Origin of the sequence: Halalkalicoccus subterraneus, assembly GCF_003697815.1 — an archaeon.
Taxonomy (GTDB): Archaea; Halobacteriota; Halobacteria; order Halobacteriales; family Halalkalicoccaceae; genus Halalkalicoccus; species Halalkalicoccus subterraneus.
Map to the genome: position 1 here is coordinate 1 of NZ_RDQG01000018.1, position 91,072 is coordinate 91,072.

The 91,072-nt window shown below is 65.9% G+C and carries 100 protein-coding genes and 1 pseudogene; 52 read left to right on the forward strand and 49 right to left on the reverse strand.

The window, feature by feature from the left end:
- The 7 genes from EAO80_RS04850 to EAO80_RS04880 form a co-directional block, all read left to right on the forward strand.
- Positions 1 to 283, forward strand: a 283-nt coding sequence (locus EAO80_RS04850; protein ID WP_122088809.1) for a DUF7124 domain-containing protein, incomplete at its 5' end; no start/stop codon positions are given.
- Between the two features lie 39 nt (positions 284 to 322).
- Positions 323 to 1,162: a hypothetical protein gene (locus EAO80_RS04855; protein ID WP_122088810.1), complete on the forward strand. Its 840-nt coding sequence runs from the start codon at positions 323 to 325 to the stop codon at positions 1,160 to 1,162.
- 44 nt (positions 1,163 to 1,206) lie between these two features.
- Positions 1,207 to 1,734 (forward strand): DUF5815 family protein, encoded by a 528-nt coding sequence (locus EAO80_RS04860; protein WP_122088811.1) that lies wholly within the window; start codon positions 1,207 to 1,209, stop codon positions 1,732 to 1,734.
- A 39-nt stretch (positions 1,735 to 1,773) separates the two neighbouring features.
- The gene (locus EAO80_RS04865) at positions 1,774 to 3,009 is read left to right on the forward strand and encodes a molybdopterin-dependent oxidoreductase (protein WP_122088812.1); all 1,236 of its coding nucleotides are present in this window, start codon (positions 1,774 to 1,776) and stop codon (positions 3,007 to 3,009) included.
- A gap of 79 nt (positions 3,010 to 3,088) precedes the next feature.
- Positions 3,089 to 6,226, forward strand: a complete 3,138-nt coding sequence (gene carB, locus EAO80_RS04870) for a carbamoyl-phosphate synthase large subunit (protein ID WP_122088813.1) — start codon at positions 3,089 to 3,091, stop codon at positions 6,224 to 6,226.
- A gap of 44 nt (positions 6,227 to 6,270) precedes the next feature.
- Positions 6,271 to 6,972: an SDR family oxidoreductase gene (locus EAO80_RS04875; RefSeq protein ID WP_122088814.1), complete on the forward strand. Its 702-nt coding sequence runs from the start codon at positions 6,271 to 6,273 to the stop codon at positions 6,970 to 6,972.
- Between the two features lie 75 nt (positions 6,973 to 7,047).
- Positions 7,048 to 7,851: a glycerophosphodiester phosphodiesterase gene (locus EAO80_RS04880; protein ID WP_122088815.1), complete on the forward strand. Its 804-nt coding sequence runs from the start codon at positions 7,048 to 7,050 to the stop codon at positions 7,849 to 7,851.
- On the opposite strand, the gene carA is transcribed toward EAO80_RS04880, so the two are convergent.
- Positions 7,848 to 8,906, reverse strand: coding sequence for a glutamine-hydrolyzing carbamoyl-phosphate synthase small subunit (carA, locus tag EAO80_RS04885; RefSeq protein ID WP_122088816.1), 1,059 nt, complete (start codon positions 8,904 to 8,906; stop codon positions 7,848 to 7,850). The genes EAO80_RS04880 and carA overlap by 4 nt on opposite strands.
- 102 nt (positions 8,907 to 9,008) lie before the next feature.
- On the opposite strand from carA, the gene EAO80_RS04890 reads away from it, so the two are divergent.
- Positions 9,009 to 9,419 (forward strand): Lrp/AsnC family transcriptional regulator, encoded by a 411-nt coding sequence (locus tag EAO80_RS04890; RefSeq protein ID WP_122088817.1) that lies wholly within the window; start codon positions 9,009 to 9,011, stop codon positions 9,417 to 9,419.
- On the opposite strand, the gene EAO80_RS04895 is transcribed toward EAO80_RS04890, so the two are convergent.
- Positions 9,416 to 10,108, reverse strand: coding sequence for a PHP-associated domain-containing protein (locus EAO80_RS04895; protein WP_122088818.1), 693 nt, complete (start codon positions 10,106 to 10,108; stop codon positions 9,416 to 9,418). The two genes, EAO80_RS04890 and EAO80_RS04895, sit on opposite strands and share 4 nt — an antisense overlap.
- Before the next feature lie 52 nt (positions 10,109 to 10,160).
- On the opposite strand from EAO80_RS04895, the gene EAO80_RS04900 reads away from it, so the two are divergent.
- Genes EAO80_RS04900 through EAO80_RS04915 form a run of 4 tightly spaced genes read left to right on the forward strand, consistent with a single transcriptional unit; the run spans position 10,161 to position 12,651 of the window.
- Positions 10,161 to 11,087: a diacylglycerol/lipid kinase family protein gene (locus EAO80_RS04900; protein WP_122088819.1), complete on the forward strand. Its 927-nt coding sequence runs from the start codon at positions 10,161 to 10,163 to the stop codon at positions 11,085 to 11,087.
- A 22-nt stretch (positions 11,088 to 11,109) separates the two neighbouring features.
- Positions 11,110 to 11,676, forward strand: a complete 567-nt coding sequence (locus EAO80_RS04905; protein ID WP_122088820.1) for an NUDIX hydrolase — start codon at positions 11,110 to 11,112, stop codon at positions 11,674 to 11,676.
- Between the two features lie 42 nt (positions 11,677 to 11,718).
- Complete coding sequence (locus tag EAO80_RS04910; protein WP_122088821.1) at positions 11,719 to 12,381, forward strand: MBL fold metallo-hydrolase; 663 nt, start codon at positions 11,719 to 11,721, stop codon at positions 12,379 to 12,381.
- 39 nt (positions 12,382 to 12,420) lie between these two features.
- Positions 12,421 to 12,651, forward strand: a complete 231-nt coding sequence (locus EAO80_RS04915; protein WP_122088822.1) for a hypothetical protein — start codon at positions 12,421 to 12,423, stop codon at positions 12,649 to 12,651.
- On the opposite strand, the gene EAO80_RS04920 is transcribed toward EAO80_RS04915, so the two are convergent.
- On the reverse strand, positions 12,652 to 12,900 hold the full coding sequence (locus EAO80_RS04920; protein WP_122088823.1) for a hypothetical protein: 249 nt from the start codon (positions 12,898 to 12,900) through the stop codon (positions 12,652 to 12,654). It lies immediately after the preceding gene.
- A complete protein-coding gene (locus EAO80_RS04925) occupies positions 12,900 to 13,928 on the reverse strand; it encodes a zinc-binding dehydrogenase (protein ID WP_122088824.1) in 1,029 nt (342 codons plus the stop codon). The genes EAO80_RS04920 and EAO80_RS04925 overlap by 1 nt, the downstream gene beginning before the upstream one ends.
- 75 nt (positions 13,929 to 14,003) lie before the next feature.
- Here EAO80_RS04925 and EAO80_RS04930 point away from each other — a divergent pair, with 75 nt between their 5' ends.
- Positions 14,004 to 14,603 carry a MogA/MoaB family molybdenum cofactor biosynthesis protein gene (locus tag EAO80_RS04930; protein WP_122088825.1) on the forward strand — a complete coding sequence of 200 codons (600 nt, stop codon included), beginning with the start codon at positions 14,004 to 14,006 and terminating at the stop codon, positions 14,601 to 14,603.
- 35 nt (positions 14,604 to 14,638) lie between these two features.
- Here the strand turns inward: EAO80_RS04930 and EAO80_RS04935 are convergent, their stop codons facing one another.
- From EAO80_RS04935 to EAO80_RS04955, 5 genes are all read right to left on the reverse strand, one after another.
- Positions 14,639 to 15,082 carry a hypothetical protein gene (locus tag EAO80_RS04935; protein ID WP_122088826.1) on the reverse strand — a complete coding sequence of 148 codons (444 nt, stop codon included), beginning with the start codon at positions 15,080 to 15,082 and terminating at the stop codon, positions 14,639 to 14,641.
- 62 nt (positions 15,083 to 15,144) lie between these two features.
- Positions 15,145 to 15,468 carry a cupin domain-containing protein gene (locus EAO80_RS04940; RefSeq protein WP_122088827.1) on the reverse strand — a complete coding sequence of 108 codons (324 nt, stop codon included), beginning with the start codon at positions 15,466 to 15,468 and terminating at the stop codon, positions 15,145 to 15,147.
- 46 nt (positions 15,469 to 15,514) lie between these two features.
- A complete protein-coding gene (locus tag EAO80_RS04945; RefSeq protein ID WP_122088828.1) occupies positions 15,515 to 15,829 on the reverse strand; it encodes a DUF7126 family protein in 315 nt (104 codons plus the stop codon).
- Entirely contained in the window at positions 15,829 to 16,746 is a 918-nt protein-coding gene (gene guaA / locus EAO80_RS04950) for a glutamine-hydrolyzing GMP synthase (protein WP_122088829.1), read from the reverse strand. The genes EAO80_RS04945 and guaA overlap by 1 nt, the downstream gene beginning before the upstream one ends.
- Positions 16,746 to 18,377 (reverse strand): CTP synthase, encoded by a 1,632-nt coding sequence (locus EAO80_RS04955; RefSeq protein ID WP_122088830.1) that lies wholly within the window; start codon positions 18,375 to 18,377, stop codon positions 16,746 to 16,748. The genes guaA and EAO80_RS04955 overlap by 1 nt, the downstream gene beginning before the upstream one ends.
- A gap of 451 nt (positions 18,378 to 18,828) precedes the next feature.
- On the opposite strand from EAO80_RS04955, the gene EAO80_RS04960 reads away from it, so the two are divergent.
- A complete protein-coding gene (locus tag EAO80_RS04960) occupies positions 18,829 to 19,734 on the forward strand; it encodes an NmrA/HSCARG family protein (protein ID WP_122088831.1) in 906 nt (301 codons plus the stop codon).
- Here the strand turns inward: EAO80_RS04960 and EAO80_RS04965 are convergent.
- Positions 19,721 to 20,314, reverse strand: coding sequence for a dienelactone hydrolase family protein (locus tag EAO80_RS04965; protein WP_122088832.1), 594 nt, complete (start codon positions 20,312 to 20,314; stop codon positions 19,721 to 19,723). The two genes, EAO80_RS04960 and EAO80_RS04965, sit on opposite strands and share 14 nt — an antisense overlap.
- A 51-nt stretch (positions 20,315 to 20,365) precedes the next feature.
- Here EAO80_RS04965 and EAO80_RS04970 point away from each other — a divergent pair, with 51 nt between their 5' ends.
- Positions 20,366 to 21,211, forward strand: coding sequence for a PspA/IM30 family protein (locus EAO80_RS04970; protein WP_122088833.1), 846 nt, complete (start codon positions 20,366 to 20,368; stop codon positions 21,209 to 21,211).
- Between the two features lie 32 nt (positions 21,212 to 21,243).
- On the opposite strand, the gene EAO80_RS04975 is transcribed toward EAO80_RS04970, so the two are convergent.
- Positions 21,244 to 21,738 carry an HPP family protein gene (locus tag EAO80_RS04975; protein ID WP_122088834.1) on the reverse strand — a complete coding sequence of 165 codons (495 nt, stop codon included), beginning with the start codon at positions 21,736 to 21,738 and terminating at the stop codon, positions 21,244 to 21,246.
- A gap of 107 nt (positions 21,739 to 21,845) precedes the next feature.
- On the opposite strand from EAO80_RS04975, the gene EAO80_RS04980 reads away from it, so the two are divergent.
- On the forward strand, positions 21,846 to 22,868 hold the full coding sequence (locus EAO80_RS04980; protein ID WP_122088835.1) for a hypothetical protein: 1,023 nt from the start codon (positions 21,846 to 21,848) through the stop codon (positions 22,866 to 22,868).
- A 9-nt stretch (positions 22,869 to 22,877) separates the two neighbouring features.
- On the opposite strand, the gene EAO80_RS04985 is transcribed toward EAO80_RS04980, so the two are convergent.
- Positions 22,878 to 23,891, reverse strand: coding sequence for a hypothetical protein (locus EAO80_RS04985; RefSeq protein ID WP_122088836.1), 1,014 nt, complete (start codon positions 23,889 to 23,891; stop codon positions 22,878 to 22,880).
- A gap of 172 nt (positions 23,892 to 24,063) precedes the next feature.
- On the opposite strand from EAO80_RS04985, the gene EAO80_RS04990 reads away from it, so the two are divergent.
- The gene (locus EAO80_RS04990) at positions 24,064 to 25,092 is read left to right on the forward strand and encodes a hypothetical protein (RefSeq protein ID WP_122088837.1); all 1,029 of its coding nucleotides are present in this window, start codon (positions 24,064 to 24,066) and stop codon (positions 25,090 to 25,092) included.
- Positions 25,093 to 25,133: 41 nt separating this feature from the next.
- Entirely contained in the window at positions 25,134 to 25,340 is a 207-nt protein-coding gene (locus EAO80_RS04995) for a hypothetical protein (protein WP_122088838.1), read from the forward strand.
- On the opposite strand, the gene EAO80_RS05000 is transcribed toward EAO80_RS04995, so the two are convergent.
- On the reverse strand, positions 25,341 to 26,390 hold the full coding sequence (locus EAO80_RS05000; protein ID WP_122088839.1) for a hypothetical protein: 1,050 nt from the start codon (positions 26,388 to 26,390) through the stop codon (positions 25,341 to 25,343).
- Between the two features lie 136 nt (positions 26,391 to 26,526).
- Here EAO80_RS05000 and EAO80_RS05005 point away from each other — a divergent pair, with 136 nt between their 5' ends.
- The gene (locus EAO80_RS05005; RefSeq protein WP_245998459.1) at positions 26,527 to 27,051 is read left to right on the forward strand and encodes an FxLYD domain-containing protein; all 525 of its coding nucleotides are present in this window, start codon (positions 26,527 to 26,529) and stop codon (positions 27,049 to 27,051) included.
- On the opposite strand, the gene EAO80_RS05010 is transcribed toward EAO80_RS05005, so the two are convergent.
- The 4 genes from EAO80_RS05010 to EAO80_RS05025 all read right to left on the reverse strand — a co-directional run bounded on the left by EAO80_RS05010 (position 27,040) and on the right by EAO80_RS05025 (position 30,545).
- Positions 27,040 to 28,074 (reverse strand): dipeptide epimerase, encoded by a 1,035-nt coding sequence (locus tag EAO80_RS05010; protein ID WP_122088841.1) that lies wholly within the window; start codon positions 28,072 to 28,074, stop codon positions 27,040 to 27,042. The genes EAO80_RS05005 and EAO80_RS05010 overlap by 12 nt on opposite strands.
- Complete coding sequence (locus EAO80_RS05015) at positions 28,071 to 29,084, reverse strand: DUF1611 domain-containing protein (RefSeq protein WP_122088842.1); 1,014 nt, start codon at positions 29,082 to 29,084, stop codon at positions 28,071 to 28,073. Before EAO80_RS05015 ends, EAO80_RS05010 begins: the two co-directional genes overlap by 4 nt.
- A gap of 202 nt (positions 29,085 to 29,286) precedes the next feature.
- Positions 29,287 to 30,165 carry a Vms1/Ankzf1 family peptidyl-tRNA hydrolase gene (locus EAO80_RS05020; RefSeq protein WP_122088843.1) on the reverse strand — a complete coding sequence of 293 codons (879 nt, stop codon included), beginning with the start codon at positions 30,163 to 30,165 and terminating at the stop codon, positions 29,287 to 29,289.
- 26 nt (positions 30,166 to 30,191) lie between these two features.
- Positions 30,192 to 30,545, reverse strand: a complete 354-nt coding sequence (locus EAO80_RS05025) for a DUF5802 family protein (RefSeq protein ID WP_122088844.1) — start codon at positions 30,543 to 30,545, stop codon at positions 30,192 to 30,194.
- 117 nt (positions 30,546 to 30,662) lie between these two features.
- Here EAO80_RS05025 and EAO80_RS05030 point away from each other — a divergent pair, with 117 nt between their 5' ends.
- Entirely contained in the window at positions 30,663 to 31,286 is a 624-nt protein-coding gene (locus tag EAO80_RS05030; RefSeq protein ID WP_122088845.1) for a DUF1405 domain-containing protein, read from the forward strand.
- A gap of 53 nt (positions 31,287 to 31,339) precedes the next feature.
- Positions 31,340 to 31,993, forward strand: coding sequence for an ArsR/SmtB family transcription factor (locus EAO80_RS05035; RefSeq protein ID WP_122088846.1), 654 nt, complete (start codon positions 31,340 to 31,342; stop codon positions 31,991 to 31,993).
- On the opposite strand, the gene EAO80_RS05040 is transcribed toward EAO80_RS05035, so the two are convergent.
- The gene (locus EAO80_RS05040; protein WP_122088847.1) at positions 31,994 to 32,449 is read right to left on the reverse strand and encodes a hypothetical protein; all 456 of its coding nucleotides are present in this window, start codon (positions 32,447 to 32,449) and stop codon (positions 31,994 to 31,996) included.
- 88 nt (positions 32,450 to 32,537) lie between these two features.
- Between EAO80_RS05040 and gatD the strand changes: the two genes are divergently transcribed.
- Complete coding sequence (gene gatD, locus EAO80_RS05045) at positions 32,538 to 33,779, forward strand: Glu-tRNA(Gln) amidotransferase subunit GatD (RefSeq protein ID WP_122088848.1); 1,242 nt, start codon at positions 32,538 to 32,540, stop codon at positions 33,777 to 33,779.
- Positions 33,770 to 34,669 (forward strand): GNAT family N-acetyltransferase, encoded by a 900-nt coding sequence (locus EAO80_RS05050; protein ID WP_122088849.1) that lies wholly within the window; start codon positions 33,770 to 33,772, stop codon positions 34,667 to 34,669. Before gatD ends, EAO80_RS05050 begins: the two co-directional genes overlap by 10 nt.
- Here EAO80_RS05050 and EAO80_RS05055 read toward each other — a convergent pair.
- Positions 34,644 to 34,934: a ubiquitin-like small modifier protein 1 gene (locus EAO80_RS05055; protein ID WP_122088850.1), complete on the reverse strand. Its 291-nt coding sequence runs from the start codon at positions 34,932 to 34,934 to the stop codon at positions 34,644 to 34,646. The two genes, EAO80_RS05050 and EAO80_RS05055, sit on opposite strands and share 26 nt — an antisense overlap.
- A 147-nt stretch (positions 34,935 to 35,081) precedes the next feature.
- Between EAO80_RS05055 and EAO80_RS05060 the strand changes: the two genes are divergently transcribed.
- Positions 35,082 to 35,309, forward strand: a complete 228-nt coding sequence (locus tag EAO80_RS05060; RefSeq protein ID WP_122088851.1) for a helix-turn-helix domain-containing protein — start codon at positions 35,082 to 35,084, stop codon at positions 35,307 to 35,309.
- A gap of 131 nt (positions 35,310 to 35,440) precedes the next feature.
- Here the strand turns inward: EAO80_RS05060 and EAO80_RS05065 are convergent, their stop codons facing one another.
- On the reverse strand, positions 35,441 to 35,920 hold the full coding sequence (locus tag EAO80_RS05065; RefSeq protein ID WP_122088852.1) for a cation:proton antiporter regulatory subunit: 480 nt from the start codon (positions 35,918 to 35,920) through the stop codon (positions 35,441 to 35,443).
- A 129-nt stretch (positions 35,921 to 36,049) separates the two neighbouring features.
- On the opposite strand from EAO80_RS05065, the gene EAO80_RS05070 reads away from it, so the two are divergent.
- A complete protein-coding gene (locus EAO80_RS05070; protein WP_122088853.1) occupies positions 36,050 to 37,267 on the forward strand; it encodes a cation:proton antiporter in 1,218 nt (405 codons plus the stop codon).
- A 61-nt stretch (positions 37,268 to 37,328) separates the two neighbouring features.
- A complete protein-coding gene (locus EAO80_RS05075) occupies positions 37,329 to 38,486 on the forward strand; it encodes an NAD-binding protein (protein ID WP_122088899.1) in 1,158 nt (385 codons plus the stop codon).
- Here the strand turns inward: EAO80_RS05075 and EAO80_RS05080 are convergent.
- From EAO80_RS05080 to EAO80_RS05090, 3 genes are all read right to left on the reverse strand, one after another.
- Positions 38,483 to 39,490, reverse strand: coding sequence for an AI-2E family transporter (locus EAO80_RS05080; RefSeq protein WP_122088854.1), 1,008 nt, complete (start codon positions 39,488 to 39,490; stop codon positions 38,483 to 38,485). The two genes, EAO80_RS05075 and EAO80_RS05080, sit on opposite strands and share 4 nt — an antisense overlap.
- Positions 39,491 to 39,559: 69 nt before the next feature.
- Positions 39,560 to 40,288, reverse strand: coding sequence for a nucleoside phosphorylase (locus EAO80_RS05085; protein ID WP_122088855.1), 729 nt, complete (start codon positions 40,286 to 40,288; stop codon positions 39,560 to 39,562).
- A 46-nt stretch (positions 40,289 to 40,334) separates the two neighbouring features.
- Positions 40,335 to 41,126 carry a DUF63 family protein gene (locus EAO80_RS05090; protein WP_122088900.1) on the reverse strand — a complete coding sequence of 264 codons (792 nt, stop codon included), beginning with the start codon at positions 41,124 to 41,126 and terminating at the stop codon, positions 40,335 to 40,337.
- Positions 41,127 to 41,335: 209 nt separating this feature from the next.
- Between EAO80_RS05090 and EAO80_RS05095 the strand changes: the two genes are divergently transcribed.
- Positions 41,336 to 42,019 (forward strand): helix-turn-helix domain-containing protein, encoded by a 684-nt coding sequence (locus tag EAO80_RS05095; RefSeq protein WP_122088856.1) that lies wholly within the window; start codon positions 41,336 to 41,338, stop codon positions 42,017 to 42,019.
- 64 nt (positions 42,020 to 42,083) lie between these two features.
- On the opposite strand, the gene EAO80_RS05100 is transcribed toward EAO80_RS05095, so the two are convergent.
- Entirely contained in the window at positions 42,084 to 42,755 is a 672-nt protein-coding gene (locus EAO80_RS05100) for a helix-turn-helix domain-containing protein (protein WP_122088857.1), read from the reverse strand.
- Between the two features lie 27 nt (positions 42,756 to 42,782).
- Positions 42,783 to 42,923 carry a hypothetical protein gene (locus tag EAO80_RS19520; RefSeq protein WP_162993898.1) on the reverse strand — a complete coding sequence of 47 codons (141 nt, stop codon included), beginning with the start codon at positions 42,921 to 42,923 and terminating at the stop codon, positions 42,783 to 42,785.
- Positions 42,924 to 42,952: 29 nt separating this feature from the next.
- Here EAO80_RS19520 and EAO80_RS05105 point away from each other — a divergent pair, with 29 nt between their 5' ends.
- The 5 genes from EAO80_RS05105 (at position 42,953) to EAO80_RS05125 (ending at position 49,743) form a co-directional block, all read left to right on the forward strand.
- The gene (locus tag EAO80_RS05105; RefSeq protein ID WP_122088858.1) at positions 42,953 to 43,135 is read left to right on the forward strand and encodes a hypothetical protein; all 183 of its coding nucleotides are present in this window, start codon (positions 42,953 to 42,955) and stop codon (positions 43,133 to 43,135) included.
- A gap of 328 nt (positions 43,136 to 43,463) precedes the next feature.
- A complete protein-coding gene (gene deoC, locus EAO80_RS05110; RefSeq protein WP_122088859.1) occupies positions 43,464 to 44,099 on the forward strand; it encodes a deoxyribose-phosphate aldolase in 636 nt (211 codons plus the stop codon).
- A 188-nt stretch (positions 44,100 to 44,287) separates the two neighbouring features.
- Positions 44,288 to 46,546: an amino acid permease gene (locus EAO80_RS05115; RefSeq protein ID WP_122088860.1), complete on the forward strand. Its 2,259-nt coding sequence runs from the start codon at positions 44,288 to 44,290 to the stop codon at positions 46,544 to 46,546.
- Between the two features lie 94 nt (positions 46,547 to 46,640).
- The gene (locus tag EAO80_RS05120) at positions 46,641 to 48,452 is read left to right on the forward strand and encodes a formate/nitrite transporter family protein (protein WP_122088861.1); all 1,812 of its coding nucleotides are present in this window, start codon (positions 46,641 to 46,643) and stop codon (positions 48,450 to 48,452) included.
- Positions 48,453 to 48,498: 46 nt separating this feature from the next.
- Positions 48,499 to 49,743 (forward strand): tRNA (N(6)-L-threonylcarbamoyladenosine(37)-C(2))-methylthiotransferase, encoded by a 1,245-nt coding sequence (locus EAO80_RS05125; protein ID WP_122088862.1) that lies wholly within the window; start codon positions 48,499 to 48,501, stop codon positions 49,741 to 49,743.
- A gap of 8 nt (positions 49,744 to 49,751) precedes the next feature.
- On the opposite strand, the gene EAO80_RS05130 is transcribed toward EAO80_RS05125, so the two are convergent.
- Genes EAO80_RS05130 through EAO80_RS05140 form a run of 3 tightly spaced genes read right to left on the reverse strand, consistent with a single transcriptional unit; the run spans position 49,752 to position 52,168 of the window.
- The gene (locus EAO80_RS05130) at positions 49,752 to 50,624 is read right to left on the reverse strand and encodes a mechanosensitive ion channel family protein (RefSeq protein ID WP_122088901.1); all 873 of its coding nucleotides are present in this window, start codon (positions 50,622 to 50,624) and stop codon (positions 49,752 to 49,754) included.
- 51 nt (positions 50,625 to 50,675) lie between these two features.
- Positions 50,676 to 51,596 (reverse strand): cation diffusion facilitator family transporter, encoded by a 921-nt coding sequence (locus EAO80_RS05135; RefSeq protein ID WP_122088863.1) that lies wholly within the window; start codon positions 51,594 to 51,596, stop codon positions 50,676 to 50,678.
- 38 nt (positions 51,597 to 51,634) lie between these two features.
- Entirely contained in the window at positions 51,635 to 52,168 is a 534-nt protein-coding gene (locus EAO80_RS05140) for an HIT family protein (protein ID WP_122088864.1), read from the reverse strand.
- Positions 52,169 to 52,278: 110 nt separating this feature from the next.
- On the opposite strand from EAO80_RS05140, the gene EAO80_RS05145 reads away from it, so the two are divergent.
- The gene (locus EAO80_RS05145) at positions 52,279 to 52,479 is read left to right on the forward strand and encodes a DUF7835 family putative zinc beta-ribbon protein (protein WP_122088865.1); all 201 of its coding nucleotides are present in this window, start codon (positions 52,279 to 52,281) and stop codon (positions 52,477 to 52,479) included.
- A 67-nt stretch (positions 52,480 to 52,546) separates the two neighbouring features.
- On the opposite strand, the gene map is transcribed toward EAO80_RS05145, so the two are convergent.
- Both map and EAO80_RS05155 read right to left on the reverse strand, forming a co-directional pair.
- Positions 52,547 to 53,446, reverse strand: coding sequence for a type II methionyl aminopeptidase (map, locus tag EAO80_RS05150; protein WP_122088866.1), 900 nt, complete (start codon positions 53,444 to 53,446; stop codon positions 52,547 to 52,549).
- 228 nt (positions 53,447 to 53,674) lie between these two features.
- Positions 53,675 to 54,571 (reverse strand): isoaspartyl peptidase/L-asparaginase, encoded by an 897-nt coding sequence (locus EAO80_RS05155; protein ID WP_122088867.1) that lies wholly within the window; start codon positions 54,569 to 54,571, stop codon positions 53,675 to 53,677.
- A 222-nt stretch (positions 54,572 to 54,793) separates the two neighbouring features.
- Here EAO80_RS05155 and EAO80_RS05160 point away from each other — a divergent pair, with 222 nt between their 5' ends.
- The 3 genes from EAO80_RS05160 to icd all read left to right on the forward strand — a co-directional run bounded on the left by EAO80_RS05160 (position 54,794) and on the right by icd (position 57,210).
- On the forward strand, positions 54,794 to 55,480 hold the full coding sequence (locus EAO80_RS05160) for a hypothetical protein (protein ID WP_122088868.1): 687 nt from the start codon (positions 54,794 to 54,796) through the stop codon (positions 55,478 to 55,480).
- Positions 55,477 to 55,875, forward strand: a complete 399-nt coding sequence (locus EAO80_RS05165) for a hypothetical protein (RefSeq protein WP_122088869.1) — start codon at positions 55,477 to 55,479, stop codon at positions 55,873 to 55,875. The genes EAO80_RS05160 and EAO80_RS05165 overlap by 4 nt, the downstream gene beginning before the upstream one ends.
- 75 nt (positions 55,876 to 55,950) lie before the next feature.
- On the forward strand, positions 55,951 to 57,210 hold the full coding sequence (gene icd, locus EAO80_RS05170) for an isocitrate dehydrogenase (NADP(+)) (protein ID WP_122088870.1): 1,260 nt from the start codon (positions 55,951 to 55,953) through the stop codon (positions 57,208 to 57,210).
- Between the two features lie 146 nt (positions 57,211 to 57,356).
- Here the strand turns inward: icd and EAO80_RS05175 are convergent, their stop codons facing one another.
- The 3 genes from EAO80_RS05175 to EAO80_RS05185 all read right to left on the reverse strand — a co-directional run bounded on the left by EAO80_RS05175 (position 57,357) and on the right by EAO80_RS05185 (position 59,646).
- A complete protein-coding gene (locus EAO80_RS05175) occupies positions 57,357 to 58,199 on the reverse strand; it encodes an alpha/beta fold hydrolase (RefSeq protein WP_122088871.1) in 843 nt (280 codons plus the stop codon).
- 105 nt (positions 58,200 to 58,304) lie between these two features.
- Positions 58,305 to 59,231: a gas vesicle protein GvpN gene (gene gvpN / locus EAO80_RS05180; RefSeq protein WP_245998462.1), complete on the reverse strand. Its 927-nt coding sequence runs from the start codon at positions 59,229 to 59,231 to the stop codon at positions 58,305 to 58,307.
- 82 nt (positions 59,232 to 59,313) lie between these two features.
- Positions 59,314 to 59,646, reverse strand: a complete 333-nt coding sequence (locus tag EAO80_RS05185; RefSeq protein WP_122088873.1) for a cupin domain-containing protein — start codon at positions 59,644 to 59,646, stop codon at positions 59,314 to 59,316.
- Between the two features lie 66 nt (positions 59,647 to 59,712).
- Between EAO80_RS05185 and EAO80_RS05190 the strand changes: the two genes are divergently transcribed.
- Positions 59,713 to 60,231: a DUF5817 domain-containing protein gene (locus EAO80_RS05190; protein WP_122088874.1), complete on the forward strand. Its 519-nt coding sequence runs from the start codon at positions 59,713 to 59,715 to the stop codon at positions 60,229 to 60,231.
- On the opposite strand, the gene EAO80_RS20580 is transcribed toward EAO80_RS05190, so the two are convergent.
- Positions 60,228 to 60,350: a hypothetical protein gene (locus EAO80_RS20580; protein ID WP_281273002.1), complete on the reverse strand. Its 123-nt coding sequence runs from the start codon at positions 60,348 to 60,350 to the stop codon at positions 60,228 to 60,230. The two genes, EAO80_RS05190 and EAO80_RS20580, sit on opposite strands and share 4 nt — an antisense overlap.
- A 630-nt stretch (positions 60,351 to 60,980) precedes the next feature.
- Between EAO80_RS20580 and EAO80_RS20230 the strand changes: the two genes are divergently transcribed.
- Positions 60,981 to 61,361 (forward strand): hypothetical protein, encoded by a 381-nt coding sequence (locus tag EAO80_RS20230; protein ID WP_245998464.1) that lies wholly within the window; start codon positions 60,981 to 60,983, stop codon positions 61,359 to 61,361.
- Here EAO80_RS20230 and hmgA read toward each other — a convergent pair.
- Positions 61,358 to 62,587, reverse strand: a complete 1,230-nt coding sequence (gene hmgA, locus EAO80_RS05200) for a hydroxymethylglutaryl-CoA reductase (NADPH) (protein WP_122088875.1) — start codon at positions 62,585 to 62,587, stop codon at positions 61,358 to 61,360. The genes EAO80_RS20230 and hmgA overlap by 4 nt on opposite strands.
- Positions 62,588 to 62,674: 87 nt before the next feature.
- Here hmgA and EAO80_RS05205 point away from each other — a divergent pair, with 87 nt between their 5' ends.
- Positions 62,675 to 64,186: an amidohydrolase gene (locus tag EAO80_RS05205; RefSeq protein ID WP_122088876.1), complete on the forward strand. Its 1,512-nt coding sequence runs from the start codon at positions 62,675 to 62,677 to the stop codon at positions 64,184 to 64,186.
- Between the two features lie 11 nt (positions 64,187 to 64,197).
- On the opposite strand, the gene gpmI is transcribed toward EAO80_RS05205, so the two are convergent.
- Positions 64,198 to 65,781 (reverse strand): 2,3-bisphosphoglycerate-independent phosphoglycerate mutase, encoded by a 1,584-nt coding sequence (gpmI, locus tag EAO80_RS05210; RefSeq protein ID WP_122088877.1) that lies wholly within the window; start codon positions 65,779 to 65,781, stop codon positions 64,198 to 64,200.
- A 101-nt stretch (positions 65,782 to 65,882) separates the two neighbouring features.
- Here gpmI and EAO80_RS05215 point away from each other — a divergent pair, with 101 nt between their 5' ends.
- Positions 65,883 to 67,133, forward strand: coding sequence for a DNA double-strand break repair nuclease NurA (locus EAO80_RS05215; protein ID WP_122088878.1), 1,251 nt, complete (start codon positions 65,883 to 65,885; stop codon positions 67,131 to 67,133).
- Positions 67,134 to 67,157: 24 nt separating this feature from the next.
- Here the strand turns inward: EAO80_RS05215 and EAO80_RS05220 are convergent, their stop codons facing one another.
- Entirely contained in the window at positions 67,158 to 67,502 is a 345-nt protein-coding gene (locus EAO80_RS05220; RefSeq protein WP_122088879.1) for a DUF7113 family protein, read from the reverse strand.
- A gap of 118 nt (positions 67,503 to 67,620) precedes the next feature.
- Here EAO80_RS05220 and EAO80_RS05225 point away from each other — a divergent pair, with 118 nt between their 5' ends.
- From EAO80_RS05225 to EAO80_RS05240, 4 genes are all read left to right on the forward strand, one after another.
- Positions 67,621 to 69,378: an ATP-binding protein gene (locus EAO80_RS05225; RefSeq protein ID WP_122088880.1), complete on the forward strand. Its 1,758-nt coding sequence runs from the start codon at positions 67,621 to 67,623 to the stop codon at positions 69,376 to 69,378.
- A 38-nt stretch (positions 69,379 to 69,416) separates the two neighbouring features.
- Positions 69,417 to 69,848: a universal stress protein gene (locus EAO80_RS05230; protein WP_122088881.1), complete on the forward strand. Its 432-nt coding sequence runs from the start codon at positions 69,417 to 69,419 to the stop codon at positions 69,846 to 69,848.
- 65 nt (positions 69,849 to 69,913) lie between these two features.
- Positions 69,914 to 70,156: a hypothetical protein gene (locus tag EAO80_RS05235; protein WP_122088882.1), complete on the forward strand. Its 243-nt coding sequence runs from the start codon at positions 69,914 to 69,916 to the stop codon at positions 70,154 to 70,156.
- A gap of 169 nt (positions 70,157 to 70,325) precedes the next feature.
- Positions 70,326 to 70,589 (forward strand): hypothetical protein, encoded by a 264-nt coding sequence (locus EAO80_RS05240; RefSeq protein WP_122088883.1) that lies wholly within the window; start codon positions 70,326 to 70,328, stop codon positions 70,587 to 70,589.
- Positions 70,590 to 70,705: 116 nt separating this feature from the next.
- On the opposite strand, the gene EAO80_RS05245 is transcribed toward EAO80_RS05240, so the two are convergent.
- From EAO80_RS05245 to EAO80_RS05255, 3 genes are read right to left on the reverse strand one after another with little or no spacing between them, the layout of a single operon-like run.
- Positions 70,706 to 71,464 carry an ABC transporter ATP-binding protein gene (locus EAO80_RS05245; RefSeq protein WP_122088884.1) on the reverse strand — a complete coding sequence of 253 codons (759 nt, stop codon included), beginning with the start codon at positions 71,462 to 71,464 and terminating at the stop codon, positions 70,706 to 70,708.
- Between the two features lie 38 nt (positions 71,465 to 71,502).
- The gene (locus tag EAO80_RS05250; RefSeq protein ID WP_122088885.1) at positions 71,503 to 73,140 is read right to left on the reverse strand and encodes a hypothetical protein; all 1,638 of its coding nucleotides are present in this window, start codon (positions 73,138 to 73,140) and stop codon (positions 71,503 to 71,505) included.
- 51 nt (positions 73,141 to 73,191) lie between these two features.
- Entirely contained in the window at positions 73,192 to 74,121 is a 930-nt protein-coding gene (locus EAO80_RS05255; protein ID WP_122088902.1) for a DMT family transporter, read from the reverse strand.
- A gap of 79 nt (positions 74,122 to 74,200) precedes the next feature.
- Between EAO80_RS05255 and EAO80_RS05260 the strand changes: the two genes are divergently transcribed.
- Complete coding sequence (locus EAO80_RS05260) at positions 74,201 to 74,824, forward strand: reverse transcriptase-like protein (protein ID WP_122088886.1); 624 nt, start codon at positions 74,201 to 74,203, stop codon at positions 74,822 to 74,824.
- On the opposite strand, the gene EAO80_RS05265 is transcribed toward EAO80_RS05260, so the two are convergent.
- A complete protein-coding gene (locus EAO80_RS05265; protein WP_122088887.1) occupies positions 74,821 to 75,891 on the reverse strand; it encodes a M24 family metallopeptidase in 1,071 nt (356 codons plus the stop codon). The two genes, EAO80_RS05260 and EAO80_RS05265, sit on opposite strands and share 4 nt — an antisense overlap.
- 123 nt (positions 75,892 to 76,014) lie before the next feature.
- On the opposite strand from EAO80_RS05265, the gene EAO80_RS05270 reads away from it, so the two are divergent.
- A complete protein-coding gene (locus tag EAO80_RS05270) occupies positions 76,015 to 76,845 on the forward strand; it encodes a COX15/CtaA family protein (protein ID WP_122088888.1) in 831 nt (276 codons plus the stop codon).
- Here EAO80_RS05270 and EAO80_RS19525 read toward each other — a convergent pair.
- Together EAO80_RS19525 and EAO80_RS05275 are read right to left on the reverse strand one after the other, a co-directional pair.
- The gene (locus EAO80_RS19525) at positions 76,839 to 76,988 is read right to left on the reverse strand and encodes a hypothetical protein (protein ID WP_162993899.1); all 150 of its coding nucleotides are present in this window, start codon (positions 76,986 to 76,988) and stop codon (positions 76,839 to 76,841) included. The genes EAO80_RS05270 and EAO80_RS19525 overlap by 7 nt on opposite strands.
- Positions 76,989 to 77,042: 54 nt before the next feature.
- A complete protein-coding gene (locus EAO80_RS05275) occupies positions 77,043 to 78,497 on the reverse strand; it encodes a replication factor C large subunit (RefSeq protein ID WP_122088889.1) in 1,455 nt (484 codons plus the stop codon).
- Between the two features lie 94 nt (positions 78,498 to 78,591).
- Here EAO80_RS05275 and EAO80_RS05280 point away from each other — a divergent pair, with 94 nt between their 5' ends.
- On the forward strand, positions 78,592 to 79,845 hold the full coding sequence (locus tag EAO80_RS05280) for a hypothetical protein (RefSeq protein WP_122088890.1): 1,254 nt from the start codon (positions 78,592 to 78,594) through the stop codon (positions 79,843 to 79,845).
- A gap of 9 nt (positions 79,846 to 79,854) precedes the next feature.
- Here EAO80_RS05280 and EAO80_RS05285 read toward each other — a convergent pair whose 3' ends face one another.
- Both EAO80_RS05285 and EAO80_RS05290 read right to left on the reverse strand, forming a co-directional pair.
- Positions 79,855 to 81,027 (reverse strand): metal-dependent hydrolase family protein, encoded by a 1,173-nt coding sequence (locus tag EAO80_RS05285; RefSeq protein WP_122088891.1) that lies wholly within the window; start codon positions 81,025 to 81,027, stop codon positions 79,855 to 79,857.
- 210 nt (positions 81,028 to 81,237) lie between these two features.
- Positions 81,238 to 81,723, reverse strand: coding sequence for a GNAT family N-acetyltransferase (locus EAO80_RS05290; RefSeq protein WP_122088892.1), 486 nt, complete (start codon positions 81,721 to 81,723; stop codon positions 81,238 to 81,240).
- Between the two features lie 124 nt (positions 81,724 to 81,847).
- Here EAO80_RS05290 and EAO80_RS05295 point away from each other — a divergent pair, with 124 nt between their 5' ends.
- Positions 81,848 to 82,558 carry a helix-turn-helix domain-containing protein gene (locus EAO80_RS05295; protein ID WP_122088903.1) on the forward strand — a complete coding sequence of 237 codons (711 nt, stop codon included), beginning with the start codon at positions 81,848 to 81,850 and terminating at the stop codon, positions 82,556 to 82,558.
- A gap of 274 nt (positions 82,559 to 82,832) precedes the next feature.
- Positions 82,833 to 85,490, forward strand: a complete 2,658-nt coding sequence (locus tag EAO80_RS05300) for a M14 family zinc carboxypeptidase (RefSeq protein WP_245998466.1) — start codon at positions 82,833 to 82,835, stop codon at positions 85,488 to 85,490.
- Between the two features lie 10 nt (positions 85,491 to 85,500).
- Here EAO80_RS05300 and hmgB read toward each other — a convergent pair whose 3' ends face one another.
- The 4 genes from hmgB to EAO80_RS05320 form a co-directional block, all read right to left on the reverse strand.
- Positions 85,501 to 86,853, reverse strand: coding sequence for a hydroxymethylglutaryl-CoA synthase (hmgB, locus tag EAO80_RS05305; protein WP_122088893.1), 1,353 nt, complete (start codon positions 86,851 to 86,853; stop codon positions 85,501 to 85,503).
- Positions 86,854 to 86,998: 145 nt separating this feature from the next.
- A complete protein-coding gene (locus EAO80_RS05310) occupies positions 86,999 to 87,586 on the reverse strand; it encodes a DUF2150 family protein (RefSeq protein ID WP_122088894.1) in 588 nt (195 codons plus the stop codon).
- A gap of 36 nt (positions 87,587 to 87,622) precedes the next feature.
- Positions 87,623 to 88,453, reverse strand: coding sequence for a TatD family hydrolase (locus EAO80_RS05315; RefSeq protein ID WP_122088895.1), 831 nt, complete (start codon positions 88,451 to 88,453; stop codon positions 87,623 to 87,625).
- A gap of 37 nt (positions 88,454 to 88,490) precedes the next feature.
- Positions 88,491 to 88,964, reverse strand: a complete 474-nt coding sequence (locus EAO80_RS05320) for an NYN domain-containing protein (protein ID WP_122088896.1) — start codon at positions 88,962 to 88,964, stop codon at positions 88,491 to 88,493.
- Between the two features lie 101 nt (positions 88,965 to 89,065).
- Here EAO80_RS05320 and gcvT point away from each other — a divergent pair, with 101 nt between their 5' ends.
- The 3 genes and pseudogenes from gcvT to EAO80_RS05335 all read left to right on the forward strand — a co-directional run.
- Positions 89,066 to 90,148, forward strand: a complete 1,083-nt coding sequence (gcvT, locus tag EAO80_RS05325; protein WP_122088897.1) for a glycine cleavage system aminomethyltransferase GcvT — start codon at positions 89,066 to 89,068, stop codon at positions 90,146 to 90,148.
- Positions 90,148 to 90,519: a glycine cleavage system protein GcvH gene (gcvH, locus tag EAO80_RS05330; protein WP_122088898.1), complete on the forward strand. Its 372-nt coding sequence runs from the start codon at positions 90,148 to 90,150 to the stop codon at positions 90,517 to 90,519. Before gcvT ends, gcvH begins: the two co-directional genes overlap by 1 nt.
- A gap of 95 nt (positions 90,520 to 90,614) precedes the next feature.
- Positions 90,615 to 91,072 (forward strand): annotated as a pseudogene (locus tag EAO80_RS05335) (aminomethyl-transferring glycine dehydrogenase subunit GcvPA); the annotation flags it as partial.

The following is a 91,072-nucleotide window of genomic DNA, read 5'->3' on the forward strand; positions in this document are numbered from 1 at the left end:
GCCCACCTACGTCGTGACGAACTTCACGCGCAAACACCGGATCCGCCAGGACTTCTTCTCCGGCCCGCGCGGGCGCGAGGAGAGCTTAGAGAGCGTTCACGAGCAGTTCGACACCGACCGGCACGTCTTCGTCGGCACGGACGAGGCCGACCGCGAGCTCGCAGAGCGCGTCGGCTGGGAGTACCTTCCCGTTGAGGACGCCGCGGAGGCGGCGGGCTGGACGCTCGCCGACGACGCCCCCGAACCGGAACCCGACGAGGACGAACGCGACGACTGGCCCTGAACCGGGGCGCCTTAGTACGGAGACACGAGAGCGACGGGTATGTCACTCGACGTCGCCCGCGCGCTGAAAGAGGGGCTCGATCGGCTCGTGAGCCGCAACGGTCTCGTGTTCGTCGGCGTCTTCCTGCTCGTCTCGATCGTCGGTAACGTCGCCCTCGACAGCGCGACCCTCGCCCTCGAGTCCGTGACCGCCGACCTCGCCGCCGAAACCGGCCAGCCCCCGCCGACCACCCTACCCGAGGGCACGACGCCGCTGGGGTTCGACCTCCCCGGCTCGGTCATCAGCCTGTTGCTTCTGGTCTGGCTGCTCGCGTGGGCCGCCACGAGCGTCGTCGCCGTACGCGTCATGGCGAGCGAGCACACCGGGACGATCCCCGACGAGCTGTTCTCGCGGCGGTTGACGTTCGCGACCGTCAACGAGGTGTTCGTCCGGATCGTCGTCCTGACGCTCATCACAGTCGGCCTCGTCTTTCTCGTCGTCCCCGGGGTCGTCCTCGCGATCTGTTTCTACTTCGTCCGCCCGCTGATCGCGATCGAGGACCGAAACGCGATCGACGCGATGGTCGAGAGCTGGCGGCTCTCACGGGGCGATCGGGTTACGATCTTCCTCCTGCTGGCCGGGGCGGTCGTCGTCTACGTCGCGATCTCGCTCGTCCCCGCCATCGGCGCGGTAGCCCTCTCGATACTTCCCCTCGCGGGGACGGCGGTTTCGGTCGCCGGAATCGCGCTTTCGATCGCCTTTGCGGCGGTCGCGAACGTCTTCTGGCTCGCCGTCTCGGCCCGCGCGTTCGTCCAGTTGCGCGAGCCGGCCGAGTCGGAAACCCGGGTCGAGGAGTCGGGATCGGACGACGAGTGGGACGACCCGCCAGGCGTCGAGTAGTAGAAAACGCGCCCTTTAACCGGCCGACGAGGTAAGAAAGGGCGATGGCAACGCCCCGGGTCCCCGGCGACGAGGCGATCGAGCTTCCCTGTGGCGAGTCGGTCTCGCTTGCGGAACTCGACATGGGGCTTCGCGAGTATTCCTGTACCTGTGGCGAGCGCCACGCGGTCGTGATGGACGTCCACCCTCCCTCCCGGTTCGTCCCCGAATCCATCGTCGTGGTGCTCAGAGAGACCGTCGAGACCGAAGACGAGTTCGAGGAGTTCGGCACGCCACACGTCATGGGCATCGTTTTGGAGGAGTTTCCCGACCAGGTGATCGCCGAGGACCTCTCGGAGAACGGCCAGGTCGGGTATTCGATGCTCTGGCTGACGGACTTCGACTCGCGACGCCTGCACGTCATCGTCGTCGAGTTGCTGATCGAACTGATGGAACACGCAATCAGCCACGCCGAGGACTCGGGAGCCACGAACGAGTTCGAAGAGCAGATGCTCGAGTTCGACGTCGAGGCGTTCGTCGACGATTATCGAACGGCCCGCGAGTTCGAGAGCGAGTTCGACCGGCCGGCCTGAGGGGACAAACGGTTTGTGGACGAACGATCATTGAGGAGTATGGCTACCACCGACCGCTCGCGGGAGCGCCGCGAGGAGATCGAGGCGATCCTCGAACGCAAGCCGGGCGTCCGCGAGGTCCGGGACGAGGCCGACCGCTACACCGTCGTCGGGGCCGCGGGGCGGGGCACCTACGCGAACTGGCTGACGCCCATCGAGGAGCACTTCGTCTGTCACCGCAACGCGATCCCCGAGATCGCGGACGACTCCTGGACGATCACCTTTTCCGGCGGTCTCGACGGCGAGACCTCGGTGGCCGAACTCACAGATAGATTCCCTATGGTCGCGGTCGCCCACACGATGGAGTGTGCGGGAAACGGCCGCGGCCAGCACGAGCCCGAGACCGCAAGCGTCCAGTGGGGCTTCGAGGCCGCCGCCACGGCTGTCTGGACCGGCGTTCCCCTCAGTTCCGTTCTCCGAGCGTTCTCGGACGAGATCCCCGAATCGGGCTGGCTGACCGCCATCGGCGGCGACCCCGGCGAAGAGGGCGTCTTCGCGCGCTCAATCCCCCTCGAGAAGGCGACCGACGACTGCATCCTGGCCGTGAGTATCAACGGACAGTCGATCCCGGCCGAACACGGCTACCCAGTACGATTGCTCGTTCCGGGCTGGTACGGCGTCAACAGCGTGAAGTGGCTCGACGAGCTCCGACTCATGGACTCGATGGTCACGGAGGGATCGCTCGACCGTCCGGGCCGACACGCGAAGTGGCAACAGGAGGACTATCGGATCCACCCCGCGGGTGAGACCCCTGAGCCGATGGAAACCATCGAGACGTTCGACACGTGGGACCAGTTCGAGTCCGACGAGATCGACCATCCCTACACGTTCGACCAGAACGTGATGTCGCTGATCGGGACGCCCGACGGCGAGGACCCGATCCGCGCGGGCTCGGTCGACGTCTGTGGGGTCGCATGGGCGGGCGACGATCCGGTCGAGCGCGTCGAGGTCTCGTTTGATGGCGGCGAGGGTTGGACCGAGGCCGAGCGCTTCGGCCCCGACTACGCCGGCGCGTGGCGGCTCTTCCGGACCTCGTGGGACGCGGAACCGGGGACTCACACGCTCGTCTCGCGGGCGACCGACGACCGCGGGCGGACCCAACCGGCGACGATCGGCTCTCCCGAGGAAGGGTTCGATTCCCTCGATTCCGGGCGATACCCGTGGAATGAGGGCGGGTACGCCGCGAACGCCTTCCTGCCGAACGCCGTCGAAGTCGAGGTCGAGCCCGTCGAGTAGGCTTCGAATCTCGAAATCCGGCTTCGCTTTTCACAACGTATCGTTCCTCTTATTACGATGTGCGAACTGGATCCGGGTGATGACCGACGAGGACACGGTCGACGGGGAGCAACGGACGATCCTTCTCATCGGGAGCGGCCCGATCCAGATCGGACAGGCCGCCGAGTTCGACTACTCGGGCGCACAGGCCTGCCGAGCGCTACAGGAGGAAGGAGTCCGAGTCGTCCTCGTCAACTCGAACCCTGCGACGATCATGACAGACCCCGAGATGGCCGACAAGGTCTACATCGAGCCCATCACCACCGAACCCATCGCGGAGATCATCCGGAAGGAGCGTCCCGATGGCGTGATCGCCGGGCTGGGCGGCCAGACCGGGCTCAACGTGACCGCGGAACTCGCCGAGGAAGGGGTCCTGGAGGAGTACGACGTCGAGATCATGGGCACGCCGCTGGATACCATCTACGCGACCGAGGACCGCGATCAGTTCCGCGATCGCATGGAGGAGTTGGATCAGCCGATGCCCCGCTCGCGGACCATCGAGTCCGTCGGCGCGGTCGAGGACGCCGTCGAGGCCGTCGGCGGCCTGCCCGTGATCATGCGTACGACCTACACGCTCGGCGGGAGCGGGTCGGGCGTCGTCGAGGAGATGAACGAGCTAAAGGAATCGGTCCGCAAGGGGCTTCGCCTCTCCCGGAACGGCGAGGTGCTGATCACCGAGTCCATCTCGGGCTGGGTCGAACTCGAATACGAGGTGATGCGCGACGCCGACGACTCGTGTATCATCATCTGTAACATGGAGAACCTCGACCCGATGGGCATTCACACCGGTGAGTCCACCGTGGTCACGCCCTCACAGGTGATCCCCGACGACGGCCACCAGGAGATGCGTTCGGCCGCGTTGGAGGTCATTCGGGACCTGGGCATTCAGGGCGGCTGTAACATCCAGTTCGCCTGGCGCGACGACGGTACGCCCGGCGGCGAGTATCGCGTCGTGGAGGTCAACCCGCGCGTCTCTCGCTCCTCGGCGCTGGCTTCGAAGGCGACGGGCTACCCCATCGCGCGCGTGACCGCGAAGGTCGCGCTGGGCAAACGCCTCCACGAGATCGAAAACGAGATCACCGGCGAGACGACCGCCGCCTTCGAGCCCGCGATCGACTACGTCGTCACCAAGGTCCCGCGCTGGCCCAAGGACAAGTTCTCCGAGGTCGACTTCGAGCTCGGCACCGCGATGAAGTCCACGGGAGAAGCGATGTCGATCGGTCGGACCTTCGAGGAGTCCCTGCTGAAGGCGCTTCGCTCCACCGAATACGTCCCCGACGTCGACTGGGACGCCCTCTCGGACGACGAGTTGGAGACCGACTACCTCGAAACGCCGACGCCGGATCGTCCCTACGGGATGTTCGAGGCCTTCTCCCGGGGATATTCGGTCGAGGAGGTCCACGAACTGACGGGAATCTACGAGTGGTACGTCGAGCGCTACGAGACCGTCGCCGAGGCGGCCGCCGCCGCCCAGAACGGCGAGTTCGGGGAGGCAGCCGGGGTCGGCTTCACGAACGCGCAGGTCGCGGCGGGAATCGACGCGAGCGAGGCCTCGACGATCCCGCAGGCCGACGGCGGTGCGATCGACGCGGTCGAGGCCAGCGCGCCCGAACGCGACTTCAAGCAGGTCGACACCTGCGCCGGCGAGTTCGCGGCCTCGACGCCGTACTACTACTCCGCACGCGCCCGCGGCGACCGCTTGGGCCGCGACGAGGTGCAGGTCGACACCGACGTCGAGAGCGTCGTGATCGTCGGCGGCGGGCCCATCCGCATCGGTCAGGGCGTCGAGTTCGACTACTGTACGGTCCACGCGGTGCAGGCGCTCCGCCAGAACGGCATCGAGGCCCACGTCGTCAACAACAACCCCGAGACCGTTTCGACGGACTACGACACGAGCGACGGGCTGTTCTTCGAACCCATCACCGCCGAGGAGGTCGCGGACGTGATCGAGGCGACCGGCGCCGACGGCGCGATGATCCAGTTCGGCGGGCAGACCTCCGTCGACATCGGCGAACCCTTGCAGGATGAGATCGAGCGTCGTGGACTCGACTGCGAGATCATGGGTACGGCCGTCGACGCGATGGACCTCGCGGAGGACCGCGACCGGTTCAACGGCCTCATGGACGAGCTGGGGATCGCCCAGCCGAAGGGTGGTACCGCGACCAGCGAGGCTGAAGCGCTGGATCTCGCCCACGAGATCGACTATCCCGTTCTCGTCCGTCCCTCCTACGTGCTGGGCGGGCGGGCGATGGAGGTCGTTCACTCCGACGAGGAGCTGAAGGAGTACATCGAGGAGGCGGTGCGGGTCGCCCCCGACAAGCCGATCCTCGTCGACAAGTTCCTCGAGGGCGGCGTCGAACTCGACGTCGACGCCGTTTCCGACGGCGAGCGCGTGCTGATCGGCGGGATCATGGAACACGTCGAGAGCGCCGGCGTCCACTCGGGCGACTCGGCGTGTATGATCCCGCCCCGGTGGCTCGAGGCCGACGCGATGGGTCGGATCCGCGAGGTGACCGAACAGATCGCCCGCGCGCTCGATACCGTGGGACTGCTCAACGTCCAACTCGCGGTCTACGAGGGCGAGGTCTACGTGCTGGAGGCGAACCCGCGCTCCTCGCGTACCGTGCCGTTCGTCTCGAAGGCGACCGGCGTCCCGATCGCGAAGCTCGCCGCGCGCGTGATGGCCGGCGCGACCCTCGATGAGCTCGACGCCACCGAAGGGATCCCCGAACAGACCAGCGTCAAGGAGGTCGTCCTCCCCTTCGATCGCCTGCCGGGCAGCGACCCGCGGCTGGGCCCCGAGATGAAGTCGACGGGCGAGGTCATGGGTACGGCCGACTCCTTCGGCAAGGCCTACTGGAAGGCCCAGCAGGCCGCCGGTGCCGTCCTCCCGCGCGGTGGGACCGCCGTGATCGACCTCGACGTAGACGGGTTCGAGGAGTTCTACGAGGTCAAGGAGTTCGACGACGTCCCACAGGCGATCCGCGAGGGCAAGGTCGATCTCGTGATCACGCGCGACCGCGAGTCGCTCCAGACCGCCGTCGAGGAGGACGTCACCTACTACTCGACGAGCCCGAGCGTCCAGGCGGCCCTCGAAGCGCTTCGCTCGCGCGACGAACCGCTGGACGTGCGGGCGGTCTCGGATCGCCCAGTGACGGACGCCGAGTGGGGCCGGTAGCCGCCGGGTAAACCTTCAACCGGCTCGCGACCCTCCGTCGAGTCATGACGATCGAAACCGTGCTGGTCGCGGGCGCGAGCGGGGAGACGGGTCGCGAGATACTGACCCTCCTTCGGAACACTGACCTCCACGTGCGCGCGATGACGCGCGATCCCGAGACGGTCGGGCAACTGGAGCGACTGGGGGCCGACGAGGTGATCGTCGGAAACCTCCTACACCTCGCCGACGCCGACCGTGCCGTTGCGGACGTCGACGCCGTGCTCTGTGCCGTGGGGACGAGACCGGGATTCGGTGCACTCACCGGCGCGTTCGTCGACGGAGAGGGCGTGATCAACCTCGCCGACGCCGCGAGCGAGGCGGGCGTCGAGCGCTTCGTCTTCGAGTCGTCTCTGGGAGTCGGCGACGCGAAGGCGGGACTGCCGACCTTCGCTCGCCTCCTCATCGCCCCGATCCTGCGCGCGAAAGACGAGGCCGAGACCCACCTCCGCGAGTCGGGGCTGACGTACACGATCCTCCGGCCCGGCGGGCTGACCAACGACGCTCCCTCCGGCGAGGTCGTGGTCGGGGAAGGCGGGGATTCGATCTCCGGTCGGATCTCCCGGGCCGACGTCGCCCGTCTCATGGTCGCCGCGCCCTTCACCCCCGACGCGGAGAACCGGACCTTCGAGATCGCGAGCAGGGAGGGGCTGCGCGGCGTGCCGAAGAACGTCACTCGGCTGACGTGGGTCGAGCCGAGCGCACTATAGAGTGCTATAGAGAGTCAGGAGCCGTCTATAGTCCTATTAGGAAAGTTGATACGCTCTCCTGAGTTACGGTCGCCAATGGCAACCGGTCAGGGCGTCGAGCCGATGTGGGTGTCGGAGCGCGCTTTCGAACCGTCTGACCCGCCGAACGTACCGTCGCTGATCGCCCATCGTGGCTTCGCCGGCGAGCATCCCGAGAACACCGCCGCCGCGATCCGGGCGGCCGCCCGCGTGGCGGACTGGATCGAGATCGACTGTCGGCCGACCGCCGACGGAGCGATCGCCGTCTATCACGACCATCGCCTCGACCGCTGTACGCCGCTGACGGGGCCCGTCAGCACGATCCGGAGCGAGAAACTCTTCTCAACGCCGGCTCGCGGCGGTGGCACTGTCCTCTCGCTTCCCGACGCGCTCTCGTTGATCCCCGCCGAGGTCGGGGTCGTGCTCGATCTCAAAGGTCGTTTCGGGACGGCCCCCACGGGCGGATCCGAGCGCTGGGAGTGGATCGATCGGGTCGTCTCGCTCGTCGAGCGCGCACCGAACCCGGTGCTTGCCGCCTCGTTCTGGGAGGACGCACTGGCGGCGGTCGACGGCCGACTGCCGACCGCCTACCTGTTCGAGCACGACGTCGAGACCGCGCTGGCGGTCGCACAGCGCCATGGCTGTCGCGCGATCCACCCGCCCGCGGACCTGATCGAGGGGACGCCGTTTGCCCGCGGCTCGACCGAGTTGCTCGATCCGACGAGCGAGTGCGGGCTCGCGGTCAACGTCTGGACGGTCACGAACCGCCACGAGGCGGCGGCACTCGCGGCGGCCGGCGTCGACGGGCTCATCTCGGACTACGCGGACGTACTGTCGCCGCGAAAAACACTGTCGCCCTAGTCGGCCGTCACGGTCGGCCCGTTCGCCAGTTCGAGGACGTCGTCGAAGAAGTCGAGCGAGTCGTGCGGGCCCGGGTTCGCCTCGGGGTGGTACTGGCGGGTGATCACGCCCAACTCGTCGCTGTCGAGGCCTTCAGGGGTATCGTCGTTGACGTTCACTTGGGTTACGTCGAGGTCACCGGGCTCCGAAACCGTATAACCGTGGTTCTGTGTCGTCATCACGACCTTCCCGGTGCGCAGATCCCTGACTGGTTGGTTGACGCCGCGATGTCCGAAGACCATCTTCTCTGTCTCGCCGCCGAGCGCCCGGGCGACGATCTGCTGGCCCAGACAGATCCCCGCGATCGGGAGGTCGCCGGCAAAGGTCTCGACTAACTCCCGGGCCGCGGTGAAGTTCGCGGGATCGCCCGGTCCGTTCGAGATGAAGAGCACGTCAGGGTCGAGTTCGCGGATCTCCGCGGGCGTCGTGTCGTAGGGGAGGACGTGGACGTCGGCCCCACGGTCGGTCAGCGAGGAGGTGATCGAGCCCTTCGCGCCGCAGTCGATCAGCGCGACGTCGTATTCGCCCCCGCCCTCGACGGTGTAGCTCTCGGCAACGCTGACCTGCGCGCCGATGTCGGTGTGCTCGCTCATGCCCTTGCACGCCTCGAGTTCGGCGAGGGCGTCCTCCGGGGTCGCCTCGGGCCCGGCGGCGATCCCACAGCGCATCGCGCCCTCGTCGCGGATCTCGGTGACGAGGTCGCGCGTGTCGAGATGGTCGATAGCGGGGATCCCTTCGCGTTCGAGCCACTCGGCGAGGTCATCGGTCAGTTCGAGCGCGACGACCGCGGTAGGGTGGATCCGCTCCGATTCGAATCGCTCGTCCCGAACGCCGTAGTTCCCGATGAGCGGGTACGAAAAGGTCAACACCTGTTCTTCGTAGGAGGGGTCCGTCAGACTCTCCTCGTAGCCCGTATAGGCGGTCGTAAAGACCAGTTCCCCTCGGGCCGTCCCGGGCGCACGTCCGCGCGCTTCCAGAACACGGCCCCCTTCGAGTGCCAGGTAGGCGTCCGACATTACGAGAAGCGTATGAACAGACCGAGTATAAACCTTGCTTTCGAAGCGAAGTTACGAATTTCGTAACGATAAAGCCCGGCGACGAACAACCATCGGGTCTCAATGGACGAGCTGGATCGGGAGATCCTCGACGTGCTCCGCCACGACGCGCGAATTCCCTATACGGAGATCGCGGATCGCGTCGGGACCAGCGAGGGCACGGTCCGAAACAGGGTCGACCGGATGCTCGAAACCGGCGTCATCGAGCGCTTTACGGTCGCCACCCGCACCGGCAACATCAAGGCGATGATCGAACTCGGCGTCGACGTGGCGGTCGATACCACCGCCGTCGCCGGGCGACTCGCCGAGTGGGACGCCGTCGACTTCGTCTGGCAGGTCAGCGGCGAGGCCGACGTCGTCCTCATCGTCGATGCCGCCGATACCACGGGCGTCAACGACCTCATCACCCGTGCCCGGGACATGGACGAGATCGTCAGCACCACGACGCGGCTGATCCTCGACGAGCAGCGTTAGCTCTCCGGCGGCGTGCCGACCCCCGGTGTCACCTCGGTGAGCTGGCCCTTTCGCTCGTGGATCCACCGGTAGCCCCGCCGGAGGACGCGCGCGAAGGGCCCACCCGCGACCTCGGGCTCGACCCGACCCTCACGAATGGCCTCGACGATCGACTCGGGTGTAGGTTCGGCGTCGACGTTCGTGTACGCGCGCCCGACCTCGAAGGGGTAATGGGCGTCGCTGCCGCCGACGAGCGGGATGTCCCGCTCCGCGGCGATCTCGCGGACCAGCGGCCACGTCCGGGGGTGTTTGCCGTTGCATTCGATGGCGTCGAAGGCCACGTCGGTCTCGCGGATCGTGCTGTTGCGAAACGGGTGGGCGATGATCGCCGCGCAGTCCCGGTCGTGGGCCAGCTCGACGGCTTCGGCGGGCGTGAGCGCTCCCCGTTCGGTTCGCGTCGGCGGGTCCGGCCCGAGCACGACGACGTGGCCCTTCGTCGTCGAGATCTCGATACCGGGAACCGAGAGGAACTCCTCGTGGGGGTTTCCGAGGGGACGGTAGTAGTCGTGGTTCGTCAGCGCGACCCCGTCGAGTCCGCGGCGCCTTGCGAGCGTGGTGAGTGCGGCGTGACCGTAGGGATCGAACCGCTCGGCGAGCCGATCGTGGCCGTGGAAGAAGCGCGTGTGCGCGTGGAGATCGAGCGAGAGCACATCTCCCTTTGAGTGTCGCCAAGGCTTTGCGCTTGCGTCTCGACGATCAGGTATGGCCGGTGACGAGGGCGACTGTGTCGTGGTCGTAAACCCCGAAAGCGGGGGGCTCAATGGCGACATATCGACGGTACGTGAACTGGCTACCGAATACGGGTTCGACCTCGCGGTCTCCGAGGAGGCGGGCGAGCCCGTTTCGCTGACCCGCGAGGCCATCGAGGCGGGTGCGACCCGGATTGGGGCCTGTGGCGGCGACGGAACCGTAAACGAGGTCGCCTGCGGGATCGACGAGGCCGAGGCCTTCGATTCGACGACCCTCGGCGTGATCCCCGCGGGAACGGGCAACAACTTCGCGAGCAACATGGGCGTCCAGAGCATCGAACACGGGTTCGAACTGCTTTCGGAAGGGGTAACCCGTCGAATCGATCTGGGTATCGCCGGGGACGAGCTGTTCGTCAACTCCTGTGTCTGCGGGCTGACCGCCGACGCCAGCGGAGCGACCTCCTCGGAGCTGAAGGGACGGTTCGGCGAACTCGCGTACGTCTTCAAGACGATCGACCGGATGCGCGAGTTCGAGTCGATCCCGCTGCACGTTCACGCCGAGGACGAGGAGGTGATCTGGGATGGCGACGCGATGTTCGTCCTGATCGGCAACGCACGGCGATTTCCGGTCGAAGGCCGCCAACAGGCAAACGTCGAGGACGGCCGCTTCGAGGTGACGATCATCGAGGACGTCCCGACGGGGCAACTGGTACGGGAGACGGCGAAACGTCGGTTGCTCGGCGGGGAGGCGAGCAGCATCCACCGGATCACGACTCCCTCGTTGCGCGTCGACGTTCGGCGCGACGAACCGGTTTCGTTCAGTTTCGACGGCGAGATCTCCCAGTTCACGGAGCTCCCGTGTCGGGTTCGTCCGGGGACGCTTTCGGTTCGCGTCGGCGACGAGTACGACCCGATTCCGCCCGAACCGAAGGGTGTTTGACCCCGCTCGCTGATATCTGACTATGAGCGTTCAGGACACCGCGGGCGAAGACTCCCACGAGAACGCCCGCCAGGACGTCGTCGCGGTCGACGCCGACGACGCCAAACAGGGCGTCGTCAACCGACTCGAAGCCCACACGGGTGACGGTATCCGGCACCGGGCGTTTACCGCCCTGCTGTTCGATCACGACGACAACATCCTGCTGGCCCAGCGAAGCCCCGACAAACGCCTCTGGGACACCCACTGGGACGGCACCGTTGCCTCCCATCCCGTCGAGGGTCAGAGCCAGAAAGAAGCCACTCGAAACCGCCTCGACGACGAACTCGGCGTCCAGCCCTCCCAGTACACCGACCTGCGAGTCGCCGACAAGTTCGAGTACAAACGCTACTACCCCAACGAGGGCGTCGAACACGAGGTCTGTTCCGTGCTCAAATGCACCCTCGACGATACTACCCTCGACCCCGACGAGGCCGAGGTCGCGGGCCTGATGTGGGTGCCCTACGAGCGCCTCTACGAGAACCCCAAGTGGTACCGCCAACTGCGGCTCTGCCCCTGGTTCGAGATCGCGATGCGCCGCGATTTCGAGTAGCGACTGAGGGGACTTTTTGTCTCCGGCGTGAGAAGGGGCCGTATGGCACCCGACAGCCGCGTTTATCGCCTCGTGGACGGCATCTCGAACGTCTATCTCGTCGACGACGGCGAGCTTACCCTGCTCGACGCCGGGACGCCGGGCGACGCGAAGGCGATCCGCGAAGGGATCCGCGCGCTCGGCCACGCCGTCGCCGATGTCGACCGCGTTTTACTCACTCACTACGACTACGACCACGTCGGTGCGCTCGCCTCGCTGGGACTGAACGCCCCGATCCACGCCGGCGAACCCGACGCGACCTACGTGACGGGGGCGGCGAAACCGCCGCTGTTCGACAAGAAGGGACTCTCCCAGCGCGTTCTCGGCCGGAACCTCGATTTCCCCGACCTCACCTCCGTTCCCGTCACCGATGGCGAGGTGATCGGCGGCTTTCGTGCCTATCATACGCCGGGTCACACCGCCGGCCACATGGTGTACCTCCACGAGGGACTCGACGTCGCCTTCCTCGGGGACTGCGTGCGTGAGTCGGAACATACCCTCGAACCCATGCCGGGCTTCCTGTGTGCGGATTCGAAGCGCAACCACGAGAGCATCAAGGAGTTCTTCGAGCGCGCGCCGACCTTCGAGTACGGCGCGCCGGGCCACGGCGAGCCCATCACTGCCGGGGCGAGCGCGGTGTTGCGCCGCGTCGCGGCCGGGCTGTAGGCCCCAACCCTTATTCCGCCGTCTCGGATATGACCCTACATGGCGCTGCAGTACTACGACCTCGTGCTCGGAGCCATCTTCGTGAGCCTCCTCGTCGGTGCGCTGGTCGGAGCCTACACCGCGGTGTCGATACTGGTTGCGACCGTTGTCGCCTGTACGGTCGCCGTTGGGATGATCGGCCACGCGCTGTTCGTTCGCGGACCCGTCGATGCCCTCGAGGACCTCTCCGAAGAGGTCGACGCCGTCGGCCCCATCGAGTTCGCCGACTGATCAGGGTCGGGCGGTCACCAGCACGGCGACGAGACCCAACACGACCGCGGGAACCAACGGCAAGACGAGATACGCCACGAAGAACGGCAGCATGTCCGGCGGCTGAAAGAGGATAATCGCGGGCGCGACGAGAAAGGTAAGGACGACCACGCCGACGAGCGTCCAGCCCTGCCAGTCGAACTCCCGATCCGCGGGGTCGGTCGTCGTCTCGACCCCCGGTTCGTAGACGTATCCCCGATCGTCGCTCATTACTCTAGTTCGCTGTCCGGAACCACAACTACCTTTCCAAAGCCCTCGCGCTCCTCGATGATCTCGTGGGCGCGGGCGGCCTCGCTCATCGGCAGGACCTCTCGAATCGCCGGCTCGAAGGTGCCGTCCCAGACCAGTTCGAGGGCCGTCTCGGCCTGCTCGGGGGTGGCCATCGTCGAGCCGATCACCGAGAGCTGGTTCCAGAACATCCGGTTGAGGCCGGCACCGGGGTTCGGGCCCGTGGTCGCCCCGCAGGTGACGATCCGCCCGCCCTTCGCGAGGCTTTTCAAGGATTCGTCCCACGTCGCCTCGCCGATGTGGTCGACCACCATGTCGACGCCTCGCCCGTCGGTCAGCGACTTGACCTCGCTTCCGAACTCCGTCTCGGCGTAGTTGATCGTCCCGTCGGCGCCGATCCCCTCCGCGTACTCCAACTTCTCGTCGGAACTCGCCGTCGCGTACACCGTCGCGCCCGCGTGGGTGGCGACCTGAACGGCGGCGTGGCCGACCCCGCCCGACGCACCCAGCACCAGAACGTCCTCGCCGGCCTGCAGTTCGCCGCGCTCGATGAGCATGCGCCAGGCGGTCTGGAAGACCAGCGGCGCGGCCGCCGCGGTCTCCCAGTCGACGTGCTCAGGCACGGGGATGAGGTTGTCCTCGGGGATCGCCGCGTACTCGCTGTGGACCCCGCGGACGTGCTCGCCGATGATGTGAAAGCGCGGGTCGAGCGTCGGGTCGTCCATGCGCTCGTCGCCGACGCCCGCGATGAGCGCGACCCGGTCGTCCTCCGAAAATCGGGTGACGTCCGTCCCCACGTCCGCAACGACGCCCGCACAGTCGCTGCCCGGGATGTGGGGCATCTCCAGGTCGAGCCCCGGCATTCCCTTTCGTGTCCAGATGTCGAGGTGGTTCAACGCGCCGGCCTTCACGTCGACGAGCACCTCGTCGTTCTCGATTTCGGGGTCGGGAAACTCGCCGTACTCGATCACGTCGCGCCCGCCGTGCTCCGAGAACTGGACTGCGTCCATACGCGTGGGCATGGCTACCGCACCCAAAACTGTACTGGTGGCGGCCTTTTAGACGCTGGCCCGCGAAGGCGGAGTATGGCCGAGGAGACGCGACACGACGACCGCAAGAACGACCACGACCACCACGAGGGGGACGGCGAGGACGATCACGGCGACCACGACCATGATCACCACGCCCAAGACGCCGAAGAGATCCGTGCAGGCGTCGTCACCGTCTCCTCCTCGCGCGAATCCGGCGATGACCCCTCCGGCAACGCCATCATCGAGATCCTCGAGGGCGAGGGGATCGAACTGACCCACCGCGAACTCATCCCCGACGAGTTCGACCGGGTCCAACGGTCGGTGGACAACCTCACGGATCGCGAGGACGTCGATCTCATCGTCACGACCGGTGGAACCGGCGTCACGCCCGACGACGTCACCGTCGAGGCCGTTGAGCCGCTGGTCAGCAAGACGCTTCCGGGATTCGGCGAACTGTTCCGACGGCTCTCCTACGACGAGGTCGGCACCCACGTCGTCGCGACGCGGGCGATCGCCGGCGTCGCGGACGGCGTACCCGTGTTCTGCCTGCCCGGCAGCGAGAACGCCGTCCGGCTCGGCACCCGCGAAATCATCGTCGAGGAGGTCCCGCATCTAATCGGTCTCGCCACGCGCGAGGACGAACCCGAGGCGTAGACCGAATCGAGTTCGACCGGCCGGATTCGGGCCGCTCAGACGACCTCGATCTCCGCCGCTCGCCGTCGCTTCTCGTATTCCTCGCCTCGCCCGGAGACGATCGCTCCGAGTCGATCCTCGTATTCGGAGAGAGTCCAGGGACCCCGGCCTCCTTCGCCCGACGGCGTCGGTGCCGCCATCGTCGCCTGATACTCGTCGATCGAGAGCAGGACGTGGGAACTCACCGGCGATCCCGAATAGATGACCCAGTACCGATAGCCGGCGTCGATCGTGGCGTCGTCGTGGCCGGCCCACTCGGAGGCCTGTTTCCAGTCGACGCCGCGTCCGCGCTCGATCCGGAGCGCGACGTCCTGCTCGTACACCCAGGTGATGTGCTTGTAATCGGCCGTTTCTAGCAAACCGAAGTCACATTTGTGAAACTTCCAGTCGTCCGGTTCGGAGTTACAAATCGTCCGGCGTATTTCGTCGATACTAGTCATACGCACGTCGAGTCACGGTCACCCCATAAATCTAGCGTCGGTCGAAAGGGGAGTTCGTCGATTCAGGACGGCAGCGGACAGAGGCTCGCGGTGAACACAACCATTTCGTCGGTGTCGTTTCGCGCGCCGTGGGCGACCCCGCGCTCGTGGAGCACCACGCCCGGTGCGGCGATGTCCTCCTCGATGTCGCTCTGGAGCACCGTTACGGTTCCTTCGAGGACGTGAAAGACGTTCGTCGAGTCGCCGTGTTCGTGCGCCGAGAGTTCAGCGCCGGGTCCGAGCGCGAAGGCCTTGACGAGCACGTCGTCCTCTACCACTAGCTCCGTGCTTTCGACCTCGCCGTCGTCGGGATCGAGGCCGTGTTCCCCGTAGCGATCGAGTGCCATGGCAGGCCTTCGACGGATCGGCACAAAAACGCGGCGGTCGCTCGGCTTACAGTTCCTCTGCGATCGCCTCGGGACTCAGAAGGTCGGGGTCGACGATCAGATCCGCGAGCGGCTGGGCGAACTCCGGGAGCGAATCGGCGGCGTAAACGATGATTCGGAGCTCCTCGTTGAGTTCGCGCGCGACCGGAATGCCGGTGGCGTGAACCGTGTCGGTGATCGCGAAGACCGTAGCGTCCTCGATACCGGCCGTTTCGAGCGCCACACGGTCGGCAAATCCCTCGATCCGGGTCACCTCGAATCCCTCGGCTTCGAGCGCCTCGCCCAGTCCGTCTTCGTCCTCGCCCGCGATGACTGCGTTCATCACTCGTACTCGATGGTCGCAGGCGGCTTGTGTGTGACGTCGTAGACCACGCGCGCGACGTTCTCGTTCTCGCCCGTGATCCGGCTCTGGATGCGCTGGAGCGTCTCCCAGTCGATCTCCTGTGCGCGGGCGGTCATACCATCGCGGGACTCGACCGACCGGACGGCGACGACCCAACCGTGAACCCGGTTGTCGCCCTTGACGCCCGTCGCCTTGCCGATGACGGCCGCCAGCGCCTGCCACGGCTCGTACTCCTCGAGTTCGTCCTCGACGACGTGACACGCCTCGCGCGCCACTTCTACCTTCTCCTCGGTGACCTCGCCGATGACTCGGACCGCGAGCCCGGGGCCGGGAAACGGCATGCGCTCGGCGACGAGTTCGTCGAGGCCGAGTTCGCGTGCGACCTCCCGGACCTCGTCCTTGTAGAGGTCACGCACCGGCTCGACGATCCCCTCGAAGTCGATTCGCTCGGGGAGCCCGCCGACGTTGTGATGCGACTTGATCCCGCCCTCAGATTCGATGCGGTCGGGGTAGATCGTCCCCTGCACGAGATAGTCGGCGTCGGCCTCCCGGGCCTCGCGCTCGAACTCCCGGATGAACCCTTCCCCGATCACCTCCCGTTTCTCCTCGGGGTCGGTCACGCCCGAGAGCGCGTCGAGGAAGCGCTCCTCGGCGTCGACCACCCGAAGCGACTCCATATAGGAGAAGGTGTCGCTCACTTGCTCGGTCTCGCCCTTTCGCATCAGCCCGGTGTCGACGTAGACCGGCGTCAGCTGTGCGCCGACGGCCTCGTAGGCCAACGCCGCCGCGACCGAGGAATCGACCCCACCCGACAGCGCGATCACGGCGTCCGCGTCGCCGATCTCCGCTTCGATCTCCTCAACTGCCTCGTCGATGAATTCTTTGGCGTTGACCATTAGGCTTCGACCTCCGTTCGAGCGTGTTCGAGGACGGCATCGACCAGCCCGACGAAGGGCGGGCTCGCCCGGCCCGGCCGCGAGCGGAACTCGGGATGGAACTGCGTGCCGAGGAAGTACGGGTGGTCCTCGATCTCGAGGATCTCCATGCGGTTGTTGGCTCGCCCGGAGAAGGTGAGTCCCGCCGATTCCAGTCGCTCGATGTACTCCGGATTGACTTCGTAGCGGTGGCGGTGGCGCTCGGTGCACGAGGTCGCACCACCGTAGACCTCGCTTGCGAGGGTACTCGATTGAATATCGGTGTCGTGAGCGCCGAGCCGCATCGTCCCGCCCATGTCCTCGACCTCGTACTGTTCGGGCAGGATATCGATCACGGGGTGGTCGGTCTCGGCGTCGATCTCGGCCGAATGAGCGCCCTCGAGCCCGCAGACGTGCCGGGCGTAGTCGACGACCGCCATCTGAAAGCCCAGACAAAGCCCGAGGAAGGGAACCTCGTTCTCGCGAGCGTAGCGGATCGCCTCGAGCTTTCCTCGGGTGCCCCGCGAGCCGAACCCGCCGGGGACGACGATCCCGTCGGCCTCCTCCAGGCGCTCCTGATGGGCCGCGGCCATCTCGTCCGAATCGACCCATTGGATGTTGACCTCGACGTTTCGCTCCAGCCCGGCGTGTTTCAGCGCCTCGTGGATCGAGAGGTACGCGTCCTCGAGGGCGTACTTGCCCACGAGTGCGATCTCGATCTCCCGGTCGGCCTCCTGGGTGACCAGATCGCGCCACTCGTTTTTGCGCTCGCCCTCGGGCAGGGCCTCCTCGGCGAGTCCCAATCGCTCCATGACGTACTCGTCGAGCCCTTCCTCCTCGACCATCAGGGGCACCTGATAGATATCGGGCACGTCGGGGTTCGAGAACACCGCCTCGGTGGGGACGTCGCCGAACAGGGCGATCTTCTCCTTGGTTTCGGGTTCGAGGTGGTCGTCACACCGCCCGACGACGATGTCGGGCTGGAGGCCGATCGATCGCAGTTCCTTCACCGAGTGTTGGGTCGGCTTGGTCTTCTGTTCGCCGTTCTTCGAGTACGGGACGAGGGTGACGTGGGCGAAGAGGATGTCCTCATCGTCCTCCTCGTGGGCGAACTGGCGCAGGGCTTCGAGATACGGCATCCCCTCGATGTCGCCGACGGTTCCCCCGACCTCGATGAGACAGACGTCGGTGCCCTCGGCGGCTTCCCTGATTCGCCGTTTGATGTCGTCGGTGATGTGGGGGATGATCTGGACGGTCTCGCCCAGGTAGTCGCCCGAGCGTTCCTTCTCGATGACGTGCTGGTAGGTCTTGCCCGTCGTGACGTTATGATCGAACGTCATGTCGATGTCGAGAAAGCGCTCGTAGTTCCCCAGATCGAGGTCGACCTCGCCGCCGTCCTTCAACACGTATACTTCCCCGTGCTGGTAGGGGTTCATCGTCCCGGCATCGACGTTCAGGTAGGGATCGATCTTCACCGCGGTCACCGAGAAGCCGGCGTTTTTCAACAGCCGGCCGGTGCTCGCGGCGGTGATCCCCTTTCCGAGGCCGCTCATCACGCCCCCAGTCACGAAAATGAACTTCCTCCCGAGGGAGGGATCGTAATCGGTCGGCATACTGACCCTGTGCGAAGGGGATAAAAAACCGTTTCGGAGCCGAGGGACTGTGCCCTCGCCCCGTCGAAAACCTCCTCCATCTCATCGATTCCGAGAACGAACTCCGGGCCGAACTCGCCGGCCGGCATCCGGTAGCCCGGACCGACCTCGCCGTCGCGGGAAGACTCCCACTCCGCCTCCTCGGCGATCAGTCGTCAGTTGTAGCCGTACGAGTCGTGGGTGAGAAGCGTCACCATACTCGGCGGGTTCGGTCGGTCGGCTGTTGAACGGCCGACCGGAAGGAGCGCCCGCCCCCTGGAACCGGTAACATCAACGTCACCCCGTTACACGAGCGTCGCCGAGCGGTTATGTGGTTCGGCAACGAATCAGGTAACGTCGTGATACCGACTCGAACCCCGATCCAACGACCGGCCGAACGGCGCGTGAATCGACTGACGACGGAGGACCGACGATGAGCGATCCGAGATCGGTCCTCGTGACTGGCGCGACGGGCAACCAGGGCGGCGCGGTGGTCGACCACCTGCTCGCCGCCGGGGCCGAGTTCGACGTCCGCGGGCTCACTCGCGACGCCGACAGCGACGCGGCGAGCGAACTCGAGGAGCGGGGCGTGACGATGGTCGAGGGCGACCTGAACGAGCCCGAGACGCTCCGCGATCCCGTCGGCGACGCCGACGCCGTCTTCGCGGTCACGAACTTCTGGACGGAGGGATACGAGGGGCAGGTCCAGCAGGGAAAGAACCTCGCTGACGTCGCGAGCGAGGAGGGCGTCGAGCAGTTCGTCTTCAGCGGCGTCGCCAGCCACGATCAGGAAACCGGCGTCTCGCACTTCGATTCGGCCTGGGAGATCGACCAGTACGCCCAGGAGCTTGACCTCCCGCTGACGGTCCTCCAGCCGGTCTTCTTCCTCCAGAACCTCGAGGCGTTCGCCGAGGACGTCATGGAGGGGACCCTCGCGCTCCCCCTCGAGGAGGGCGTCCCCCTCCAGATGGTCGACGTCGACGACGTGGGTCACGCGGCAGCGGTCGCCCTCGAGCACCCCGAGGAGTTCGTCGGCGAGCGCTACGACCTCGCGGGCGACGAGGCGACCCTCGAGGAGACGGCCGCCGTGCTCTCGGAGGTCACCGGCCACGAGGTCGAGGCCGTCCACGTCCCGATCGAGGAGGCGTATGACTCCTTCGGCGAGGAGTTCACCGTCATGTGCGAGTGGTTCAACGAGGTCGGCTACGACGCTCCGATCGACGACCTCCCCGAGACCTTCGGCTTCGAGTTCACCGGCCTCGAGGCGTACCTCCACGAGCACGGCTGGGAGGAAAAGGAGGGAATGGCCTCGGTTCCCGGCTGGGTCAAGGCGCTCTGAGCCCGGCGAAAAAGTCCGCAACCGACCCCGCGATCCGCTCGTGTTTGCCGAGGAAGAAGTGATCCGCCGGAAGCTCTAGGAGCTGTGCTCCGCGTTCTCTGGCCGCTTCGACGATCGGCTCCCACTCGGTAGTCGTGTCCCGCGTCCCGTAGAGCACCTGCAGGGGACAGTCGAGAGCCTCGACAGCGTCGACCACCTCGAGGTCGCCGCCCACCTGCGCGGCGGGCGCGAGCGCAGACACCCCAATCAACGGTTCCTCGACCGATGCTGCGGCCAGCATCGCCATCGCGCCGCCGAAACTGTAGCCGAACACACCTATCGAATCGTACTCCCCGGCGGCCCACCGGATCGCGTTGCGTGCGTCCTCGCGCTCGCCGCGGCCCTCGTCCCACTCGCCGTAATCGAAGCGCAGGCAGGCGATCCCTCTCTTCCCCAGTGCCCCGCTTACTGCTTTCAGTCGGGGATCGCCCCGGTGTCCGCGCTGTTGGGGATGGGGCGGGCAGGCGACGACGACCGTGTCGCCCGCGCCGTCGAGCGTCCCGCGGACGTCCCGAGCGCCGGGGATCGCCACGTCGGTCATACGCCCCGTTCGGCGGGGATATTTTTAAGCACTGGGCCGCAATGACGGTCCATGGGAATACTCTCGCGGATGTCGTACGTCATCCGGTCGAAGGTCAACACGGTCCTCAACCGGTCGGAGGACCCCCGTGAAACGCTCGATTACTCCTACGAGCAGATGCGCGACCGCCTGCAGGACGTCAAACAGGGGATCGCGGACCTCACGACCCAGAAGAAACGATTGGAGATGCAGAAACGCCGCCTCGAGGAGAACGTCGAGAAACACAACGAGCAGGCCCGCGAGGCCGTCGCGCAGGACCGCGACGATCTGGCCCGACAGGCCCTCGAGAAGAAGAAGACGAAGATGAGCCAGATCGAACAGCTGGAGGACCAGATCGCGGACCTCCAGAACAAACAGGAGAAGCTCGTCGAGCAGAAGAACGAACTCCAGAGCCGCATCGAGCAGTTCCGCACGAAAAAGGAGACGATGAAGGCCCAGTACGAGGCCAGCGAGGCCAGCGTCCGCGTTTCGGAAGCGATGACGGGCGCGGGCGACGAGATGGAGGACGTCTCGCGGGCCATCGAACGCGCAGAGGAGGACACCGAGGAGATGGAAGCCCGCTCGGAGGCGATGGACGAACTCCAGGACACCGGCGCCTTTGACGACGCGCTCTCGGACAAGGACAGTATCGACCGCGAGCTCGACGCCGGCCGGACCAATAGCGAGGTCGAGGCGGAACTCGAAACCCTGAAAGGCGAGATGGGCAAGGGAACCGCGACCGAGGGGAGCGAGGACGACACGGAGGCGGAGATGGACGTCGACGTCGAGGAGCGCGACGCCGAGGCCGACGTCGAGGAGGAGTTAGAATCGAACGAGATCGACGAGGAGCTAGAGGAGATCCGCGACGAGCAGCGGTAGTACACGGCGCCCGTTTTCGAACCGACGGACAGTTACTCCCCGATCACCCGTTCGAACAGCGCGAGCACCACGGAGTGTACCTCGACGAGCACGACGACGCTCGCGACGATGATCGCGACCTGAAGCGTCGAGGAGAGGAGCCCCAGCGAGACGATCAGGGTCGTCGCACACGCCGGCGCGTGGTTCGTGTTCGTCGCGATCATTCCCCAGCTCGTCAGGACGATCGAGCAGACGCCGCTGGCGGCGAGGCGCAGCCCGTCGGGGGAAAACGCCGCCGGCGTCGTCGTGATCGCCACGCCGTTGGCGAGGAGGGTGTAGGCGACGAGACCGACGATCCCGCCGATGAGGTGGCTGCCGACGATTCTATACGTTCTGGTGCGCTCGCCGCGGCGATCGAACGCGAGAATGAACGCCGAGGGGCCGAGACTCGGGAAAACGAAGGGCTGGCCGCTCGCCCATGCAACGAGCCCGAGGACCGTAAAGAGGAACCCCGCATAGAGGCTCGTCCCCAGTCGCCGTCGAACCATATCCGTCCTCCACCGTCGCGTCCTAAAACCCTGTCCAACCCGTCGGCAGTGCCCACAGCTCCGTAATCGGCAGATTGAGGTGTCGAACGCGTCTACGCGGATCCACTGTGAGTGACTCGGATGACCTCGTGCCGCCAGCGAACACGATGCGCGAGCGAACCGACGAGAGCACGGTGAAGATCTGGTTTCTCATCACGGCCAATCGATGGCTCGTCACCGCCGTCCTCTCGGCCGTGATGGTCGCCATCTTCGTCGGGCTCTACTTCCTCGGGCCGACCAACCTGCGGGGCGTTCTGAGTGCGTCGTCGGTCGGCAACGTCTTCGGCTCGGTGATCATCGCCGTCACCACCGGCGTCTCGCTCATCCTGGCCATCGCCCAGCTCGTGTTGTCCGAGCAGATGGGGCCGCTCGGCGAGAAACAGGCCGAGATGCGCGACCAGATTGACTTTCGTAGCGATGTTGAGGACCGGATCGACGCCGCCGTCGGCCCCGCGACCCCCTCGGCGTTCCTCTCGGCGCTCATCGAGGCGGTCGACCGGCAGGCACGAGCGCTCGACGAGTCGCTCGCGGACGACGATGTCGAGGAACTGCACGCGTACGCCGACTCGCTCATCGACCACGGCAAGCGGGTCAGCGACCAACTCGAGAGCACCGAGTTCGGCTCCTTCGAGGTGATCCTGCCGGTGTTGAACTACAACTACTCATGGAAGATCGTCGCCGGCCGGAAGCTCTCGGCCAAACACGCCGACTCGATCACGGACGAGACCGCCGAGCACCTCGACGCGGTGGTCGAGGCGCTGCGGTTTTTCGCGCCCGCCCGCGAGTACTTCAAAATGCTGTACTTCCAGTGGGAGATAAACAACATCGCGCGGGGCGTGCTGTACGCCTCGGTTCCGTCGCTCGCGCTTGCGGCCTACATGATCCTCGCGTTCGACGCGACCCTCATTACGGGATCGGTGCTCGGGCTCCCCTATCGCTATCTCGCCGTCGGCGTCATGTACTCCCTCGCGCTGTTGCCGTTTACGGTGGTGCTCGCCTACATCCTGCGGATCGTCACCGTCACGAAACGGACCCTGGCGCTCGGGCCCTTCATCCTCCGGGAGACCAAACAGACGGGCGAGGTCGACTGAACCGGATCGTCAGTGCTCGGTCACGTCCGTCACGGCCGCCGTCCCCTCCTCGACTTCCTTGTTCGGGACCATCGGTCCGATCGAGGCCGTCCGTCGGGTGACCGTCGCCGAGCGAAGCACGAACGCCGAAAGCAGCGCCAGCGGCGAGAGCACCACGAGGATCAGCGGGATGATCACCTGTGGGGCGATCTCCGGCGAGATGGTCAGCCCGCCTGATTCACCGTACAGCAAGCCGGTGCTCAACGCCGCGAGGACCGCCGGGATTCCGAGGTAGGTGATCAGCCGTGAGAGCCGCGAGAGCTCCCGCTCCATGTACGTCGTCTTGAAGTGCGAGCGCGCGACGTTGAACAGCTGGAGGGTCTCGATCAGATCGGTCAGGGCCTCGTCGCTTTCCTCGTCGATCCCCTCCGCGTGTTCGTTCTGGAGGTAGCGTCCGGCGTAGATCTGCTGGGAGTCGTCGTAGTCGATCGTGAGCGAAACGGCTCGAAAGGTCCCGAAATCGGCGTCGTCGAGACGGTCGCGGGCTTCGCCGGCGGTCTCGGCGACGGTCCGTGCGTACTCGGAGATCTCCCGCTCGCGTTCGTTGTCCTCTGCGACCGTCTCCCCGAGGCGGATCGCCCGGTCTTCGACTGCACTCATCACCACTTCGAGCAGCGCGGTCGGTTCGGCGGGACTGGCGTGAACGTCCGCTTTCCGTGCGATGTCCTCGCGCAGTTCCATCACGCCGTCGAGACGCTCGCGCAGTTGGCTGGCGGCGGCGAACTGCCGCGAGAGGATCAGCTGGTTGATCGTGATGACGATCGTGACGACGCTGAAGGTGCCCGCGACCATGCCGTTCGCGAGGCGATTGATCGAGTTCTCGTTCGTGAAGGCGATCACGTCGGTCGCGGTCAGTACCGCGAGGACGATGCCGCTGACGGCGAGGATCCCTGCCGCGATGAGAAACCGGTTCGCATCGAGGAGGACCCACCGCAGCAGTCCGCTCTCCGAGCCGGTCGCCGGTCCCGTTCGGTCCTCATCCATCGCTCGGGCCTACTCACGTCCGGGGTAAAAAACGCCTCCCGGCAGTGGCGAACGTCGCCGGTCGCGGGCCAGCGGTTCCATGGCCTGCGGGTGGGAATACACCCGGGTCCCCGGATCGGGACGCTGAAGCGGATACCCCACCCTTTTGTAAGCACTCTCCTACCACATCGTCATGAGCGACGAGCCGAGCGATACGATGCGCGAGCGCGCCGAGGGCAGCGGCCTCCGGCTGTGGGTGTTGATGCGGATGAACCGGTACGCGCTTGCGGGGGCGATCCTGCTCGGCGTGTTCGTCGCGATCGTCTCGCTGGGATTCGTCGGTCTGAACCCGCTGCGGATACTCTCAGTACAGGACCCCGACGCGATCCAGACGCTGTTCAGCTCGATGATCGGGCCGATCATCACGGGCGTGACGCTGGTGGCGACGATCGGGCAACTCGTGCTCTCACAGGAGCTCGGCGCGGTCGGCGACCAGCGCGAGCGCATGCAGGAGGCCATGGAGTTCCGCCGCGACATCGAGTCCAAAACTGACCAAGGTGTCAGCCCGCCCGAACCGTCGGCGTTCCTGCGCGAACTCGTTGCAGGGGTCGAGGACCACGCCGAACGGCTCCGCGAGGAGATGGCCGACGAACGCGACGAGGAGCTCAAAGAGCGAGTCACCGACTACGTCGACGCCCTCGACGAACACGCAGAAACAGTCCGCGAGGAGATCGAGGACACCCAGTTCGGGACGTTCGACGTGCTCTGGGCCGCGCTCGATTTCAACTACTCCTGGAAGATCTTCCAGGCACGCCAGATCCGCACCGACCACAGCGACTCGCTCTCCGAGGAGGCCGACGAGGCCCTCGACGACCTGATCGTCTCCCTGCAGTTCTTCGGGCCCGCCCGCGAGCACTTCAAGACGCTGTACTTCCAACACGAGTTGATCGCCCTCTCGCGGTCACTGTTGTACGCCGGACCGCCGGCACTGGTCGTCGTCGCCGCGATGATCATGTACGTCGACCCGAGTTCCGTCTCGGGGACCGTCCTCGGGATCGATACCCTCACACTGTTGGTAGGCGGGGCGTTCGTCCTCACGCTCACGCCGTTCGTCCTGCTGATCAGCTACATCCTCCGGATCGCGACCGTCGCCCAGCGGACGCTGGCGATGGGTCCGTTCATCCTCCGCGAGTCGAGCCGGGACGCCGAAAGCGACGTCTGAAACCCCAGGAGTTACCCCCGCCGGCTTCGATTCGAACACGGATGACCGATGACAGCACCACGTGGGAGTTTCGAACGCTCGTCCCACCGCGGGAGGCGACCCAGAAGGAGGCGGACGACCCCGAGGCGGAGATGAACGAACTCGGTGCGGAGGGCTGGGCGTTCGCCGGAACGATCGACTACACCGGCGGCGGCACGAAGTTCCTGCTGTTCAAACGACCGCGCTCAGCCGGCGAGGACGGCGACTGATCAGTTGTCGATCGCGCCGATGTCTTCGGCGTCCTCCTCCTCGCGAAGGATGAACGGGCCGATAGTGAGGGTCCGTTGGGAGACCGTCACCATCCGCAACACGAACGACAACAACAGCGCGAACGGGAACAGCGAGAGGACGATCACGAACGAGACGAGCACGAACGCGCTGTTCAGACCGACGATCGTACCGGAAAAGGGCTCGATGTCGAAGGCGAAGCCCATGAACGTCGTCAGCCCCAGTGCGGGCATCGCCGTGTAGAGCAACACCCGCGAGACGTCGATCAGTTCGTGTTGGTAGTACAGCAGCTTGAAGTACTGGCGGGCGGGGCCGAAGAGGCTGAGGTTCTGGACCAACTCGTCGAGCAGATGGTCCGTCTCCGCGGAGAGTCCGCCCTCGTGACGTCCCCGGAGCCGACGGGCGGTGCGGGTCTTCCAGGAGTAGTTGAAGTCGAGCACCGCCGATAGCGTCTCGAAGGTGCCGAACTCCGCGTCGTCGAGGTCGTCCATGATGCGATCGCTGTGATCCGCGACGAGGCCGGCGAATTCGGCGACCTCCGCCGTGGCCTTCGAGTCGGGCTCCTCTGTGACCTGCTCGGACAGCGCCGTCGCGTCCTGTCTGGCGCCCAAAAGCAGGGTGCGAAGGAAGCCCGTCGGCGTCGCGGGCGGGACGCCGACGTCCATCGAGGTCTGGACGTCCTTGCGGAACTGGATCTCGTCCTGCATCCGGCTTCGCTGCTCGCCCAGATCGCCCATCTCCTCCGAGAGGATGAGCTGGCCGATCGTCAGCGTCAGCGCGATGCTCGTGACCGTTGCGAGGAAGATCGACTGGAACAGCGAGCGGATCTGGTCGGTCGAACGGACGGTCTCGAACGGCTGCGGGAAGAGCGCCCCCGCGAGCAGGATGATGGCGAACGCGACGACGAGGAGGAGTCCCGCGACGAACCACCGGTTTCCGTCGATCAGGAACCAGGTCTTGGGGCGGCTATCGCCGACCCGTTCGCGCATCGTATCCGGCGGCGGCGAAAGGTGCCCGTCAGAGTCGTTCACGGTTCGGTTTTCGATTCGAGCGTGCTATACCCTTCCTTTCGAGTCGCGAACGCTCCACCGGGGTGGGTATCAAGGGCCAGATTCATGCCCGGTCGATTCGAGAATGGACATATGACACGGAGCGAGCGAGCCGAACGTGGAGGGGGTCGGTAGCATGGAGCGCCACGACGATGTCGACCGCCGAGCGGTCCTCTCGGCTCTCGGAGCGGGCTCGCTGGCGGGGCTGGCCGGCTGTCTGGGGTCGGGGTCGGGATCGTCCTCCAAGCCGTCCTACGAGGACGGCGAGGTCCCCGACGAGATCAACGGCAGCGCGCGCAATACGAGCGAGGCGTCGGCCGCCTACAGCGCCGGCAGCACGAGTCCGCGAACCGATCTGGCCCCCCTATCGAACCTCTCGATCACCGATCACGAGTTCTCGTTCGAGGGCGGCTACACTGGATCGACGGTCCAGGGAACCGTCGAGAACGCCAGCGACGACCGAATCGACACGGCGGAGGTCCGGGTGCGGGTGTACAACGGCGACGGCCAGCAACTCGGGATGTACATCGCTTCGACCACCGACCTCGACGGCGGATCGACCTGGTCCTTTCAGGTGATCGTCCTGGATTCACCCGCCGACATCGCCGACTACGACATCGCGGTCGTCGGCCTACCGGACTGACGCTCCCGTTCCGCGCTCGACGCTTGCGAGGTCGATCCCTCCTTCGGGAAGCGAAACACCCTCGTACGGATCGTCGGCGAGCAACAGCGACCCGTCCAGATCGGCGTAATCGAGCAGCGGGGCGAGATGACACGCCGCCGCGATCGAGGCGTTCGACTCGGTCATACAGCCGAGCATCGTCTCCAAGCCATGTGCGCGTGCCGCCGCGAACATCGCGCGCGCCTCGCGCAGGCTCCCGCATTTCATCAGCTTCACGTTCGCGATGTCCGCGATCTCCGCAACCTGCGGGATATCCGAAAGCGTCACACAGGACTCGTCGGCGGCGATCGGGAGCGCCGATCGCTCGCGAACGAAGGCCATTCCCTCGGGGTTCTCGGCGGGAACCGGCTGTTCGACGAACTCGACGCCGAACTCGGCGAGCGCCTCGATCTTCCGTACCGCTTCGCGGGGCGACCACGCCTCGTTGGCGTCGACCCTGATCGTCGCCTCGGGCGCTTCGTCCCTCACGGTCTCGATGATCTCCTCGTCCCGTTCCGTCCCGAGTTTGACCTTCAGCGTCGAGTAACCGCGCTCGCACGCGGTCGCGGTCTTGCCACGCATCGACTCGACGTCGTCGATCCCGATGGTGTAGGAGGTCTCGGGGAGGTCCTCGGGATCGAGACCCCAGCATCGGTAGAGCGGAAGGCCGAGCCGTTTCGCGACCAGGTCGTGCAGCGCGATCGACACCGCACACCGCGCCGCGGGGTTCAGATTGACTCGCTCGCGCATCCGGCGCTCGATCCGTTCTAGCTGGTGAGGGTCGCCTACGCCCTCGACGGTTTCGAGAAGGGTCGGTAAGACGGCCTCGACGGTGTCGACCGTCTCGCCGTAGTGGGCCGAGGGTGCGGCCCCACCGATCCCCTCGTCCCTGCCGTCGCTCACCCGGACGATCACGTTCTCGGTCTCCTCGGTCGTCCCCCGCGAGATGGTGAAGGGAAACTCGAGTGGGAGGATGACCCGCTCGAACCCCGTTTCGAGGCTCACAACAGCGCCTCCAGTACGTCGTCCTTCTCGAACCGGACGGGGTCGGTCGCGGGCACACCGAGATCCGAGCCGTACTGGGAGACGGCATCGCGGGCGGGCCCCTCGTCGACGATGTCCATCGTGTTCAGCGCACCCGCGGCCACCTCCGTCTCGTGCACCGGCGCGGCCAAGTCCTCATAGAGGTCGATGTACTCGTCCATCGGCGGGATCGAGACGTCCTCGTAGCCGTGGATCGACTCGCGCCCGGCGGCGTGACAAAGTACCAACGAATCGGGCATCGACCCGTGGAGGATCCCGCAGGTGACCGCCGAGTAGGCGGGATGGATGATGGTCCCCTGGCCCTCGACGAACAGGTAGTCGTGCTCGTCGCCCTTCTCGACGATCATCTCCTCGACGGCGCCCGCGGTGAAATCCGAGACGACGCGGTCGATCGGGTTGCCCCACCCGTCGATCATGATCCCGGTCTGACCCGTCGGGATGAACGCGGCGTCGATCCCGCGCTCCTGGGCGGCGCGCGCGAGTTCGAGCGAGACGGTCATCTTGCCGACCGAGCAGTCCGTGCCCACGGTGAGGATCACTTCGGCGTCGACGTCCTTCGCGACTCCCCGACTCACTGTGAGGTCCTCGTCGGGTTTGCGGACGTCCCACAGTTCGCAGTCGTTCTCCGCCGCGAGCGCGACGAACTCCTTGTCCTCCGAGAGGAAGTAGTGGAGACCCGAGATGACGTCACAGCCCCGGTTCAGGGCGTTGACGACGTCCGCGCGCCAACTCTCGTCGAACCCGCCGCCGATGGGCGCGATCCCGATCAACAGCGCGTCTGCCTCCGCGACGTCTTCCATCCCCTCGACGATGGGGGCGTCCGGAACGCCGGGAACGTAGTCCGCGACCTGTCCGCCGGCGTGGTCGCGGTCCAGCACCGCGGTGACGTCGTAATCGCCGTAGCGGATGACGCCGACGGCGGTTTTCGCTCGCTCGGGGAACTTCTCGTGTGCGAGAACTGCGACTTGCATACCGGAGGGATGCACAACGGGGTGTTAACCCTTTAGATGCCGATCGGACGGAGCCTCCCGTCGCGGTGTGTACCGCCACGCCGGTCGCCGCCCCATCGAACCCCGATCGTATGAGGAGTGTCCCCGATACTGTCCTCCTCTTCGGGACGGTTCCCTTCGTCCTCCCGGTCGTCATTCGAGGGACCTCCCTCATCCGGGGCGACTATAGACGGTACAGCCGTGCGGTGAAGAACTCGTGAAACGCCTGTTCGAGGGCCTCGCGGGGATCGCCGGTCGCGTCGACCGCCCGCGTCGCGTCGGCGTCGAACTCCTTCAGGAGGGTTCGCTGGCCGACGACGATCAGTCGCTCCGATTCGCGCCCGGCAAGCGCCTTGCGGCATTTTGAGAGGTGCTCGCGGATCTGCCCGTCGCGCCGGCGCTCGAAGCGCCCCTGTGAGAACCCTCCCTTCGAGTGATCGCCCTTCACGTCGCTCTCGAAGCCGCGAAACGATCGGCACTCGCGCCCGCGATACTCGCCCATCGCGAACAGGTCCGAGCGCACGAGCACGAAGGCGAACTCGCCCTCCGGGAGGAACCAGCCGGGCTCGATCTCGACCGCGTCGCTCCACGTTCGAAAAGGGGCGGGGGCGAGCGGCGGTCGCAGGGCGACACTCACGAGACCGGCGTCGTCGGTGACCGCGAGACACGGACTGGCCCGCGAGAGAAGCGGAGTCCGCTCGCCGAACGCCGTCGCGACCGCCTCGGGGGTCTTGCCGCCGATCATCGCCGTCAGAACGCCCTCCTCGTCGGTTCGAAAGCTGTCCAGCCGATTCAACACCTCACGGAGTCGATCGCCGCGCAGCGTCTCGACGCCACGGAACTCCAGTTCGGCCTCTTCGTCCGTCCGTTCGAGCCGCCCCTCCAGATCGCTGATCCTGTCTTCGAGGCGGTTCTCACGCTCGTCTACCGCCTGTCTGTCGCGGACGGCCTCGCGACGGCGCTCGCGCTCGGCCTCGAAGCGCTCCTCGAGGCGACGGCGCTCGTCCTCGAGCGCCGCGATACGCCCCTTGAGTTCGGATCGGCCGAGCAGCTCGTCGAGCATGCCGGAGAAGGGCAAGCCGGCGGCTTTTATCTTCCGGCCCGTCCACCGGAAACGATATCGAGCAGTTGGGAGGCGCGATCTGCCTTCGCCAGCAGGACCTCACGGGGGGCCGGAAGCGTATCGACGTAGCCCGGGTCGAGCCGTTCTTCGGGGATCATCAGCGTGTGTTCGGGGACGCCGTCGTCGCCGTGAACGGCGAAGTGCTGCTGGGAGAGCTTCATCACGAGCGGGAGGTCGAGGCGCTCTACGCCGTCCCCGGTGGCATAGAGCTGCTCGTTGACTAACTCGTGGTGATCACGCCGCAACACCGCCTGCTCCCCCTCGTAGGGTTCGACGAACAGTCGTCCGACGTAGTAGCTTCGGGAGAATGTCTCAAACATGCTATACAGTACCATGTTTGGTGGGGACGGATATAACGGTTGTGGGACATGTTTATATCGAACCGCGGGACGAGGACAGCGGTACGGCTTTGTCAGTGGCGCTCGCCTCACCAGACGATGATTCCTCGCAGGTACGCCCACTACTACCTCGAGAACGCCCCCAGTTTGGTCTGGCTCGTCGGCGTGAACGTCCTCGCGATGCTCGTCGGGATGCGTTTTTACGTCGAGACGATGCCGGCAGTCCCGACCTTCCTGTGGCCGTTCTACCTCGACTCACCGGCCGCGTTGTTTCTCGCGACCGCCTCGTTCGTGACGCTGCTCGTGAACCTCGGCCGTCCGTTGGACGACGTCCCGCACAACCGCGCGCTCGCGTATCTCCATACGCTCGCGTTCGTCTGGCTCGTGAAGTACGGCCTGTGGACGTTCCTCGCACTCAACCTCGGATTCTCGAACTACTTTCCCGATCTGTACGACTACTGGTTCATCGTCATCACGCATCTGGCGTTCGTCCTCGAAGCCTACCTGATACCACACTACGGGACGACGACGCGGGGTGCGCTTGGCCTGTCGCTCGTGGTGCTTCTGGCGAACGATCTCTTCGATTACGGAATGGGCTTCCATCCGCCGCTCCGCTACGACCCCGGGATTGCACTCCCGCTTGCGACTGTCGGGCTGTCGGTTCTCTCGGTCTGGCTGGCGTTTCGTGCGTTCGATCGACTCGAGCCTGCTACTGCAAGCTGATGATGCGGGAACGGAGACACGCTTTTCAGTCCTCATCGCTTACCTCGGGATAGATGGACTCCGCGGCGTTGCTGGATCTCCTCGGAAACGAAAACCGACGGCGGATCCTGCGTCTTCTCTCACACAAGCCCTGCTACGTCACGGAGATCTCGGAATACCTCGAGGTGAGCCCGAAGGCAGTGATCGACCACCTCCGCAAACTCGAGGAGGCGGGGCTGGTCGAGAGCCGCACCGACGATAAACGCCGCAAGTACTTCCACATCGCGCGCAACCTCCGGCTGGAGGTGAGCGTTTCGCCGTACGGCTTCGCCTCGAAGAGCGCCTACCCCGCGAGTTCGAGCCTCGACATGACGAGCTCCTGTACCCACCTCTCGATCAACGTCACCGCCACCGACGGCGGGGACGTCTGCGATCTGGCGAGCGAGCTCAGAACACTGGAGGAGCTCGAAGACGAGCTCTCCCTGGCCCAGCGCTGGGTGCAGGGTCGGATCGCGAAGGCCCACGAGCGCATCAGCGAGACGATCGGCGACGCGGAGAACAGCCGCCTGTACGCGGCGGTGCTCTCGGCGCTCGACGGCGGGGCGACCGACACGGAGACGATCGCAAAACAGACCGACCTCCCCGAACCGATCGCCGAGGACGCCCTCTCGGTGCTCGCGGACCACGGGATCGTACAACGGAACGACACCGGCTGGGCGCTCGACTGATCAGATCTCGCGGGTGAGCCCATCGCGCAGATCCGACCCGAAGTACGCCCCGAGCCCACAGACGACGAGCCCGACGACCGCGCCCAGCGCCGCAACCGTCAGCCCGCTGCCGGCGATGATCCACACCAGATAATCGGACGCCGTCGAGAGACCAACCACCGCTCCGCCCGCGACGCCGGCCTCCGCTACCGGGCGTGTCTCGCTCGCGACCCCGAGGAGAAAGGCTCCCAGAAAGGCACCGACGACGCCGCCCGCGATCGGGACCGTTGCGCCGCCGACCAGTGTGCCCGCGAGGACGAGCGCGAGCGCGAGGCCGAACCGTTTCGGCGAGAACAGCGTCTCGGCCCGCTCTCGAACCCGTCGGCGAGCGCCCGCCGTCGCCGCCTCCGACTCGCCGAGGGCGACCTCGTGGTCCGCGCTTCGGGTTTCGGTTAGCTGGTCGGTTCGTTTCGCCATACCACCCGTCGTTCCTGTACGACAATGGACCTTTCGACCGCACCGACCGAACGGATGGATTGAAGTCCAGCCGCCGGAATCCAATGGTATGAACGCAGGCGACCGCGTCCGCGCGAGGCGGGCCGACACGACCTATGAGGGCGTCCTCCTGCCCTCCTCGACGCCCGACCATCTCGTGCTCAAGCTCGATGGGGGGTACAACGTCGGCGTCGATCGCGAGGACGCCGAGGTCGAGCTCCTCGAAACAGACGTCTACGAGATCGGTGGCGAGGGCAACGGCGAGGAGTCGGCCGTCGAGTTCGACGACGACCTTCCGACCGTCTCGCTGATCTCGACGGGGGGAACGATCGCCTCGACGGTCGATTACCGCACCGGCGCGGTGACCGCACAGTTCGACGCCGAGGACGTGCTCCGCGCGGTGCCGGACCTCGCGGGGCTCGCGAACTACCGGGGACGCGTGGTGACGAACATCCTCTCGGAGAACATGACGCCCGCAGTGTGGCGCGAACTGGCCGAGGCGGTCCACGAGGAGATCGAAAACGGTGCCGACGGCGTCGTCGTCATGCACGGCACCGACACGATGCAGTTCTCCGCGTCGGCGCTCTCCTTCATGCTCGACACTCCGGTTCCCGTCGTCTTCACCGGCAGCCAGCGCTCTGCGGACCGACCCTCCTCCGATAACGTCATGAACGCGGTCTGTGCGGTCGAGGCCGCGAAAAGCGACCTCGCGGAGGTGCTCGTCTGCATGCACGCAAGCGAGTCCGACGACCGCTGTGCGCTCCACCGCGGGACGCGGGTCCGGAAGAACCACACCTCCCGGCGGGACGCCTTCGAGACGGTCGGACGAAAACCGCTCGCGGAGGTCGACTACGGGAGCCGCGAGATCGTGACCCGCCGCGAGCACGCGACGCGAGGGGAGCGCGAACTGGCGCTCTCACCCGACCTCGAAGCCGACGTCGAACTGCTGAAATACACGCCCGGGATGGGGCCCGAGGCGCTCGAACCCTATGAGGACGTGGTGGGCCTCGTGATCGAGGGAACTGGATTAGGACACGTCCATACCGACTGGATCCCCCGGATCGAGGAGTTGGTCGAGTCGGGGATTCCCGTCGTGATAACCAGCCAGTGTCTCGAAGGGCGGGTCTGCGATCGGGTCTACGATACCGGCCGGGATCTGTTGGATGCGGGCGTGGTCGAGGCCGGCGACACCCTGCCCGGTACTGCGAAGGTCAAGCTCATGTGGGCGCTCGCGAACGCCGATTCGCCCGCCGAAACCATGCGGACTGATCTGGCGGGCGAACTCACCGAACGATCCGTCCCATGGAGCTGAGGGACGCTCGACTGGAGGACCACGAGGCGGTCGCCGCCTTCACCCGGAACACGTGGCCCGACCGGGAGGTCGGCGACTACCTGCCCGACATCTACCCCGAGTGGATCGAGGGCGAAAACCACACTCTCGTGGCCGAGGCGGGCGAGGACGTCGCCGGGGTCGCCCAGTGTACGATGCTCTCGGAGACCGAGGCGTGGTGTCAGGGGATGCGCGTCAACCCCGAGTACCGCGGCGAGGGGGTCGCCCGCCGGCTCACCCACGCGCTGTTCGATTGGGCGCGTGATCAGGGAGCGCTCGTCGCCCGTAGCATGGTGTTCTCGTGGAACGTCCCGAGCATGGGCCTCTCGCGGCGGATCGGATTCGACCCCGCAGCGGAGTACCGCTGGGCCATTCCCGAACCGGACCCCAACGCCGAGCCCGGCCTGGCGGTCACGGCCGAGCCCGACGCGGCGTGGCACGCCTGGACCGACAGCGACGCCCGTAACGAGGTGGAGGGGCTCGCGCTCGACCCCGAGGAGACGTGGGCGGTCTCGGAGCTCTCCCGCGAGGACCTCCGCCGGGCGGCCGACGAAACCGCGGTCTTCGCGGTACGCGACGACGGGCTCCGCGGAATGAGCTATCGGGTGCGCGACTACGGGCGCGAGGGCGAGGACGGAGTCGAGCACTGGGCGGAGTACGGGATCGGCGCCTGGAACGACCTCGAAGCGGGGCGGGCGTTGTTCGACGCCATCGCCCGCGACGCCGCCGAGGTCGGTGCCGACCGCACGCGGGTGTGGATCCCCGAGACGACGGGTTACGTCTCGGACGCGGCGTACCTCCGGGCCGGGGCCTCCGAGGAGCCCGACCTCGTGTTCGCGGCCGACCTCACCGCCGACCGGACCCACCGCTAACTGGAGGAAAGAGCGCGAGCTCGTCGCCGTCGCCGAGTTCGGTGTCCAGTCCCTCCTCCTGGGTGAAGACGTTCGAGCCGTTGCGAAGCAGGTTGATGTGGTCCTCGAGCCCGCCGCTCTCGTCGAGGAGGCGGTCTTCGAGCGCCGGACGGGAGGCCAATAGCGCCTCGAGTGCCTCGCCGACCGTGTCCCCGGGGCCGGCGTCGACCGCGATCCGTTTCCCGCCCGCCACCTCCGCGAGATCGGCGAAGAGTTTCCACTCCATGTCCTCTCTCGCGACTGCGTCCGAATGAGCGTTCCGCTCGCGGCCTCGTCACACGCCACCACGACTCATTATGCGATTATATAACACACTTACGGATTAACTCATATATGGATTAGTTTTATACCGAATGACGGAGATCACTCGAGTATGAGCACCACAGCACTGACCCACGACAGAACCGAGATCCCGGCCGAGATCGATTCGGCCAGTTCGAAGCTCGTCTACCTCTACCTGCACACCGCCGGCGAAGCGACCGTCGAGGAGCTCCAGTCCTCGCTGGGCATGAAGCAGCTCGCGCTGTTCCCGGTCCTCGATACCCTCTCGGGCGAGGGTCTCGTCGACCGCGAGGGCGAGCGCTACACCGTCGCGGCCTGATCGAGCGCGTAGACGACCTCGTCTTTTTCGAGTCCGATCCAGATTAGTAGTGCCTCGGCCCCACGAGGGGTTGGGCGAGGATCGAATCGGGTATCGGAGGTCGCTTCCGGCGAGCGACCTAGGCCTGCCGGCTACTCCAAGAGCGCCTCGAATTCGGTTTGGTTCTCGCGGCTACCGACCGCGACGGCCACGTCGCCCGCTTCGAGCCGGAAGTCGGCCTCGGGGCTCGCGATGCACTCCTCGCCGCGCTCGATGGCGACGATCGTCGTACCGGTGCGCTCGCGGATGTCCGTCTCCGCGAGGGTCTTGCCGACGATGGGGTCGTCGGAATCGAGGGTGTACCATTCGAGGATAACGCCCTCGCCGAGCGTCGTCTCGGGCGATTTCGTTCTGACGGGCTGGAAGTACGCCCCCTCGAGGATCGACCCGACGACCCGCGACTCCTCGTCGGTCAGGTCAAGCAGTTCCTCGCTGTCGGCGTCCGGGGTCTCCCGGTAGAACAGTTCACGCCGCCCGCTGTTGTGGATGACGACGACCGCCACGCCCCCTTCCTCGAGGGCGACCTCGAAGCGCTTTCCCACCCCCGGGAGATCGGTTTCCGAAACGTCCATACCCTGCGTTTCGGCTTCGGCCGTATAAATATGGAACCCTCGCCGGGATGGAAAGGCTATTCCCCGACCTCCCGCATCGACTAGCCATGTACCGACAGTCGAGCGACCCTCGTTCTCCGAGTCGCTGACATGGCCGTCGAGAACCACCTGCTCGACGTCGGGATCATGTTCGCCGCCGTCGCCGGCGTCGGCGTCCTCGCCGACCGCCTCGATCAGTCGGTCATCCCCTTCTACATCCTGATCGGCATGGTGCTCGGGCCGCACGTCCTCGGCGAGTTCGGCCTCCCGTACGTCGAGGAGACGGCGTTCGTCGAGATCGGTGCGGAGCTCGGGATCGTCTTCCTCCTGTTTTTCCTCGGACTGGAGTTCAACCTCGATCGCCTCGTCGAGAACCGCGACCGGATCGGGAAAGCCGGAACGATCGATCTCGGGATCAACTTCGGGGTGGGGCTCGTCCTCGGCTATCTCGTCTTCGGGTCGCTTCTCGCGGCCGTGCTCGTCGCGGGGATCGTCTACATCTCCTCGTCAGCGATCATCACGAAGTCCCTGATCGATCTGGGCTGGATCGCAAACAGCGAGAGCGACCCAATGCTCGGCACGCTGGTCTACGAGGACCTCTTCATCGCGGTCTACCTCGCGGTCGTCTCGGCGCTCGTGGTGGGTGGCGGGGACGTGGCTGAGGCGGTCGAATCGGTCGGGCTCGCGCTGGGATTCATCCTCGCGTTGCTCCTGCTCGTTTACTTCGGCACCGGGTGGTTCGAGCGCGCGCTCCACACCCAGTCCAACGAGTTCTTCGTCCTGCGGGCGATCGGGATCACCGTCCTCGTCGCTGGCGCGGCGCTCGCTGCCGGGGTAAGCGAGGCCGTTGCGGCCTTCTTCATCGGAATGGCCTTCAGCTCGACGGACTACGTCGACGAACTCGAACACAACCTGGAGGCGATTCGCGACACCTTCGCTGCGATCTTCTTCTTCTGGATCGGCCTCGTGACCGACCCCACGCTCTTTCCGGCGGTCGCCGGGTTGGTCGCGCTCGCGGCGCTGGTCACGACGCCGACGAAACTCGTCAGCGGGTTTCTCGGCGGGAGAGTCTACGGGCTCGACGACCGGCGCTCGACCCGAGTGGGACTGGGGATGGTCACGCGCGGGGAGTTCTCGCTGATCATCGCGACGGTCGCGCTGGGCGGGGCCGGCGCGACCCTCCCCGCCGAGACGGCGAACACCATTTATGCCTTCGCAGTCGGCTACGTCCTCGTGATGAGTATCCTCGGGACGACCCTGATGCGCTACTCCTCGCTGTTCGAGGAGCGTGTGGTCGCTCGCCTCCCCGGCGATCGCGCCCGAGCCTGACCTCGGGGTACGACCGCCCTCAACACGAGAGGTCTATACCGTCGAGCGCGCGAGGGTGCGTATGGAGTGGGGCGAACGCTGGGGACTGATCGGCACGCACCTGACGGTCGCGCTGACGGGAATCGTCGCCGTGCTCTCGATCATTACGGGGATCGCGAACATCAGCGCGCCGGCGGTTGGACTGCTCTACGACCTGATCGACCTCCCGACGGTTGTCCACCGGACGGCCGGCTTCACGGGCGCAATGACCGGGTTCCTGATGCTGCTTTCGGCCTACGGCCTCCGCGACCGTCTCCGCGTGGCCTGGTGGTCGACGGCCGTGTTGCTACCGGTGACCGCGGTCCAGGGGCTGCTCCAGTCGAGCGTGCTCTCGATCCCCCTCATCGTGATCTCCGCGCTGGCGATGCCGAACCTGCTTGCGAACCGGAGCCATTTCGAGCGCGAGCTCCAGCTCACGAACACACAGATCGCCGCCGGCCTCGCGCTGGTGGGCGCACAGGCTTATGGCACGCTCGGCACCTACGCGCTGCGCGAGGAGTTCGGCGAGGTCGAGACGATCCTCGACGCCTTTTACTTCACGCTGGTCACTGCCAGCACGGTCGGCTACGGCGATGCGACCCCCGCCACTCAGCAAGCCCGGCTGTTCGGGATGTCGGTCCTGCTCGTAGGCACCGCGAGCTTCGCGGTCGCGCTCGGTGCCCTGCTCAGCCCCGTCATCGAAGCCCGCTTTGCGGCCGCACTCGGAAGAATGAACGACGCAGAACTCGCTACACTGGACGATCACGTACTGGTTCTCGGCTACGGTGAACTCACCGAGCCGATCCTGCAGGAACTCGAAGGCCGCGCGGCCTTCGTCGTCGTCACCGATCACGACGAGCGCGCCGACCGGCTGGCCGAGCGCGACCTCCTCGTCCTTCGAGGAGATCCGAGCGACGAGGAAACCATCGAGCGCGCCGGGCTCGACCGGGCGCGGGCGGTCGTCGTCGCGACCAACACCGACGCTGAGGACGCCCTGACCGTGCTCACCGTCCGCCAGCTGCGCCCCGACGTCCGCATCGTCTCGGCCGCGACCGAACGCGAGAACGTCGTCAAGCTCAAACGCGCCGGCGCCGATACGGTGATCAGCCCGGCAACCATCGGCGGGCGGCTCATGGTCCAATCGGCGCTGGGCCGCGAGGACACCGAGGACATCGCGGACAGGCTGTTAGGAAGCGACTAGAGCGCCTCGTAGTACTCGTCGAAGAGTTCGAGGACGACCTTCAGTGCGCCGACGAGGATCGGCCCGATGAACAGCCCCATGAACCCCATCAGGTAGACGCCGCCGATGACGCCGACGATGATGATGCTCGGGTTGAGTTCGGCGTGGCGGTCGACGACGATCGGCCGGAGGAAATCGTCGGTGGCGCTCACCACGATCAGCCCCCAAATGGCCAGGGCGACTCCCGCCACCATCTGGCCGCTCGCGACGAGGTAGATCGCCGCGGGCCCCCAGATCAGGATGGAGCCGACGACCGGGATCAGCGACAGGACGATCATGATGAAGGTCCAGAAGACGGCGTTGGGAATTCCAGTAACGATCAGCCCGAGCCCCGCGATCCCGCCCTGGACGGTCGCGACCAGAACGTGACCGAGCAGGACCGCCCAGGTGATGTCGTTCAGGCTCGTATAGAAGTCGTCCTGGAGCGTCTCCGGCAGCGGCGTGACGGTCCGAACCCACGCGTAGAGCTTCTCGCCGTCCTTCAACAGGAAGAAGAGGATGAAGACGAGCAGCCCCAGACCGATGAGGGCGTGCGTGACCGCCGAGAACACGCCCGGAACGCTCCCGGCCAACGTCTGTGCAGCGCTTTGTGCGTACCCGCTCACCCGCGAGGCGATGTCGATCTGCTGGCCAGTGTACTGCTGGATCATCGCTTCAGCCTGTGAGACGCCGAACCCACTGAACCCGCCGTTCTGGAGCTGTTGTGCGAGTTGCATTGCGTCGCCCGCGACGGTGGCCCCGATCACGACGAACGGGATGAAAAACGCGATCACCGCGCCGACGATCAGGACCGTCGCGGCGATCCCCTGTCCCATCCGGGATTCGAGACGCCGCTGCAGCGGGTAGAGAACGAACGCGAGCAACAACGCGAGCAACACGTACTGGAGGAACGGCTGGATCATCGCGAAGGAAACCGCGAGCAACAGCGCTATCAGAGCAAGTAAGAACCCCCGTCTGACGTTCATACGGTCCCTGAACGCGCCCGGCGGATAAAACACGGCCTTGCGTCACCCGATTAGGGCGATGAAGCGGCCCTACGAGAGCTCGACCACGGCGTCGAGGCTGATCCCGATGGCGCGCTCGACGTTGTCCTTTGCCTTCTCGGGCAGCTCCTCGTCGTCGGTCTCGCCCTTCTGGGTTCCCTCGACGAGGTTGCCATCGACAGTGCAGATCGCGCCGGCGCGCATCCCCTTGCGTCGCGCGAGGGTGAACACCGCCGCGGCCTCCATCTCGACGGAAAGGATCCCCGCCCGTTCCCAGTTCTCGACGTACTCGTCGGTCTCGGCGTAGAAGGCGTCGTCGGAGGCGATCGGGCCGACGTGGACCTCCTCGCCCCGACTCTCCGCGCCGTCGACCAGCGCCGAGAGGACCCCATAATCGGGCACGGCGGGGTAGGTCGCCGACTCGTAGCGCTTCGAGGTGCCCTCGTCCTTGGCCGCGCCGGTCGCGACGATCATGTCACCGATCTCGATGTCGCTCTGGAGCGCTCCGGTCGTGCCCACGCGGATCACCGCCTCCACTCCGACTTCTTCGAGCTCCTCGATCGCGATCGCGGCGGAGGGACAGCCGATTCCCGTCGAACAGATCGTCAGCTCGGTGCCCTCGTAGGTGGCGTTGACGAGCTTGTACTCGCGGTTCTCGGCGACGACCTCGCTCTCGTCACAGAGGCCGGCGATCCGATCGACGCGGCCGGGATCACCGGGAATCAGCGTGATCTCGTTGAGGTCGCCCGGCTCCACTAAGAGGTGTGGCTGTTTCGCCATACACGCGACTCTCGGGGGGCGGTCAAAAGCCGTGCGGTCCGCGTCCTCAGCCCCCGACCGCGAACAGCAGTAGGTTGTGGACGCCGGGACCGAGCCCGACGGCGGCGATCACCCCGAGTAGCAGAAACCCCTCGCTCGGTTCGTCCTCGACGTACTCGGCCATGAGCCAGACGATCGCACAGGCGAGCAGGAGTTTCACGAGGATGAACAGCCAGCCGACCCCGACGAGTTCGGCCGTCGGGAGCCCCTCGGCGACCCCCAGGATCGCCCGCGGAAGCGGCGAGCGTTCGGTGACCTCCAGGACGTCGATCCCGACGGCGGTCGTGACTCCGTCGAGGACGTGCGCCAGCACCACGAACGCGCCCGCCGAGCCGGTCGTGGCGGCGATTCCCGGAACCGCCCGGCCGAACAGCCCCCACGTCCCGGCCGCGAGCGCGAGCGAGAGACCGAGCGCGACGAGCGGCCAAAACGGGTTGATCACGCCCCGCGAGTAGCCCGTCGCGAACACGGCTCCGACCGCGAACACCGCGGCGAGCGTCCCGGTCGCGGCGAGCAGTCGGTCGTCGGCGATCGCCCAGATCGCCCCCGCGAGGACGAACGTGCTGAGGTAGACGCTCGGGGTTCCGAGCAGGGGCGAAACCGCGTCCGGGGCGGCCGCGATCACGTCGAGGACGTGACCCGCCGCGCCGACGACCATCCACGGGGCGAACGCGATCACGGTCGCTTCCCGAACCGGTGGGCGTACCCGCCGGAGCAGCGCGAGGACCGCCGCCGCCGCCACGAGTAACGGGAGGAGGTACGCAAACGGTGGCAGGGCGAAGCCGTCGGGCAGGACCATGTCCATGCGGGCGCGCCGCCGAACGGAAAGCGTTGCGGTCCGATCCCGGTCTTCTAGCTATTCTACCGATTTCAAAACGGTAAAAAAACAGTGGATCGAAACCGACGCGAACACCGTGCTTCTCCCGATTAGAGACCGCTTGAACGTGAGAAACATACGGAACGAGAGTGATCTGAAGCCTTATCACTCCCAGTAATCGGTGGTATACCATGGCGACCATTCTCGAACTTCGACTGCCGATCGAGCAGTTCGCGCTGGCCCGGACGTTCACGACGCTAGCCGATCTGCGCGTCGAGATCGAACGGTTCGCCGCCCAGGAGGAGGGAGCGCTGATGCCGTTCGTCTGGGTCGAGGCCGGCGACTTCGAGGCCTTCGAGGAGGCGCTGGCCGACGACCCGTCGGTCGAGGAGTTCGAGTTGCTGACCGAGCTCGACGACGAGCGGTTCTATCGCATGAGCTGGATCGACGATGTCGAACTCGCGATGCACCTCCTGCTCGAACACGACGCGGCGATCACTACCGCGAACACGACCGGTGATGCGTGGACGTTTCAGGTCATGTGTCCGGACCACGACGCCGTCTCCGAGACGTACTCGTTCTGCGAGGACAACGGGCTGTCGCTCACGGTCGATGCGATCTACGAACTCGGTCATGACGGCGAGTCGAAATACGGCCTCACGGAGTCACAGCACGACTCGATTCTGACGGCAAAGGAGATGGGTTACTACGACGTCCCGCGGTCGACGTCGCTGACCGACCTCGCAGACGAACTGGACATCTCCCATCAGGCCCTCTCCGAGCGGCTTCGCCGCGGACACGGCCGGCTCATCGACCGCGCGCTCGGGGCGGCACCCATGAAGCGAACCGAGAAACCGTCGGAGGCCGATCGGTAGCGTTGCCGGTGCGGCCGGGTCTCGCCCGGGTGTCGGCGTGGCCACGATCGGGACGCCATCCCGCTCACGTCGAGGAGTTCCCGTCGATGCTGGCGGCGATGTACTCCTCGCCGAGCGTTCTGGTCGCTCGCCGGAGTCGTTCGATGACCGCCTGATCTGAAATGTCGAGTTCCTCGGCGAGCTCCGCGGTCGTCGTCTCGCGCGGGATGGAGTAGTAGCTCCGCGAGATCGCGAGATCCAGCGCCTCGCGCTGGACGGCCGACAGCCCGTCCCGCGGATCGGGTATCGGCCGCCTCGTCCGGGAAACCCGCTGGATCCTGAGATCGATTCCCTCCTCGTCGACCTGCCTCCGGAACGCCTTCAGCGCGTCGTGGGACGGAAACAGGAGATCGAACTGCCAGCGGTCGCCGTCCTTGACACCGCTTAGAACCGTCGCGTTGGGGTCCCCGATCGATCGATAGAACGAGTCGAACTTCCGGGTCCACTCGACGGCGTAACACCCGACGTCTTCCTCGCGGTTGATGATGACAACGGACGCAACCGCCGGGTGTTCTCGGAGGCGCTCTGCGAACGTCTCGTAGTCGTGCTCCCGGTCGTGGACCTCGAGCAGCGGCATGACGACATCGCCGAGTGGCACGGCCGACTGCAGCTCGACGTGGACCCCGTCGATCGACTCGATCACTCTCCCGAGGTCGAACTCGGAAGCGGGCAGATCGATCGTCAAAACGACGCTCATAATCCCATGTCTACTGGGACGGGGCGGTCACGCAACCGCGTGGCGGTTGCCCACGCCGGCCTTCATGAGTCCGGTTCGAGGGTTGCCTCTCCGTCCCTCGAACCGGATCGGCCGCCGAGCGATCGCCGAGGCAATCGAGACTCGTGGGTGATATACCAAGTCGGTCATTCATCGTCTTCGAGCCGTTACGTACTGGTGTGCACTACTTCGAAAACTACTGTGCGGAGTGCGACTGGGCGGCGAGCACGGAGGAACTCGCCTCGCGCTCCGAGGTCGGGAACGCGGCCGTTGCTCACCATGTCGAGTCGGGCCACGAGATCGACTCGCGCTCGCTCACGTTTCCGGCCTCCGGCTCCTCGCTTCGCTCCACATCGCACTAGGGAACTCGCCCGCCTCAATGCGGCCAGCCACCGACCCCATCCGCGAAGGGGCGACTCCATCCCCACGATCACGTATATGGGTGGCATACCAACTCCGCTGACTATCGGTCGTCGGGTGCTATCGACGGCATCGAGACATCCGACGAGGACCATTGCTCGGAGGAGCTAGACCGGCGCTGGGTCTGTCCTTCGAGTCGGCCAACCGCAACGAGGTCCCCCATCCAGACCACTCGGGTCTGTCGGTACGAGGAGTGGCCCGGTCTGGAGGTGTTCTGCGTACGGCTCGCCGATCGGTAGCCTATTTTACGCTCGGGCGTCATCCCCCGCCATGGACAAGGCGGCCTTCGCGGCAGCGATCGACCACACCGTCCTCGGCCCCGAAACGACCCGGGAAGACGTACTCCGAGTCGTCGAGGAGGCCAGCGAACACGGGATGAACGCCTGTATCCCGCCGTGCTACGTCGAGGTCGCAAGCGAACACGCTTCCGGAGTGACCCTCGCGACGGTCGTTGGCTTCCCACACGGACAGAACATGCCTGAGATCAAGCGCCGAGAAGGCGTCAAAGCGTGGAAGGCGGGGGCGGACGAACTCGACGTGGTCTGCAATCGCGGATTCCTGCTCGGCGGGGAGTCCGAGCAGTTCCGCGACGAACTCGCGGAGCTCGTCGCGGCGGTCCCGGTGCCGGTGAAGGTGATCGTCGAGGCGAGCGAACTCGCCGAAACCGAGCTCAGGCGGGCGGCCGAACTCGCCGTCGAGGCCGACGCCACGATGCTCAAGACCTCGACGGGCTTCGCCGAGGGTGGAGCCCGCATCGAGGACGTCGAGGTACTCGCGGAGTACCTCCCCGTGAAGGCGAGCGGCGGGATCGGGGATTACGACACTGCGCGCGCGATGCTCGAAGCGGGTGCCGAGCGGATCGGCGCCTCCTCGGGGGTCGCGCTGGTCGAGGGGTTTCCCGAGTAAGCGAGGACGGTGCGGGGCTCGGGTGCCGACCGGCGGGCCCGCCGAGCGGCCGTCGAACGACTAGCCGGGTTCGAACGTGTTAAGGAGCCACTGCGAAAAGGGGCTACCATGTCATCGTCTTCGAGTTATGCGGATCGGAAACGCGATAGCACAGGCGATAGCGTCCATCCGAGCGGCTACGCGCGGTAATGGCCGACGAAGAACTGGCCAAGGACCTCGGTCTTCTGTCGGCGCTGACGATCGGGATCGGGACGATGATCGGTGCGGGTATTTTCGTCCTGCCGGGAGCGGCGGTCAGCGACGCCGGCCCGCTCGCGGCCGGCTCGTTCGTTCTCGGTGGCGTCATCGCGCTGTTCACCGCGCTGTCGGCAAGCGAACTCGGGACGGCGATGCCGAAAGCGGGCGGCGCGTACTTCTACGTCAACCGGGCGCTCGGGCCGCTGTTCGGCTCGATCGCCGGCTGGGGTAACTGGATCGGGCTCACCTTTGCCTCCGCCTTTTACATGTTCGGCTTCGGCGAGTACGTCGCCGCGTTCGTCGCTGTCCCCGGGATCTCGCTCGGCCCGCTCGCGCTGGCGGGTCCGGAGATCATCGCGCTGCTCGGTGCGGTGTTCTTCACCACCGTCAACTACGTCGGCGCAAAGGAGACGGGCAAACTCCAGAACGTCATCGTCGGCGTTCTGGTCCTGATACTCGCAGTGTTTACCCTCTTCGGCGTGTTGAACGCCGACCTCCAGACGCTGCGGCCGATCGCCCCGGAGGGCTTTTCGGCCCTACTTCCGGTCACGGGGCTGATCTTCGTCTCCTATCTGGGGTTCGTCCAGATCACCTCGGTTGCAGAGGAGATCAAGAACCCCGGGAAGAACCTCCCGATCGCCATCGTCGGCAGCGTCGTGATCGTGACCACGATCTACGCGCTGGTGTTGGTGGTCGTGCTCGCGGCGGTGCCGAACGAGATCGTCGCCGGCAACGACACCGCCGTCGTGCAGGTCGCGAAGATCCTCATCGGCCCGGTCGGCGCGGGCGCGATGTTGCTCGGGGGACTGCTCGCGACGGCCTCCTCCGCGAACGCCTCGATCCTCTCGTCGTCGCGGATCAACTTCGCGATGGGGCGCGACAGGCTCGTCAGCCCGAAGCTCAACGACATCCACGGGAAGTTCGGGACGCCGTATCGCTCGATCGCGATCACCGGCGGGTTGATCGTGCTCTTCATCGTCGTCGGCAACCTCGAACTGCTCTCGACGGCCAGCAGCGTGTTGCATTTGGTGGTCTACGGGCTGTTGAACGTCGCGTTGATCGTCATGCGCGAGGCCCACCCCCCCGAGTACGATCCCGACTTCAGGGTCCCGTTATACCCGATCACGCCCATAGTCGGGGCCGTGCTCTCGTTCGCGCTGATCGGCTTCATCGACCCGACCGTGATCGTCCTCTGTGCCGTGTTCGTCGCCCTCGCGGCGCTCTGGTATCTGGCATACGCCCGCACCCGGACCGAGTCCGAGGGCGTCCTCTCGGAGTACGTCCGCTCTCGCTCCGAGGAGATGCCCGACGCGGCCGTCTCGGCCGCAGAGAGCGTCAAACCCGAATCCACGGACTACCGGGTGCTCGTGCCGGTCTCGAACCCCCGGACCGAGGAGAACCTCATCACGCTCGGGAGCACCGTCGCGAAAGCGAACGGGGGGACGGTCCACGCCGTTCACATCGTGCAGGTGCCCGATCAGGTGCCGCTGTCGGCCGCAACCGATCATATCGATGAACTCGACGCCAGTTCGACGACGCTACTCGACCAGGCCCGCGAGAACGCCGAGACCTTCGGCGTGCCGGTCGAGACCCACACGCTCGTTTCCCACCGCGGCTTCGAGGAGGTCTTCGAGGCGGCCCAGACCTACGAGGCGGACGTGACGATCATGGGCTGGGGCGGCGGCGGCGACGACTGGGTGACCGGCCGCGTCGAAAGCACGTTCGACGAACTCGCCCACGACCTCCCCTGTGACTTCCTCGTCCTGAAGGACCGCGGACTGGACACGGACCGGGTGCTCGTCCCCACCGCGGGCGGTCCGGACTCGGATCTGAGCGCCGAGGTCGCCCGGAACCTGCGCGACGGGGAGGGAGCGGAGGTCTCCCTGCTGTACGTCGTCGACGGCCCCGAGGAGCGCGAGGAGGGCGAGGCGTTCCTCACGGAGTGGGCCACCGACCACGACCTCGACGACGCGGAGGTGCTGATCGACGAGTCGGGCGACGTCGAGGGAGCGATCGAACGGGCGGCGACGGACCACACGCTCGTGATCATCGGGGCGACCGAGCGCGGCCTGCTCTCGCGACTGGTGCGGGGATCGCTCGCCTACGACGTGATCGACGAGGTCGAGTGCTCCGTGCTGCTCGCAGAACGCCCCTCGAAGCGCTCGATCCGCGAGCGACTCTTCGGTTCCGGCTCCGACGCCGAGAACTGACCGGGTCGCCGTCCCCGTTCCAGAACTAAACGAACGATGATTATCGTCGAATCAAAAGCCAACGGCTTAGTTCCTCTACGAGGTGGATCGAACCATGAGCGACTCCGATCGTCCCAACGACGGTGACGCCGTTCGGGACGCGGTCGAGCGGTCCAGAAGCGGCGCTCCGGCGGCCGGTGCGGTCGTGCGCGACCGCTTCTCGGCGGACGAGGTGTTCCAGCGGATCGTCGTCGTCGCGGACGAGGAGATCACCTCGGGGAACCGGGAGCTGTTCTTCAGCGCCCTCGCGGCGGGCTTTGCGATCACGATCACCTTCCTGCTGTACTCGACGATGACCGCCACCACGGGCGGTCATCCGATACTGAGTGCACTGTTGTACCCGCTGGGATTCATCTACATCATCATCGGCGGCTACCAGCTCTACACCGAGAACACGCTCCCGCCGGTGGCGTTGACGTTGGAGCGCCTGATTAGCATCCCGCAGCTGTTGCGCCACTGGACGATCGTGCTCGTCGGGAACTTCACCGGCGGGGCGGCCGGTGCGGCCGTTCTGGCGTGGGGCGGCGTCTTCTCCCCCGAGGCGGCGGCCGCCGCGATGAGCCACGCCGAACACGGCCTCGAGACGAGCGTCTCGGCGCTGTTCTTCAAGGCCGCCTTTGCCGGGCTGATCGTCGCCGGCGTGGTCTGGGTGGTGTACGCCTCCCGGGACACGATCTCCCGGCTCGTGGTCGTCTATCTGGCCTTCCTCTCGATCCCGCTCGGGGACCTGTTTCACGTCGTCGTCTCCTTCACCGAGATGCTGTACATGGTCTTTTCCGGCGAACTCGCCCTTCTCACCGGGTTGTTCACGTTCGTTCTGCCGGTGTTGCTCGGGAACACGCTCGGCGGGATCGCGCTGGTGACGGTGGTGAACTACTTCCAGACCACCGAACAGCGCCTCGAGTCGGTTCGGTTCGAGGGAGCCGATCGCCAGCTCTCACCTCGGGAATGGGCCTTCGGCGGTCTCAGGGGTCGCTCGTACGTTCCGATGGTCGATACCACCGACCCGGTCGTCCGCGACGACTCCTACCGGATCGTGGTTCCGATCGCGAACCCGCGAACCGAATCACAGATCATCGAACTCGCCTGTGCCCTCGCGAGCCGCAAGGAGAACGCGACCGTCCACGCGGTCCACATCATCCAAACGCCCGGCCGGGGATCGCCGGACTACGGCTCTACCCAGCGCGGACGGATCGTCGAGCGCTCCGAGGAGCAGATGGAGACCCTCTGGGACACCATCGAGGGATACGACGTCGGGTGTGAGACCTCGACGATCGTTTCCAAGCGGTCGTTCGAGGAGATCTTCACGGTCGCCGGACGCGAGAACGCGGACCTCGTGTTGATGGGCGGTGAAGACAACCAGCTGTGGACCGCCGCCAGGGCCGAGCGCACGCTCAGCGAACTGACCAGCCGGCTGCCCTGTGACTTCCTCGTCCTGAAGGATCGCGGGCGGGACGCCTCGCGGATCCTCCTGCCGACCGCGGGCGGTCCGGACTCGGATCTGAGCGCCGAGGTCGCCGCCACGTTCCGGGAGACGATCGGTTCGGAGGTCACGCTGTTGCACGTCGTCGACGGCGAGGACGAGCGTGCGGCCGGCGAGCAGTTCCTCGCCGATTGGGCAGCCGAGCACGACCTGGGGGACGCCGAGTTCATCGTCGACGAGTCGGGCGACGTCGAGGACGCGATCGGTCGGGCCGCGGCCGACCACACGATGGTGTTGATCGGGGCGACCGAGCGGGGCCTGCTCTCACGACTCGTGACCGGTTCGTTGCACTTCGACGTGCTCAACGAGGTCGACTGCTCGCTGTTGCTCGCCGAGCGCCCCAGCGGACGGGGCGTCCTCGCGCGGCTGTTCGGTCGACGATAGGGACGCGATCCGTCGGGCTTTTCTCTTTTCGGCGGCTTTCCCCTTCATGGTCCGGTACCACATCGAGACATACGGCTGTACCTCCAATCGGGGTGAGAGCCGCGCCATCGAGTCCGCGCTGCGCGACGCCGGCCACTACCGGGCCGAAGGCCCAGACGAGGCGGACGTCACCATCCTCAACACCTGCACCGTCGTCGAGAAGACCGAGACCAACATGCTCCGGCGCGCGAGGGAGCTAGAGGACGAGACCGCCGACCTGATCGTCACGGGCTGTATGGCGCTGGCCCAGGGCGAGGAGTTCGCGGATATCGACGCCCGCGTGATGCACTGGGACGAGGTGCCTCAGGCGGCATTGAACGGCGAGTGTCCCACGCCCGGGCCGGGCGTCGACCCCGTTCTCGATGGCGTCGTCGGGATCCTCCCGATCGCTCGGGGTTGCATGTCGAACTGCTCGTACTGCATCACCAAGCACGCCACGGGTAGAGTCGACTCGCCGAGCATCGAGGAGAACGTCGAGAAGGCCCGGGCGCTGGTCCACGCCGGCGCGAAGGAGCTACGGATCACCGGTCAGGACACGGGAGTGTACGGTTGGGACGAAGGCGAGCGGAAGCTTCCAGAACTCCTCGAGCGGGTCTGCGACATCGAGGGCGAGTTCCGGGTTCGACTGGGGATGGCCAATCCGGGGGGTATCCACGGCATCCACGAGGAACTCGCCGAGGTCTTCGCCGAGAACGAGAAGCTCTACGACTTCATCCACGCGCCGGTCCAGTCGGGAAGCGACGAGGTCCTCGAGGAGATGCGCCGCCAACACAGGGTCGAGAAGTTCAGGGAGGTCGTCGACACCTTCGACCGGGAGCTCGACTACTGGACGCTTTCGACGGACTTCATCGTCGGCTTCCCGACAGAGACCGAGGCGGATCACGACCAGAGCATGGAACTCCTCCGAGAGACCCGCCCCGAGAAGGTCAACGTCACCCGGTTCTCGAAGCGCCCCAAGACCGACGCCGCCGACATGAAAGGGCTGGGCGGGCAGACCAAGAAGGACCGTTCGAAGGCGATGAGCGAGCTCAAGAGGGAGATCGTCGGCGAGGTCTATGAAGGGATGGTCGGCGATACCCGTAAAGTTCTCTGTGTCGAGCAGGGCACCGGCGACTCGGTGAAGTGTCGCGATTCGGCCTACCGACAGGTGATCGTACAGAACGCCTCAGAATACGGGATCGAACCCGGCGACTTCCTTGAGACGGAGATCACCGCAAGCCAGACGATGTACGCGTTCGGTAACCCGGTCTGAGTCGGGTCCTATCGCCCATCTCGACTGGGTGGACCGCCTCCCCGTAGTTCGACACCGATCTCGCCGTCGAGTTCCGTCGGCGCCGCTCCATCGAGGTCGATCCTGGCATCGTGGAGGCGCGTCGTGACCTCGCGGGCGTACTCAGAGCGCACGCGCGCGAACGACTCGCGTGTCGGATCGCCGATCCAGATCCGGGCCGAGAGCCGTACCGGCCCGCCGATACCGACGATTCTGACCGAGGGTTCGGGCGTATCGAGCACGTCAGGGTGTTCCTCGGCCGCGCTCACGAGCACCGAGACGGCGGCTTCGAGGTCCGCCCCGTGGCCGAGTTCGAGCGGGAGTTCGATTCGAAGGCGGTCGTTCAGTACGGGGTTGACGACAGTCGTCGTCGTGAGTGCGGCGTTCGGGACGGTGACGATCTCGTTGTCGAACGTGCGCACGCGGGTCGCGCGGAAGTCGATGTCCTCGATGATCCCCTCGCCGCCCTCCCAGCGGATCCAGTCGCCGATGTTGAACTTCGGGTCCGTGACGATGAAGACGCCGCTGACGACGTTGCCGACGACGTCCTGGGCGGCGAAGCCGAGCGCGACCGTCAACGCCGCGACGACGAGCGCCGAGCGATCCAGCAGGTAGCCGAGTCCAGCGACCCATAGTCCGGTAACGATACTTGCGACGACCACGGCGACCGCGAGCACCTGCTGGAGGCCCCGTCGGAGCGTCGGCTCCGTGCCCCGCAGATCCATCAGATATCTCGCCGCGGGTTCGACGACGGCCCGACCGAACGCGTACACCAGCGCGAACGTGAGGAGGAACGTCGCGACGTTGCTCAGGAGGGTCGCGTACGTCGACAGCAATTCGACGAGGCGAGGCGCTACGAACACGGCTCCTCCGAGGGGACGAACGCCCACAAACCTTCGCTTGGCACGCGACCCTCAGTCGTTCTCGAACTCCAACAGCTTATCGGCCGCCTCGTCGTCCTTCCACTCGCCGAGCTCCTTCGGGTCGATGTGGACGAACACGTCGTCGATCTCCTGGAGGTCGCGGATCGTCTCGACGATCTCGCTTTCGATCTCGTGGGCCTCGAGCAGGGTGCGCTCGCCCTCGACCTCGATGTGCAACGAGACGTCGATCTCGGGGCCGACGTAGTGGGCGACGACGTCGTGGACGCCCTTGACGTCGGGATGGGCGATCGTCTGACGGACGATCTCGGCGTGGAGGTCCTCCGGGGGCGCACGCCCGATGAGGTAGTCGACGTTGTCCCGCAGGACCTCCCAGCCGGTGTAGAAGACACCGATCGAAACGACCGCGGCGGCCAACGGGTCGAGGATCGGATACCCCGCACGGGCGCCGAGGACGCCGACGAGCGCCGCGACGACCGTCAGCACGTCGTTCCGGCTGTCGAGCCCGGTCGCGACGAGCGCCGGCGAGTTGTACTCGTCGCCGACCCGGAGACAGTACCGGTAGAGCCCGACCTTCACGGCGCCGGCCGCGACCAGGACGACGACCGCGGTGGGTCCCGTCGCGATACGAATGTCACCGCTGTAGAGTGCGCTGACGGCTCCCCAGAGGATCGCCCCGGCGGCGGCGAAGATCGCGATAGCGATAAACAGTGAAACCAGCGGCTCGATGCGCTCGTGACCGTGGGGGTGGTCGGTATCCGGCGGCTGGGTCGTCAGGTACAGTCCCGCGAGGATGACGAAACTATAGATCACGTCACTGAGGCTGTTGACCGCCTCCGACCCGACCGCGAGGCTCCCGGTCCGGTGCCAGACGAACGCCTTCGCGACGACGAGCCCCAGGTTCGCCCCGAGGATCAGAAAACCCACCCTGCGCACCGCCGCGGCCCGGTTCACATCGGGGGTTCACATCGGGCGGGTAAATGGCCTTCGGGCTACCCGAACCGAACGGCGCCCTCGCCGCTCGTATCGGCCCCGTCAAGCCCCGCGAAGGCGTCGTACAGTCGATCGTACGTCTCCTCTAGGGCCTGGACGATCACCTTCGTTTCGCCGATCACCGGCATGAAGTTCGTATCGCCCTCCCAGCGCGGGACGACGTGGGCGTGGAGGTGATCGTTGATCGACCCGCCCGCGCCTCGCCCGAGGTTGTAGCCCGCGTTGACCCCGTCGGGCGAGAAGGCCGCCTCGAACGCCTCGAAGGTCCGCTGTTTCAACCGGGAGTGGTCCAACAGTTGGTCCTCGGGCAGCGCGGTGTAGTCACCGGTGTGTCGGGTGGGGATCACCATCACGTGACCGGGATTATAGGGATAGTTGTTCAACAGAACGAACGCGTGCTCGTTGCGGGCGACGACGCGGTTCTCCCGGTCGTCGTCCTCGCCCTCGAACGCACAGAACACACATTCAGGCCCCTCCTCGGGTGTGTCGCGCTCGACCCACTCGATCCGCCACGGGGCAAACATCTGGTCCATGTCCCGGTGTCGGTCACCACGCTCTTAGTCCCTCCTTACTTCGCCCACACATATATTATTAACAATCTAAAAAAGATAGGTTTTTTTATGATTAGTTCCAATGACAGATAATGGCCGCCAAAGAACGGTCCCCCCAAACCACCCAGGAGCGCTGTATGACCTGCGATCGCGAGACCGAACACACCGTCTCACTGGAGATTCGTACAGAGGGTTCGAACCCCGAGACCAACCACTACTCGCGCGAACCGTACCGACTCACGCGGTGTCTCGGCTGTGGCGAACGCAGAAGCCAACGGATGAACAACGCCTGAACGGAGTTCGACCCGGGGTTGGTTTCGAGCCGTCGCTTCGCGAAACCTGTACCGAAACGTCCGGATCTCAGGTCCGCGTCGTTACTTCACAGCCGTCCTCGGTGACGATCAGGGTGTGTTCCTTCTGACTGACCAGCGTGTCGTCGTCCTCCTTGAGGACCGGATAGCCGTGGATGAGCCCCTGGGTCTTCAGACGCCGAAGCGCCATGCCCGGCCGGGAGCTATCGAGCCAGCGGGCGGCGAAGGGTAGGGTACGGAACTCCTCGGTGATCTGCTCTAAGGCCTCGCGTGCCCCCCGATCGCGCACCGAGCCGTCGTGTTCGAGCGCGAAGATCTCCTCGTCGCTTCCCTCCGTTACCTTGCCGCTGCCGTCCGTGGCGAAGGGCTCGATCGCGATCACGTCGCCGGCTTCGAGGGTGACGCCCTGTGAGACGGCCCGATTCGGGATGCTCGGCTCGGTGTGTTGGTCCCAGTGGCCGAGTCCATGTCCCGAGAGGTTGACGACGGGATTGAAACCGTAGCCGTCGATGGTCTCCTCGATCGCCCGTCCGAGCTCGCCGGTCTCGGCGCCCGGTTCCACGAGGTCAATCGCGGCTTCGAGCGCTTCGGCAGGCGCCTCGGTGAGTTCGTCGTGGCCCGCCAGGTCGATGGTGGTCGCGGTGTCGGCGAGCCAGCCGTCGACGTGGACGCCGATGTCGATGTTGATCAGCTCCTCGCCGAACGTCGAGTCGTCGCCCGCGCTCGGGGTCGCGTGGGCGGCCTCCTCGTCGATCGAGACGTTGACGGGGAAGGCGGGCTCGCCGCCGAGCTCGCGGATCCGGTCCTCGGCGTACTCCGCGACTTCGAGATGGCTCGCACCGACCTCGACCCGGTCGGCGGTCTCTTCCCGTACTTGCGCCAGGATCTCGCCGGCCTCGCGGTGTTTCTCGTGTGCCTCGCTCCCTAACTCGATACGGCTGCTGGGCATGGATGCGGTTCGGACGAGCGATCCAAAGCCCTTGCGTTGTCCGGTTCGGGGAACCGCGAATCGGAGAGCCGGTAGCGGTGCAGTGGCCGGCGCGAACGGGATCGCCGGAAGTGGCGATCCCGTTCGCGGGGCGGGGAAAGACTGGCTGACTCGGAAGCGGCGCGTAACCGCGCGCCGCGACTAGGCGTCCCTGAAGGAAATGAAAAGGGCGAGACTGACCCGCTAGGGTCAGTCGAGGGCTTTCGTTTGCATGACTTCACTGTTGTACGCGCTGCCCATCGCACCCTCGCGGTCGCAGACGATGATTCCCGCCGTCGAGCCCGTGAGTTCCGCGAACTCCTCGATGGCGCGGTCGGCCGCGGCCTGTGCGCTCGCGCCGTTCTCCAGGTGATCGACCGCGAGCCGTGAGAGGGTCACGCGGGCGATGTCCTCGCCCGCGCCGGTGGCACTCGCGCCGCCCGCGGGCGTACAGTAGAACCCGCTCCCGATCTGGGGGACGTCACCGACGCGTCCGGCGAGCGCGAGCCACCGCCCGCCGGTCGAGGTCGCCGCCGCGACGTGCTCGCCGTCGCTTGCGACCGCACCCACGGTGTCGTGATCCTTCGGATCACCCTCCAGCTCCCGTCCCTCGGGGTCCTCGGCGGTCTCGCCGAACCGGTCCTCGATCCAGGCGAGCTGTTCGCTCGGTCCGCCCGTCGGTGGTTCGAGATCCCCCCACCGCTCGTGCGTACGCGTGGATTGGAGGTCCTCCTCGACGCCGATCCCGTAGTCGGCGGCGAAGTCGACGGCATGAACCCCCGAAAGCAGGACGTGTGGGGTTTCTTCCATCACCGTGCGTGCGACCTCGACCGCGTGCGTCACGCCGGGCATCGAGCAGGCCGCACCCGCAGCGCGCTCGTCGGTCATGATCCCCGCGTCGGTGCGGACGATCCCGTCACTCTGGACCGCCCCGCCGATGCCGGCGTTGAACCGGGGCGACTCCTCGAGCGCACGGATCGCGGTACAGACCGCCTCGACCGCCGTCTCCGATTTAGCGCCCGCTCGCGCCGCCTCGTCGAGCACCGCCTGTCGCCGGCCGGGGTCGTGAGGGCTACTCCCGGCTCCGCCGTGAACGATGAGGTTCATGGTCCTGCGACCGATCCGACCGGCTTAGCACTACCCCTTTCCCATGAAACTATCAATAGATATATATCTACCAGATATGTATGTAAAAGTGAACGAAATTGTGCTGCGTCGACTCGACGCAGTCGTGCGGTTACCGGCGGGTAACTGACCACGGTTACCGAAATGTTCGCTGAGTTATATATGTACAATTCACCCAGCAATGCATGTACTCGGAGCCAACCCATGGAGACCCAACCACTCGAATCCACGTCCGACGCCCAGTTTGGAACGCCGACCGATGCCGAAGGTTACGACATCGACGCAGACTCGTTCGGCGAGACCGACGAAACCAGCCTCGCCGCGTTCATGGCTGAACAGACCTGTCTCGGTTTCATCTATCACGATCGCCGGGAGTACGAAGCCGCCGTCGAGGCGTTCTACCGCGTCGACCGCCACCAGTTCGCCCATCTCACCGACGAGGAGGCCTACGAGGCCGCGAAGGCACTGACGGACGCCTTCTGGGCGAAGGACGACGTCGAGCAGGGGTATATCGACGGTTCGGAGGTCGACCCCGCGCTCGACGACGCCGACTGGAGCCCCGTCGAGGAGGCGCTGATACGCCGTGCAGGGATAGTTGGCATGGACGAAGAATACGCCCCGAAAACCACCGAAGCGTGGCGAAACCACAAGACCGGTGGCGACTACTGGACGCCGACGATGGCCGCCCAGCGCTACGAGATCGCCGCGGCGATCGGCTCCTACCGGCAGAAGCCCAAATACGGTCGGTCGGGCTACGGCCACCTTACCACCCGCTATCTGACCGGCCTCGAACTCCACGACATGCACACGGAACGCCACTGGAAGGAGGCCGCGGAGGTCATGAAGACGTACTACGGCGAGATCCTCAGTGCCCAGGAGGCCGACCGATGAGCGCGAACGACCGCTCGTTCGACGAGAAAATCCTCGAGGCGAAAGCGCTGCTCGAGAACCACGACGACGGCGAGTACGAGGCGCTTTCGACGAGCGCGAAGGTGAACTACCAGGAAGCACTGGAGTTCCTCTCGCGCCTCGAATCCTCGCTCGAAACGGCTGAGACGGACGAGCGCGACTCGGACCGGACCTCGTCGATTCGGTCCACGCGAGCCGACGACGGCGAGGACACCGAGATCGAGTTCGACACCGATCTCGAATCGACGATGGGCGACGACGGCGACCGGGTCGGGCCCTTCGGCGGCGATGACGTGGTCGTCTACGACCCCAACGACGACGAGGGGTGGCTCTCGATGCGCTACGACGCGACGATCCCGCTCGAAACCATGCGCTGAACTGACGACCGGTCGATGGCTCCGAGCGCGAATACGCAGGTCTTTTACCGCCGTTTGCCGACCGTCTAGGTGATAATGAGCTACGACAAGGTCGAAGTCCCCGAAAAAGGCGACGCCATCGAATTCGATGGTGAGGAGCTTTCCGTCCCCGAAACACCCATCATTCCGATCATCTACGGCGACGGTATCGGCGTCGACGTCGCTCCCGCCGCTCAAACCGTACTGGAGGCCGCCGCCAACGCCACGGGACGCGACATCGCTTGGATGCGCGTCTACGCCGGCGAGGCCGCCAACGAACAGTACGGCGAAGGTACCCATCTCCCCGACGAGACCGTCGAGGCCTTCGAGCAGTTCCACGTCGGTATCAAGGGCCCGCTCACCACCCCCGTCGGCGCCGGCTTTCGCTCGCTGAACGTCTCGCTGCGCAAAAAGCTCGACCTGTATGCGAACGTCCGTCCCACGTATCACCTCAACGGCGTTCCCTCACCGGTCAAAAACCCCGAGCAGATGGACATGGTGTCGTTTCGCGAGAACACCGAGGACGTCTATGCCGGCATCGAGTGGGAGGCCGGTACCGACGAGTCCGAACAAGTCCGCGAGTTCGTCGAAGACCAGATGGGCTTCGATTCGACGATCCACGACGGGCCGGTCGGCATCGGCGTCAAGCCCATCAGCGAGTTCGGCACCAAACGCCTCGTCCGACGCGCGATCGACTACGCGTTGGAGAACGACCGCGATTCGGTGACGTTGGTCCATAAGGGCAACATCATGAAGTTCACCGAGGGCGCCTTCCGCGACTGGGGCTACGAGGTCGCAGAGGAGGAGTACGGCGACGAAGTCATCACCGAGGACACGCTGTGGGAGGAACAGGACGGCGAAGCACCGGAGGACACGCTGGTCGTCAACGACCGGATCGCGGACAACATGCTCCAGCAGATTCTGACCCGCACGGACCAGTACGACATCCTCGCGCTGCCGAACCTGAACGGCGACTACCTCTCGGACGCGTGTGGCGCCCAGATCGGTGGGCTCGGTATCGCTCCGGGCGCGAACTTCGGCGAGGGGCGCTGTCTCGCGGAACCCGTCCACGGGAGCGCTCCCAAGTACGCGGGTCAGGACAAGGTGAACCCGACGGCGATGATCCTTTCGGGTCGCCTGATGCTCGAGTATCTGGGCTGGGAGGACGCAGCGGATCTGGTGCGCGATGCGGTCGAGCAGACCATCGAGTCGGGGACGGTGACCTATGATCTGGAGCGCCAGATCGAGGGCGGCGAGAAGGTCGCGACCAGCGAGTTCGCCGACGCCATCGTCGAGAACATCGAGGAGCTGGCGTAACCAGTTCCGCAAGCAGTCGGACGCTTCTGCGTCTGATCGCATCGAAGAATTGACGTAGACAACTGTTCGCGCTCTCACGGTATCTCCGCGAGAACAAACTGCGTAACCAGTTTCTCTGGGCCCCGCGAGAAGCTCGAGAACAGTTCTCAGTCCGCCGTTATCAGTTCCCTGTCGGCGACGCTCGCCACGAACGCTTTCAGCCTCTCATTGAACTTTTCGGGCTCCTCCCAGAACGGGCTGTGTCCACTCTCCGCAAACGTTACGAGTTCGGAGTCGGGGATCTGCTCGTGTATCCACTCGCCCACCGGCCCGGGAAAGACCGCGCTGTGCTCGCCGTAGCAGAGCAGCGTCGGAACCGTAATCATCGGGAGGAATTCCCTGAAGTCCCGCGGAACCATGTCGTTCAACATCGCCGTCGCGACCGAGGTCGGCGTCAGCATCGTCCGAGCGTAGATCTCGGCGAGACGCTCCTCGGAGCGGAGCTCAGCGAAGAAGGCCTGGATGATCGGCTTGACTGCCCCGGAGCGGTTGGCCTCGATACCACTGACCAACCCGGCGAGCGCCTCCTCGGAGAATTCGCCCATGAGCGGGAATTCCCAGCCGTTGTCGGAGTAGAACTTCGGGGTTTGGTCGATCAGGCCGATCGCTCGAACCCGTTCGTCACCGATCTCATCGAGGTACGTCATGACGATCGGCACTCCCATCGACCAGCCGACGAGCGTCGCGTCATCCAGATCGAGCGACTCCATGAGGAATTCGAGATCCGCCGCGTAGCCCGAGAGGGTGTGGCCGTCGTCGGTCTTTCCCGAGAGCCCGTGGCCTCTGAGATCGTAGGTGACGAGGTGGTGATCCATCGCGAGCACGTCGGCGTTCTTCTGCCACCAGAACTCGGAGTCACCCGTCCAGCCGTGGACGAGTACGATCGTCTCGCCCTCGCCGCGTTCGTTGTAGTACAGCGATACACCATCCGGTGTCTCGATATGAGCCATACTATTATAATGATCGATAATTAGAAATACGTTTTCGTCTTTCCGGCGGAATGTTCGGCAGTGGATGTATGCAACGCCCGGCTAGGAACTCCGAGGTGGATCGGGTTAGCTCACTACGTCCTCGATCTCGTCGCGGATCTCCTCGACGTCTCCAAGCGATTCGGCCTTCGATCCGAGGACGTCGACACAGACCTCAACCAACTCGTCATCGCCGAACGCGACCAGCCCCTCAGCGATCATGACCGCCGCGCGGGTCCCGACGTGGAGTTCGAGGCGATCGCGGAGGTCACGGACGATGTCGACGACCTCCTCGATGGTCTCGTCGTCGAGGTCGTCGATACGTGCCGAGACGATCTCCATCTCGGTGTCTCGCTCGTAGTAATCGAGGTGGACGCCGATGAACCGGTCGAGTAGTGCGTCCTGCGGGCGGTGAACGCCGGCGTACTCCGTCGAATTCGAGGTGAAGATCGCGCGAAACTCGGGGTCGACCTCGACGATGCGGTCCTCGCCGCGCTGGCCGGGCCGATCGAGGACGCCCTCCTCGAACACCGAGAGGAGCACGTTGTGGGCGGCTGGTTTCGTCCGGGAGAACTCGTTGTAAACGAGCGTCGCGCCGTTTTGCACTGCGACCGAGAGCGGGTTGTCGACCCACCGGTCCCGGATGATCGACTTCTTCTTCATCACGCCCCTGACGAAGTTGTCCCGCTCTTTGTACTGGGCCTTGCCGGCGTGTTCGCCGACCAGCGAGCCCGTGTCGATCAGTTCGTCGCCGTTGACCCAGACGACGGGCTGGTCGCGGGCGGCCGCGATCGACAGCGCGAGTGCGGTCTTCCCACAGCCGGTCGGTCCGACGATGTGGACCGGCCGGGGCACGTCGAGCCACCCCCGAACGCGCTCCTGTATCGACTCGATCTCCTCGGTTTCGACGAACGAGCCGCCGATCGCCTCCTCGACGCTCGTCGGCGCGAACGTCGCACCGTCCTCCCCATGCTCCCGTACGAACCGATCGAGTTGGCGTTCTTCCTTGTCCATGGCTGTGTTCTCGACCATCCCCGCTGATGAACGTGTGGATCGATAGTCGGCCGGTGAACGGAAAAAGGGCTGTGCTTGCGCGCTACTCGGCCCAGTCGGGGTTCGACCGCGGTGGACTGAAAATATCGACGCCCCGGACGACGCTTTCTCCCCTGTTTTCCGCGCCGTGGAGCTCCTCGCCCGCGATGGCGTACGACTCGCCCGCACTCACCGTCCGCTCGCCGTCCTCCAGCAGGAAGGTCAACTCTCCCTCGTAGACGAAGCCCGTCTGCTCGTGGTGGTGGTCGTGTTTCGGCACGGTCGCGCCGGGCTCGAACTCGAAATGCTGGACGCTCATCTCCTCGCCCGCCGCGAGCTGCGCGAGGTGGACGTTCTCGACGGCTTCGGTCGTCTCCGACAGTGGGACACGCTCCATGCGACCGCCTCTCTCCCGAGGCGCTTATAGGCGAGGATTCAACACACTCGCTTCCCTTGAAAGGGTATGTACGCCGTCGTGGGTTGTACCGACTGTAGTGCCCTCTGGATCATCGAGGGACGCCAGGGGACGGTTCGGTGTCGTGGCTGCGGGAAGACTCACCAGTACGGAAAACTGAAGAAGTTCGTCGAGACGGACGAGGCGGATCACGCCCGCGAGGTGCGGGCCTCGATGCTCGCGAGCCGCGGCGGCCACGCCGACGCCTTCGCCGCGGTCGACTCCTTCTCGGAGCTCGACTCGCAGGTCGAACGGGACGTCGTGACGGACGAGGAGCTCCTCGAACGTGCAGGGATCGACGGCGACGCGGCCGCCAGCGCGGCTGAGGCGAGCGCCGGAGCCGGCTCGAAGTCCCGGAAGGAAGTCGTCCTCGCGGCCGTCGAGAGGAGCGAGGGGTCGACTGCCGAATCGATTACCGCGTACGCGACTGAGCGGGGCGTTCCGGAGAGCTACGTCGAGCGCGCGCTCGAAAAACTGGTTCGAGCCGGCGACCTCAGCGAATCGGGCGGTCGCTATCGCCGCCTCTAGAGAACCTGATAGATAGTCAGCAGCGTCGTACCGATCGACGGCACGATCTTGATGATACGCAACTGTACCACGGCTAGCTCCGGACAGCGCGGGCGCTGTTCGCGGTCCGAATCGGTCATGATGGCGTACCCGCGGGTGCTCGCCAACGGGTACGCTCGTTGGATTCAGTCCTGAAGGGACTACTCCCGTGTCGTCCGTACGGTGGAAGTGAAACCGGTCTGGCCGGTCGATTTATTACGTTCCTACAAACAGTTCAAACATGTCCCCGCAAGCGGTCGAGTGGCACGTCGACGCCGCAAGCTCGCGGTCGCTGCGGGCGGTGGTCTACGTGGCCGTCGGATTGTTCGGCGGCAGTATGCTGCTCGTCTTCGGAGGAATAGGATTTGTCGGCGTCTCGATGGCCCTCGACGGCGAATACACGTATCTCGCATACGTCGTCCTGCTCGCTTTTATCGGCGGGCCCCTCTCGCTGCTGTATCTCTGGCCGATGCTCGTCGAGCGCGAGCAGCGCCCGCCACTTGCGGCCGTTACCGGCGATCGGGAGATCGCGGAGCGCTACGCCGACGCCTTCACCCGAAACCGGCTGCTCGGGGCCGTCCTCTCGGGTGCCGTCGGGCTGCTCGCGCTCGTGTTCGTCGATCCGCGACTCGCCTTCGGGGCCGTCGTCGGGTCGTTCCTCCTGCTCCCGATCGCCTCGGGCCGGATCGCGCGCGGGCGGGGTCGATCCCGACGATGCGGCGCTGACCTACATGGACCGGCCCGTCGACGTCGCCCGGATCGAGCGAATCAGACGGATCGGTCTCGGTGGGGCCACGCTCTGCTGGCTCTCGTATTACCCGGGCCACAGCGACCTCAGTGCCCCTCGCCTGATCTCGGCGACGCCCAGGGCCGCCGATGCCATCGAGCGAGCCGTCGCCGAGGTCGATCCCGAGATCGACGCGGAGCACTCGCCGAACCGCGCGCTGCAGGCCACACTCGGCTTTCTTGCGCTCTGTTCGTTCGGCCTCGCCACGCTCGTGTTCGTGGTCGAGCCGGGCAGTGCGGGCGATCCCGCCCTCCAGTGGTACATCGCCGTCTCCTTCGGGCTCTTCGGCTTCTTCCTCGCGCTCGCGGCCCTCCTCTCGGGTTAGCGCCCCAACTCCTCGTGGGCGCTTGAGAGATGCCGGGAGGCAAGCGCAGCCAGCAGCGAGAGCTCGCCCGCGAGCGCGCCCGTCGCGATGACCTCCGCCAGTGCGTCGGCGTTCGAGCCCGGCGGATCTCCCCCGCCCCGGAGTCCCACGACGTCGAGGGCCTCCGTCTGCGTCGGCAGTTTCGTCCCGCCACCCACCGTGCCGACCTCCAGACTCGCGATCGAGAGGCTTGCGTACAGGTCTCCGTCCTTGACCTCGGCGGTCGTGATCGCGTTCGCCCCTTCCACTACTTGCGCGGCGTCCTGGCCCGTCGCGAGGAAGGCCGCCGCGACCGTGTTCGCGGCATGGGCGTTGAAGCCCAGCGCGCCGGCTTTTGCGCTCCCGATCAGGTTCTTGCGCGTGTTGGCCTCCGCGATCGCTTCGGGGGTGGTGTGGAGTCGTTCCTCGACGACTTCCCGAGGAATCGTCACGTCGGCGGTGACGCTCCGCCCCCGACCCTCGATGGCGTTGATCGCGGCGGGTTTTTTATCCGAACAGAGGTTGCCCGAGAGCGCGACCAGCGATGCAGTGGTCTCGTCTTCGATCAGGTCACAGGCCGCCTGCGTCGCGATCGTCACCATGTTCATCCCCATCGCGTCCTTCGAGTCGAACCGGAACCGGAGGAAGACGTTGTCGCCGACGACGTACGGCGTGACGTCCAGTAGCTCGCCGTGGCTGGTCGTCTCCTCTGCGGCCTCCCGCAGCGCCTCGGTGTTCTCCTCGACCCACTCGACGACCTCCGCCGCTTCGGCGATCCCCGAAACTCGGAAGACGGGCGCGCGGGTCATCCCCGACTTGGTGACGCGGGCGTTCGCGCCGCCCGCACTGCGGATCACCGAACAGCCACGGTTGACCGAGGCGACGAGCGCACCCTCGCTGGTCGCGAGCGGCAGGTAGTACTCGCCCTCGGCCGCGCCGCTCCCCCCCTCCTCGTTTTCGTTGATCGGGATCGGCCCGGCGACGCCCATCGGGAGCTGTGCGCCCCCGATCATGTTCTCGACGTTCGGATCGGCGTCGCCCGCCGAAAACGAGAAGTCACCGATCGTTTCGAGGTCGGCGTCGGTCTCGGTTTCGAGCAGGTGTCGCCGGGCGGCGGCGGCCGTCTCCGGATCGGCGTGCTCCTCGAGTTCGTGCAGGCGCAGGTCGCCCCCGCGGACGCGTTCGGCGAGATCGGCTGGATCGGTCATATCGGTCCCTCGTAACCGCGGGGCCTAAGAATGCCGGTCCGGCGCCCGATCCCAACGGCTTTGGTCGCCGCCGTCCCTCCCGCGGGTATGACCGAGGCCGCGGACCTGCTGGTGCGAAACGCCGAGATCCACACGCTCGCCGACCCCGACACGACCCACGAGGCACTGGCAGTGCGGGACGGCCGGATCGTCCGGATCGGGAAGACCTACGAGATCGACTTTCTGGAGGGCGTCGAGACCCGCACCATCGACTGCGAGGGCCGGGTCGTCCTCCCCGGGTTCATCGACGCTCACACTCACATGGAAACGCTCGGGCGCTATCTCGTCTATACTGACCTCTCGGGAGCGAGCGGTCCCGACGACTGTGTCGAGCGCCTTCGGGCGACCGACGACGGGGAGGAGTGGGTCCTCGGCTTCGGCTACGACGAGAGCGCGTGGAACGACGCGGACTCCCTCACGAGCGAGGACCTCGATCGCGTGAGCGAAACGCGACCGGTGGCGGCCTTCCGCGAGGACATGCACGTCGCCTCGATCAACTCCACGGCTCGCGATCGATACGAGGACGAAATGCCCGAGAGCGACGTCCGGGGCGAGGGCGTGATCGTCGAAGAGGCCGTCGACACCATCTACGAAGCGATCGCACCCGATCCCGAGGAGACCCGCCAGTTGCTCACGGCAGCCCAAGGGTTCGCGAACGCCCGCGGGGTGACGGGCGTCCACGACATGGTCAGGAACTCCCACGCCCCCCGAACCTACCGCGAACTCGACGACGAGGACGAGCTTTCCCTTCGAGTGCGGATCAACTACTGGAGCGACCATCTGGAGGCGGTTTCGGAGGCGGGGCTCCGAACGAATCACGGCAGCGAGAGAATGCAAACGGGCGCGATCAAGACCTATACTGACGGGAGTTTCGGCGGCCGGACAGCGAAGCTTTCCGAGCCCTATACCGAGGGTGGGACCGGTCAGTGGGTCGTCTCGCCCGACGAACTACGCGATCTAGTCGAGCAAGCGAGTGATGACGGATTCCAGCTCTCGGCGCATGCCATCGGGGACGAGGCGATCGAAACGGCCCTCGACGCCTTCGAGGCGACCGACGATCCGGACGCGGCCCGTCACCGAGTCGAACACGCGGAACTCCTTTCCGACCACCAGATCGACCGCTTTGCCGACTCGGGAATCGTCGCGAGCGTTCAGCCGAACTTTCTCAAGTGGGCCGGCGAAAACGGGCTGTACGCCGACCGACTCGGAGATGAGCGCCGAGAGCGCACGAACCGCTACCGGGATCTGCTCGACGCGGGCGCGAACCTCGCCTTCGGCAGCGACTGCATGCCGCTCGATCCTCTACTAGGAGTTCACCACGCGGTCAACGCGTCCGTCGAGGGTCAACGGCTCTCGGTCACGGAAGCGCTCCGGGCCTACACCGCAGGGGCGGCCTACGCCGGTTTCGACGAGGGTCGGCTGGGAACCGTCGAAGCCGGGAAACTGGCCGATCTGGTCGTCCTCTCGGAGTCACCGTGGACCTCCCCCGAATCGATCCGGGAGATCGACGTGACGAGGACGCTCGTGGGCGGCGCGGTCGTCCACGACGCTTACGAGTGAGTGGACGTGGGTTAGAATCGGTCGGCCAGCAACGACTCGCCGGTCATCGCGTCCGGCACCTCGATTCCGATCCGTTGGAGAAGGGTGGGTGCGAGATCACAGAGCGAGCCGCCCTCGCGCACCCGGTACCCGCCATCGGTCCCGTCGGGATCGAGATAGACGAGCGGGACGGGGTTGTAGGTGTGGGCAGTGTGGGGATGCTCCTCAGTACCCATGTCGTCCGCATTGCCGTGATCCGCCGTAACCAGCACGTGTGCCCCGTGCTCGGCGAGCGTTTCGAGCAGTCGGTTCAACTGGGCGTCGACCGCCTCGACCGCGTCGACGGCCGCCCCGAAATCACCCGTATGACCGACCATGTCGGGGTTCGCGTAGTTGAGTACCACGACGTCGGGTTCCTCGCTCTCGACGATCGAGATCGCGTTGTCGGTGAGTTCGGGAGCGCTCATCTGGGGTTGGAGGTCGTAGGTCGGCACGTCCGGACTCGAAACGATCTCGCGGATCTCGCCGTCGAACTCCACCTCCCGGCCGCCGTTCAGGAAGTAGGTGACGTGGGCGTACTTCTCGGATTCGGCGGTTCGGAGCTGCGTTCGTCCGTGGTCGGCGAGCACCTCGCCGAGCGTGTCGGCGGGTTGGTTCGGCGGGAAGGCGACGGGCACGTCGAAGGTCTTGTCGTACTGGGTCATCGCCACCAGATGGACGTCGGGCGCGGGCGTGTCGAGTCCCCACTCGGACTCCGGTTGGATCCCCTTCAGCATCCGGGTGAGCTGGCGGCCGCGGTCGCCCCGGAAGTTGAAGAAAACCGCCACGTCGCCCTCTTCTATCGGCGAACCGCCGTCGACGATCGTCGGCTCGACGAACTCGTCGGTCTCGCCGCGTTCGTAGGCGGCCTCGACGGCCGCGGTCCCCGATGGGGCGGTGTACTCGGCCTCACGGTCGACCATCGCGTCGTAGGCCTTCCGGGTTCGCTCCCAGTTGGTGTCCCGGTCCATCGCATAGTACCGTCCCGTGACCGAGGCGACCTCGCCGGTCCCCGCTTTCTCGACGACCTCCTCGAGATCGCGCAGGTAGCTCGCGCCGCTTTTGGGGTCCGTGTCCCGGCCGTCGGTGAACGCGTGGGTAACGGCCTCGACACCCCGGTCTGCGGCCCACTCGATCAGCGCGTGGAGGTGTTGCTGATCGGAGTGGACCCCGCCGGCGCTCACGAGCCCCAGGAAGTGGATCCGGCCGCCCGTCTCCTCCACGTCACCGGATTCCGCCCGGTTGCCAGCCGAGCTTCGCTCGGCGACGTGCTCGAACGCCCCGTTGAGCGCCTCGTTCTCGCGAAACGATCCGTCGTTGATCGCGTCGTTGATCCGGGTGTAGGCCTGCTTGACGACTCGGCCCGCCCCGATGTTCAGGTGGCCGACTTCGCTGTTGCCCATTTGCCCCTCCGGTAGGCCGACCCGCCGCCCGGCCGGGTCCAACTGTCCGAACGCGCCCGCCTCACGGATCCGGTCGAACGTGGGCGTTTCGGCGCTCGAAACGGCGTTTCGTCCCCCTTCGTCGCCGTCCTCGCGCAGTCCCCAACCGTCTAGTACGATGAGTGCGCCGTCCATACCCGAGGTGAAACCCGCCGCCGATAACAACCCATCGCTCCCTCGCGGTGGTAGTCAGTCGGCATCCGCAGGTTTTTTTCGCGGTAGGGCCAGACTCCGCTATGACACTGGACCCGGTCCACTTCGAGGGGATCGCCGCGCTGGCCCGGCAGGTCGGCCGCCAGGTCGACGACGCTTCCCATCAGGAGTTCGCAGAGCGCGTCTGGGAGCGGTTTCTCGATCCCCTCGAACTCGACGGTCGCCGGGTGCTCGAACCGGTCGACAGACAGTACCGAAAGCGCGTCGCCATCGAGGACGCCGCGCTCTGTGAGCGCCCCTTTCCGGAGAGTTACGGGATCGACTCGGGGACGATCAACCCCACGACATACAAGAACGGCGTCGTGATGGACGTCGCGCACGCCGCGATGGGCTGTGTGCCGACCGATCTGGAATGTCACCGCTCGCGCACCGTGGTCATCGGCCTGCACGTCGACGACGACTCGGTGACGTTTCGCGAAGACTGGGTGAACTACGATGAGGGCTACAGCCGCCGGCGGATCCTCCTGCTTCGGGATATCGAGCGCCGTCGGTACACGGAGGCGACCGTCCACGCCCTCTCGTTGTATCTCGCGGAAAGCGAACACGCACTCGCCAACGCCGACGGGATCAACGACCTGCTGATCCTCGACGGGCCACTCTATCCCAAAGGCCTGCTGAGTTGGCGCGATCGCGCGCCCGAACTCGCCGAGCAACTCGAGGAGGAAACCCCTCGACAGGTGGTCGCGAGCTACGCCCGGCTCGTCGAGGGATTTCTCGATCGGAACGTCCCGCTCGCGGGCTTCGTCAAAAACCCCGCCGCGAAGCGGATCACGAACGCCGTCTCCGAGCGGACGCCCACCCCGTGGACCGACGACGCCGCGCTGTTCGTCCGGTTGCTCGAACAGCGCGCGGAGGGCGAGCGGGTCCGGGACGAGCTCACCTACACCAACTGGTTCGTCTCCCGTGGTGGAACCGACAGGACTTTCGCCGAGGACGGCGACGCGCTGGGGCTGGAGCGTCACCACCCTGCAGCGGACTACGAGGTCACCTTCTTCGCGATCTACGATCCCCGTGACGACGTGCTCTACACCGTCGAGGCGCCCTACGGTGTGACGAAGGACGCGGGGATGCGCGAGGCGCTGCAAACCCAGATGCTCTCGGAGGTCGCCGTCCGGCGCGGCCCACCCGAGGCGGTGGCCAAGGCCGACGAACTCGCGCGCATCAGCGCCCGCGAGAAGGAGTCGCTGCGCCGGATGATCGAGGGCGAACTCGACACCGAACTCTCACGGACGTATGACGACCTCCGGTGGGGCGGCGAGGAAGCGTTCTTCTGAGACGTCGAGAACGACCGGCCTGATCTAGATCTCCGCACCGGGTTCGGCCTTCTCGACGTCGATCTCGACGTCAGTAGGAGGGATTCCGATCCGGGCGAACTGCGTGCGGACGTGTTCCTTCGCGGCGGCGGTCCCCTGCTCGCGGGTGTCGAACCCTCGGGGCATGGGCGACTCGAAGGCGACGTGGACCGTCCGGTCGCCGATCTCCATCTCCGAGCCGCCGCTTTCGACCTCGTAGAACTCGTCGCAGACCCAGACGTAGGGGGCGTCCTCGTCGGGCGCACCCCGGAACGTGGGGGCGCGCTCGCCACGCTCGAAGAGCGTCCCGGTCAGCGTCGTACCGCGCGCGCTACCCCGAATGAGAAGCATACCCCACCTATCCGGCCAGCGGGCAAAAGCCCGTTGACGGGGAGAAACGTTTCACCCTCTCCCGGCGATTCGGCCGCTGCCGGTAGGGTTTTTACGCTCGCCGGCCGATGGCGCAGACATGTCCGATCTCGGCGATTTCGCGCCCTCCACTTCCTCCACCGACGACGGCGACTCAACGAGCTTCGAAGAGAGTTCGCTCTCCGCGGCCGGTCAGGACGCGGGGATCGGCACCATCCCGACGTCCCGCGGGCTGAAGATCGCCGAGGACGGCGACGACACGGAGATCCGCGCGTCGATCACCGTGGGTAACCGCTCGAACGTTCGTCTCGGGAAGTACCTCCTGCTCTCGTATCCCGACGACGAGACACTGTTCTGTCGGATCACCGGACTCGAATACGACCAGGAGTTTCACACCGACGACGCGAGCGAGATCCACGTCCGTCGGGCGATGCGAAACGGCGGGATCGAGGAGCGCGATTACAAGTTCCTCGCGACGCTCGAACCCATCGCGGTGCTCTACAGCGACGGCGATGAGTTGAAACGCCGGATGGCCGACCGCGTCCCGAAACCCGAAACGGTAGTCAGAGAAGCGACCGATACCGAGGAGATCAAGACCGGGCTGAAGATGCCGGAAGAGGGCGTCTTCATGGGTCATCTCGCGGTCGGCGGCGAGAAGGTCCGGACCGCCGCCGAACCCCCGACGATCGATTACCGGCTGAAGGACGACTACGAATCGGGCGACCCGCTCGTCTTTCGTCACACCCTGATCGCGGGCGGGACGGGATCGGGAAAGACCCACGGCGCGAAAAACGCCCTCAGACAGTACCTCCATCCCGACAGGGAGTACGAACTCGACGACGGACGGTCGATCTCGCCGGCGGTCGTCCAGTTCGACCCGCAGGACGAGTACGCCCAGATGCACGACGACAACCCCGACGTCGGGCGCGAGGACGAACGCGCCTACGAGCGCGAAGGGATCGCTTACGGCGGGCATAGTGATACGAAAGCGTTCGTCCCGGCGGTCGGCGACTCATCGTACGCGGCCGACGGCCACCACGCCGAATGCGTCGAGTTCACGATCCCGTTCTCGATGGTACGAACGAACAAGTGGCTCGTCGCGGGCGGGGACCTGAACGACAACCAGTACAGCGCGCTGACCTACCTGCTCGATCGGTTCTTCAAAGGACACGGCGATTCGGGGACCTACGCTCAGTTCAAGTCCTTCCTCGACGATCCCGCGCTGCGCGAGGAACTCGACGAGAGCGGTCGGGTTCACGAGGCGACGTTCGACGCGGTCAAGCGCCGCGCGTACGGCTTCGACAGCGTCTTCGATCAGAACGCGCCCGCGATCACCGACCTCGTTCACCGGTTCGTCCGCCCCGGCGGGCTTTCGGTCGTTCCGACCTACCACATCAACGACTCGCGCGCGACTGAGGTCGTCGTCCTCGCACTTGCGAGCCTGCTGGTCGACCAAAAGCTCTCGAACGACCCCCAGTTCGACCGGATCAAGGAGACGCCGCTGGTGTTGGGAATGGACGAGGCCCACAACTTCCTCACCGGCGCCGAGAGCGCCCAGGCGAGGAAGGTGATCGGGAAGTTCGCCGACGCCGCGAAACAGGGCCGCAAGGAGCGGCTGGGGCTCTTCCTCATCACGCAGGATCCACAGGACATCGCCGACGCGGTGTTCAAGCAGATCAACACGAAGGTCGTGCTCAACCTCGGCGACGAGGACGCCATCTCGGCGGTGAACATCCCTACGAACCTCGCGGGCAAGGTTCCGTACATGGAGAAGGGACAGATGGTCGTTTACTCACCGGATAACTCCGAACCCGTCGAACTGATCGGGCTGTCGAACTGTCTGACGAAGCACGGTTAGGCACAGGCTATAATTGGCCGGACGATGATCGTTCGTGTATGGCCCACACCGTTCTCGTCCCGACCGACGGCTCGCCCCAGTCCCGAGAAGCGATCGAATACGCCATGCGCGAGTTCTCCGACGCGGAGTTCGTTGCTCTCACCGTGCTCAACCCGACCGAAATGGGTGCCGGGGGTACGGAGATGGGGATGGCCTCCTACGCCGACGAGTGGATGGACGCCGAGGAGGAACGCGCCGAGAAACGCTTCGAGGAACTCGGAACACTCGCCGCCGAGCACGGCGTCACGCTCGACGGCGAAACGATCATCGGGCGGCCCGCCCGCGCGATCGTCGATTACGCCGAAGAGCACGACATCGACCAGATCGTCATGGGAAGTCACGGCCGCGACGGCGTCTCACGGATCCTGCTCGGAAGCGTCGCCGAAACCGTCGTTCGGCGCTCGCCGTGTCCCGTAACCGTCGTTCGGTAGCGGCTCGTCCGGATCGCCACCACGTTCGGGGACGCTGTTTTATCGCTCGATAACCTCCATCGGGTATGATCCGGATAGACACGAGCGCCGTCGGGAGTGGGCTGATTCTCGCCGGCCTCCTGCATCTGCTCGCACCCCAACCCCTTCTGAACACCGCGGGAGACCTCTACCGACGAGTGCTCGCCGTTGACTTCCGTCGAACCGATCGAACCGAACGTCGGGTTCGAGCAGTCGGGCTGGCGATGCTCGCCGCCGGCACGGTCGTCTCCGCGACCGACGGAGCGATCGAGGTCTCTACTGACGGGTAACGTTCGAAGCAATCGTAAACGGCTCCCCGGTCGTCCCGGGGATCCGTACGCTTCGTGACGCCACGAAGGTGGCTCCGATCACTATTAAACAATGGAAAAATAACTGAACAGTATTGTATTTTTATATGTTAGACATCAGTGTATTATAGCAGATACGAGGTATCACTCCATGTCCACGCCCTCCATCCACACCGAAAAATCGACTGCCTCCGACGGGGAGCAATCCGGGAATCGCTCGGACCGGCTCGCGGTCTCGACGCTCACACGGCCGTTCGAGGCGGCCGCTTTCTGGAGCGCGGTCGCCCTGCCGTTCCTATATCTGCCACTGCTGGTCGCCGGACTCGATTCGAGCGCACAGCTCTCCGCGTTTCTCGCCCTCCTCGCGCTTCACGCCGTCGCGATCGTCGGCGGCCATCGACACAACCGCCAGTGAGGGGTCCCGTCCCGCGTCTCCCAGCGAAACGGGTGTGACTGATTGTGAAACTGCGACTGCCCTCAGCGTATCTCACTGGATAGTGGAGACCGATACCGGCCCTCACTGCCCGGCCGCTACGGATCGGGCACCTCAGCACCGGGCGCCTCGTGAGTGATGTCGAGGAAGGCGTCCTCCAGGCTACGTTGTTCGCCGGTTTCGGCCCGCCGTTTCAGCTGCTCGGGTGCGCCCTCCGCGACGAGTCGGCCGTCGTGGATCACGCCGACCGCGTCCGCGAGTTCATCGACGACGGGGAGGATATGCGTCGAGAGAAGGATCGTCATCTCCTGGGCGGCGAGCTCCGCGATGGTGTCACGCATGGTCCGGGCGGCTCGTGGATCCAACCCCGTCGTCGGCTCGTCGAGGAAGACGACGCGCGGGCGGTGGATCACCGCCTGCATGATGCCGAGTTTCTTTCGCATCCCCGTCGAGTACGAGTCGATCCGTTTGTCCGCCCCCTCGACGAGGTCGAAGCGTTCGAAGAGGTCGTTCATTCGCTTGCGGGCCTCCCCTTCGGGCAGGTCTCGGAGCCCGGTGATGTACGTGAGCTGTTCGCGCCCGGTCAGCTCGTCGTATAGCGGGGGCTCGTCGGGTAGATAGCCGATGTGGGGCGTGAGCTCGTCTCGGTTCTCGATCGAGACCCCGGCGACGCGGGCAGAGCCCTCCGTCGGCCGAGTGAGGGTCGTGAGCATCCGCATCGTCGTCGTTTTTCCGGCCCCGTTCGGGCCCAGAAAGCCGTAGACCGATCCGGGCTCGATCGCGATCGAGAGGTCCTCGACGGCGATCTCCTCGTCATACCGTTTGGTCAACCCCTCGGTTTCGATCGCGGGCGTCATAGCGCCGTGTTCTCCCCTGTCGTGTATATGTTTTCCTACTAACTCAGTGTGAATCGATCGAACGATCGCGCGGCGTAGGCGTACGCGAGCAGCGGGGTCGAGACGAGGACGATCAGGCCGACCACGGCCGCCGTCAGCACCGTGTCGGGAGCGAGAGCCAGGGAAAACCGATCGAGCACGAGCCCGGTACCGAGCAGCGCCAGCGTCGTCCGGGCCGGCTCGCTCGCGATCAGCGCTATCGATGCGACGACGAGACCGAGCACGAGGCTGTAGGCGACGAACGCGGACTTGCTCGGCATCACCGCCTTGTGACTGCCGCTCAACCGAACTGCACCGAAGCGGGGAAACAGCGAGCCGACCCCGACGGCCAACGCCGTCGCGCCGACGGTGCCGACGACGCTCACCCCGGCGAGGAGCGCGACTCGCTCGATCGAGTAGCCGACGAGGAGTGCGCTCACGAGGCTGACGATGAGTCCGAGCGGGACGAACACGGACGTCGCGACGAGCAGATGCCCCCGGACGAACCGTTCGCCGTCGACGGGCGTAGTGAGCGTCGCTGCGAGCGCGCCAGCCTGATCACCGAGAGGATTGAGCGTGAAGGCCGCGCCCGCCGCCCAGATCGCGTAGAGCGCGAGGACGACCGGGAGATACGAGAGCACCGCCGAGAGGTCGTTCGCGAAGACGAGCAGCCCGAACAGTGGATAGACCGCGTACAGCAGCCTGATCGGGGACCGACGCGCGCGCAGCCAGACCACCCGCGCGATCGCACGTGTCGGCCGTGAGACGATCCCGTCGAACGCGCTCGTTCGGCGCGTCCTCGCGACCCGGTTCGTCGGGCGCGAATCGCGCGCCGGGTCGGCGAACCAGTGGCGTTCGGCCAGCCACACGGCGGCGGCGTTCGCGCCGAGCGCGAGCGAGACCGCCAGCGCAGCCCCCGCACCCGCCAGCACCGGCGAGGGCGAGACACCGGGTGCGCCGAACAGGACGAGGTCCCCGAGCCACCCCACCGGAAGTCGCCCGACCCACCCGAACAGATCGACGAACAGCGATTCGGCGAAGGCGATCGCGCCGAAGTACGCCAGAAACGCGCCCAGCCCGATCGCGGTCTTGTACCGCGCGAGAAACGGGTTGATCGTCAACAGGTGGCGGATCCCCAACCCGACGAAATAACCCACCGGGACTGCACTCGCCATGAGGAGCACCCCGGCGAGCGCCGCCGTCACGACCACCAGCGGCGCGCTCGCGCCGAGTGCGAACGCTCCGACGATGATCGCGACGGGCGGGACGAGCCAGAGCCCGATCAGGGCGGTTTCGGAGAGCAACAACCCCCGGAGCACGGTCGGGACCGGGACGGCGGTCAACACCGCCTCGGACTCGTCGAGGGTCGCCGTTTTGCCGACCGCGCGGCTGGCGACGAGAAACGCGACGAGCACCCAGAAGGCGGCAACTGCGCTACGAACCATCCCGACCACGTCGAATCCGGGGAACGACTCGCCGGCCGCGAGCGCCTCGCCGGCACCCCGCGCGCCGATGACCCCGAAGACGACCATCGGCAGGAGGAACACGAGCGCCAGCGCGGCCGTCGCGAGCAGTTGATAGCGGTTCGCCCGGAACGCCCGCAGCGACCGCCGGAGTTCCGTTCGCGCGACGAGGAGGGGCTTCGACTGAGTGACCATGGCGGTAGTTGAGTACTACTCACAGACTCGTGAAATAATAGTTGCGGTGCGCTACAGGCGGTCGGTTATCGCGGCGCGGATCGCGGGGAGTTCGGCGGCGAGCTGTCGGCGCTTGATCAGGCAGAAGCCGGTGAATATCACTGCAAATCCGGCGACGGTCGCGGGATCGAGCGCTTCTGCGAGCAGGAGCCAGCCGGCGACCGCCGTGACAATCGGCACCACGTACGAGACGAGGTTGATCTCGATCGGTCCGAGTTCGTCGAGCAGCTCGAAATACAGCAGGAATCCGAGGGCACTCGAAACGATCGCGAGATACCCGAGTGCGAGAATCGCTTCGGGAGTCCAGTCGACACCGGCGAGCGATTCGGCGGGCATCGCGATCGAGAGCGCGTGCATCACCAGTGCGCCGAGTGCCATGGACCACCCTTCCAAGGTCTCTATCGGGAGTTCCGCATCGCTTCGCCCGAGCAGGACGCTCCCGAGGGCGAAGGCGGCCGAACCGGCGAGGATCAGCCCCGTTGCGACGACGTCCGCCGAAAGGACGTTCCCGGGATCGGGCCGAGAGAGGATCACGACGCCGACCAGTCCGAGCGCCATCCCCACCAATCCGGCCGGCGCGAGGCGCTCGCTCGGGAGCCAGACGCGCGCGAAGGCGGTGGTCAACACGGGCGAGAGGCTGACGATCACGGCCGCCATCGCGCTGGTGACGCTCTGCTGGCCGACGAAGAGGAAGACGTGGTAGGCGGCGATGAGCAGTACGCCGCCGATAACGACGAGCGTCCACTCGCCGCGGGTTCGAGGGACGGGCCGGTCGGTGACGGAGACGGCGTACGCGAGCATGAACACCGACGCGACGTCGTAGCGAAGCGCCGCGAAGAGGACGGGCGGGAAGTAGTCGAGGCCAGCCCTGATCGCGACGAAGGCCGTTCCCCAGGCGATCGCCAGCAGGAGGAACAGGGCGGGAGTTCGGTACCGGCTCACGTCGGAACTGTCGCGGCGACGGTCTTGAAGGGCCCGGCTCCGGGCCATATTTATATAGAATCGTCGTTATACTGGATGTATGGCCGCCTATGGCCGCCGGTCCCTCCGAGATCGATTCGATAGCGCGCCGACCCCCCACGTCGCCCATCCGCCACGAACCCACCACCGCGACTTCTACGTTGCAACCGACGGGTCCTATCACCTCCACGACCATCGCGCGGGGATGGGCGTCGTCATCGAGACGCGCGACGGAACGCGCGTCGCGCGCTTCGCCCTCCCCACCACGGCGACCGACAACAACGTCGCGGAGTACCAGGCGCTTCACTTCGGCCTCGACGTACTTGCCGCCCGCGCCCCGCCAACCGCCCGTATCGGCGTCCTCACCGACCACGACAGCCTGGCGACGAACGTCAACAGCGCCGCGCTCACTCACGACGGGTGGGGACCCGGCGAGATCCGCGTTCCGCCCGCGGGTCAGAACCACTGGCGCGGGATCCGCGCGCGCATCGCCGGCTTCGACGAGCTGCGCGCCGCGGTGATCGACGGGACCGAAAATCCGGCCCATCCGCTCGCCAATTCGCCGAAGGAGTACGCCCACGTCAATCGCGAACCCGACCGGTGTATTCGACCCGAGACGACTTCCGAGCGAAGTGGCCCGGGCGTCCCGCCGCCGTCGCGTGCCGACCGCCACGCGAGCGACTAGTCGAGGTGGAGGATAGCCGGCCGTTCGAGTTCGAATTCACCCTCCGAAACCGTGCGGGTGGGCCACTCGCCGGTCGTAGTGAACACCTCCGGTTCGTCCTCGGTCACCAACACGGTGTCCTCGCTTTTCGCGCCCTGCACCGTGGGGTTCCACGCGTAGGCCATCGGGAGGGTCACCTCTCCGTCGTGCCACGGGGTCGCGATCCACTCCCTCCCTCGATAGCCCGCCGCCCCGCCCTGATGGTGGTGTTTCCACTCGCGGGGATAGCTCACCTCGCGGTAGGCCTCCTGAATGGCTCCGAAGACCTCGCGGGCCTCGCCGCCGGTCTGTCCCACTTGCTGGGTCGCGGCCAGTGCCGCCGTTTCGACCGTCGTCGCGGCCTCGTGGCGCGATTCGAGCCACTCGGGCGCGTCGAAGGCCACGGTTCGGGTACAGCTCGCATACAGGCCGTCCCGGCGGGCGGTCACGGACACCAGCGCGTATTTCCCCAGCTTCTTCGTCGTCGGCGTGTAGTGGCGGTACTCCCGTGCGCGTTTCGCGCCGCCGACGAGCGCCACCGGCGAGTCGATCCCCCGCTCGGCGAGTTCGCCCCGAAGCTCAGCGGCGACCTTCCGTTCCGTACTGGTGGGTTCGAGTCCCCGGCAGACCCCTTCGAGGACCTCGGCGGTCTCGCGGCCTAGTTCGCGATACGTCTCGATATCGTCCTCGGTCAACGGGTATCGAAGCGCCGAGATGTCCACGTGGCGAAGACCGGACACCCGGAAGTCGGCAGCGGCCGCTTCCTCGGTGTACGAGGCGACGGCATCGGCGAGCGAGCCGGAGTACCAGTCGTAGGTCACGACCCGTTCGTCCGCGAGTTCCTCTTCGGCGAGCCGCGCGGCCTCGATGTTGTCCGTGATGACCGTCACCTCGTGGCCGTCGTAGCCCGCGGCTGCGACGCCGAGGTCGCCCGCACGGTCGACGACGTTGTTCCCACCGGTGAGCCACGCGAAGTTCTCCGGCCGTGCGAGCCAGATCGAATCGAGGTCGTGGCGCATCCGGTAGGCGTCCAGTCGGGTCCGTTTCATGGTCGCCAGTCGCCCGGCAGGACCAAAACTGCCGGGGGCTGCCGGCGGGTGGACAGGTCTATATGCGATCGTGCCCGACCGTCAAACGATAGCCATGACGCGTGTCACGACACGGAGGGTGCGATGAGCCGCGACCGACTGCGGTCCCTGCTGTTGGCGACGGCCGGGCTCACCTACGTCCTGCTCCTGATCGGGATTTACACCGCCGCTTCGGGGGCGGGCCTGACCTGTGCGGGGCGATGGCCGCTCTGTGACGGGGCGGTCTTCGGGTTGTTCCCCGCGAACTGGCCCAGCTTCATCGAGTGGTTCCACCGGCTGATCGCGATGATCGCCGGCTTCGTCGTGATCGGCGCGACCTATGGGACCTGGCGCTGGCAGGGCGACCGCCGGATCAAACTGGCGATGACGACCGCGCTGGCGCTCTACCCGCTGCAGGCGCTGCTGGGTGCCGGAACGGTCCTCGATTACTCGCTGTTGTACCTCACGGCGCACTTCCTCACCGCGCTCGCGATCTTCGGCTCGATCACGGCGGCGACGCTGTGGTACCTGCCCGAACTCGCGGCGCTCTCGCGCGTACGCTACGCGCTGTTCGCCGTCGTGGGGCTGTTTCCCGTCCTCGTCGCGCTCTCACCGGGGACGCTGATCGACCACACTGCGGCCGTACAGGCGGTCTACTACGCGGTGGGGCTCGCGATGTTCGCGTTGTTGCTCGCGGTCGCGATCTGGTCGGGACTGCTCGAGTCGGCGGTCGACCGCCTCTCGACGGTTCGCCTGCTCGCCACCGTTGGTGCGGTCGCCCTGGCGACCCAGCTCCTCCTGGGCCGGTACGTCTACACCGATCTCATTCAGCTGCTCGACGCCGGCGCGATGGCCGCCGCGTTCCTGATCGCGCTCCTAGCGGCGTGGCTGGCGACCCGTATCGATCCGCCGACCGCCGGCCTGCAGGTTCAGTAGTAGTACAGCTCGAAATCGCTCTCGCAGTTCGAGCAGCGATCGTCCGTACCCTGCAGCCGATCGCTCGGGAGCGTCGATTCGGCCGTGGTCGGGGTCGCTGTTCCGCAGTGGGGACAGGTGACGTGGAACTCCGTGGAGGACATGGGTTCTACTGTACGGGTAGTTGATATATAACTACGACGGCCCTAATCCGGCGACTACATGAAATCGGCGAGCCCCGACTGGGAGTCGTCGCTGCTGTCGTCGTCGCGTTCGTCCGACCCGTCGCGTTCGTCGTCTATCGGTGCGGATTCGTCCTCGTCAACTGATTCGGCGTCGTCTTCGCCGCCGGTCGATCGACGGGCGCCCTCGAACGCCCCCTCCGAACCCTCGACGGCGGCCTCCTCGCGGAGGCGCTCTGCGTCCTCGACGATCCCCTGGACCTTGTTGGTGTCCTTCCCGCTACCCGTGACGAAGGAGACGTGGTCCGCGTCCAGTTCGTACCGGGCGGCCATCGCCACCGTGAGTTCACGGTTCTTGCAGTGATGGGTCATCGCGGCGAGATAGGGCAGGACTTCCCGGCGGGCGCTCGACATGCTCGTCCCGCTCGACTCGGCGATCCTCCGGGCGACGTAGTCCCGGCGGTCGCGCAGGCCTCGCGAGCTTCCGAGCTTGCGCCAATAGCTCGGCGGACCGTAGCGGGTCCACCCGCCCTTGGGCTCGCGGCGTGCGGCGGCGACCCCGGCGGTCATGTTGTCGCCCGCGTAGCGCCAGTAGGAGTAGTTCTGCGTCGCGCGAACGCGTCCGAGCCACTGGTCAGCCCGCGCGAGGGAGGTGTAAGCGTCGGCGAGTTCCGCCCCCTCGAAGTCCTTGGGGACGTTGTCCTCGATCCAGTTGATCAGGTCATCGGGGGTCTCGTCGACGTCGTAGGAGGCGTAGAGCGCCTCTTGGGCGTCCGCCGTCTTGATCACCTCGTCGAGGAAGTCAAAGATCCCTTTCGTACGGTCGCGCTCGCCCGTGACGACCGCCTCTGCCGTGAGGCGCTCGGCGCGTTCGGCGATCGCCTGGAGGTCGTTGACCGCCGAGCGCAGGTCCCCATCGGTCGATTCGGCGATCGCCTCCAGTGCCTCGGGTTCGAACTCGATGCCCTCCTGCCGGCAGATATCGCGGAGGACGGGGACGATCGATCGCTTCGAGACGTCCCGGAACTCGATGGTCTCACAGGAGTTCCTGAGGCTTTGGGACATGTCGTAGAACTCGTTCGCGATCAGTACCACCGGCTGGTTCGCGGACTTGATCACGTCCGTGACCGCCCGTGAGCCGCCGTAGTCGACGTTCCCATGGAAGTTGTCGGCCTCGTCGAGGATCACGAGGCGACGACCCGCACCCCCTTCGGTCAGGGTCCCGCTCCGGGCGGCCTCGCCCGCAACTCGTTTCACGATGTCGGCCTTCCGTTGGTCCGAGGCGTTGAGTTCGATCGTCGGCCAGTCCAGATCGTTCGCGAGCGCGTGGGCTGCGGAAGTCTTTCCGACGCCGGGGCTCCCGTGGAGGATCACGGCGTCGCGGTGGTCCTCCCAGCTTTCGGCCCACTCGCGTAGTGCGTCGCGGGCCTTGTCGTTGCCCCGCACCTCCGACAGCGTCGAGGGGCGGTACGTCTCGGTCCAGTCGGCCATTGTCGGGGGAAGGGCCGAGGCGCGTTTAGTGGTTGCGAACTCCCGGACGGATCCGGCAGAACGCCTTTATAGCCCGTCCGGATAGCCCGAGGCGATGGTAACCGTCGTTCCTATAGCGCTTGCCGTGGTCGTTCTCGCAATCGCCGCGGAGATCGTCTCCCGTCGGGCCCTCGAACGCTACGGCGAGGGATTGGGTAGCATGCCGACGGTCGTACTGGAGGAGTTCCCCGGGATCAGCCCCGGGCTACTGGAGAAGTACACGAGCTTCGATCCCGAACTCGGGTGGGTACCCCAGCCCGACCAGCAAAAACAGAAGGACACCGGCGATCACCTCCCCGGCGAGGAGGTCGAGAGCGTCGTCACGTACTCGACCGACGAGTACGGCAGTCGAGTCTGTCCCGCCGCCGACCGCGATGAGGGACGCGGCGCGGTCTCGACCTACGGTGACTCGTACTGCTTCTGTCGGGAGGTCGACGACGAGGACACCTTCCAGAACCACCTCGCGCGAAAGATCGATTCCCACGTCGGCAACTACGGCGGCGGGAACTACGGCCTCGATCAGGCCTTGTTGCGGATGAAGCGCCAGTACCCCGAGGACCCGACCGACAACGTCTGTGTGGTCGTGACCGCCTCCTCGATCGCCCGGATCCTGAGCGTGTGGAAACACTACCAGGAGTTCGGGAACGTACTGGCCGTGAAACCCCGGTACGAACTGCGTGACGGCGACCTCGAACTGATCGAGAGTCCCGTCGACGAGAAGGAGGACCTCCTCGATCTCGAATCTCGCGCGGGATTCCTCCGGACCCACGACGACCACTACGAGAACTGGTTCAAGCCCCATCTGGCGAGCTTCCCCTACGCGACGGATTTTCTCGACGACCCAGACCAGATCAAGTACGCGCTCTACGGGGCGGGGATGGACCTCGAAAGCGAGTACGGCGTGTCGGTCCCGGGGATCGACTTCGGAGCCCGCCAGGCGGCGACGAATCTCCGACTCGAACGGTCCCGGGTGCGCTACCACGAGCGGCTGTTCGACGAGAAGGAAGACCTGTTCGACGCGCTGATCGGCGAGTTCGTTTCGTATGCCGAGGAGCACGAGTTCACCCCGACGTTCGTGATGGTCCAACAGCTCCGGTATGCGACCTACGAGGCCGACCACGGACCGATCTACGGCGACCTCATGGACCGGCTCGACGAACGGTATCCCGAACTGGAGACGATCGATATGGCCGAGCACCTCTCGGGCGACCCTGAGTCGCTGTACGTCCAGCGTGGCGAAGGCGGCCACTACAGCCCCGAGACCAACGAGCGGATCGCAGAGGTGCTCGAAGAACGCCTGATCGAGTAAGCGATCGACTCAGGCCTCGGGCAACGCTCCCGCGACGACCTCCCCGCCCTTCAGCACCGCCGTCGGCTCCCGAAGCAACGAGACGTCTTTTAGCGGATCGCCCTCGACGACGAGCAGGTCGGCGTACTTCCCGGGTTCGAGCACGCCTACGTCGAGGCCGACCACGTCGGCGGCGCTCGCGGTCATCGCTTCGATCGCTTCCCGTTCGCTCATCCCGTGTTCGACCATGAACGAGATCTCCGTACTGTTGGTCCCGTGGTAGTTAAACGGGGTGCCGACGTCCGTCCCGCCCGCGATGTTCACGCCCGCCTCGTGGGCCCGCTTGAACGACTCGATGTGGCGCTCGTAGACGCTGCCGGTCTTCTGAGCGCTCTCCTCGGTCGCCTGTTCGGTGTTGCGCGCGATCCGATACGGTGCGGAGAGCGTCGGAACGAGCGTCACGTCGTTCGTAAGCAGCAGATCGATCGACTCCTCGTCCATGAAGGTGCCGTGTTCGACCGTGTCAACGCCCGCCGCCGCCGCGGCCTTGATCCCCTCGGCGCCGTGGGCGTGCGTCGCCGCGTGGACTCCACGGCGGTGGGATTCGTCGATCAGTGCCTCCAGCTCTTCGTGGGTGAACGCGAGGGTCTTGGGGTCGGTTCCAGGGGTAGTGACCCCGCCGGTCGCCATGAACTTGATGAAGCCCGCCCCTCGCTTGACCTGTTCGCGGACCGCCGTACGACATTCCGTGGGGCCGTCGACCTCTCGCCCGAGGTGGTGTCCGTGCCCGCCGGTGATCGTGATCGACCGGCAGTTCGCGAGGGTACGGGGCCCGGGCAGATCGCCCCGGTCGATCGCCCGTTTGAGCACGACGTCGAGATCGCGCGCGCCCATCGCGCGCACGCTCGTTACGCCGGCTTCGAGGGTCGTGCGGGCGTTTTTTGCCTCGACCAGCGCGAGCTCGCCGTCGGTCTGTGTAACGACGTCCTCGACGGTCGCCTGTCCCGAAAGCGAGAAGTGGACATGCGCATCGACGAGCCCCGGCAGGACGGTATGTCCCGGGATCGAAACCTCGGGCTCCTCGCCCTGTGGCTCGGCGTCGCCGACCGCCTCGATCCGTTCCGACTCGGGGTCGAACCGGATCGCTCCGTCCGCCGCTAGCTCCTCGTGTCCGTCGAATAGACGCGCGTCCCGCAGAATCATTACCTGAGTTTCGCTTCCGAGACGCTTGAATGGCACGAACCGGCTCGGATCGGCGGTACATCGCCGCTATGTTCGATCCGTAATCGAGTTGTGCGACCGACCCACCGCTCGATTTTACCGGAAACGTCGTGTGGTGACTGAGCGCCTCTCCCTCCCTTTGAGTCGTTATGCGAGCGCTCACCGAATTCCGTATCGCGGTCTATGGTTTATTTACAGCTCGTGGGCGATCATTTCGCCCCACGGGTCGAACCCACACCGGTCGTAGAAGGCGCATGCCCGCTCGTTTTCCGGATCCACGTCGAGCACGAGCCGGTCCAGTGGAAGGTCTTGCTCGCGGGCGAGCGTACACGCCGACTCCATGAGCCCGTCGGCGACGCCCGATCCCCGGTGAGCGGGCGAAACGTAGAGTTCGTTTACCACGGCCGCGTCCCAGATCATCGCCATCCGTTCGGGAAGGACGAACACGTAGCCCCCGAGATCGCCGTCGTCGGCGACCGTGAGACAGCGAGGGTCGTCGGCGACGCAGCGGTCCACCCAGTCGAGGTATCGCTCCCGGTACTCGTCGGTGAGTTTCGCCTCGTAGGCGGCCCGTTTCTCCTCGTCGCCCGTTCCCGTGCCCAGCCCGGTCTCGAACGCCCGCTTGAGCTCCCAGAGGCCGTCGCGGTCGGTGTCTGGGTCGTATGATCTGTACTCCATGCGTAAGGTCGGCGGGCGATCGGTTTGCGGCTGTCGATGCGGTGCGACCGACAGTTATGAGTGGTCGCTCGACGATCGTCGAACCGATGGTCGACATACCGTGGTCGGGTCGGAGGTTCCGGTGATGAGTTCGCGGCCGCCGCGTGAGGAGCTCGCCGAGAAGGTCGCCGGCGAGATCACCCTCAGCGACGATCCGGGGGCAACCCTGCGGAAGTGGCGCACCGATTTCACCGTCTCCCAGACCGAACTCGCCGAGGAACTCTCTATCTCCTCGTCCGTAATCAGCGATTACGAGAGCGGTCGCCGCGAGAGCCCCGGGATCGCGGTGGTTCGCCGGATCGTCACGGCGTTGCTCGATATCGACGAACGTCGGGGCGGCGACCGGATCCGCCAGTACGCCCGCGTGATCTCCGCGGGGTTCGAAAGCGACATCGTGCAGGACCTGCGTGAGTACCCCACGACGATCCCTCTCCGGCGATTTTACGAGGCTATCGACGCGACCGAGGTCGTTTCCGGTACGTCGGACCGGATCAGCGGTCATACCGTCATCGACAGCATCGAGGCGATCACCCGCCTGTCGAGCGAGGAGTTCTACCGGCTGTACGGCCAGAGCACCAACCGTGCGCTGATGTTCACCGGCGTCACCCGGGGCGAATCCCCGTTGGTTGCGATGCGCGTCGTGAATCCGACCCCTAACGCGGTCGTTCTGCATGGGCTACGCGAGGAGGACCTCTGGAAGCACGCGCCGGATCTCGCGCGGATCGATGGCTTCTCGCTTGCGGTCTGTGATACGAACCTCGAGACGACGCTCGAACGGCTACGAGAGTTCCCGTAATTTCCGGTCGATCCCAAGGAGCCCGAAACTACCCGGAGACGATCGATAGCACACCGTTTTCCAAGAGAGTGTGTCGACCGCTCACTAATATATCGTATATTGCGATACGAACTGGCGTGCGGTGCGACCCCGTTCGAATCCGCTCGCCGTTTACCGTCGAAACGTCCGATAGGAGGATCTGATCGGGCGAGACGGATGTCGGTAGACGTATCAAAACTTTTCAGATAGCCTGAAGTAATTCTCTCCGATACGTCCCGACGATGGAGAACAACGCATGACCGGGAAGCAGCGAACGGACGACCGATTCCTGGACGCGCCGATCTCTCGTCGGCAGTTCGTCCGTCTGTCTGCAGTGACCGGGGGTGCGCTCTCGCTTCCGGGAAGCGCACTCAGCGATCACAGCTCCGAGAAAACGGGCGACCGCTACGAGTTCTTGCGGAACCACACCGAGGAGGACTACGAGATTCCAACGCTGATCCGGCTGTCGGAGGCATCGGGTCTCGACGCGCTTTCGAAACTCGACCTCACGGCGTACCGAGAGACACACGACCCCGAGCCGGCGGCCTACGGCCGGCTCGACGACGACGTGATCGACGCGGTACTCGACGTCGCGGCGGTCTCGGAACTCGAACACTCGCCGGGCGCGAACCCCTTCTGGAAGCTCCCGGCGTACGCCGAGAGCGTGTTTCCCGCTCCCGAGGAAGCCGTCGACTACGTCGGCTACGAGGAGACCGAAGCCGCGCTCGAACACTTCGCCGAGGACCACCCGGATCGCTTCGAGGTCGACTCGATCGCCGAGAGCCTGGGTCACCGGAACCTCCTTGAGGGGGCCCGCGAGCCCCGAGACATTCGGGTAGCAGAGATCACCGACGACATCGGGGATCGGGAGGCGTTCGAACGGAAGGAAAAACTCGTCTACACTCTCTCGATCCACGGCGACGAGCGTCCCGGTGTCGAGGCCGGGAGTCGCTTCATCGAGCGCGTGCTCGCGGGCGAGGAACCCGAGGTCGAGGCGGTCCTCGACGACGTGGTGCTCGTTTTCCTGTACGCGAACCCCGACGGCTGGCTGGCCAGACAGCCCCACTATTCGGGCCAGCGAAACGCCTTCGAGCGGGTCACCGCCACCGGAGTCGACCCGAACCGCCAGTACCCGACCGCGGGCTGGATCGACCCGGTCCACTACCCGGCCGATCCCGACGGCGCGGACCTCATCGACGACTCGTCCGGAGTCGACGCGGACGTTCCGGACCGAGTCGCCGAACATGCGCCCGACGCGCTCGCGATCGCCCAGCACATGCGCGGGTACGAGAACGTCGAGCTGTTCTGTGATCTCCACGGGATGCACTGGTCCGAGGAGTTCGTCGTCTCGCTGGTCGCGAACGCCCAGTACGACCACGAACAGCTCCTGGGTATCGATCGAATCAACCGTGCCGTCGGCGACGGGATCGAAACCGAGATCGGCTCACTCGAAGAGAACATGGAGGCGATCTCGTCCGCGACGGAGCGCTACGACCCCGTTCGCGAAGCGGACGGCGACCTGCCCGACGACGAGGCAATGGTTCCCGACTCGCTCTACGATTTCGGGACGGCCCACGACACCCTCGACTACAGCACGACGGGCGCGTTCCTGGGTTGGGCGGCCCATCCCGAGGACAGCGGCGGGCTCGGCGCGAAATCGATCGCGCTCGAAATGGCCTTCGCGAACACCCTCTCCCCGATGGAAAAGGAGTACCTCCCCGAACTCGCGGCGGTCCAGACCGGCGCGTACGTCGGCGCGCTGCGTGCGGTGAGCCGCGAGGCCCCGTCCCTCTCGGTCCCGGAAATCGACGGGGAAGGTTCGACCGCGGTCGTCGCGAGCGACTCGCTGATGCGTTCGTCGGACGCCCTCTCGTTTGCCGGCGCCGAGGCCGAAGAAACCCGCACGACGGCCGAGGTCGATGGCGACGCGAAGAAAACGGTGACCCTGGCCGTCTCGCCGCCGACCGACGAGGTCTCGATCCATATTCGCCCCGGTGACCCAGCCCCGATTCGTGCGACCCTCTACGATCCTTCGGACGACGAGAAACGAGCCGTCGACGGCGTGAGCGGTCGATCCAGGCGGGAGTCAGTCTGGACGATCACCGACCCCGAGACCGGTCGGTGGTCCATCGAGATCGAAAACCTCCGTTCGGTCGATACCGAGGTCGCTGTCCTGGTCGACGCGGTCGTCTCGGATACGAGCGATGACGCCCCTGACCCGCGGGACGTGCTCGGGTACGAACAGCGGCTGTACGATTCGACCCCGCTCGCGTACTTCGAGGAATACGACGAGTTCGCGGCGGGGACCATCGAACTCGTCTCGCCCGCCGAGGTCGAAGCCGGTGCGCTCCTGGTGGACGACGAACCCGCCTACGAGAACGTCGTCGTGATCCACGACGCGTTCGAGGCCGACGGGCTCGACTCGTACGTCGAAGCCGGCGGGACCCTCGTCCTCACGGACGCCGGGGTTCGACTGCTCGGCGCACTCGACGCCGAGTCGCTCGACGCGATCGACGGGAGGGCGATCTCGACCGGCGAGTACGAGTTCGCTGCCCTCGACGACCACATCGCAAGAGATCATCCGCTGCTGGAAAACACCCGCGAGATCGAGCGCGAACTCTGGACGCTCGCGCCGCGTGGCTACGCCATCGGCGAGGAGGCACCGGTAACGACGGTCGTCCCCGAGGTCTTCGAAGCCGCCGGCGGGTCGATCGCCGCGACCGTCGACGGCGGCGTTGCGGTCGGTTCGCTCGAAAACGTCCACGTCATCGGGAGCCTGCTGCCTCCGAGCAGCCAGGACCACCTGCATCCGTTCGGCCTGCTCGATTACAGCGTCTCGCTGCTCGGCCACACGATCCTCTCGAACGCGCTCGGCTACGAGATCGGTCGAGGCGAGAACGCCCCGCTGTTCTGAGGCGTCCGGTTTACTCGGCGAACCGGTACTTTCGCTCGCCCATCCGACCCCAGCCGTCGAAGACGAACTCCTCGGCGGGCGCGGTGAACCCCTCGACGTCTTCGCCCTCGACGTCGCTGTCGACATCGTGGTTGTGGACGTCGTGGACGCGCTCGTACTCCTCGTAGGAGAGGTCATAGCGGTCCTCGATCTGCTGGTCGATCGTCAGGTCGGCGATCTTCCCCTCCCAGGTGTCCTGGACGGTCTCGGCGTGGATCTCCGCCTGCGCGCCGCTGCCGTACGAGCCCACCATCAGGCGCTCGCCTGCCAGGTCACGGCCCTCCTCGAAGGCGGTCCTGAGCGCGCTCGCACGCGCGAGGTGGACCGAGCCGGTGTACCAGTTGCCGACGTTCCGCGAGATCGTGAGCGTGGGGTCGATCACCCGGCCGTACCACTCCTGGTAGGCGTCGGTGCGCTTCAGCCCGTCCATGTACTCCCGGAGCGCCTCCTCGTAGGCCTCGTCGTCGTCGAACGCCTCCTCACGGGGCTGGCGGCCGATCTCCTCGGCGAGATCGTCCTCGATCGCCGTGTCCCGGGTCATGTGGCGGTAGGCGAACAGCGCCGCCTTCCGGACCATGCCAGGGAACGGCGTGTGGAACGGCCCGTAGGCGAAGTCCTCGACCGTGACGCGCCCGGCGACGCTCTCGAAGTCCTGAAGCGCCTCGCGCATGCGGGCGAGATACACCTGCACCGATCGCTTGCCGTCGACCGACGGGAACTGCTGGTTGGGTTTCAGGAAGTCCGTTTCGTCGGCGCTCCCGTAACCTTGCTCGGTCGAGAGGGTCACGAGCTCGGGGTCCTCCGAGATGAGCATCGCCACGGCACCGGCCCCCTGTGTGGCCTCGCCGGGGTCGTTTCTCGCATAGAGCGCGGTGTCGGTCGCGATCACGAGCGCGGAGCGGCCCCTGTTTCGGCCGGCCTTGATCCAGTTGTAGGCGTCGTCGATCGACTGGGTGCCCGCGAGACAGGCGAACTTGCGCTCGCCCTTGTTGGCGTGGCTGAACTTCCCGTCGTAGACCCGTTCGAGACAGCCCGCGATATACGTCGAGACCGGTTTGGAGTTGTCGAAGGAACTCTCGGTGGCGACGTCGATCCGGCCGATGTCCTCCGGTTCGAGCCCCTCGTGTTCCATCAGGCGATGGGCGGCGTTCGCGCCCATCGTGACGATGTCCTCGTAGGTGTCGGGGAAGGAACTCGCGTTCAGTCCCAGCCCTTTGGTGTACTTCTCGGGGTCCTCACCCTTCGCCGGCGCGAACGTGTTCGGCAGGTCGAGTTTCAGCTTCCCGGTCCAGATCTCGATGGCGTCGATACCGACCTCTGTCATGTGTCGTAACTATCGTGCGGATTATATGGGCCTGTCGACTGACGGTTCGACGATCGACGAATCTCGCCCGAATACGGACGTCGGTGATGGGGGTAGCAGGTCACGGGCTCAGCAAGGATGGAACGGGATCGCAATCGACAGACGGTCAGGCTTCGTCCTCGTCCTCCTCGATGACTTCGGGATCGCGCATCGCGCTCTGGAGGCTATCGAGACCGTTGACCCACTCGGCGACGAAGCCGTACTCGATCTCCTCGCCGATGCTCACGTCGAGGTCCTCACCGTCGACGATTCGGGTGCCGGCCTGCGCGCAGTAGCCGAGCGCGGCGTCGAAGTCCTCCTCGGCCTCGGCGTCGGCCGCGGCACGGACGTACTCCTCGATGCTGGCTTCCTCGCTCGCTCCGCGCATCATGTACTCCTCGGCGGCGGCGAAGACACAGACGAGGCTCGTCTGGACGCCGTCGATCAGGAAGGCCGTTTCCTCGTTTTCGACCTCGACGTCCGAGAGGACGATCTCACGGACGTCCGCGAGTTCCTCGACGGCCTCCTCCTCGGAGAGGTTTCCCTCTTCGTGGGCGCCGATGATCTTCGCGACGGCGATGGCGGCGTCGTCCTGCAGGTTGAGCAGCAGGCGTGCGGAGTCCTCGTCCTCGGGATCGATCTCCTCGTCCTTCAGCCGGTCGATCCAGTTCTGCCACCGTTCCTCGGAGTAGAACGCTTCTGGCGGGGTGCTCATACCGGACGGTGTCGACCCGCGTTCAAAGCCCTTTCTCTACTCGTCAAGGGTCCCGACCGTATCGATCCCGTAGACGTCTTCCGGAGTCTCGACGTGTGCACTCTGCATCGCCCCCTCGTAGCCCTCCTCGCGGAGCCACTTGACCCGTCGAGGCACCGTTTTGGGACCCATCACCGCGCCCGGTCGGTCGGGGTCATCGATGAAGTCCGTTTCCATCAGGAAGGGCTCGCCCGACTCGGCGGCCCGCCGGAGTTCGTCCTTATCACAGATGACGCTCGGAGTCGGGCCCTTCAGGCGGCCGTTCGCGTAGTGTTTCACGACGCGGTGGGCGGGCAAGCCACGGTCCTCGGCCCAGTCTGCGATCTCCGAGAGGTCCTCGCTGCCCTCCGTATGGAGTTGGACGGCACAGTCGTGTTCGGCCCCGAGCGCCAGCGCGTGTTTCAGCGTCTCGTTCGAGGCGTCCCAGACGGCGTCGCTCACCTCGTAGTGAGGACGACCCGATTTGAGCCCCAGCGCCTCCCCATCGAGGTACTCGCTCGCGAGATCCAGTCCCGCGCGCATGATCTCTCCGGCGTCCTCGGGTGCGTGGCCCGCCTCCGTTAGTTGTGAGACCAGTCCCGGATGCACCCCGAGGACCGGCCACGCGCGTCCCGAAAGCACATCGTTCGCGTCCGCAACGGCCCCAAGGGTCGTCTCGAAGACGTGTCGGAAGTCGTCGCCCGAGTCGGGGAGGTCGCCGAGATGCCACGAGGGTTTGTTGACGACGAGCAGGTGGGTGCCCCCCGAGCGCGAGAAGTCTTTGACGGCCTCGATCCCGCGGCCGTGATCGGGGTCGAGATGCATGTGGTCGTCGAGAATCGGCTCCATACACGTCCTTCTCGTGCGCGCCCGAAAGACCTCCGTATCACGTATCGCCGTCGAGCAGGATCGCCTCCTGGGCGGCGTTGCGAAGCGCGTCCGAGCGCCCGTAGGTCCCCGGCGCGACGGCGATCGTGTGGATCCCCTGTTTTGCGGCCTTCTCGATGACGGGCTTGAAATCGGTATCCCGCGAGACGATCATCAGGGTATCGACGGCATCGGTGTAGACGAGTTCGGTGGCGTCGATCGCGAGTTTCACGTCGACGTCGCCGCTGGTGATGATTACCTCGTAGCCACGGGCTTCTGCGGCCTGGATCAGCCCGGGGGTCGCGTGTTCGTCGAGATACAGTCGGGTCGCGACGAGCGTTCCGGCGTCATCGCCGACGGCCCGCACGTCGTCCAGATCCACGTCGAACTCGTCCCTGAGGACGTTCGGCCCGTCGACGAGCAACCCGACCCGTCGGCTCTCGGATCGTCCGCCCCGGAGTCGTCTCACGGCCCGTCGGAGACCCCCTACCATGTCACAGATACCGTCGAGGTGGGCCAAAACCGTATCGAAGTCCCGCCGGTGGGACGGGGCCGAAGGGAAACCATTAGCCCCCCGCGCGTGAGGTGTGGGATATGTCCGACCGAAAACCGCCGCTGTACGTGAGCCACGAGGAGCGGGGTGCGACGTTCACCCCTTTCGGCGGGTGGGAAATGCCCGTCGAGTTCGATTCCATTCGAGCGGAACACGAGGCCGTCCGCGACTCGGCCGGGATCTTCGACGTTTCGCACATGGGCGAGATCGAGGTCTCGGGCCCCGACGCCGCCACGCTGCTCCAGAGGCTGACGACCAACGACGTTGAGTCCATTTCCATAGGAAACGCTCAGTACTCGACGATCACCGATACCGATGGCACCATCCTCGACGACACCGTGATCTACCGGCTCGACGAGGGGGAGTTCCTCTTCATCCCCAACGCGGGTCATGATGAACAGATGGAGGAACGATGGATCGAGCACCGCGACGAATGGGGGCTCGACTGCGCGGTCGAGAACACTACTGACAAATGGGCGATGTTCGCGATCCAGGGGCCCGAGGCGGAGGCCCTCGTTTCCGACGCGGCGGGCGAGGAACTGCGGGATCTGGGCCGGTTCTCGATCACCGAGGCGGAGGTCGCGGGCACGGACTGTCTGCTCGCCCGGACGGGTTACACCGGCGAGGACGGGTATGAGGCACTGGTTCCGTGGAATTCTGCTGAGCGAGTCTGGACGGAGTTCGACTGCCAGCCCTGCGGGCTCGGCGCACGCGACACCCTCCGGATCGAGGCCGGATTCCTGCTGTCGGGCCAGGACTTCGATCCCGAGGAGAACCCGCGGACCCCTTACGAGGCTCGAATCGGCTTTGCGGTCGACCTCGATACCGAGTTCGTGGGCCGGGACGCGCTTGTGCGCGTCGAGGAGGACGGCCCCGAGGAGCTGTTCGTCGGCGTGCGCTTGGAGGAACGTGGAGTCCCGCGCCACGGCTACGAGATCGTCACCGACGGCGAAGTCGTCGGCGAGATCACGAGCGGGACGATGAGCCCCACCCTCGGCGAGCCGATCGGGTTGGGCTACGTGCCAACCGAATACGCCGAGACGGGAACCCACGTTTCGGTGCGGATCCGCGGAGCGGACAAAAGGGCAAGGATTGAAACCCCCGGCTTCCTCGGTGATAGGTAATGAGCTTCGAGATACCCGACGAGCTGTACTACCTCGAATCGCACGAGTGGATCGACCCCGATACTGGTAGGATAGGAATCAGCGAGTTCGCACAGGACGAACTGGGCGACGTGGTGTTCGTCGAACTCCCCGACGAGGGTGACGAACTCATCCACGAAGAGGAGTTCGGCGTCGTCGAGTCGATCAAGGCCGTCTCGGACCTCTATTCGCCCGCCGACGGCGAGGTCACGGCGGTCAACGAGGCGCTGTTCGACCGGCCCGAACTCGTCAACGATGACCCCTTCGGCGAGGGCTGGATGCTCGAACTCGACGTCGAGGGCGACCTCGACGGACTGCTCTCGGCCGAGGAGTACGCGGATCAGATCGAGTAGCGAACGGACGGATAGCCGAAACCCCGCCGTTCATGTACTCGTACCCGTAAGACCCGCTATGAACCGGCGGACAGACGTCACGCTTTTCACGAGATATGACAGCACCAAATAGCCGCGGCAGTCCCTTCGCACCACACACCGACGAGGAGACGGCCGCGATGCTCGAAGCGGTCGGCGCGGAAAGCGTCGAGGACCTCTTCGACATCCCCGAGTCGGTGCGCTTCGACGGTGAGTTCGGGATCGAACCGCGCGGCGAGCGCGAACTGCGGGCGGAGACCCGCACCCTGCTCGGCCGCAACGAGGATCTGGTCGAGTTCCTCGGCCGGGGTCACTACGACCACTACGTCCCCTCGCTGGTCGATCACCTCTCGGACCGCTCCGAGTTCCTCACGAGCTACACCCAGTACCAGCCCGAGATCACACAGGGATTTCTCCAAGTGCTCTTCGAGTACCAGTCGATGCTGGTCGAGCTAACTGGACTCGAAATCGCGAACTGCTCGATGTACGACGCCGCGACGGCGTTAGGCGAGGCCGCGACGCTCGCCGACCGGGT

Coding starts and splice junctions, on each gene's coding strand:
- EAO80_RS04925 (WP_122088824.1), bottom strand. CDS start 13,928: ATGGACGCAGTCCAGTTCTCGGAGCACGGCGGGCGCGACGTGATCGAG.
- EAO80_RS05060 (WP_122088851.1), top strand. CDS start 35,082: ATGAGCACCACAGCACTGACCCACGACAGAACCGAGATCCCGGCCGAG.
- EAO80_RS04970 (WP_122088833.1), top strand. CDS start 20,366: ATGGGAATACTCTCGCGGATGTCGTACGTCATCCGGTCGAAGGTCAAC.
- EAO80_RS05145 (WP_122088865.1), top strand. CDS start 52,279: ATGGCCGCCAAAGAACGGTCCCCCCAAACCACCCAGGAGCGCTGTATG.
- EAO80_RS05040 (WP_122088847.1), bottom strand. CDS start 32,449: ATGGCGAAACGAACCGACCAGCTAACCGAAACCCGAAGCGCGGACCAC.
- EAO80_RS04860 (WP_122088811.1), top strand. CDS start 1,207: ATGGCAACGCCCCGGGTCCCCGGCGACGAGGCGATCGAGCTTCCCTGT.
- EAO80_RS05030 (WP_122088845.1), top strand. CDS start 30,663: ATGATTCCTCGCAGGTACGCCCACTACTACCTCGAGAACGCCCCCAGT.
- EAO80_RS05205 (WP_122088876.1), top strand. CDS start 62,675: ATGACCGAGGCCGCGGACCTGCTGGTGCGAAACGCCGAGATCCACACG.
- gvpN (WP_245998462.1), bottom strand. CDS start 59,231: ATGGACAAGGAAGAACGCCAACTCGATCGGTTCGTACGGGAGCATGGG.
- EAO80_RS04880 (WP_122088815.1), top strand. CDS start 7,048: ATGGCAACCGGTCAGGGCGTCGAGCCGATGTGGGTGTCGGAGCGCGCT.
- guaA (WP_122088829.1), bottom strand. CDS start 16,746: ATGGTCAACGCCAAAGAATTCATCGACGAGGCAGTTGAGGAGATCGAA.
- EAO80_RS05140 (WP_122088864.1), bottom strand. CDS start 52,168: ATGGACCAGATGTTTGCCCCGTGGCGGATCGAGTGGGTCGAGCGCGAC.
- EAO80_RS04935 (WP_122088826.1), bottom strand. CDS start 15,082: ATGACTAGTATCGACGAAATACGCCGGACGATTTGTAACTCCGAACCG.
- EAO80_RS04915 (WP_122088822.1), top strand. CDS start 12,421: ATGGCGCTGCAGTACTACGACCTCGTGCTCGGAGCCATCTTCGTGAGC.
- EAO80_RS05245 (WP_122088884.1), bottom strand. CDS start 71,464: ATGACGCCCGCGATCGAAACCGAGGGGTTGACCAAACGGTATGACGAG.
- EAO80_RS04890 (WP_122088817.1), top strand. CDS start 9,009: ATGGACGAGCTGGATCGGGAGATCCTCGACGTGCTCCGCCACGACGCG.
- EAO80_RS05265 (WP_122088887.1), bottom strand. CDS start 75,891: ATGAAACGGACCCGACTGGACGCCTACCGGATGCGCCACGACCTCGAT.
- EAO80_RS05285 (WP_122088891.1), bottom strand. CDS start 81,027: ATGATTCTGCGGGACGCGCGTCTATTCGACGGACACGAGGAGCTAGCG.
- EAO80_RS04905 (WP_122088820.1), top strand. CDS start 11,110: ATGAGCGTTCAGGACACCGCGGGCGAAGACTCCCACGAGAACGCCCGC.
- carA (WP_122088816.1), bottom strand. CDS start 8,906: ATGTCGGACGCCTACCTGGCACTCGAAGGGGGCCGTGTTCTGGAAGCG.
- EAO80_RS04955 (WP_122088830.1), bottom strand. CDS start 18,377: ATGCCGACCGATTACGATCCCTCCCTCGGGAGGAAGTTCATTTTCGTG.
- EAO80_RS04990 (WP_122088837.1), top strand. CDS start 24,064: ATGAGCGACGAGCCGAGCGATACGATGCGCGAGCGCGCCGAGGGCAGC.
- EAO80_RS04910 (WP_122088821.1), top strand. CDS start 11,719: ATGGCACCCGACAGCCGCGTTTATCGCCTCGTGGACGGCATCTCGAAC.
- EAO80_RS19525 (WP_162993899.1), bottom strand. CDS start 76,988: ATGTCCTCCACGGAGTTCCACGTCACCTGTCCCCACTGCGGAACAGCG.
- gatD (WP_122088848.1), top strand. CDS start 32,538: ATGAACGCAGGCGACCGCGTCCGCGCGAGGCGGGCCGACACGACCTAT.
- EAO80_RS04865 (WP_122088812.1), top strand. CDS start 1,774: ATGGCTACCACCGACCGCTCGCGGGAGCGCCGCGAGGAGATCGAGGCG.
- EAO80_RS04920 (WP_122088823.1), bottom strand. CDS start 12,900: ATGAGCGACGATCGGGGATACGTCTACGAACCGGGGGTCGAGACGACG.
- EAO80_RS05090 (WP_122088900.1), bottom strand. CDS start 41,126: ATGGTCCTGCCCGACGGCTTCGCCCTGCCACCGTTTGCGTACCTCCTC.
- EAO80_RS05125 (WP_122088862.1), top strand. CDS start 48,499: ATGGTCCGGTACCACATCGAGACATACGGCTGTACCTCCAATCGGGGT.
- EAO80_RS05185 (WP_122088873.1), bottom strand. CDS start 59,646: ATGGAGCGTGTCCCACTGTCGGAGACGACCGAAGCCGTCGAGAACGTC.
- carB (WP_122088813.1), top strand. CDS start 3,089: ATGACCGACGAGGACACGGTCGACGGGGAGCAACGGACGATCCTTCTC.
- EAO80_RS05075 (WP_122088899.1), top strand. CDS start 37,329: ATGGAGTGGGGCGAACGCTGGGGACTGATCGGCACGCACCTGACGGTC.
- EAO80_RS04875 (WP_122088814.1), top strand. CDS start 6,271: ATGACGATCGAAACCGTGCTGGTCGCGGGCGCGAGCGGGGAGACGGGT.
- EAO80_RS05215 (WP_122088878.1), top strand. CDS start 65,883: ATGACACTGGACCCGGTCCACTTCGAGGGGATCGCCGCGCTGGCCCGG.
- EAO80_RS20580 (WP_281273002.1), bottom strand. CDS start 60,350: ATGACCGATTCGGACCGCGAACAGCGCCCGCGCTGTCCGGAGCTAGCC.
- hmgA (WP_122088875.1), bottom strand. CDS start 62,587: ATGACCGATCCAGCCGATCTCGCCGAACGCGTCCGCGGGGGCGACCTG.
- EAO80_RS05230 (WP_122088881.1), top strand. CDS start 69,417: ATGGCCCACACCGTTCTCGTCCCGACCGACGGCTCGCCCCAGTCCCGA.
- EAO80_RS05115 (WP_122088860.1), top strand. CDS start 44,288: ATGGCCGACGAAGAACTGGCCAAGGACCTCGGTCTTCTGTCGGCGCTG.
- EAO80_RS05300 (WP_245998466.1), top strand. CDS start 82,833: ATGACCGGGAAGCAGCGAACGGACGACCGATTCCTGGACGCGCCGATC.
- EAO80_RS04930 (WP_122088825.1), top strand. CDS start 14,004: ATGGCCGAGGAGACGCGACACGACGACCGCAAGAACGACCACGACCAC.
- EAO80_RS05080 (WP_122088854.1), bottom strand. CDS start 39,490: ATGAACGTCAGACGGGGGTTCTTACTTGCTCTGATAGCGCTGTTGCTC.
- EAO80_RS04985 (WP_122088836.1), bottom strand. CDS start 23,891: ATGGATGAGGACCGAACGGGACCGGCGACCGGCTCGGAGAGCGGACTG.
- EAO80_RS05050 (WP_122088849.1), top strand. CDS start 33,770: ATGGAGCTGAGGGACGCTCGACTGGAGGACCACGAGGCGGTCGCCGCC.
- EAO80_RS05025 (WP_122088844.1), bottom strand. CDS start 30,545: ATGTTTGAGACATTCTCCCGAAGCTACTACGTCGGACGACTGTTCGTC.
- gpmI (WP_122088877.1), bottom strand. CDS start 65,781: ATGGACGGCGCACTCATCGTACTAGACGGTTGGGGACTGCGCGAGGAC.
- deoC (WP_122088859.1), top strand. CDS start 43,464: ATGGACAAGGCGGCCTTCGCGGCAGCGATCGACCACACCGTCCTCGGC.
- EAO80_RS05065 (WP_122088852.1), bottom strand. CDS start 35,920: ATGGACGTTTCGGAAACCGATCTCCCGGGGGTGGGAAAGCGCTTCGAG.
- EAO80_RS05250 (WP_122088885.1), bottom strand. CDS start 73,140: ATGGTCACTCAGTCGAAGCCCCTCCTCGTCGCGCGAACGGAACTCCGG.
- EAO80_RS05100 (WP_122088857.1), bottom strand. CDS start 42,755: ATGAGCGTCGTTTTGACGATCGATCTGCCCGCTTCCGAGTTCGACCTC.
- EAO80_RS04965 (WP_122088832.1), bottom strand. CDS start 20,314: ATGACCGACGTGGCGATCCCCGGCGCTCGGGACGTCCGCGGGACGCTC.
- EAO80_RS05120 (WP_122088861.1), top strand. CDS start 46,641: ATGAGCGACTCCGATCGTCCCAACGACGGTGACGCCGTTCGGGACGCG.
- gcvH (WP_122088898.1), top strand. CDS start 90,148: ATGAGCTTCGAGATACCCGACGAGCTGTACTACCTCGAATCGCACGAG.
- EAO80_RS05095 (WP_122088856.1), top strand. CDS start 41,336: ATGGCGACCATTCTCGAACTTCGACTGCCGATCGAGCAGTTCGCGCTG.
- EAO80_RS04855 (WP_122088810.1), top strand. CDS start 323: ATGTCACTCGACGTCGCCCGCGCGCTGAAAGAGGGGCTCGATCGGCTC.
- EAO80_RS05270 (WP_122088888.1), top strand. CDS start 76,015: ATGAGCCGCGACCGACTGCGGTCCCTGCTGTTGGCGACGGCCGGGCTC.
- EAO80_RS05190 (WP_122088874.1), top strand. CDS start 59,713: ATGTACGCCGTCGTGGGTTGTACCGACTGTAGTGCCCTCTGGATCATC.
- EAO80_RS04940 (WP_122088827.1), bottom strand. CDS start 15,468: ATGGCACTCGATCGCTACGGGGAACACGGCCTCGATCCCGACGACGGC.
- EAO80_RS05175 (WP_122088871.1), bottom strand. CDS start 58,199: ATGGCTCATATCGAGACACCGGATGGTGTATCGCTGTACTACAACGAA.
- EAO80_RS05260 (WP_122088886.1), top strand. CDS start 74,201: ATGGCCGCCTATGGCCGCCGGTCCCTCCGAGATCGATTCGATAGCGCG.
- EAO80_RS05020 (WP_122088843.1), bottom strand. CDS start 30,165: ATGCTCGACGAGCTGCTCGGCCGATCCGAACTCAAGGGGCGTATCGCG.
- hmgB (WP_122088893.1), bottom strand. CDS start 86,853: ATGACAGAGGTCGGTATCGACGCCATCGAGATCTGGACCGGGAAGCTG.
- EAO80_RS04975 (WP_122088834.1), bottom strand. CDS start 21,738: ATGGTTCGACGGCGACTGGGGACGAGCCTCTATGCGGGGTTCCTCTTT.
- EAO80_RS05165 (WP_122088869.1), top strand. CDS start 55,477: ATGAGCGCGAACGACCGCTCGTTCGACGAGAAAATCCTCGAGGCGAAA.
- EAO80_RS04995 (WP_122088838.1), top strand. CDS start 25,134: ATGACCGATGACAGCACCACGTGGGAGTTTCGAACGCTCGTCCCACCG.
- EAO80_RS04900 (WP_122088819.1), top strand. CDS start 10,161: ATGGCCGGTGACGAGGGCGACTGTGTCGTGGTCGTAAACCCCGAAAGC.
- EAO80_RS05235 (WP_122088882.1), top strand. CDS start 69,914: ATGATCCGGATAGACACGAGCGCCGTCGGGAGTGGGCTGATTCTCGCC.
- EAO80_RS04960 (WP_122088831.1), top strand. CDS start 18,829: ATGAGCGATCCGAGATCGGTCCTCGTGACTGGCGCGACGGGCAACCAG.
- EAO80_RS05240 (WP_122088883.1), top strand. CDS start 70,326: ATGTCCACGCCCTCCATCCACACCGAAAAATCGACTGCCTCCGACGGG.
- EAO80_RS05160 (WP_122088868.1), top strand. CDS start 54,794: ATGGAGACCCAACCACTCGAATCCACGTCCGACGCCCAGTTTGGAACG.
- EAO80_RS05155 (WP_122088867.1), bottom strand. CDS start 54,571: ATGAACCTCATCGTTCACGGCGGAGCCGGGAGTAGCCCTCACGACCCC.
- EAO80_RS20230 (WP_245998464.1), top strand. CDS start 60,981: ATGGACCGGCCCGTCGACGTCGCCCGGATCGAGCGAATCAGACGGATC.
- EAO80_RS05035 (WP_122088846.1), top strand. CDS start 31,340: ATGGACTCCGCGGCGTTGCTGGATCTCCTCGGAAACGAAAACCGACGG.
- EAO80_RS05070 (WP_122088853.1), top strand. CDS start 36,050: ATGGCCGTCGAGAACCACCTGCTCGACGTCGGGATCATGTTCGCCGCC.
- EAO80_RS05275 (WP_122088889.1), bottom strand. CDS start 78,497: ATGGCCGACTGGACCGAGACGTACCGCCCCTCGACGCTGTCGGAGGTG.
- EAO80_RS05290 (WP_122088892.1), bottom strand. CDS start 81,723: ATGGAGTACAGATCATACGACCCAGACACCGACCGCGACGGCCTCTGG.
- gcvT (WP_122088897.1), top strand. CDS start 89,066: ATGTCCGACCGAAAACCGCCGCTGTACGTGAGCCACGAGGAGCGGGGT.
- EAO80_RS05225 (WP_122088880.1), top strand. CDS start 67,621: ATGTCCGATCTCGGCGATTTCGCGCCCTCCACTTCCTCCACCGACGAC.
- EAO80_RS19520 (WP_162993898.1), bottom strand. CDS start 42,923: ATGACCGACTTGGTATATCACCCACGAGTCTCGATTGCCTCGGCGATC.
- EAO80_RS05085 (WP_122088855.1), bottom strand. CDS start 40,288: ATGGCGAAACAGCCACACCTCTTAGTGGAGCCGGGCGACCTCAACGAG.
- EAO80_RS05280 (WP_122088890.1), top strand. CDS start 78,592: ATGGTAACCGTCGTTCCTATAGCGCTTGCCGTGGTCGTTCTCGCAATC.
- icd (WP_122088870.1), top strand. CDS start 55,951: ATGAGCTACGACAAGGTCGAAGTCCCCGAAAAAGGCGACGCCATCGAA.
- EAO80_RS05295 (WP_122088903.1), top strand. CDS start 81,848: ATGAGTTCGCGGCCGCCGCGTGAGGAGCTCGCCGAGAAGGTCGCCGGC.
- EAO80_RS05310 (WP_122088894.1), bottom strand. CDS start 87,586: ATGAGCACCCCGCCAGAAGCGTTCTACTCCGAGGAACGGTGGCAGAAC.
- EAO80_RS05315 (WP_122088895.1), bottom strand. CDS start 88,453: ATGGAGCCGATTCTCGACGACCACATGCATCTCGACCCCGATCACGGC.
- map (WP_122088866.1), bottom strand. CDS start 53,446: ATGCCCAGCAGCCGTATCGAGTTAGGGAGCGAGGCACACGAGAAACAC.
- EAO80_RS05055 (WP_122088850.1), bottom strand. CDS start 34,934: ATGGAGTGGAAACTCTTCGCCGATCTCGCGGAGGTGGCGGGCGGGAAA.
- EAO80_RS04945 (WP_122088828.1), bottom strand. CDS start 15,829: ATGAACGCAGTCATCGCGGGCGAGGACGAAGACGGACTGGGCGAGGCG.
- EAO80_RS05015 (WP_122088842.1), bottom strand. CDS start 29,084: ATGCAAGTCGCAGTTCTCGCACACGAGAAGTTCCCCGAGCGAGCGAAA.
- EAO80_RS05220 (WP_122088879.1), bottom strand. CDS start 67,502: ATGCTTCTCATTCGGGGTAGCGCGCGCGGTACGACGCTGACCGGGACG.
- EAO80_RS05320 (WP_122088896.1), bottom strand. CDS start 88,964: ATGGTAGGGGGTCTCCGACGGGCCGTGAGACGACTCCGGGGCGGACGA.